Annotated in this window: 119 protein-coding genes, 5 tRNA genes, 9 pseudogenes and 2 other annotated features (1 of these 135 running past the window's edge); of the genes and pseudogenes, 87 read left to right on the top strand and 46 right to left on the bottom strand. The window is 42.9% G+C overall.

All coding sequences use genetic code 11. The features are described 5' to 3' along the window. The 3 genes in view from F891_RS03370 to epmB are tightly spaced (at most 9 nt apart) and all read right to left on the bottom strand, a layout consistent with a single transcriptional unit that may run on beyond the window. Positions 1-496, bottom strand: partial view of an EAL domain-containing protein gene (locus tag F891_RS03370; RefSeq protein WP_005262131.1) — the beginning only. 1,670 nt of this gene lie to the left of the window's left edge; only the first 496 of its 2,166 coding nucleotides appear in the window; the start codon lies at positions 494-496; its stop codon lies off the left edge, out of view. Further along, positions 478-2,223 carry a hypothetical protein gene (locus F891_RS03365; RefSeq protein WP_005262130.1) on the bottom strand — a complete coding sequence of 582 codons (1,746 nt, stop codon included), beginning with the start codon at positions 2,221-2,223 and terminating at the stop codon, positions 478-480. The genes F891_RS03370 and F891_RS03365 overlap by 19 nt, the downstream gene beginning before the upstream one ends. Before the next feature lie 9 nt (positions 2,224-2,232). Continuing rightward, complete coding sequence (gene epmB / locus F891_RS03360; protein WP_005251335.1) at positions 2,233-3,255, bottom strand: EF-P beta-lysylation protein EpmB; 1,023 nt, start codon at positions 3,253-3,255, stop codon at positions 2,233-2,235. Between the two features lie 382 nt (positions 3,256-3,637). Between epmB and efp the strand changes: the two genes are divergently transcribed. The 15 genes from efp (at position 3,638) to F891_RS03280 (ending at position 19,306) form a co-directional block, all read left to right on the top strand. Beyond that, positions 3,638-4,207 carry an elongation factor P gene (efp, locus tag F891_RS03355; RefSeq protein WP_004279747.1) on the top strand — a complete coding sequence of 190 codons (570 nt, stop codon included), beginning with the start codon at positions 3,638-3,640 and terminating at the stop codon, positions 4,205-4,207. 171 nt (positions 4,208-4,378) lie between these two features. Beyond that, positions 4,379-6,478, top strand: coding sequence for a carbon starvation CstA family protein (locus F891_RS03350; RefSeq protein ID WP_004646549.1), 2,100 nt, complete (start codon positions 4,379-4,381; stop codon positions 6,476-6,478). A gap of 7 nt (positions 6,479-6,485) precedes the next feature. After that, on the top strand, positions 6,486-6,791 hold the full coding sequence (locus tag F891_RS03345; RefSeq protein WP_171057013.1) for a YbdD/YjiX family protein: 306 nt from the start codon (positions 6,486-6,488) through the stop codon (positions 6,789-6,791). A gap of 398 nt (positions 6,792-7,189) precedes the next feature. Further along, positions 7,190-8,152 carry an AAA family ATPase gene (locus tag F891_RS03340; protein WP_005262121.1) on the top strand — a complete coding sequence of 321 codons (963 nt, stop codon included), beginning with the start codon at positions 7,190-7,192 and terminating at the stop codon, positions 8,150-8,152. A gap of 12 nt (positions 8,153-8,164) precedes the next feature. Further along, complete coding sequence (locus tag F891_RS03335; RefSeq protein ID WP_005262120.1) at positions 8,165-9,070, top strand: DUF58 domain-containing protein; 906 nt, start codon at positions 8,165-8,167, stop codon at positions 9,068-9,070. 13 nt (positions 9,071-9,083) lie between these two features. Beyond that, complete coding sequence (locus F891_RS03330; protein WP_005262119.1) at positions 9,084-11,078, top strand: transglutaminase TgpA family protein; 1,995 nt, start codon at positions 9,084-9,086, stop codon at positions 11,076-11,078. A gap of 47 nt (positions 11,079-11,125) precedes the next feature. After that, a tRNA-Val gene (locus tag F891_RS03325) sits at positions 11,126-11,202 on the top strand. 181 nt (positions 11,203-11,383) lie between these two features. Next, positions 11,384-12,286 carry a tyrosine-type recombinase/integrase gene (locus F891_RS03320; RefSeq protein WP_005262118.1) on the top strand — a complete coding sequence of 301 codons (903 nt, stop codon included), beginning with the start codon at positions 11,384-11,386 and terminating at the stop codon, positions 12,284-12,286. Between the two features lie 101 nt (positions 12,287-12,387). Then, positions 12,388-13,356 (top strand): IS30 family transposase, encoded by a 969-nt coding sequence (locus F891_RS03315; RefSeq protein WP_081398964.1) that lies wholly within the window; start codon positions 12,388-12,390, stop codon positions 13,354-13,356. Positions 13,357-13,367: 11 nt separating this feature from the next. Beyond that, the gene (locus tag F891_RS03310) at positions 13,368-14,618 is read left to right on the top strand and encodes a hypothetical protein (RefSeq protein WP_005262117.1); all 1,251 of its coding nucleotides are present in this window, start codon (positions 13,368-13,370) and stop codon (positions 14,616-14,618) included. After that, the gene (locus F891_RS03305) at positions 14,615-15,697 is read left to right on the top strand and encodes a hypothetical protein (RefSeq protein ID WP_005262116.1); all 1,083 of its coding nucleotides are present in this window, start codon (positions 14,615-14,617) and stop codon (positions 15,695-15,697) included. The genes F891_RS03310 and F891_RS03305 overlap by 4 nt, the downstream gene beginning before the upstream one ends. 47 nt (positions 15,698-15,744) lie before the next feature. Next, positions 15,745-16,964, top strand: a protein-coding gene (locus tag F891_RS03295; RefSeq protein ID WP_148335363.1) for an IS3 family transposase whose coding sequence is annotated in 2 segments (ribosomal slippage) — positions 15,745-16,021 and positions 16,021-16,964 — 1,221 coding nt in all. Because the reading frame shifts where the segments join, the coding sequence is not laid out codon by codon here. Continuing rightward, positions 16,020-16,136 (top strand) — a sequence feature (AL1L pseudoknot). Its footprint overlaps the gene before it by 117 nt. Before the next feature lie 216 nt (positions 16,965-17,180). Further along, positions 17,181-17,594 (top strand): hypothetical protein, encoded by a 414-nt coding sequence (locus tag F891_RS03290; RefSeq protein WP_228129143.1) that lies wholly within the window; start codon positions 17,181-17,183, stop codon positions 17,592-17,594. A gap of 311 nt (positions 17,595-17,905) precedes the next feature. Next, positions 17,906-18,589, top strand: coding sequence for a metallophosphoesterase (locus tag F891_RS03285; protein WP_005262112.1), 684 nt, complete (start codon positions 17,906-17,908; stop codon positions 18,587-18,589). Between the two features lie 300 nt (positions 18,590-18,889). Continuing rightward, positions 18,890-19,306 (top strand): hypothetical protein, encoded by a 417-nt coding sequence (locus tag F891_RS03280; RefSeq protein WP_228129142.1) that lies wholly within the window; start codon positions 18,890-18,892, stop codon positions 19,304-19,306. Between the two features lie 630 nt (positions 19,307-19,936). Here F891_RS03280 and F891_RS03275 read toward each other — a convergent pair. The 4 genes and pseudogenes from F891_RS03275 to F891_RS18260 all read right to left on the bottom strand — a co-directional run. After that, positions 19,937-20,371: pseudogene (locus tag F891_RS03275) on the bottom strand (GGDEF domain-containing protein); the annotation flags it as partial. Between the two features lie 40 nt (positions 20,372-20,411). Beyond that, positions 20,412-21,631 (bottom strand): IS3 family transposase gene (locus tag F891_RS03270; protein ID WP_121980446.1). Its coding sequence is split into 2 segments (ribosomal slippage): positions 20,412-21,355 and positions 21,355-21,631, totalling 1,221 coding nucleotides; the frame shifts between segments, so codons are not numbered across the junction. Beyond that, positions 21,240-21,356 (bottom strand) — a sequence feature (AL1L pseudoknot). It overlaps the preceding gene by 117 nt. A 49-nt stretch (positions 21,632-21,680) precedes the next feature. Further along, positions 21,681-22,193 (bottom strand): annotated as a pseudogene (locus F891_RS03260) (GAF domain-containing protein); the annotation flags it as partial. Between the two features lie 859 nt (positions 22,194-23,052). Continuing rightward, positions 23,053-23,253 carry a hypothetical protein gene (locus F891_RS18260; RefSeq protein ID WP_081401685.1) on the bottom strand — a complete coding sequence of 67 codons (201 nt, stop codon included), beginning with the start codon at positions 23,251-23,253 and terminating at the stop codon, positions 23,053-23,055. Between the two features lie 35 nt (positions 23,254-23,288). On the opposite strand from F891_RS18260, the gene F891_RS03255 reads away from it, so the two are divergent. Both F891_RS03255 and F891_RS03250 read left to right on the top strand, forming a co-directional pair. Next, positions 23,289-23,744 (top strand): helix-turn-helix domain-containing protein, encoded by a 456-nt coding sequence (locus tag F891_RS03255; RefSeq protein WP_004647755.1) that lies wholly within the window; start codon positions 23,289-23,291, stop codon positions 23,742-23,744. Beyond that, positions 23,734-24,300 carry an IS630 family transposase gene (locus F891_RS03250; protein ID WP_108675453.1) on the top strand — a complete coding sequence of 189 codons (567 nt, stop codon included), beginning with the start codon at positions 23,734-23,736 and terminating at the stop codon, positions 24,298-24,300. Before F891_RS03255 ends, F891_RS03250 begins: the two co-directional genes overlap by 11 nt. A 204-nt stretch (positions 24,301-24,504) precedes the next feature. Here F891_RS03250 and F891_RS18255 read toward each other — a convergent pair. Next, positions 24,505-24,746: pseudogene (locus F891_RS18255) on the bottom strand (S24 family peptidase); the annotation flags it as partial. 167 nt (positions 24,747-24,913) lie between these two features. Here F891_RS18255 and arsC point away from each other — a divergent pair. The 6 genes from arsC (at position 24,914) to F891_RS03220 (ending at position 29,316) form a co-directional block, all read left to right on the top strand. Continuing rightward, entirely contained in the window at positions 24,914-25,348 is a 435-nt protein-coding gene (gene arsC, locus F891_RS03245; protein ID WP_005262104.1) for an arsenate reductase (glutaredoxin), read from the top strand. 208 nt (positions 25,349-25,556) lie between these two features. Then, positions 25,557-25,877: a metalloregulator ArsR/SmtB family transcription factor gene (locus tag F891_RS03240; protein WP_004646559.1), complete on the top strand. Its 321-nt coding sequence runs from the start codon at positions 25,557-25,559 to the stop codon at positions 25,875-25,877. Positions 25,878-25,883: 6 nt separating this feature from the next. Then, the gene (locus F891_RS03235) at positions 25,884-26,357 is read left to right on the top strand and encodes an arsenate reductase ArsC (protein ID WP_005262102.1); all 474 of its coding nucleotides are present in this window, start codon (positions 25,884-25,886) and stop codon (positions 26,355-26,357) included. 5 nt (positions 26,358-26,362) lie between these two features. Then, on the top strand, positions 26,363-27,403 hold the full coding sequence (arsB, locus tag F891_RS03230) for an ACR3 family arsenite efflux transporter (protein WP_004730035.1): 1,041 nt from the start codon (positions 26,363-26,365) through the stop codon (positions 27,401-27,403). 4 nt (positions 27,404-27,407) lie between these two features. Continuing rightward, positions 27,408-28,112 (top strand): arsenical resistance protein ArsH, encoded by a 705-nt coding sequence (gene arsH, locus F891_RS03225; protein ID WP_005262099.1) that lies wholly within the window; start codon positions 27,408-27,410, stop codon positions 28,110-28,112. Positions 28,113-28,254: 142 nt separating this feature from the next. Then, positions 28,255-29,316: an ArsO family NAD(P)H-dependent flavin-containing monooxygenase gene (locus F891_RS03220; RefSeq protein WP_004646562.1), complete on the top strand. Its 1,062-nt coding sequence runs from the start codon at positions 28,255-28,257 to the stop codon at positions 29,314-29,316. A gap of 114 nt (positions 29,317-29,430) precedes the next feature. On the opposite strand, the gene F891_RS03215 is transcribed toward F891_RS03220, so the two are convergent. From F891_RS03215 to F891_RS17190, 4 genes and pseudogenes are all read right to left on the bottom strand, one after another. Beyond that, on the bottom strand, positions 29,431-30,414 hold the full coding sequence (locus F891_RS03215; protein ID WP_004280160.1) for a potassium channel family protein: 984 nt from the start codon (positions 30,412-30,414) through the stop codon (positions 29,431-29,433). Positions 30,415-30,588: 174 nt separating this feature from the next. Continuing rightward, positions 30,589-30,735, bottom strand: a pseudogene (locus F891_RS18535) (IS5/IS1182 family transposase); the annotation flags it as partial. 283 nt (positions 30,736-31,018) lie between these two features. Then, positions 31,019-32,398 (bottom strand): sensor histidine kinase, encoded by a 1,380-nt coding sequence (locus F891_RS03210; protein WP_004730032.1) that lies wholly within the window; start codon positions 32,396-32,398, stop codon positions 31,019-31,021. After that, a pseudogene (locus F891_RS17190) lies at positions 32,391-32,495 on the bottom strand (winged helix-turn-helix domain-containing protein); the annotation flags it as partial. The pseudogene F891_RS17190 and the gene F891_RS03210, both read right to left, overlap by 8 nt. 2 nt (positions 32,496-32,497) lie before the next feature. Here F891_RS17190 and F891_RS03205 point away from each other — a divergent pair. The 3 genes and pseudogenes from F891_RS03205 to dsbG form a co-directional block, all read left to right on the top strand. Further along, positions 32,498-33,457, top strand: a pseudogene (locus F891_RS03205) (cytochrome c biogenesis protein CcdA); the annotation flags it as partial. Beyond that, positions 33,454-34,301, top strand: a pseudogene (locus F891_RS03200) (prolipoprotein diacylglyceryl transferase family protein). The pseudogenes F891_RS03205 and F891_RS03200, both read left to right, overlap by 4 nt. 18 nt (positions 34,302-34,319) lie before the next feature. Further along, positions 34,320-35,060: a thiol:disulfide interchange protein DsbG gene (gene dsbG / locus F891_RS03195; protein WP_005251413.1), complete on the top strand. Its 741-nt coding sequence runs from the start codon at positions 34,320-34,322 to the stop codon at positions 35,058-35,060. A gap of 383 nt (positions 35,061-35,443) precedes the next feature. Here the strand turns inward: dsbG and F891_RS03190 are convergent, their stop codons facing one another. Then, on the bottom strand, positions 35,444-35,752 hold the full coding sequence (locus tag F891_RS03190) for an ArsR/SmtB family transcription factor (protein ID WP_005251415.1): 309 nt from the start codon (positions 35,750-35,752) through the stop codon (positions 35,444-35,446). A 120-nt stretch (positions 35,753-35,872) separates the two neighbouring features. On the opposite strand from F891_RS03190, the gene F891_RS03185 reads away from it, so the two are divergent. From F891_RS03185 to F891_RS03170, 4 genes and pseudogenes are all read left to right on the top strand, one after another. Then, entirely contained in the window at positions 35,873-36,289 is a 417-nt protein-coding gene (locus tag F891_RS03185; RefSeq protein WP_005251416.1) for a YeeE/YedE family protein, read from the top strand. 1 nt (position 36,290) lies between these two features. Continuing rightward, positions 36,291-36,707: a DUF6691 family protein gene (locus F891_RS03180; protein WP_005262096.1), complete on the top strand. Its 417-nt coding sequence runs from the start codon at positions 36,291-36,293 to the stop codon at positions 36,705-36,707. A gap of 2 nt (positions 36,708-36,709) precedes the next feature. Further along, positions 36,710-37,582, top strand: a complete 873-nt coding sequence (locus tag F891_RS03175; RefSeq protein ID WP_005262089.1) for an MBL fold metallo-hydrolase — start codon at positions 36,710-36,712, stop codon at positions 37,580-37,582. Positions 37,583-37,650: 68 nt separating this feature from the next. Further along, positions 37,651-38,432 (top strand): annotated as a pseudogene (locus F891_RS03170) (sulfite exporter TauE/SafE family protein). A 168-nt stretch (positions 38,433-38,600) separates the two neighbouring features. On the opposite strand, the pseudogene F891_RS17180 reads toward F891_RS03170, so the two are convergent. Then, positions 38,601-39,131 (bottom strand): annotated as a pseudogene (locus tag F891_RS17180) (transposase); the annotation flags it as partial. Between the two features lie 220 nt (positions 39,132-39,351). Here F891_RS17180 and F891_RS03165 point away from each other — a divergent pair. Further along, positions 39,352-40,389, top strand: a complete 1,038-nt coding sequence (locus tag F891_RS03165; RefSeq protein ID WP_005262073.1) for a metallophosphoesterase — start codon at positions 39,352-39,354, stop codon at positions 40,387-40,389. 89 nt (positions 40,390-40,478) lie between these two features. Here F891_RS03165 and F891_RS03160 read toward each other — a convergent pair whose 3' ends face one another. Further along, entirely contained in the window at positions 40,479-40,901 is a 423-nt protein-coding gene (locus F891_RS03160) for an OsmC family protein (RefSeq protein ID WP_004280142.1), read from the bottom strand. A gap of 147 nt (positions 40,902-41,048) precedes the next feature. Here F891_RS03160 and crp point away from each other — a divergent pair, with 147 nt between their 5' ends. The 5 genes from crp to clpB all read left to right on the top strand — a co-directional run bounded on the left by crp (position 41,049) and on the right by clpB (position 47,179). Beyond that, positions 41,049-41,756, top strand: a complete 708-nt coding sequence (gene crp, locus F891_RS03155; RefSeq protein WP_004280141.1) for a cAMP-activated global transcriptional regulator CRP — start codon at positions 41,049-41,051, stop codon at positions 41,754-41,756. Between the two features lie 129 nt (positions 41,757-41,885). After that, positions 41,886-42,632 carry an IS5-like element ISAba31 family transposase gene (locus tag F891_RS03150; protein ID WP_004731777.1) on the top strand — a complete coding sequence of 249 codons (747 nt, stop codon included), beginning with the start codon at positions 41,886-41,888 and terminating at the stop codon, positions 42,630-42,632. Between the two features lie 157 nt (positions 42,633-42,789). Further along, on the top strand, positions 42,790-43,839 hold the full coding sequence (locus F891_RS03145) for an NADP(H)-dependent aldo-keto reductase (RefSeq protein WP_005262072.1): 1,050 nt from the start codon (positions 42,790-42,792) through the stop codon (positions 43,837-43,839). Positions 43,840-43,982: 143 nt separating this feature from the next. Next, on the top strand, positions 43,983-44,348 hold the full coding sequence (locus tag F891_RS03140; RefSeq protein WP_004646580.1) for an antitoxin Xre/MbcA/ParS toxin-binding domain-containing protein: 366 nt from the start codon (positions 43,983-43,985) through the stop codon (positions 44,346-44,348). Between the two features lie 251 nt (positions 44,349-44,599). After that, entirely contained in the window at positions 44,600-47,179 is a 2,580-nt protein-coding gene (clpB, locus tag F891_RS03135; RefSeq protein WP_005262071.1) for an ATP-dependent chaperone ClpB, read from the top strand. 185 nt (positions 47,180-47,364) lie between these two features. On the opposite strand, the gene rlmKL is transcribed toward clpB, so the two are convergent. Further along, on the bottom strand, positions 47,365-49,569 hold the full coding sequence (gene rlmKL / locus F891_RS03130; RefSeq protein ID WP_004280136.1) for a bifunctional 23S rRNA (guanine(2069)-N(7))-methyltransferase RlmK/23S rRNA (guanine(2445)-N(2))-methyltransferase RlmL: 2,205 nt from the start codon (positions 49,567-49,569) through the stop codon (positions 47,365-47,367). Between the two features lie 232 nt (positions 49,570-49,801). On the opposite strand from rlmKL, the gene F891_RS03125 reads away from it, so the two are divergent. The 4 genes from F891_RS03125 to F891_RS03110 all read left to right on the top strand — a co-directional run bounded on the left by F891_RS03125 (position 49,802) and on the right by F891_RS03110 (position 54,306). Then, a complete protein-coding gene (locus F891_RS03125; protein WP_004280135.1) occupies positions 49,802-50,146 on the top strand; it encodes a hypothetical protein in 345 nt (114 codons plus the stop codon). Between the two features lie 224 nt (positions 50,147-50,370). Continuing rightward, complete coding sequence (locus tag F891_RS03120; RefSeq protein ID WP_004280134.1) at positions 50,371-51,387, top strand: aspartate carbamoyltransferase catalytic subunit; 1,017 nt, start codon at positions 50,371-50,373, stop codon at positions 51,385-51,387. Between the two features lie 10 nt (positions 51,388-51,397). Beyond that, positions 51,398-52,633, top strand: coding sequence for a dihydroorotase (locus F891_RS03115; protein WP_005262070.1), 1,236 nt, complete (start codon positions 51,398-51,400; stop codon positions 52,631-52,633). 182 nt (positions 52,634-52,815) lie between these two features. After that, positions 52,816-54,306: an OmpA family protein gene (locus F891_RS03110; RefSeq protein WP_004646583.1), complete on the top strand. Its 1,491-nt coding sequence runs from the start codon at positions 52,816-52,818 to the stop codon at positions 54,304-54,306. Between the two features lie 54 nt (positions 54,307-54,360). Here the strand turns inward: F891_RS03110 and F891_RS03105 are convergent, their stop codons facing one another. The 8 genes from F891_RS03105 to F891_RS03070 all read right to left on the bottom strand — a co-directional run bounded on the left by F891_RS03105 (position 54,361) and on the right by F891_RS03070 (position 63,837). Continuing rightward, positions 54,361-55,773, bottom strand: a complete 1,413-nt coding sequence (locus tag F891_RS03105) for a short-chain fatty acid transporter (RefSeq protein ID WP_004280129.1) — start codon at positions 55,771-55,773, stop codon at positions 54,361-54,363. Positions 55,774-55,869: 96 nt separating this feature from the next. Beyond that, complete coding sequence (locus tag F891_RS03100) at positions 55,870-56,508, bottom strand: CoA transferase subunit B (protein WP_005262069.1); 639 nt, start codon at positions 56,506-56,508, stop codon at positions 55,870-55,872. Between the two features lie 2 nt (positions 56,509-56,510). After that, entirely contained in the window at positions 56,511-57,215 is a 705-nt protein-coding gene (locus F891_RS03095) for a CoA transferase subunit A (protein WP_005262068.1), read from the bottom strand. A gap of 93 nt (positions 57,216-57,308) precedes the next feature. Further along, positions 57,309-58,211, bottom strand: a complete 903-nt coding sequence (locus tag F891_RS03090) for a hydroxymethylglutaryl-CoA lyase (RefSeq protein WP_005262066.1) — start codon at positions 58,209-58,211, stop codon at positions 57,309-57,311. Continuing rightward, complete coding sequence (locus tag F891_RS03085) at positions 58,208-60,202, bottom strand: acetyl/propionyl/methylcrotonyl-CoA carboxylase subunit alpha (protein ID WP_005262065.1); 1,995 nt, start codon at positions 60,200-60,202, stop codon at positions 58,208-58,210. Before F891_RS03085 ends, F891_RS03090 begins: the two co-directional genes overlap by 4 nt. Positions 60,203-60,221: 19 nt before the next feature. Next, a complete protein-coding gene (locus F891_RS03080) occupies positions 60,222-61,016 on the bottom strand; it encodes an enoyl-CoA hydratase/isomerase family protein (RefSeq protein ID WP_005262062.1) in 795 nt (264 codons plus the stop codon). A gap of 11 nt (positions 61,017-61,027) precedes the next feature. Continuing rightward, a complete protein-coding gene (locus tag F891_RS03075; RefSeq protein WP_005262061.1) occupies positions 61,028-62,629 on the bottom strand; it encodes a carboxyl transferase domain-containing protein in 1,602 nt (533 codons plus the stop codon). Between the two features lie 35 nt (positions 62,630-62,664). Continuing rightward, entirely contained in the window at positions 62,665-63,837 is a 1,173-nt protein-coding gene (locus F891_RS03070) for an isovaleryl-CoA dehydrogenase (protein ID WP_005262059.1), read from the bottom strand. A 148-nt stretch (positions 63,838-63,985) separates the two neighbouring features. Here F891_RS03070 and F891_RS03065 point away from each other — a divergent pair, with 148 nt between their 5' ends. The 5 genes from F891_RS03065 to F891_RS03045 all read left to right on the top strand — a co-directional run bounded on the left by F891_RS03065 (position 63,986) and on the right by F891_RS03045 (position 69,105). After that, positions 63,986-64,621, top strand: a complete 636-nt coding sequence (locus F891_RS03065; RefSeq protein WP_005251442.1) for a TetR/AcrR family transcriptional regulator — start codon at positions 63,986-63,988, stop codon at positions 64,619-64,621. 98 nt (positions 64,622-64,719) lie between these two features. Continuing rightward, positions 64,720-66,408 carry an AMP-binding protein gene (locus F891_RS03060; RefSeq protein ID WP_005104496.1) on the top strand — a complete coding sequence of 563 codons (1,689 nt, stop codon included), beginning with the start codon at positions 64,720-64,722 and terminating at the stop codon, positions 66,406-66,408. A gap of 308 nt (positions 66,409-66,716) precedes the next feature. Next, complete coding sequence (locus F891_RS03055; RefSeq protein WP_005104495.1) at positions 66,717-67,385, top strand: class I SAM-dependent methyltransferase; 669 nt, start codon at positions 66,717-66,719, stop codon at positions 67,383-67,385. A gap of 62 nt (positions 67,386-67,447) precedes the next feature. Further along, positions 67,448-68,245: a thioesterase family protein gene (locus tag F891_RS03050; RefSeq protein ID WP_005104493.1), complete on the top strand. Its 798-nt coding sequence runs from the start codon at positions 67,448-67,450 to the stop codon at positions 68,243-68,245. A gap of 83 nt (positions 68,246-68,328) precedes the next feature. Beyond that, positions 68,329-69,105: a Rossmann-like and DUF2520 domain-containing protein gene (locus F891_RS03045; protein WP_005104492.1), complete on the top strand. Its 777-nt coding sequence runs from the start codon at positions 68,329-68,331 to the stop codon at positions 69,103-69,105. A gap of 93 nt (positions 69,106-69,198) precedes the next feature. Here the strand turns inward: F891_RS03045 and trmB are convergent, their stop codons facing one another. Beyond that, positions 69,199-69,915 carry a tRNA (guanosine(46)-N7)-methyltransferase TrmB gene (gene trmB / locus F891_RS03040; RefSeq protein ID WP_005104490.1) on the bottom strand — a complete coding sequence of 239 codons (717 nt, stop codon included), beginning with the start codon at positions 69,913-69,915 and terminating at the stop codon, positions 69,199-69,201. Between the two features lie 151 nt (positions 69,916-70,066). Further along, positions 70,067-71,512, bottom strand: coding sequence for a SulP family inorganic anion transporter (locus F891_RS03035; RefSeq protein ID WP_005262056.1), 1,446 nt, complete (start codon positions 71,510-71,512; stop codon positions 70,067-70,069). 217 nt (positions 71,513-71,729) lie between these two features. Here F891_RS03035 and F891_RS03030 point away from each other — a divergent pair, with 217 nt between their 5' ends. Continuing rightward, the gene (locus F891_RS03030) at positions 71,730-72,341 is read left to right on the top strand and encodes a glutathione binding-like protein (RefSeq protein ID WP_004280108.1); all 612 of its coding nucleotides are present in this window, start codon (positions 71,730-71,732) and stop codon (positions 72,339-72,341) included. Between the two features lie 54 nt (positions 72,342-72,395). Here F891_RS03030 and F891_RS03025 read toward each other — a convergent pair whose 3' ends face one another. The 5 genes from F891_RS03025 to F891_RS03005 all read right to left on the bottom strand — a co-directional run bounded on the left by F891_RS03025 (position 72,396) and on the right by F891_RS03005 (position 75,150). Beyond that, a complete protein-coding gene (locus F891_RS03025) occupies positions 72,396-73,178 on the bottom strand; it encodes a thiazole synthase (RefSeq protein ID WP_004646601.1) in 783 nt (260 codons plus the stop codon). Between the two features lie 14 nt (positions 73,179-73,192). After that, positions 73,193-73,390: a sulfur carrier protein ThiS gene (gene thiS / locus F891_RS03020; protein WP_004280105.1), complete on the bottom strand. Its 198-nt coding sequence runs from the start codon at positions 73,388-73,390 to the stop codon at positions 73,193-73,195. Positions 73,391-73,425: 35 nt separating this feature from the next. Next, entirely contained in the window at positions 73,426-73,791 is a 366-nt protein-coding gene (locus F891_RS03015; RefSeq protein WP_005104488.1) for a DUF423 domain-containing protein, read from the bottom strand. Between the two features lie 119 nt (positions 73,792-73,910). Then, the gene (rpoH, locus tag F891_RS03010) at positions 73,911-74,780 is read right to left on the bottom strand and encodes an RNA polymerase sigma factor RpoH (protein WP_004280101.1); all 870 of its coding nucleotides are present in this window, start codon (positions 74,778-74,780) and stop codon (positions 73,911-73,913) included. Positions 74,781-74,916: 136 nt separating this feature from the next. Continuing rightward, positions 74,917-75,150, bottom strand: a complete 234-nt coding sequence (locus F891_RS03005) for a sulfurtransferase TusA family protein (protein ID WP_034439159.1) — start codon at positions 75,148-75,150, stop codon at positions 74,917-74,919. A gap of 383 nt (positions 75,151-75,533) precedes the next feature. Between F891_RS03005 and F891_RS03000 the strand changes: the two genes are divergently transcribed. Continuing rightward, positions 75,534-75,749 carry a cold-shock protein gene (locus F891_RS03000; protein ID WP_004280099.1) on the top strand — a complete coding sequence of 72 codons (216 nt, stop codon included), beginning with the start codon at positions 75,534-75,536 and terminating at the stop codon, positions 75,747-75,749. A gap of 101 nt (positions 75,750-75,850) precedes the next feature. Then, complete coding sequence (gene rhlB / locus F891_RS02995) at positions 75,851-77,002, top strand: ATP-dependent RNA helicase RhlB (RefSeq protein ID WP_004280098.1); 1,152 nt, start codon at positions 75,851-75,853, stop codon at positions 77,000-77,002. A 62-nt stretch (positions 77,003-77,064) separates the two neighbouring features. Here rhlB and F891_RS02990 read toward each other — a convergent pair whose 3' ends face one another. Continuing rightward, the gene (locus tag F891_RS02990; RefSeq protein WP_004646604.1) at positions 77,065-77,445 is read right to left on the bottom strand and encodes a hypothetical protein; all 381 of its coding nucleotides are present in this window, start codon (positions 77,443-77,445) and stop codon (positions 77,065-77,067) included. A gap of 258 nt (positions 77,446-77,703) precedes the next feature. On the opposite strand from F891_RS02990, the gene F891_RS02985 reads away from it, so the two are divergent. From F891_RS02985 to F891_RS02925, 13 genes are all read left to right on the top strand, one after another. Further along, positions 77,704-78,285: a nitroreductase family protein gene (locus tag F891_RS02985; protein WP_004729967.1), complete on the top strand. Its 582-nt coding sequence runs from the start codon at positions 77,704-77,706 to the stop codon at positions 78,283-78,285. Positions 78,286-78,318: 33 nt separating this feature from the next. After that, complete coding sequence (locus F891_RS02980) at positions 78,319-79,392, top strand: NAD(P)H-dependent glycerol-3-phosphate dehydrogenase (protein WP_004280094.1); 1,074 nt, start codon at positions 78,319-78,321, stop codon at positions 79,390-79,392. 76 nt (positions 79,393-79,468) lie between these two features. Then, positions 79,469-79,924, top strand: a complete 456-nt coding sequence (locus F891_RS02975; RefSeq protein ID WP_004729964.1) for a phosphoglycerate mutase family protein — start codon at positions 79,469-79,471, stop codon at positions 79,922-79,924. A gap of 30 nt (positions 79,925-79,954) precedes the next feature. After that, positions 79,955-81,094 (top strand): type II secretion system protein GspL, encoded by a 1,140-nt coding sequence (gene gspL / locus F891_RS02970; protein ID WP_004729962.1) that lies wholly within the window; start codon positions 79,955-79,957, stop codon positions 81,092-81,094. Next, positions 81,094-81,573, top strand: a complete 480-nt coding sequence (gene gspM, locus F891_RS02965; RefSeq protein WP_004280088.1) for a type II secretion system protein GspM — start codon at positions 81,094-81,096, stop codon at positions 81,571-81,573. Before gspL ends, gspM begins: the two co-directional genes overlap by 1 nt. A 90-nt stretch (positions 81,574-81,663) precedes the next feature. Next, complete coding sequence (locus tag F891_RS02960) at positions 81,664-82,665, top strand: quinone-dependent dihydroorotate dehydrogenase (RefSeq protein ID WP_004729961.1); 1,002 nt, start codon at positions 81,664-81,666, stop codon at positions 82,663-82,665. Between the two features lie 5 nt (positions 82,666-82,670). Continuing rightward, entirely contained in the window at positions 82,671-83,252 is a 582-nt protein-coding gene (locus F891_RS02955; protein ID WP_004729958.1) for a CvpA family protein, read from the top strand. 24 nt (positions 83,253-83,276) lie between these two features. Further along, the gene (gene purF / locus F891_RS02950; protein WP_004729956.1) at positions 83,277-84,812 is read left to right on the top strand and encodes an amidophosphoribosyltransferase; all 1,536 of its coding nucleotides are present in this window, start codon (positions 83,277-83,279) and stop codon (positions 84,810-84,812) included. Between the two features lie 89 nt (positions 84,813-84,901). Beyond that, entirely contained in the window at positions 84,902-86,791 is a 1,890-nt protein-coding gene (locus tag F891_RS02945) for a M48 family metalloprotease (RefSeq protein WP_004729955.1), read from the top strand. 204 nt (positions 86,792-86,995) lie between these two features. Next, complete coding sequence (locus tag F891_RS02940; protein ID WP_004729953.1) at positions 86,996-87,640, top strand: hypothetical protein; 645 nt, start codon at positions 86,996-86,998, stop codon at positions 87,638-87,640. A gap of 22 nt (positions 87,641-87,662) precedes the next feature. Further along, complete coding sequence (locus F891_RS02935; protein ID WP_005262046.1) at positions 87,663-88,628, top strand: 2-hydroxyacid dehydrogenase; 966 nt, start codon at positions 87,663-87,665, stop codon at positions 88,626-88,628. A gap of 116 nt (positions 88,629-88,744) precedes the next feature. Then, positions 88,745-90,187, top strand: a complete 1,443-nt coding sequence (locus F891_RS02930; RefSeq protein WP_004729947.1) for a M48 family metalloprotease — start codon at positions 88,745-88,747, stop codon at positions 90,185-90,187. Positions 90,188-90,296: 109 nt separating this feature from the next. Continuing rightward, entirely contained in the window at positions 90,297-90,656 is a 360-nt protein-coding gene (locus F891_RS02925) for a hypothetical protein (RefSeq protein WP_004729945.1), read from the top strand. A gap of 70 nt (positions 90,657-90,726) precedes the next feature. Here the strand turns inward: F891_RS02925 and F891_RS02920 are convergent, their stop codons facing one another. Next, positions 90,727-91,173, bottom strand: coding sequence for a GatB/YqeY domain-containing protein (locus F891_RS02920; RefSeq protein WP_004729943.1), 447 nt, complete (start codon positions 91,171-91,173; stop codon positions 90,727-90,729). A 33-nt stretch (positions 91,174-91,206) separates the two neighbouring features. Beyond that, positions 91,207-91,422 (bottom strand): 30S ribosomal protein S21, encoded by a 216-nt coding sequence (gene rpsU, locus F891_RS02915; protein WP_001136722.1) that lies wholly within the window; start codon positions 91,420-91,422, stop codon positions 91,207-91,209. Positions 91,423-91,568: 146 nt separating this feature from the next. Between rpsU and tsaD the strand changes: the two genes are divergently transcribed. The 4 genes from tsaD to F891_RS02890 all read left to right on the top strand — a co-directional run bounded on the left by tsaD (position 91,569) and on the right by F891_RS02890 (position 96,566). After that, the gene (gene tsaD / locus F891_RS02910) at positions 91,569-92,585 is read left to right on the top strand and encodes a tRNA (adenosine(37)-N6)-threonylcarbamoyltransferase complex transferase subunit TsaD (protein ID WP_004729941.1); all 1,017 of its coding nucleotides are present in this window, start codon (positions 91,569-91,571) and stop codon (positions 92,583-92,585) included. Between the two features lie 204 nt (positions 92,586-92,789). Continuing rightward, a complete protein-coding gene (locus F891_RS02905) occupies positions 92,790-93,749 on the top strand; it encodes a sensor domain-containing diguanylate cyclase (RefSeq protein WP_004729940.1) in 960 nt (319 codons plus the stop codon). A 204-nt stretch (positions 93,750-93,953) separates the two neighbouring features. Further along, positions 93,954-95,086, top strand: a protein-coding gene (locus tag F891_RS17170) for an IS3 family transposase (RefSeq protein ID WP_228129141.1) whose coding sequence is annotated in 2 segments (ribosomal slippage) — positions 93,954-94,206 and positions 94,206-95,086 — 1,134 coding nt in all. Because the reading frame shifts where the segments join, the coding sequence is not laid out codon by codon here. Positions 95,087-95,522: 436 nt separating this feature from the next. Next, a complete protein-coding gene (locus F891_RS02890) occupies positions 95,523-96,566 on the top strand; it encodes a hypothetical protein (protein ID WP_034439156.1) in 1,044 nt (347 codons plus the stop codon). Between the two features lie 97 nt (positions 96,567-96,663). Here the strand turns inward: F891_RS02890 and F891_RS02885 are convergent, their stop codons facing one another. Then, complete coding sequence (locus tag F891_RS02885) at positions 96,664-97,077, bottom strand: DUF6176 family protein (protein ID WP_004729935.1); 414 nt, start codon at positions 97,075-97,077, stop codon at positions 96,664-96,666. Beyond that, the gene (locus tag F891_RS02880) at positions 97,067-97,939 is read right to left on the bottom strand and encodes an ATP-binding protein (RefSeq protein ID WP_004729934.1); all 873 of its coding nucleotides are present in this window, start codon (positions 97,937-97,939) and stop codon (positions 97,067-97,069) included. The genes F891_RS02885 and F891_RS02880 overlap by 11 nt, the downstream gene beginning before the upstream one ends. 188 nt (positions 97,940-98,127) lie before the next feature. Here F891_RS02880 and F891_RS02875 point away from each other — a divergent pair, with 188 nt between their 5' ends. From F891_RS02875 to F891_RS02850, 6 genes are all read left to right on the top strand, one after another. Then, a complete protein-coding gene (locus tag F891_RS02875; RefSeq protein WP_005262041.1) occupies positions 98,128-99,639 on the top strand; it encodes a DUF3336 domain-containing protein in 1,512 nt (503 codons plus the stop codon). Beyond that, positions 99,626-100,447: a protein kinase domain-containing protein gene (locus F891_RS02870; protein ID WP_004729931.1), complete on the top strand. Its 822-nt coding sequence runs from the start codon at positions 99,626-99,628 to the stop codon at positions 100,445-100,447. Before F891_RS02875 ends, F891_RS02870 begins: the two co-directional genes overlap by 14 nt. A 107-nt stretch (positions 100,448-100,554) precedes the next feature. After that, a tRNA-Leu gene (locus tag F891_RS02865) sits at positions 100,555-100,639 on the top strand. A 35-nt stretch (positions 100,640-100,674) separates the two neighbouring features. Next, a tRNA-Trp gene (locus F891_RS02860) sits at positions 100,675-100,748 on the top strand. A gap of 39 nt (positions 100,749-100,787) precedes the next feature. Continuing rightward, positions 100,788-100,872 (top strand) — tRNA-Leu (locus F891_RS02855). Between the two features lie 377 nt (positions 100,873-101,249). Beyond that, positions 101,250-101,335: transfer RNA gene (locus tag F891_RS02850), tRNA-Leu, on the top strand. Positions 101,336-101,396: 61 nt separating this feature from the next. Here the strand turns inward: F891_RS02850 and F891_RS02845 are convergent. The 10 genes from F891_RS02845 to F891_RS02800 form a co-directional block, all read right to left on the bottom strand. Then, positions 101,397-101,708 (bottom strand): helix-turn-helix transcriptional regulator, encoded by a 312-nt coding sequence (locus F891_RS02845; protein WP_005262040.1) that lies wholly within the window; start codon positions 101,706-101,708, stop codon positions 101,397-101,399. After that, entirely contained in the window at positions 101,708-102,022 is a 315-nt protein-coding gene (locus F891_RS02840; RefSeq protein ID WP_005262039.1) for a hypothetical protein, read from the bottom strand. Before F891_RS02840 ends, F891_RS02845 begins: the two co-directional genes overlap by 1 nt. Continuing rightward, entirely contained in the window at positions 102,022-102,405 is a 384-nt protein-coding gene (locus tag F891_RS02835) for a hypothetical protein (protein WP_034439217.1), read from the bottom strand. The genes F891_RS02840 and F891_RS02835 overlap by 1 nt, the downstream gene beginning before the upstream one ends. A gap of 20 nt (positions 102,406-102,425) precedes the next feature. Then, positions 102,426-103,085, bottom strand: coding sequence for a PH domain-containing protein (locus F891_RS02830; RefSeq protein ID WP_005262037.1), 660 nt, complete (start codon positions 103,083-103,085; stop codon positions 102,426-102,428). After that, a complete protein-coding gene (locus tag F891_RS02825) occupies positions 103,082-104,002 on the bottom strand; it encodes a recombinase RecT (RefSeq protein WP_005262036.1) in 921 nt (306 codons plus the stop codon). Before F891_RS02825 ends, F891_RS02830 begins: the two co-directional genes overlap by 4 nt. A gap of 11 nt (positions 104,003-104,013) precedes the next feature. Next, positions 104,014-104,448: a hypothetical protein gene (locus F891_RS18245; protein ID WP_005262034.1), complete on the bottom strand. Its 435-nt coding sequence runs from the start codon at positions 104,446-104,448 to the stop codon at positions 104,014-104,016. Position 104,449: 1 nt separating this feature from the next. Beyond that, on the bottom strand, positions 104,450-104,956 hold the full coding sequence (locus F891_RS02815; protein ID WP_005262032.1) for a hypothetical protein: 507 nt from the start codon (positions 104,954-104,956) through the stop codon (positions 104,450-104,452). Beyond that, a complete protein-coding gene (locus F891_RS02810) occupies positions 104,953-105,573 on the bottom strand; it encodes a hypothetical protein (RefSeq protein WP_005262031.1) in 621 nt (206 codons plus the stop codon). Before F891_RS02810 ends, F891_RS02815 begins: the two co-directional genes overlap by 4 nt. Then, entirely contained in the window at positions 105,570-105,917 is a 348-nt protein-coding gene (locus F891_RS02805; RefSeq protein WP_005262029.1) for a hypothetical protein, read from the bottom strand. The genes F891_RS02810 and F891_RS02805 overlap by 4 nt, the downstream gene beginning before the upstream one ends. A 227-nt stretch (positions 105,918-106,144) precedes the next feature. After that, entirely contained in the window at positions 106,145-106,834 is a 690-nt protein-coding gene (locus F891_RS02800; protein ID WP_005262028.1) for a LexA family protein, read from the bottom strand. 99 nt (positions 106,835-106,933) lie between these two features. Here F891_RS02800 and F891_RS02795 point away from each other — a divergent pair, with 99 nt between their 5' ends. From F891_RS02795 to F891_RS02725, 16 genes are all read left to right on the top strand, one after another. After that, a complete protein-coding gene (locus F891_RS02795) occupies positions 106,934-107,119 on the top strand; it encodes a Cro/CI family transcriptional regulator (protein WP_005262027.1) in 186 nt (61 codons plus the stop codon). Between the two features lie 64 nt (positions 107,120-107,183). Continuing rightward, positions 107,184-107,675, top strand: a complete 492-nt coding sequence (locus F891_RS02790; RefSeq protein WP_005262026.1) for a phage regulatory CII family protein — start codon at positions 107,184-107,186, stop codon at positions 107,673-107,675. Positions 107,676-107,902: 227 nt separating this feature from the next. Next, positions 107,903-108,691: a hypothetical protein gene (locus F891_RS02785; RefSeq protein WP_005262025.1), complete on the top strand. Its 789-nt coding sequence runs from the start codon at positions 107,903-107,905 to the stop codon at positions 108,689-108,691. Beyond that, the gene (locus F891_RS02780) at positions 108,691-110,013 is read left to right on the top strand and encodes a replicative DNA helicase (RefSeq protein WP_005262024.1); all 1,323 of its coding nucleotides are present in this window, start codon (positions 108,691-108,693) and stop codon (positions 110,011-110,013) included. The genes F891_RS02785 and F891_RS02780 overlap by 1 nt, the downstream gene beginning before the upstream one ends. Beyond that, on the top strand, positions 110,010-110,345 hold the full coding sequence (locus F891_RS02775) for a hypothetical protein (protein WP_005262023.1): 336 nt from the start codon (positions 110,010-110,012) through the stop codon (positions 110,343-110,345). Before F891_RS02780 ends, F891_RS02775 begins: the two co-directional genes overlap by 4 nt. After that, positions 110,342-110,605: a Fic family protein gene (locus F891_RS02770; RefSeq protein WP_005262022.1), complete on the top strand. Its 264-nt coding sequence runs from the start codon at positions 110,342-110,344 to the stop codon at positions 110,603-110,605. Before F891_RS02775 ends, F891_RS02770 begins: the two co-directional genes overlap by 4 nt. Beyond that, entirely contained in the window at positions 110,602-111,114 is a 513-nt protein-coding gene (locus F891_RS02765) for a hypothetical protein (RefSeq protein ID WP_005262020.1), read from the top strand. The genes F891_RS02770 and F891_RS02765 overlap by 4 nt, the downstream gene beginning before the upstream one ends. Then, on the top strand, positions 111,111-111,788 hold the full coding sequence (locus F891_RS02760) for a hypothetical protein (protein ID WP_005262019.1): 678 nt from the start codon (positions 111,111-111,113) through the stop codon (positions 111,786-111,788). Before F891_RS02765 ends, F891_RS02760 begins: the two co-directional genes overlap by 4 nt. Continuing rightward, positions 111,785-112,009: a hypothetical protein gene (locus F891_RS18150; protein WP_005262017.1), complete on the top strand. Its 225-nt coding sequence runs from the start codon at positions 111,785-111,787 to the stop codon at positions 112,007-112,009. The genes F891_RS02760 and F891_RS18150 overlap by 4 nt, the downstream gene beginning before the upstream one ends. A 131-nt stretch (positions 112,010-112,140) precedes the next feature. Next, positions 112,141-112,653 (top strand): RusA family crossover junction endodeoxyribonuclease, encoded by a 513-nt coding sequence (locus tag F891_RS02750; protein ID WP_005262015.1) that lies wholly within the window; start codon positions 112,141-112,143, stop codon positions 112,651-112,653. Positions 112,654-112,665: 12 nt separating this feature from the next. Beyond that, a complete protein-coding gene (locus F891_RS02745) occupies positions 112,666-113,220 on the top strand; it encodes a hypothetical protein (RefSeq protein ID WP_005262013.1) in 555 nt (184 codons plus the stop codon). Between the two features lie 458 nt (positions 113,221-113,678). Further along, complete coding sequence (locus F891_RS17160) at positions 113,679-113,900, top strand: hypothetical protein (protein WP_005262012.1); 222 nt, start codon at positions 113,679-113,681, stop codon at positions 113,898-113,900. Beyond that, the gene (locus tag F891_RS18240; protein ID WP_034439152.1) at positions 113,842-114,117 is read left to right on the top strand and encodes a DUF968 domain-containing protein; all 276 of its coding nucleotides are present in this window, start codon (positions 113,842-113,844) and stop codon (positions 114,115-114,117) included. Before F891_RS17160 ends, F891_RS18240 begins: the two co-directional genes overlap by 59 nt. Further along, entirely contained in the window at positions 114,117-114,620 is a 504-nt protein-coding gene (locus F891_RS02735; protein ID WP_005262011.1) for a NinB/YbcN family protein, read from the top strand. The genes F891_RS18240 and F891_RS02735 overlap by 1 nt, the downstream gene beginning before the upstream one ends. A 45-nt stretch (positions 114,621-114,665) precedes the next feature. Then, positions 114,666-114,869, top strand: a complete 204-nt coding sequence (locus tag F891_RS02730; protein ID WP_005262010.1) for a hypothetical protein — start codon at positions 114,666-114,668, stop codon at positions 114,867-114,869. A gap of 5 nt (positions 114,870-114,874) precedes the next feature. Next, entirely contained in the window at positions 114,875-115,207 is a 333-nt protein-coding gene (locus tag F891_RS02725) for an HNH endonuclease signature motif containing protein (protein ID WP_034439150.1), read from the top strand. Positions 115,208-115,343: the final 136 nt, after the last annotated feature.

Genomic DNA, 115,343 nt, shown 5'->3' with positions numbered 1-115,343 from the left:
TGTCGTCTACTAAAGATTGTGCCTGAATTTGTGCTGTTTCCAGCTCAGTCATTAAATGTTGCTGAGATTGTGACAAACGGCTAAATGACAATGCTCGGACCAGTCCCACATAAAAGCGTTCCAAGTAGTCGAAGTTGAGAATGTCATATACCCCTTTACGGATATATTGCGCATACTGTTCAGCCTGATAATTATCCGGTTTAAGCAAAATCATCGGAAGGTCAGGTTGCTGCGAAAGACGCACGATCCCTAAGGCCTGTTCGTATTTCAGATCGTAGGCACGCCCAAAAATAAGCAGATCCCATTTGAAATTCAGCTGTTTTTCAAAAGACTGCAGATCATCCAGCAGCACAGCATCGACCTGATAATCATGACTGGTCAGAAGATCACGGATTTGGTTATATCTAATTTGATTATCATCAATAATCAGTAAACGTGTTTCAGTACGTTTTAACTTTTTAGACAATAATGGATTTCTCACTTCAATGCTTCCCATAAATCATGATTTCTGCTTTCATTCATGTGCTGATCGATAAAGTTTTCGATCATCTCTTCTTCCTGATCATTGAGTAATTCATAATCAAAACGGATGAAACTCTGCGTAATCAGTTGTGCTTTGGTCAGATAGATTTTGATTTCTTCCTGACCAAGACGTAAATGAATGGTTTGTTTTTCCCTAAACATCTGTGAACCAGAGACAATCAGGCTGGTCGAGACCTGATTCAGTTGCGTCATTTTCACCAACAGGGCAGGCTGATAGTTGACATGATGACGTTCGGTACGGGTATAAGCTGCACAAGGAAAGAGCTCTTGTGCCAAAATTTCCAGCCCGATTTCTAGGCTCTTATCCGTTGACTGCTTGATCCAGCGAATCACACCGCCACGCCACTGACTCTGGGTTTTTTCCTGAACCAGAATGAATTCACCGGTTTTCAGGTTAGCCGGGGTAATACCAGTCCATTTAATCCGGTAACCATTGACACTGATATCCAGAACTTCAGCGCTATGGATCTGTTTGGTTTCTCGATCGAGCGCCTTGATGCTGCTAAAACTACTTGGAATGGCGTTTTCCATCGAGCTGACAAAACTGCTTTCGCTCTGGAAATTATAATTGGCATCGAGTTCCAGGGTTTCATTGAAGTTTTTACCTTTAGACAGGTAAAAATGCGCCACGCTCAAGCCAAAGCAGATATTGATCTGTGCTGAATATTCATAACGTTCATGACGACGCTCGACATTGTTCGAGAGCAGATTGTAGATATGAAAATGCAGTGCAGGGGTCAGGAACAGTTTTTCATTCCGCGACAGATACTGGGCATTTTTGCTTTGAGTACCTGTTAAATGATCCATCAGGTTCTGAGTGGAAATATAGAAGCTCGGCTGAAACTGTGGCTCTTGATGGGAATTAAAGATTGGCGGATGATCTTTGCTGGCATCGACCACATAACGGGACAGCGTGGTTTCCTTCGGCAGGATCTGTACCAGTTTGGCCCAGTCAAAACTGCATAGATACAGGCCCTGAATTTCTGCAGGCCGGATCTGATGAGTATTGAAGATATCCAGTAAAATCAGCTGTGCATAGGCATGTGCAATGTTCTGGATATCATGCTGGGTGCCTAATACCTGATTGATATTGCTTTGATAGAAATTGTTGTCTATTGCACATTCAAGCAGTTGATGGGCAGCCAGCCATTGTCCCAGACCCGGCGTGCTATACAGCATATGTTGTTGATATAACAGAAGTGTGAGTTGTTGCAGGGCATAATAAATCGATACCATCCGGGCAGTTTGAATGCTCTTCTTTTTGCCTAGAGAAAATAGCGAAAACTTCTGATGCGTCAGCTGATGATTACAGCGTTTGACGATATCGATATAAATTTTGGCAAAATGACTGCGCAGCAGCATGGCCAGTTCAATGATCTGGTCATTCCGGTCGGAAGTGATCAGGCCCTGATTGACGAAATGCTTTTCCAGACTGGTCAGGACATTTTCAAGGGTGGGATGCAAGACCTGAATCAGGTCAAAGCGCAGGGTTTCTGGACATTTCAGCTCGGAAACTTCCAATAAGGCATTAAACAGGGATTTGGAGGAATTCCCCAGCTGTAGAATCGAAATCCCCGCAACCCATTCCTGCAAAGCCTTGGCAGTGGTTGGACAAAAGCTCAACTGCTCTCGTTTAAGTTCCGTCGGTGTCTGAAAAATGTCTGAAGTATGCGTGCTCATCTTTATTATTTAACTCAAAAATGTTGAAACCCCAAAAAGCGGTGTCTTATTCTTCTCGCCCGCTATTTCTCGAACCAGTTTAGGAACCAAATACCCCGGAAGGTTCGCTAAAACTTCTGTATAAATCTCATTAATATGGTCAGGCGCTAAATCAAAATGATGCGCACCTTTTACTTTATCAAGTACATGTAAATAATAAGGCATGACCCCGGCATCAAACAAGCGATAGCTTAAATCCACTAAAACCTGAGCAGAATCATTTACCCCGTTTAATAAAACCGCCTGATTCAGAACAGTGATCTGCTGTTGAACCAGTTGGTTTAAACGCTTGCAAGTGAAGTCATCCAGCTCCGATGCATGGTTTGAGTGTACCACCAGAATAATACGTAGCCTACTGTTTTTTAACATGCTAAGTAGCTCTTCGTCGACTCGGTTGGGGATCACAATAGGAACTCGTGAATGTATTCTTAAGAATTTGAGATGTGGTACTGATTCTAGTCGTTCAATCCAGGTTTTTAATTTCCGGTTCGATAAGGTCAGTGGATCACCGCCGCTCAGAATCACTTCATTAATATCGGGTTGGCTTTCCAGATATTGCTTGATATTTATCCAGTCTTCATTTTTAGGCAGATTTTCCTGATAGGGGAAATGCCGGCGGAAACAATAACGGCAATGTACAGCACAGGCACCAGTCAGTGTCAGCAAGAAACGGGATTTATATTTGTGCAGTACGCCGGGTTGCTGATTGGCCTGTTCTTCGCCCAAGGGGTCGGTAACAAATCCTGGATGTTCTTCCAGTTCCAGATGATGGGGCAGCACTTGTAAAAGCAATGGGTCTAAAGGGTTTCCGGTCTGCATTTTGCCCACAAAAGCACGTGGTACCCGCAGTTTAAACTGTTCAGAAGCTAAAATGGCGCCTGAGAGCAGTTGCTCTGGTGCAAGTTGCAGTACTTCAAGCAATTCGCGTGGATCAGTGATCAGGTCGCTGAGCTGTGATTGCCAGTTTTGTTCTTGATATAAATAGTTCGTCATGCCGGAAGATTAACAATAATAAGTGAGAGGACAAAGCCTGATGGGCGCAGTTTAACAGTTTGTGCGGAAGCGCAATAATCCACTGCGCTATAAAATAAAGAGTGATTAAGCTATGCTGATCTTCGTGCTCGCCTGATGGTATTTTAACGTTGAGCAAGACATGAATAAACAAAGGATTTTCATGTCTGATTGTAACTTAAACAGCCTGAGTGGGTGAAAGCGGATTTTTTCATTGCGGCAAAGTGTATTGCTCATTTAGAATACGCAACATCAAATGAATGTGCATGTGGCAACTCAATGTTCGTGTCAGACTTGCTAAATGACATCGCAACAGCCCATAGCATCAATAGATTAAAGTTAGTAAGTTTGGAGTGCGCCAGTCATGGCCTATTATTCTACGAATGATTTCAAGTCAGGCCTTAAGGTTATGCTTGATGGCAACCCATGTTCAATCATGGAAAACGAATACGTAAAACCAGGTAAAGGCCAAGCTTTTAACCGCGTAAAATTACGTAACCTTAAATCAGGTAAAGTTCTGGAAAAAACTTTCAAATCAGGCGAGAACCTAGAAGCGGCTGATATCGTTGAAGTAGAAATGGAATACTTGTACAACGATGGCGAAATGTGGAACTTCATGGATCCTGTTACCTTTGAACAGATCGCAGCTGATAAAACAGCAATGAGCGATGCTGCAAAATGGTTAAAAGACGATTCAAATGAAAAATGTACTATCATGTTGTTCAATGGCGTGCCTTTAAACGTGACTCCACCGAACTTCGTCGTACTTAAAATCGTTGAAACTGATCCAGGTGTTCGTGGTGATACTTCTGGCGGTGGCGGTAAGCCAGCGAAACTTGAAACAGGTGCTGTAGTACGTGTTCCATTATTCGTACAGCAAGAAGAAAGCGTTCGTGTAGATACCCGTACTGGTGACTATTTAGAACGTGCATAATGGTTTGAAAATAGACTATTATCGAGAGGGATGATTTAAATCATCCCTTTTTTTATGCCAAAGTCGTAGAGGAAAAGCAAAAGAACAGGCGTAAAGTCGCAAGGGAAAACAGCAGTACCTCGAACAACAACAATCACGCTGATTTGTATGCATCACAATATGAGGGATTGAATGGAAACTTTACAAAAGAAGTCGACGCTGACTTCGAAAATGATTTGGCTTTTGGTAGCCATTGTGGGTGCAGTCTCTTTCGGAGTTCTGGCACTGAGTCGGGGTGAGCATGTCAATGCAGTCTGGCTGGTACTTGCCGCCGCCTGTGTCTATAGCATTGCTTACCGTTTCTACAGTTTATTTATTGCCACCAAAGTATTTGAGCTGAATGAACGCCGTTTAACGCCTGCGCATCGTCTGGCCGATGGTCTGGACTATGTGCCGACCAATAAAAGCGTTCTATTTGGCCATCACTTTGCAGCGATTGCCGGTGCAGGTCCTTTAGTCGGTCCGATCCTGGCAGCGCAGATGGGCTATTTACCTGGGACGATCTGGCTACTGGTCGGTGTGGTGCTGGCAGGTGCGGTACAAGACTTCCTGGTACTGTTTATTTCCACCCGTCGTGACGGTCGATCACTTGGTGAGATGGCTAAGCAGGAACTCGGAACCTTTGCCGGTATTATCGTGATGCTCGGTGCCTTGGGCGTGATGATCATCATTCTGGCAGTATTGGCGCTAGTCGTTGTTAAAGCACTGACTAACAGTCCATGGGGTGTATTCAGTATTGCAGCCACCATTCCGATTGCGATCTTTATGGGCATCTACATGCGTTTTATCCGCCCGGGTAAAATTGCTGAAGTCTCGATTATTGGTTTTGTCTTGATGATGCTGGGCATTATCTACGGTGAAAACATCGCACAACATCCATATTGGGGGCCATTCTTTACACTTTCTGGCACTGAACTGACTTGGGCGCTGATCATTTATGGCTTCATTGCGTCGGTATTGCCAGTCTGGCTATTGCTTGCTCCACGTGATTATCTGTCGACCTTCCTGAAAATTGGCGTGATTGCAGGTTTGGCCGTGGGTATCCTGTTTGCCATGCCTGAAATGAAACTGCCAGCGATTACCAAATTCATTGATGGGACTGGTCCTGTATTCGCAGGTTCTATGTTCCCATTCCTGTTCATTACTATTGCGTGTGGTGCGATTTCCGGTTTCCATGCCTTGGTATCTTCGGGGACGACACCGAAACTGGTCAACAATGAACGCGATATCCGCATGATCGGTTACGGCGGTATGTTGATGGAATCTTTTGTGGCGATCATGGCCTTGATCTGTGCTGCAATTCTGGATCCAGGAATTTACTTTGCCATTAACTCACCAGCCGCATTACTCGGTACTACAGCCGAAAGTGCAGCAGAAGCAGTACGAACCCTTGGTTTTGTGGTAACGCCTGAAGCCTTGACCTTACTGGCACAAGAAGTCGGTGAAAACTCGATTTTGTCACGTACTGGTGGTGCGCCTACCTTTGCAATTGGTATGGCACATATCATCACTGAAATTTTCAACAGTCGTGAAATGATGGCATTCTGGTATCACTTTGCGATTCTGTTTGAAGCATTGTTTATCCTGACTGCTGTAGATGCTGGTACCCGTGCCTGTCGTTTCATGGTGCAGGATACCGTGGGTATCGTGATTCCTGCGGTGAAACAGTCGCATAACTTCTTCGGAAACCTATTGGGTACTGCGGTTGCAGTGGCAGGCTGGGGCTTCTTTGTGTATCAGGGCGTAGTCGATCCACTGGGCGGGATTAACAGCTTATGGCCACTGTTTGGTATTGGTAACCAGATTCTGGCTGCGATGGCACTCATTCTTGGTACCGTCATTCTGTTCAAGATGAAAAAACAGAAATATGTCTGGGTAACAATTATCCCAACAGTATTCCTGTTCATTACTTCCATGACAGCAGGCTGGCAGAAGATTTTCCATGAAAATCCAAAGATTGGTTTCCTTGCTCAAGCTGACCGTTTCAACACGGCAATTGCCAATAATGAAATCCTGGCGCCAGCGAAAACTATGGCTGAAATGCAGACGGTAGCGATGTCGAACCAGATCAATGCTGCACTTTGTGCTTTCTTCATGATTGTGGCTTTTGTGATGTTGTTCGCTGCGATTGGTGTGATTCGCCGTGCCTTGGCAAGTCCGGTACCGACCGTGCATGAGGCAGAAGCGATTTATCGTGATCCAGAAGAGATTCAGCCAGCGAAAGGTCATTAAGGAGAATATTATGAATCTGAAGTTTGCCAAAAGCGGGAAAACGATGATTTATAAAATCATCAAAATGACCGTGATGTCGCAGAAGGATTTGATCCTGAACCCGAAAAACTGGTCACGGATTGCAACCCTGTGGCAACGTTTGCAGCAAAGTTTCCGTTTGATGGTCGGTGTGCCAGATTATCAGACCTATGTGGAGCATATGCGCAAGCATCACCCGGATCTGGAACCCATGGATCCTAAGACTTTCTATCGCCATTGTGTAGATTCGCGTTATCCATCCGCGGGTAGTGGTATGAAGAAATGTCCATGTTAATGGTTAAGTAACAGCAAGCGCCTTTCGGGGCGCTTTTTTTCTCTAAAAGAATAGGCCATCTAATAACCCTGATTGCATGAGTTGAGCTATTTCCAAAAAAAATTATAAAAATCGAAAAAATGATCTGGGTTTATATACCTTTTAAGTATGAATTTTTATTTATAAGTCTTTTCAAGAGACGGCAAAGTCCTATAAGTATTTTGATATTTGATTCAAAAACATCTTTTTCTGTAGCGGTCATTTTTATTTTCTAGATCTCATTTCTGTGTGTTCTATCTATTCCGGTATTTTCTAGTGAGTGTATTTATTCAGTTACACAGACAGATGATTGATCTTTTGGGAAAATTTAAATTTCAGTGTATGTTAATCTTAGGCCATGTTTTATTAAGGAAATTATTGTGATCTGGGGCATGAAACAAAAGGAAAATAACGACATTGCACACATCAATACTGTGCTTGAACAAAAAATTGCAAGTTATGCACCCAAGATCCAGCGTTTTTTTGAAGAAGTTAATGCCATTGTGTTGGATAAGCAGGCCCAGACCACACTGGCACTCTGTTGTTTGATTGCAGGCGGACATGTCTTATTTGAAGATTTACCCGGATTGGGTAAAACTACATTAGCCAGCAGTCTGGCACATCTGGCTGGGTTAAAGTTCCAGCGGATCCAATTTACCAATGACATGCTGGCCAGTGATGTCATCGGTATTAACATGTTTAACCAGAAAGAACATCAGTTCGAGTTTAAACAAGGCCCGATTTTTACTCAGATTTTACTGGCAGATGAAATCAACCGTTGTAGTCCCAAAACCCAAAGTGCCTTACTCGAAGCCATGGAAGAAGGCTATGCCACCATTGATGGCGTACGCTATGCCTTACCGAAACCTTTCTGGGTGATTGCGACACAAAACCCGCTATTCCAAAGTGGTACTTACGCTTTGCCGGAATCCCAGCTAGACCGTTTCCTGATGCGTTTATCTTTGGGGTATCCATCACGCCATGCAGAAAAACTGTTATTACAGCAGGAATCCCGTTTTGCCCTGATTGCAAGTCTGGCGCATATTTTTACCGAAGATGAAATTCTGGATCTGCAAAGTCTGACGCATCAGATATTTATCAGTGAAGCGATTCAGGAATATTTGCTTGATCTGGCAGAAGAAACCCGTAAAAGCCGTCATGGACTTTCTACGCGTGGCCTTCTGGCCTTGAAGCGCGCAGCACAAGCGTATGCTTTGATTCAGCAACGTGCTTTTGTCACACCAGATGATGTGCAGGCTGTATTTGTCGCGGTGACTTCGCATCGTCTGGGGTTGAGTGAAGCTGAAACTTTTAATGTCATACAACAGGTTGCGGTCAGCTAAAGGAGTCCTCTCTTGGATAAAACCTGGCAAAAATGGCTGGCCAAACGCTTTCAATTTTCACAGCAGAAACAGCTCTCGCAGAAAGATGTCTTGGTATTTATTTATCAACAGGGCTATCTGTATCTGGTCTTGATCTTCATCACCTTTGTGGCTGGGGTGAACTATGCCAATAACCTGATTTTAGGTTTCTGCTTTTTAATCAGTGCGGTGCTGTGTATCAGTTTTTATCTGACTTTTAAGCAATTGCATGACCTGAAAATTGAGTTGATCGCAGATGATGTGGGGCAGGTCGGTCATAGCCTGAATCTGCATCTTTATTTTCAACAACAGCAACTTCGCCCCCGTTATTTGTATATCAAAGCAGGGAATCAGCTAGCGAAAGTTTATCTGAATGCAGCAAAGCAGCAATTTATTCTGCCATTTTATGCAGAGCAACGTGGCAAGTTTGATTACCCGGTGATTCAGATTTATTCGGTTTATCCCTTTGGTTTAGTTCGAGCCTGGACCTATCTTTATCATCAGCATTCGGCTTGGATCGCGCCTAAAGCTGAGGTTTTTAGCACAGAAAATAAATATCATTTCAACCGTTTTGAACCGGATATGGATGAGTTTCGTGAATTGCGCAATTACCAGTCAGGCGATTCCTTGCAGGCGGTGTCCTGGAAGCAGTTTGCGCGTGGACAAGGCTTGTATATCAAAGTCTTTGAGCAATATCAGGATGAACACAGTATCGAGATTCATTATGCACATATGCCGAGTCAGTCACATGAAGAAAAACTTGAATTTGTGATGGGTCTGGTCGAGCAATGCGAACAGCAGCAATGTGCGTATAGTCTGCATTTGCCACAGGCCGAATTGCCTCAGGGCGCAGGTGAAGAACAACTGCGGAAAGCCAAACAATTGTTGGCGCAGGCCTAAGGCGGGTAAATTCATGATCAATGCAAAAATCCGGACCTCGATTGTGCTGACTTTGGGCCTGATTCTCATCGCTCAGATGGCATTTATTCCAGTTCTACTCAGTATTATTTTTGCGATTAGTATTGTGTGTATCTGGATTTTTCTGAAACGTCAGCAGCCATTTCCAAAAACGGGCACTTTTCTGCTGACGGCGTTGGCACTCGGCAGTATTTATTTGAGCCATCATAGTTTTATCGGTGTTGAGGCTGGGGTAGCAGTTTTATCTACTTTTTTATTTGCTAAATCACTGGAAAGTAAAAATAAACGTGACCTGATTATTCTGTTTAATTTTGCCCTGTTTGTTGCTGCCAGCTCATTCCTATATAGCCAATCTTTTGGGATGGCGATCGTGATTGTGCTGTGTTTAATCAGCTGTCTGATTGGCCTGTACCGGATTCAAACCAGTGAGTTTGAACAGGAGCAGATCACTCAGCGCGCAGCATTGCAACAGGATGCCAAGCATGTGGGCAAGTTTATCTTGTACGCCGTTCCATTTTTCATTTTGCTATTTATTTTCTTTCCGCGCTTGCCGCCACTTTGGCATATTCCCATTCCTGAAAATAAAGGCGTGACCGGCATTGGCGACAGTATGTCACCTGGGGATATTGCCGAATTATCCCAATCTAGTTCACTGGCTTTCCGGATTATTGGTGATGTCAGCAAGCTTCCGCCGCGCTCAGAACTCTATTGGCGAGCCTTGGTGCTAGATGAATATGACGGGCAACGCTGGACCAGCAGTTTCGTCAATCAGCAGCCTTTAATGCGACAACCGATGGATACCTCACCCGTACCTACAGGCTGGAACTACCAATATCTGGCTGCGGATCCTTCGGTGTTCTGGATCATGGGGTTGGAAAAATCGATACCTGTGGAACGCCGTTATTATAACCGTCAGGATTGGAGCATTGTACCGAGACGGCTCACGCAACGTGTTGAACCGATTTCGTTACAGTGGGTCGGGACAGCATATGATCCTCAGGCTTTGCCAACGCAATATATCGAGCGAACGAATACTCAGGTGCAGCGCCGACTTGACCCGCGAGCGCAACAATTAGCACAACGTCTCTATACGCAAAGTGCAGAAGATCCTCGGCGTTATGTACAGAAAGTCTTGAACTGGTATCAGCAGAATAATTTTGTTTATACCTTAAAGCCGGGCCAATTAGGACAAAACCGGATTGATGAGTTCCTGTTTAATTCCCGGCAAGGCTTTTGTGAACACTATGCCTCGAGTTTCGTGATGTTGATGCGTTATGTCGGGATTCCTGCACGGGTGGTCACCGGCTATCAGGGGGGGGAGTTGGCACCAGATCGCATGAGCTGGGAAGTCCGGCAGCTCGATGCGCACGCCTGGACAGAAGTCTGGATTGACCAGAAATGGCAACGCTTTGATCCAACCGCAATGATCACTCCACAGCGTATAGATGATGGTATGCAAAATCTGCTTTCTCAGGATGCATGGGTATCGGCAAATCAGTCGATCTGGAACTCGCAGCATAATCTATGGATCACCAAACTACGTGTTTGGAGCGATTATGCCAGCTACCAATGGCAAAGTAAGGTGGTGGGTTATAATGCAGAATCACAACAGAGCTGGTTATCAAAATTAGGACTCGGTTCAGTTTATTCGAGTGTCATAATTTTACTGGGCAGTATTGCACTATTGATTTTGGCCTATATCTTCAGAATTTATCTAAAAGCCCGACAGGCGCAATCTCCATTTGATCGTGCGATTCAACAGCTGAATCAATCTCTAACTGATCATCTCAAAAAACAGCCTGCAGAAACTTTTCATCACTGGATGCAGCGTTTATCTCAACAGGTTCAGATTGAAAACCAGACTGCCTTTATTCAAGCTATACAGGTTTTTGAAAAAAATCTTTATTCGGGAACCCCAATAACTGAACAAGAATTGAAAAAATTCAAGGATTTGCTTAAAACTTGCGCGGACGTTTTAAAAACTAAATGAAAAGGCTTGTTTTCGGTCGGAAAAATTTATAATATGCCAAGCATTCTAGGTGTATAGCTCAGTTGGTTAGAGCGCTACGTTGACATCGTAGAGGTCAGCAGTTCGAGTCTGCTTATACCTACCAAGATTCGATTATAGATGTATTTATATGTACATATATAGTCACTAAAAGCCCCTAAATTCAATAATTTAGGGGCTTTTTTTATGTTCTATGCATTTATATGGATCTGTATAGTACAGCCCTATTTGTATCACCACGTGTATCACTGTTTAATAATCTAACTCGGTGATACAAGGTGTAATACATGTTACGGAAAGATATAAAGAAAAGACCGCTTAGTGAAAAAACCTTAGCATCCTTAGAATCTGAAGAAAAAGACTATCGTGAACTGGACGGTGCGGGCTTATATTTTTTAGTCAAAAAATCAGGTGTTAAAAATTGGCAGTATCGTTACAAGAATTCTGAAGGTAAATGGGCTTGGATGGGCTTAGGTGCTTATCCTCAAGTGAGTGCTCAACTTGCTCGTCAAAAAGCACGAGAATTTACTTCAACTCTTTCTAAAGGTGAAAGTCTGAAGTCGAAGAAAGTACTGCTCGAGGAACGAAAAGAGCTTGAAAGCTTTTACTTTGAAAACCTAATGAGAGAGTGGCTGGACACTAAATCAAGTAAGTGGGGTGAGGCAACATACACGAAAGCTCAAAAATCTATTGAGAAGCACATTATTCCAGTGTTTGGTCAAGGTAATTACAAAGAGATTACACCAAAAGAGTGGTTTGATTTTTTCCAAGGACTACAACGTACTTTAGGTATTCATACTCAGATTGAGAAATTGGTTTCATACGTACGTGGTTGCTATGACTGGGCAAAGTTTAAAGGCAAGATAAATTCAAATCCAATAGCAGGCATGAGCAAACATCTAGATGCCTACGAGTCAGGGAACATGAATTTCGTGACTGTTGATGAATTACCAGCTTTACTTAAGAAAATTCGTAATAATAAAAAGCGCGCCATCGGCATTGGTCTTGAGTTGCTTATTATACTATTCCCACGTCCAGGTGAGTTAAGGATGGCAAAGTGGGAGCAATTCGATTTTAAAAAAGCCTTATGGACCAAACCTGCAGAAATGACCAAAACACGTCAGGAACATCAAGTTCCACTATCTAAGCAAGTAGTTACATTACTCACAGAGTTAAGATCGGCAGAGTAAAACTTGAAGTGCGACATAAACCACCTAATTAATTTAAAGGGTTTATGGAGTATATAAAATTGTCATACCATCATCTTAACTTTGAAGATCGTACTGCATTAATGCTTGAGTCAAGAAAAGAAGGCTTTTCAGCCAGAAAATTTGCTGAACTCATTAAAAGACATCCTAGTACGATCTATCGTGAGCTTAAAAGAAATAGCATCAATGACGTTTATCAAGCTCAATATGCTTCTGATAACACCTTCGCTAGACGTAGACGTGGTCACAGAAAACTCAAAATCGATTCAATCCTCTGGAAATTTATTGTTGAAGCGATCCGTTGTTTATGGTCTCCTCAGCAAATAGCAAAGCGTTTAAAGACATTTCCTGATTTGGATCAAACAATGAATGTAAGCCATACAACGATTTATTCAACGATACGAGCATTACCAAAGGGTGAGTTGAAAAAAGACTTATTATCCTGTCTGCGTCATGAAAATAAAAAGCGAAAAGCTAACGGTGAACCTAAAAAAGATTCTATATTACAGGATATTAAAACTATTCATGAGCGCCCAGCCGAAGTTCAAGAAAGAAAAATACCGGGTCATTGGGAAGCTGATTTAATTAAAGGTAAAGACAATAAAAGTTCGATAGCAACACTTATTGAACGAAATACACGGCTCTGTATCTTGGCAACATTACCTGATGCAAAGGCAGAATCAGTGCGCAAGGCTTTAACTGAAGCTCTGAAATATTTACCTGCAGAACTGCGTAAAACGTTGACCTATGACCGTGGACGCGAGATGGCAGAACATAAAATACTTGAAGAAGATTTAGGCATAGATGTATATTTCTGTGACCCACATTCACCCTGGCAAAAAGGCACATGCGAAAATATGAATGGTTTAATTAGGCAATATTTACCTAAAGGGATTGATTTAAATCAGGCAGATCAGCATTATTTAAATCAAGTTGCCATGTCACTGAATACTCGTCCTAGAAAAGCGTTAGATTGGCTTACACCATTAGAGAAATTTGCTCAGCTTGTTGATTATCATAAGACTTTTCAAACTGTCGCACCTCATGTTTGAATTCGCCCTTTATGTTGAATTACTTTGATCTCGAGGAAAAAAATATAGATTCATTATTAAATGCTGTTGGATGCTTAGAATATTCTTCACCTACTGATGCGCATCAAATATTAGATAAAATAAATGATTTAATAGACAAAAATCAGTTAAATAGCACTCAATTTTCCAAAATTATAGAAATTATTACTTCCATTTTTTTGCAACACAACACTCTAGAAAATCATGTCATTCCTATAATAGAGCTAATTCTTAGTAAGGTTAGTCCTATTGATATTGCAGAAAAAGTTGCCAATTTATTATTTATTGAAGGAACTAGAGTATCAAAAAGCTTAAAACAATATTTTTATCAAATTATCATCAATGCAGAAAATATTTCTCATCAAATCTGCGATAATCTAGGATTGACTGTGTCAAATCAAAACACTGACGAAGATCTTAGAGAGTTAATAGGGGTTATTGAACAACTCTTACTTAAACACGAAAATATTTCCATAAGAGATTTTCATACTTATGACATTTGTGAAAATTCAGAACTACTGAATAAAATAGTTACACGATGGTTTCTCTCCAAAAAGCAAAATTTATGGGAATCTGCATCGAATTTAATTACATCTCATCAAATTAAGTCATTGCACGTAGATATTTCATGGGCCGATAATTTCAAAGAAGAAGATTCTATTTTTTTAGTAAAAAAAGTCATTGGATGGGTTCATATATTTGAAGAGCTCATTCTTAACTTCATTATCAACATTATAAATTACATAAAAAAGACAGAAATAGTTCTGCAAATTTTAGATTTAGTTTTTCAACATGTACTTATCAATTATGAACCTCAGCACGTTGCCTTCTTTTTTGACTTAAAGAATTACACTGAGGAAGAAACGAAAAATAAAATTATAAAATTAAAAATCCAACATGAAGCTATTTATAAAGATATAAAACAAGCAAATGATTTAAAAGAGTTAGCATGCCCCTTAGAATACTCCAGACTAATTCAATATCAAAGACATCATGAAAATGAAAAAATTAATAAATCAGCCGATGCCCAGTCAGTATTTGCTGATCTATTTACAAAAAGAATTATGTTATATGGTGAAACTCATATCCACATTGCGAATATTGGAAACAATGAGACAATTCTTCAAGAAAATACACTCAGTTCTTTTTCTTATAAGATGACTTTACCTCTACAACAATTTACTGACCCAATATTATCAGAATATCAAAGACGAATTTTTATGAATGAGGGTATGGAAAAATGAAATTAATATTGAAAGAATATTTAAGATCATTAAAAGAGCGTAATGAATTAGATGCTCTCCTACCTGACCTATTAACAGAAATGGGAATGATTGTAACATCTTTGCCTCAAAGAGGAACACGTCAAAATGGTGTAGACATAATGGCGGTAGGTAAAAATACTAAGCAGGAAGATACGGTCTTTTTATTTTCAGTAAAAGATGGGGACTTAAACCGGACACATTGGAATGGTGAAAGCGACCAAGCTCTAAGACCATCAATTGAAGAAATTATTGATGTATATATACCCAATAGAATTCCTCAAGAACATAAAAATAAAAAGGTTGTGATATGCCTATGCTTTGGGGGAAATATCTTAGAGCAAGTTAGAGAAAATGTTTCAAGCTACACCAGTCAAAAAACAACTGAGCATATCTCATTCGAAGAATGGAATGGAGATAAAATAGCTGAATTAATTATTAAACATTTACTCAAAGAATCTCTTTTACCAGTTGGTTTTCGCGAAGAATTAAGGCGTTCGATTGCAATGATAGAAGAGCCTGAGGCTTCTATTCAATATTTCCACTCTCTGTTACAACTTATTGAAGAATCAGAACTGAGTATTTTACGTAAAATTCGCTTGATAAACCTTAGCTTATGGGTTCTATACTCATGGTCACGAAACTTAGATAATTTAGAAAGTGTCTATCAATGTTCTGAAAAAGCTCTCTTTATATCTTGGTTGATTGTAAAAGATATTTATCCGAATAAAAATAAAGAAGCTAAAGAGGTGAAAATTTCTTTTGAAAATATAGTTAGAGTTTATAGACAAATTACTGAAAATTTTATAGATAAATTTAAGCCTTATTGCGACAAACTATATGCAATATCCGCTAATGCACATTATGGTAGCCATGCAAATACGAATATAAAACTATTTGATATTTTGAGTAGATTTTCCGTTTATGCATATTGGTTATATTCAGATATACAGAATGAGAGTGAAACTGATCTTAAACAGAAATTAACTGACAAGCTTTGTAATCATCTTGATGTATTGCAATCATTAATATTGAATAACTCAATTCTTTTTACACCATGAACCGTACCGGGTTTGTCGGAGAGTCAATATTCTGAGAGACTATCCCGATGACAAAATTAAAATATACCCCTGAAATCAGAGAAAGAGCGGTTCAATTATTGATTGAATCTGAAAAAGATTATCCATCGAATTGGGCTGCGATCACCGCTATTGCTCCCAAGATAGGTTGTACTCCTGAAACACTACGTGTTTGGTATCAAAAATATTTAGATAAACTAAATCCAGTTAAAGTACAGCAGCTTTCAGACCAAGAACGTATCAAACAACTCGAACGCGAAAATAAAGAACTGCAACGCGCCAATGAGATTCTACGTAAAGCAGCCGCTTTTTTCGCCCAGGCGGAGCTCGACCGCCCACACAAATAATGGTGGATTTTATCCATAATAATAAAGAGCTGTACGGAGTCGAGGCGATTTGTAGAATTTTACCGATCGCACCCTCAACCTATTACCGGACTCTAGATCTCTGCGAAAACCCAGAACATCGAGCAAAGCGAGATCTACATGACTTGCATCATGCTGAACAAATTAAACGAATTTGGAAGGAAAGTTCAGGTCGATATGGTGTACGTAAAGTTTGGCAAAAACTGAAACGTGAAGGCTATATTATTGCACGCTGTACAGTTGCTCGATTGATGCAAAAGCTAGGTATACAAGGTGTTTGGCGAGGTAAGAATAAACAAACTACCCATAGCCGAGATGATCAAAAACGAGCAGATGACTTGGTGAAACGCAATTTTAGTGCTGATCACCCTGACCAGCTGTGGGTCGCTGACTTTACGTATATTCAAACAAATTCAGGCTGGGTCTATACCGCCTTTATTATTGATGTGTTCTCGCGAGCAATTGTTGGATGGAAAGTATCAACACGGATGAATACAGACATGGTGCTCGATGCACTGGAGCAAGCATTGCATGATCGAGGCATGCCAAAGAACGTGATTCATCATAGTGACAGAGGTGTGCAATATCTTTCCATTCGTTATACCAATCGTTTAGAAGCAGCAAATTTACGAGCATCAGTCGGTACGACCGGTGATTCATACGATAATGCTTTGGCTGAAACAGTGAATGGCTTATACAAAACAGAGGTGATTGAATATTTAAAAGCAGATTGGCAAGGTTTAGCGGATGTACAACTTGCGACATTAAATTGGGTAGATTGGTTCAATAAAGAGCGTGTACATAGTGCACTAGGTTATGTGCCACCTTTTGATTTTGAAGCAATGTACTATGATAAAATTAATCCGTTAGGTCAGGTGGCCTAACTTAAATAAAAAAGTCTCCGACAAACCCGGTACGGTTCACCACTAAAAGATTCGCAAATTATAGAAATTTCACTATTTATTCTAGCATTTAATCTAAGTAATGAAGAAAATCATATTGATTTTATTAAAATTTATATAAAGAATTTAATAAATGCATTAAAAACATCATATGGTATAAACTATTTATATCCTGTTATATATGAAGATTTTGATAAGTTGTTGAATCATTCATCACAACATGATGACAGTTATTTTAAAGAGGCAACATCTGGTAGCTTAATGCTTCCAACTTTAACTTTAATTTCTGCTATTTTTGAGGATGAATCATCTTTTAAAATAATTCAAGAAATACAAAAGGAAAAGCTTTCTCATTGTAATCTCCAATTTTGGTTTCCAAGAGAAAAATCAGAAAATATCATGTTGAGATCCTCTGCTCGACTGCATGGAGCTTGTTGGTCAAGTGTACCAACTCAAAATACAATTTCTGAATTTCTCAAAGAGGTTCAATTCATGTTGTCTAAAAATGAACATTTGAAAGATTTTTCACTTTTGAGAAACAATTTAGATCCTATATTTTTAGTTGCTTGTAGACATTATCGACAGCCTATTCCTTTGAATTTTTTAATTTAACATTTCGATAGATTATCTTAACCAATGATAATATCTACTGATATTTGTGGAATTATAATTATGAAAGAACACATCAAGTAAATATAGGAAAGCCACCTCGAATGGCTACTTAATCTCTACTTTTAACTTCAGTTATTTATGGGGGGATTAACGGGCGAGAAAGATATTTTCTCGTTAATAAATTCAATAGTCATAAATCAGTAATCTCAAAAATAGAGTACGATTAAACAGTTAAGCTTGCTTTTATTATGTTATCAGGCTTTATTCGTTGGAAGATTGATTTAAAGCCTTCACAGTAAAGGTAATGCACTATGGTGGAAGTTGTTAAAAGTATAGATGGTCAACAATTCTCAGCTATATATGTTGTAGGTGACTTACATGGTTGCCTTAGTTTGTTAATGCAAGAACTCAAGAAAATCAATTTTGACTTTCAAAATGATTTGCTCATTTGTACGGGTGACCTTGTAGATCGAGGGAATGAAAACTTGGAGTGTATTGGGTTACTTGATGAGCCTTGGTTTTCTACAGTACGTGGTAACCATGAAGAGATGTGTATACGAGCGCCAGTTGATCACAAAATAAAAGATATTCATGCGCGAAATGGAGGGCAATGGTTTTATCAACTCAGTTTAACAAGGCAATCTGAGATTAGTACTCGTTTTCAACAATTACCTTTGGTTATAGAAGTTCAATTAAAAAATAAAAAAATTGGCGTGGTACATGCTGATATTGATATACATGATTGGAATGCCTTTAAGAAAGACATTCTGCAAGGTGACTATAAGATTTCAGGAATCACTTCTGCTTATAGTAATGCATTATGGGGGAGAGGACGTATTCGCCAACAATCAGCTCACTATGATAGTGTCGAGAATATTGATGAAATTTATCTAGGTCACACCATTGTGAAAGAGCCAATTAAAGTCGATAATTGTTATTATATAGATGTCGGTTCCTCCTTCACCAAGAAGCTCTGTATTGTAAAAGTTCAATAAAGATATTTGGGAACACCTCATCGTATAGTTCAATAAAAAATTGATTTTCTTGTAGAGGGAAGGGTTATTGAATTTAGTGTCAACACATTTAATTTTTACAAAAAATTACAATAAAAAGCATATATTTTCTTGTATCACCTCGTGTATCACTAAATTTGATTTGTAGAAAAATTTATTTAAAATCATTGGATTAAATGTTGCTACGGTAGAGGATATACCTACCAAGATTCTAAACGTTATGTTATAAGGGTTTTAAGCGAAAACAGTAGCTTAAAGCCCTTTTTTAATGCCTTGAGTAAAGTGAGCCGTTATCCGCACTATCTGCAAAACCCGTATTTTATGCAGTTATTGCCGTTAAATTTACGTCAAGTTTACGTCAAGAATTTTGGAAATTACGTCATGAAATTACCCAAGCCCAGAAAGCGCGGTTCGGCCTACTACATTGAACTAATGATCAATGGAAAACGTTCTTCAGCAACTCATGATACCGCAAAAGAATGTGAGCAAGGGGTAGCTCAAAAGATGCTTGAAGCGAAGGTCAATCAGATGGCGGAAGACTTGAGCATAAAACAGTACTATCCCTTCAAAACACTTTTTCATAAATACTATGATGAGCATGGCCGTAAACTTCGCGGATCCAAATACGTCAAAGAACAATTAGCGCCGTTTGATGAAAAGTTTGGTGTACTGGCAGATATGTCTATTCATGACATTTAGCTTAAATATTTCAGCTCAAAGTGCCGCAAATTAATAAATTGATTGAAGTGCTGCACTTGCGTTGTACTCGGCTGGAATAGGCTGATCAGCCACAGGCAGATTCGCAGTGTAGGTTCAGTCAATTTTTTATCACGCACAGCGCTTGCTTCATGCTAGATGACATCTTCTAGGGTTTGCGCATCGTAAGATGTTGCTGATGCTGATATGCCTTAAAGAAGAAAGGTAAGAGCAGATAGATCTGTATAAATGTTTGGGCCTGCAGCATTTCGGCTTGTATGACTTTTTTACGTTGGTCACTACGGCGCTCGCTGGCGAACTTAAGGTTTTTTGGCATGGACTTTTATTATTTTTATAATCAGTCTTCATGATAAAAGTAAATTGTTGATCCTAACCGTTTGATCAAAAACCTGGGAATAAACTGCAGGATTTTTGTTGGAAAAGTCGCAATTTTGATAGGGCTAAGTGCAGAATTAAAACGGATTAAAGCTCTTAATGATATGAAAAATAATAGTTTTTATTTCAAAAAAATCTCTAGGGTTTTCGGTTATATTGAATTATTTCAATAGTACATCTTCAGATTGTAGATAAGGCCTTACCAGATACAAAGACTGCATCGGGTAAGTAGTTTAATTAATGGCTACTCGATTTGACCATAACTTTATTCTGATACATCTTTGCATCTGCTTCTTTGATAGCTTCAGCTAACCCAAAGGTTGGATTACGCATTGCAAAGCCAATTGCAGCACTAATTCCAACTTTTGTAAAAGTATTTTGAATTCTTGATGCAAGCTTCTTCGCATGCTCTAAGTTAGTTTCAATGGTCATCACAGCAAACTCATCACCCCCTAAGCGAGCGATAATATCATTACTACGTACCGTGTTTTTGAGAGCTAAAGCCATTCTTTGAATGAGCTCATCACCTGCAGCATGACCCAGAGTATCATTTGTGATCTTAAGATCATTAAGGTCTATCATAAGAATAGCAGTAGGGTGACCATAACGCTTACAGCGCTCTTCCTCTTTGATAATAAGCTCATCCCAAGCACGACGATTGAAAAGTCCAGTCTGAACCGTACCGGGTTTGTCGGAGACTTTTTTATTTAAGTTAGGCCACCTGACCTAACGGGTTAATCTTATCATAGTACATTGCTTCAAACTCAAAAGGCGATACATAACCCAGTGCACTGTGTACACGCTTTTTATTGAACCAATCTACCCAGTTTAGTGTCGCAAGTTGTACATCTGCTAAACCTTGCCAATCTGCTTTTAAATATTCAATCACCTCTGTTTTGTATAAGCCATTCACCGTTTCAGCCAGAGCATTATCGTATGAATCACCAGTTGTACCGACTGATGCTCGTAAATTTGCAGCTTCTAAACGATTGGTATAGCGAATAGAAAGATATTGAACACCTCTATCGGAATGATGAATCACATTCTTTGGCATGCCTCGATCGTGCAATGCTTGCTCAAGTGCATCGAGTACCATATCTGTATTCATGCGTGTCGATACCTTCCATCCAACAATTGCTCGTGAGAACACATCAATAATAAAGGCGGTATAGACCCAGCCTGAATGAGTTTGAATATACGTAAAGTCACTGACCCATAATTGGTCAGGTCGATCAGCACTAAAATTACGTTTCACTAAATCATCTGCTCGTTTTTGGTCATCTCGGCTACGGGTGGTTTGTTTGTTCTTACCTCGCCAAACACCTTGTATACCTAGCTTTTTCATTAATCGAGCAACAGTACAGCGTGCAATAATATAGCCTTCACGTTTCAGTTTTTGCCAGACTTTACGTACACCATATCGACCTGAACTTTCCTTCCAAATTCGTTTAATTTGTTCAGCATGATGCTCATCATGTAAATCTCGCTTTGCTCGATGTTCTGGATTTTCGCAGAGATCTAGAGTCCGGTAATAGGTTGAAGCTGCGATCGGTAAAATCCTACAAATCGCATCAACACCATATAAGTCTTTATTGTTATGGATGAAATCCACCATTATTTGTGTGGGCGGTCGAGCTCCGCCTGGGCGAAAAAAGCGGCTGCTTTACGTAGAATTTCATTGGCACGCTTTAATTCTTTAATTTCACGTTCCATTTGCTTCATTTTTTCTTGATCAGATATCTGTTGTACTTTAATAGGATTTTGCTGATCTAAATGCTTTTGATGCCAGGCACGAAGTGTTTCAGGAGTACAACCAATCTTAGGCGCAATTGCTGTGATTGCAGCCCAAGTAGAAGGATAATCTTTTTCAGATTCAATCAATAATTGAACCGCTCTTTCTCTGATTTCAGGGGTATATTTTAATTTTGTCATCGGGATAGTCTCTCAGAATATTGACTCTCCGACAAACCCGGTACGGTTCAGTCATTGGGTCGGACATTGCTTCTATTTCAAAACGCTCAGCTTTACGTATGTACTCAGCAGCTTTCATATCAGCTTGAATCGTATAACTGAGTACCTTTGCTATCAACTCGAATAATGGAGCATCTTCAACAAGAATTTTAGGTTGAGGTTCGGGATCAATTGCACATAGAGTGCCAAAAAGAGAGCCATCTTCTTTATACAGAGGTTGGCCGATATAGGCTTTAATTGAGACTAGGTGATTTATAGGTGCATCTGCGTAAACTTGAATATCAGGTGAATAGGGAGCAATACGAGGCATATTACTTTGTACCATGTGTGAGCAGAATGAGTCTGCCCAATGAAATACTTGTCCAGGCTTAACGTTATAGCCATTATCTTCACTCAATAATACAATCCAGTCGTCACCCTTAGTACGAGTAATCATCCACAATTTGAAGCCAAAGCGTTGAGATAAGAATTTTAAAATGGCTTGGCCAGCTTCTTCAAAGTTATTAAAGTTAATATTATTCATGAAGTGAACCTACTGCAACAGTAAGAATATATATGCGAAATACCCAATATATGAGTAATTCTTATAAACGGGAGCCTAAAATAGGTATTATATAGAAATGTGTGAAATTTATACTAAAAATAATACTTAAAGAAATTTATTTTTATAATGAAATTTAAAATTAGCCTGCGGTTAGAAATACCAAGATGTAATTTTCTTATTACTTATGAAAAAATGCAATCACTGCCATTATAGCTGCGATATTCATAAGTATTAGAAATATATAAAAAGTCATAATGAATCGAAGCTACCAAAAAATTTTCAAAATTATAGTTCTAAAGAAGCATTTTAAATGTATCTTAATTATTAACAACGAAAGGAAATTGTAAAGTCGAAAGGAAAAGTGTCTAACCCTTTATATTATAATAATATTTATATTAATTTAGTGATTTATCCAAATCATTCAACAGTTTATCTTCATTGTACGCATTGGGGGGGACAATCTTATAAGAGCTGGTATATAGTTTCCTTTAAATTTTTTGGGATAAGCTTCACATATAAGAAAAAATATAAAGTTTATTGTTATTTAACTTTGAATTATATAGAGAATCTTATAAAAGAGAACTCGTACATATCGGATTGTTTAATATGAACTTAGAAAAATAAGAGATTAAAATCATGTCATCGTTTCTAATAATTATAGGATTTATATGATGTTTTACGGGGATAATTTTTAGACCACATATTTCCCATAAAAAGGTCAAGAATTATATGGCTGCAAAAGCTGCTGGCTTCTTATGTATGTTACCAAGAGTATTTCTATTTTGTCTTAGATCTTATTTAACATAAATCCCCACGCTAGGGGGACTCGATTCTAGTCTTAAAAAACTTCGTAATTACATACTTCTATTCTTGAAATAAAATCGAGAGGCATTGTCAGTCTCTCAGCTGTAATAGTTTCAAAATGAACCCAGATAGCAGCATCTCTATTCTCAAAACTAATACTTACAAGTTTAACTAAGTCGTAAGGTTCAACATTATGGGTCAAGATAATATTAAGTTGACAAAAATAACTAATGATGCGAAAAGGTTTTTTTAGTTAACAGATGTTCACACATGCCTAGAATTGTTTCTGTACCACTTAGTTTAGAACAGCGAGAACGACTCATTTTTCTGGTCAAGCATGCAAAACATTGGCGTGAAAGGCAACGTGCCCAAACTATTCTCTGGCTTTCCGAAGGTAAAAGTGTTGCGGAAGTTGCCACTCTACAAGAACGTATCCCAGAAACCATAAGGCTACAACGCCGACGTTGGGAATTGTATGAGTTTGAATCGATTAAAGAAGGTCATCGCTCAGGTCGACCCAATACATTGATCTCAGACTATCAGGCGAAAATCCTAGATTGGGTCAATACAAGTCCACTCAATGCAGAACAAATCCGAGTCAAACTACATGAAGAATACGAAGTGTCCGTGTCTGTTGAAACCATTCGTAAGTTTTTACGGGATTCAGGTATGGTCTTCAAGCGTACCCGTCATAGCTTGAAAAAAAAGAGATCCGATTGCATTTGAACAAGCAACACAGCAGATTGAAGAATTACGAGAGCAAGCGGCACGTGGTGAAATTATATTAGGTTATGTTGATGAAACAGGATTTTCATCTACACCTGATAACCGCTATGCGTGGACAAAGATAGGTGATGTTCATGCGGTTGATGCAATAAGATTAAAACGAGTTAATGTCATGGGGTGTTTGCTTTCAACGGGGAAACTGGTGACTAGTTGTTTACAAGAGTCAGTGACAAGCACTTGGTTTTATGCCTATTTAACTGGAATAGCTCAACAAGTAAAACAGACGTATAACCTTCCATTGGTTCTTATTGTTGATAATGCCTCGATTCATAGAAGTAAAAAGATGGCTGATTACAGAGAGCTACTTAAAACTAACTTTTCGACGAATCTGTATTTTATTCCAGCTTATAGCCCTGAGTTAAATCGAATCGAGATGGTATGGAAGCAGATGAAATATTATTGGCGAGATTTTCAAGTCATGACAGCTGACAAAATAGAGCAATGGGTGGAGAAAGTATCAAACCAATTCGGAAAAGAATACATGTTTACTTTTTAATGACAACTTATAGAGGTGATCTGAGCGTACGTACGAAATAAGCATTTGATGGATAGTTAATTGCTCTTTACTGCTTAACTCACTGTAATTACTTAGTTCTGGTAAATCATTTTGAATATTCACTTCAATCCTTAACAATCTTAAATTTTCTGTAGAAAACGGCGATTTTATCAATTTAGACAACGCTGAATATATTGGCTTTTGTTAATTCTTTCTAAATCTTGTTCTCGCTCGATAAACATAGCGTATACAGTTAACTACCTGACCTACAAATATACATTGGTTGTTTAACTTAATAATATTTGGCTTGAACTCTGGACTTAGAGCCTGAAGATATCTTTTTCCATTTGTCTCAATAACTAATTTTTGAAAGTAGCATCATCACCGTAACGAACCATAATAATGTCATCAGATTGCATGTCTCCGTAATAAGCATCCGGATCAACTGGACTGCTCCCAGTATCCTAGACATAAGACAGCCTCATTTTGAAACTGTTTCCAATGGTTTTGGAGTCCCCATCTCAGATTGTATTCATAAAGCACATATATTTTATATTGCGAATATGCGTATATTCATATATAAAGCTATGATTCATTGATAAGAGGGAAGCTCATGAATCAAATGCCAAAAGTCCAAATTTATCATAACCCGGCCTGTGGCACCTCACGCAATACGCTGGCGTTAATTCGCAATGCGGGAATTGAGCCGGAAGTGATCGAATATCTGCTTACGCCACCCTCGAAAGATCAGCTGGTCAACATGATTCGGGATGCCGGTTTGACGGTTCGTGAAGTGCTCCGTAAAAATGTCGATCCCTACACCGAGCTGAATCTGGATGATGCCGGCTGGAGCGATGAGAAACTGCTGGATACCATGCTGCAACATCCGATCCTGATCAATCGCCCGTTGGTGGTTACCGAGTTTGGAACCCGATTATGCCGTCCATCGGAAGTGGTACTGGATATTCTGCCTTTGCCACAATTAAAAGCCTTTGCCAAAGAAGACGGTGAAATCATCGTGGATGAACAGGGCAATCGGGTAAAATAAAGTGTCCCCCCATGCGAAAAAGCTTCAACTTGATTGGAGCTTTTTTATCTGAAAAACACATTGACGATGATCTATATCGGAAAAAGCGGGAAATTGTTCAAGCGAGCGCTTTCTGGTAGGCATATTCTGATCTGGATATCATTTTTGACAGGTCATCTTTACCATATATATGGATATGTGTATATTTGCATAAAAAATGGGAGCAATTATGGACCACGTTCAGTTTTTTAAATGTTTATCTGATGAAACACGTCTCAGTATTGTCCTGCTAATTGCACAAAACAAAGAGCAATGCGTCTGTGATCTGACCGATAAACTGCAGTTAAGCCAGCCGAAAATTTCACGTCATCTGGCCTTGTTACGTTCTTGTGGTTTACTCAACGATCGCCGGCAAAGCCAGTGGGTGTACTACAGCATTAATCAGCAATTGCCGGCCTGGTGTTTTGAAATTCTGGACGTGCTAAAAGCTAGTGAGGTTCCGGTTTTATTTGATTCTTCCGCTCTATCGATTCAGAGCCATTGCGAGTAAGTTTTCATGAAATTTTTGTTTTTATGCACGGGGAACAGTTGCCGCAGTATTCTCTCTGAAGTGTTGTTCAATAGCCGTGCGCCAGAAGGCTGGGTCGCTTACAGTGCCGGCAGCAAACCTTCCGGTCAGGTGCATCCCTTGACGCTTGAAACCCTGCACAATCTGGGCTTGTCGACTAAAGGCTTATCCAGCAAGACGATTGATGCCTGTGAACAGTATCAGCCAGACGTGGTGATTACCGTCTGTGATGCGGCTGCACAGGAAGCGTGTCCTCTTTATCTTGGCGGAGCGATCAAGGCGCACTGGGGCCTGTCTGATCCGTCACATTTAGAGGTGGATAAAGAAGAAAAAATGCAAGCCTTTATGAACACTGTTGAACATATCAATCGTCGCCTGGATGCTTTGTTTAAACTTAACGTAGATGAACTTTCTCGCTCACAATTGATTGCAGCGATTAATCAAATTTCGAATGTTGAGTAAGTCACATGTCTGAAAAACGCATGTCCTTTTTAGATCGCAACCTGACGCTGTGGATTTTTATTGCCATGGCGTTAGGCATCGCAATAGGAAACTTTTTTCCTCAAGCATCGGTTGCTCTGGATCAATTCAGTATTAATTCAGTCAATATTCCAATCGCGATTGGTCTGATTCTGATGATGTATCCACCCCTGGCAAAAGTGGATTATGCGACCTTGCCACAAGTGTTTAAGGATAAAAAGACCCTGACGCTATCTTTAATTCAAAACTGGTTGATTGCTCCGGTACTGATGTTTGCGTTGGCTGTGATTTTTTTGCATAGCTATCCAGAGTATATGACAGGCGTGATCCTGATTGGTTTAGCTCGATGTATCGCCATGGTATTGGTGTGGAATGGTCTGGCCTGTGGTGATAACCAATATGTTGCAGCATTGGTGGCGTTTAACAGTATTTTCCAGATTTTATTCTTCAGTACCTACGCCTGGTTATTCCTGACCTTCCTTCCGCCATATTTTGGTATTGAAGCTCAAGTGATCAATGTTAGCTTCTGGACCATTACCCATGCTGTTCTGGTTTATCTTGGAATTCCGTTCTTATTGGGTTTCTTAACGCGCTTAATTTTGGTGAAACAAAAAGGCGTGGAATGGTATCAAACCAAGTTCATTCCAAAAATCAGCCCGCTGAGTTTAATGGCTTTGCTGTTTACGATTTTGGCGATGTTTAGCTTAAAAGGGGGTGATGTTGTGAGTCTTCCACTGGAAGTTTTACGCATTGCGATTCCTTTAATCATTTACTTTGTGGCCATGTTCTTTATTAGCTTCTTTATGAGTAAATGGATGGGCAATGATTATCCAAAAACTGCTGCAATCTCATTTACTGCGGCTGGAAATAATTTTGAATTATCACTTGCAGTCGCCATTGCAACTTTTGGTATTGCTTCGCCGGTTGCTTTTACCACGATTATTGGACCATTGGTTGAAGTACCTGTGTTAATTGCTTTAGTGAGTGTTTCACTGTGGCTAAGAAAGAAATATTTTAAAGAGGCTTGATACGATGAACCTGCCTAACGTAGATCTAAATCTTATTGAACAACCCACCTTTGAAAAAGTTCAAGCCAAAGAACTAGCTCATCCTCCTCGGATTTTGCTGCTCTATGGGTCTAATCGGGAACGTTCTTACAGTCGCCTTGCAGTTCTTGAAGCCGGTCGAATTCTTGAGTACTTTGGGGCTGAAGTAAAAATCTTCCATCCCAAAGGACTGCCTTTACCGGAAGATGCTGATACTGAACATCCAAAAGTAAAAGAACTGCATGAGCTTCTGGCATGGGCTGAAGGCATGGTGTGGTGTTCACCGGAACGCCATGGTTCTATGAGTTCCATCTTTAAATCCCAGATTGACTGGATTCCACTGGCAGGGGGTGCAATTCGTGCCACTCAAGGAAAAACCCTTGCCTTGATGCAAGTCAGTGGGGGATCACAGTCCTTTAACAGTCTGAACCAGATGCGTGTTTTGGGGCGTTGGATGCGGATGATCACGATTCCAAATCAGTCTTCAATTCCAAAAGCATTCCTGGAATTTGAAGAAGATGGACGAATGAAGCCATCGGCATTCTATGACCGGATTGTCGATGTGATGGAAGAACTGTATAAGTTTACTTTACTAACCCGTGGGCAAAGTGCTTATTTGACCAACCGTTATTCGGAACGCAAGGAATCGGCTGAAGAGCTTTCCAAACGGGTAAATCAGCGTAGTTTATAAATTCTAGGTGATCAGAGAGACTGAAAAGTATCTTGAGCAATGGAAGGCTAATTTAAACGCTTGAAAATTTTATGAAATACGCCCAGTCTAATAAGCAGGCTGGGTTTTTATTTGATGACAATAAAGAAGGGGGGGGAATATTTTGGCTCAATTACAAGCTGAAGTTGATGTGATCATCATCGGTGGTGGACAGGCCGGTTTGTCCACAGCTTATTTCTTAAAGCGCAAGAACATTCCGTTTATCATCCTGGATGATCAGCCTCAGCCTGGAGGTGCCTGGCAGCATGCCTGGGAGTCCTTGCGTCTTTTCTCCCCGAATAGCTGGAGTTCGCTGTCAGGCTGGATGATGCCGGCGACCGAACAGACCTATCCGACCCGCAATGAGGTGATCGATTATTTGACCGCCTATGAGCAGCGCTATCACTTTCCTGTAGTTCGTCCGGTGCGTGTGGAACGCGTGGAAAGTAAGGGCCAGTATTTAGAGGTTTATGCCGGGGAACAATCCTGGAAAGCCAAAGCGGTGGTAAGCGCTACAGGGACATGGAGCCAACCATTTATTCCCGAGTATGCCGGCCGTGAGCATTTTCAGGGCGTACAACTGCATTCCGCAGATTATAAAAATGCTGAGTTATTTAAAACCAAGAAAGTCATGGTGGTGGGTGGCGGTAACTCTGGTGCACAAATCTTGGCAGAAGTATCTCAGGTGGCCGAAACGCTTTGGATCACCCAGACACCGCCGCAGTTTCTGGCAGATGATGTCGATGGCCGTGTCCTGTTCTTAAGGGCGACTGAGCGCCTGAAAGCCCAGCAGGAAGGTAGAAAGATTGAGCAGCCCATTGGGGGGTTGGGTGATATTGTCATGATTGATTCAGTTAAAGATGCACGTGAGCGAGGCATTTTGCAGAGCAGGCGTCCATTTTCAGCTTTTACAGAACATGGCGTGATTTGGGAAGATGGCAGCACAGCGCATGTGGATGTGGTGATCTGGTGTACAGGATTTAAGGCGGCGCTGAATCACCTCAGCAGCCTCGGAATTATCCAGCCGGACCAGACCATTGCGGTTCAGAATGGCCGCTCTGTTCAGGTACCAAATTTATGGCTGGTGGGCTATGGAGAATGGACCGGTGCTGCTTCGGCCACGCTGGTCGGGGTTTCCCGGACAGCTCGGGCAGTAGCGGAAGACATCGCTGCATTTTTGGCCTGAGAGGATTTGATCCTGATTCAGTCGAGTGGATTGAGTGAATAGTATCTGTCTGCAACGAGCGTCATACCCGATGGTCTGATGCTCGTGATGATACGCTTGCATTGACGTTCGAATTTAATCAGGTAACTTATGCCCACAATGTGGACAGAAGAAATATTTGTTTTTTTCCTGCTCGAGTTGTTCTTTCTTACGCTCATGAATAAGTTCTAACAGGATATCCTGCATTTGTTCTTTGCTCAGTCCGACTTCTTTACGTAAAATTTCAATTTTTTCTTGATCTTCAATTAAGTCAATTTCTGCATCATCGAGCAGTTCACGAAATCTTAATTCCAGTTTGTGCTTGCGCTGTCTCAGCTCATTGGCCAGACCATTTGCCAGAATACCCGCAGGAAGCGCTGCCAGACCCACCCCTAAAATAGTAATTAAAGCCCCTAGAAAGCGGCCTAAGGGGGTGATTGGTGTCACATCGCCATAGCCGACCGTGGTCAGTGTCACCACTGCCCACCACATGGATGCAGGGATGGAGCTAAAGACTTCTGGTTGAGCCTTATTTTCAACCACATATACTCCAGCCGCCGCGATGATGATCATGATCAGCAGGATAAAAATAACCGCCTGAAATGAGCCCTTTTCGCGCTTGATCACCCGCAATAAAATCTGCAGGGAGACGAAATAACGGGTTAATTTGAGTAATCTGAATAATCGAAGGATTCGCAGGAAGCGTAAATCGAGATGCACAAAGAAGTTAATATAGGCCGGGAGAATCGCCAACAGGTCAATGATGGCACCGCCACTACGGATCCATAACCATCGGTTTTTCCATGCACCTTCAAAGGGGTCTTTTTCCGCAATGGCCCAAAATCTTAATAAATATTCCAGGGTAAAAATAAAGATCGAGAATAATTCAAAGGCATCAAACAGCAGCTGATAGGATTGATAGAGGTCATTGATTGATTCAAGTAAAACGGCAGCAGTATTCCCAATAATCAATATAATCAGAAATATATTGATGACGCGACTTAAGATGCTTTCGTGTTCTTCATTATGCAAATTGTCATAAATAAATCTGCGAAGCTTATACCAGGCCTTGAATTCCATAACAGTGCATTACGGTGCGATAAGATGCTTTGAGTTTAGCGCAAGCCCGGCCATCGAAAGGAAATTTTTAAAAAATTAATCAGAACTATGGGGTGGTGATTATCCTGGATTTTTAGGGCTAAAGCGAGTGTGCACGACTCTAAAATCCCCAAAGCATTCTGGTAAATCTCACTACGGAATACTTGAACGATACCGATACAATACTGCTTCAACAAATACCCTGTTGTCTTTGGCAGTTACTCAAACAGTACTTGCTCGTCCGGGCAACAGATCCTTAATCTGTTCCCACTGATCATCTCTTAATGCATAGCGTTTAGTCATGAAAAAATAATGAGGACAGATTAGATTTTTTTAAGCTAATTGGTGACAGGCCTAGTTGCATCAAGTGATCTTTTTTCTCTGGCATTTTTGTTTTCATAGAGGGGTCTTATTATTTTTATACCTGTTTCTATGCTAAAAATTAAAAGTGCGTTGTGATCGCCTGATCATAAACTTGAGAATACAGAGAAGGTTTTTGTTGAAGAAAAAGTTATTTGTATAAACAAAGGAAGTGATTTGAATTGGTGATATCTTTATTGGATGTTGAAAAGTAAGAATTTTTATTTCAAAAAATCTCTAGGGTTTTCGATTGTATTGAATTGATTTCAATGCGAAGCCCATAGGGCTGTCGGGCATTGAAAGAGAGCTGATAGCCATACTGTTTTAACAGGTTAGCGGTCAATGCCAGTCCTAAACCATGGCCGTGCTGCTGAGCAGATTTGCGCCAGAAGCGTTGTCCTAAATGTTGGATATCCTGTGCTGTCAGTTGCTGTCCATCATCTTCAATCACTAGGCAACCAGACTGCATGGAAATCCAGATATGGGCAGCCTGTGCATGCAGCAGGGCATTTTCAAGCAGATTTTTCAGTACGGTATACAGCACAAATTCAGGCAGCTGAATTTCGCCCAAGTTGTCCCAGTTTACTTGTATTTTTTTGTTCATTTCTGGATAGCGTGTACCTAAGTCTGCAAGAACTTTCTCAAGTGTGGGGCGAAGCCAGATGGCCTCAGGCATTGCCTGGATACTGTTTTCTGATTGGGTCAGTAATAAAAGCTGCTCGAGTAACAGCGTATAACGCCGGATACTCTCATTGGCCTGCTGCAAATTATGCTGAATGGATTCAGGCAGGTGCTGCTGCTGACCGATCAGCTGGGCCAGTTGTACATGGGTTTTAATTGCAGTCAGGGGACTGCGTAATTCATGTGCAGCATAGGCACTAAAGGCTTTCTCCTGTTGCAGACTGTCATTGAGTTTTTGAATCAACTGCGTGGAATTGTTGACAAAAGGCTGTACTTCTTGGGGAATACTTGCAGGCTTGAGCTGCATTAAAAAATCTGCCACCTCTGAATAGCTAAGGTTTTTCTGGTTCAGGTATTGACTGAGCTGATCCAAAGACCGGAACTGTCTGCGGATAATAAAGATGATCAGGGCAATACAGATCAGCAGTGAGAAGACCAAGGGAATCAGTACGGACTGCAGAATCTGCTGTAGTAAGGTATCCCTCAAGAACATACGTTCTGCTGCCACCACCTGAATATCGCCACGACGCAGAACATAACTGCGCCATTCCGTATCACCCTGCTGCCAGGTGCTGAATCCTTCTGGTCGCTGGCTTAAATTTTGGGGGGCACCGCGTGTTTTGGCAATCACCTGATTACCTAACGAGATGTCAGAGCTAAAAAGAGAAACTTCACAGGCAATTAACTGGTTTGCATCATCATTCTTGGCTAATTTGGATAAGGTTGCATCCCCTAGACTATCCAGCGGTAACTGCTGAATCAGCCGGGCAACCATTTGTGCAGATGCCGATAAGCGTTGATCCAGTGTGTCTTGTAAACGCTGTTTCAGGTCAATATACAGCCATGAAAATACTGCACTCCACAGCACAATAAACACGGCCAAAAGACTCATGACCAAACGCCATTTCAAGCTGTGACTAAACATGACGCTGCTCAAACGGTTTAAAAATATATCCCACACCACGAATGGTCTGAATTAAATCTGGATGCAGTTTTTGTCTCAGGTGATAAATGTGTACATTCTTTGTTTGTTTTGTTCGCATTTAATCTGTTTGGAGCATTTCAGCTGTCCTTACCTAAAGGCATGTTACAGCGTCTGGATCAATGGCAGCAAAAGCAGAAGGGTGGCACGCTGATTGGTGCCGGTCTTATGGGCATGATCGCTGCACTGATTGTCGGGCCATGTATGAGTGCGCCGTTGGCCGGTGCCTTAATCTATGTGTCTCAGCTCAATCAACCGATGCTGGGAGCTAGTTATCTGTTCGTCTTAGGCCTTGGGCTGGGCTTGCCGCTATTTATTGCTGCCGTATTTGGGTCCCATCTTTTACCCAAACCTGGCATCTGGATGGATCGCCTGAAGTTTAGTTTTGGCTTTGTCATGTTGGCTCTGGCCTTGTATTTCGCCCGTCCATTATTGCTCGGCATTTTATACCTGGGCCTTTTGGGTGTGGTACTGATCACCTGTTCAGGCTACTTCTTGTTCAAGATGCTGCCTCATGTGCATCGATCTGTATCGAAAATAGTCCTGATGCTGCTCAGTGGTTTACTGGTCTATGCAGGAGGCATGCAGCTCTATCATGTCTGGAGTCAGGTACAGGTCGCCCATGTGAAATCACGGCTTGAATGGCAGAGAGTCAGTACAGCCGCACAATTGCAACAGGTTTTAGCCAAACATCCTGCACAGCCGGTGGTGATTGATGTCTATGCAGACTGGTGTGTGGCCTGTCAACCGATTGAAAAGGAAGTGATTCCACGTAGTGATGTCCAGAAGGCTTTACAAAATGTGGTTCGTATCAAATTAGACCTGACCCACTATCATCCAAGTCAGGATGAGCTGCTAAAAGAATGGCAAATCCTCGGACCACCCACCCTCATATTTCTAAATGCAGCGCATCAGGAACAGCGAGACTTGCGTTTAACCGGAAGCTTTAGCGCGACACATTTACTAGGCACATTGCAGCAACTGCAGGGGGAGCAACCATGATGATTTCCAGTGATGCACTGCATCTGGGACCTTTGATGTTGCCCTGGACACTTATTATTGTTGCCACTGGCTTGATGCTGTTATCTGCTGTCTTGTTTGGATTAGCCAGAAAGTATTCATGGTCTAAACAGCAGCTTGGACAAAGTCAGGATTTGCTCTGGAGCAGTTTTTTGGTTGGAATGCTGGGTGCGCGTCTTGTTTTCGTTCTACTCAATGCCGAGCTGTATTTTGCAGCACCCATCGACATACTGAAAATCCAGGACAAAGGTTTTCATTTATGGGGAGGGGTGCTGATTGGTACTTTATGGTATGTCATTCGAAACAGACAGTTTCAGACCCGATTCAAAGCCCTCTTATTGATCATATTGGTACTTTGGATCGGGCTTGGGCTCGTATTCAAATCCAGTCTAAAAACTGAAGCAGCGTTTCCTGATCTAGCCTTTGCTGGACTAGAACAGGAGCGTCTGGGTACAGACAAGATTCCACTCAGCCAGTTCATTGGCCAGCCTACGGTAATTAATTTGTGGGCGAGCTGGTGTCCGCCGTGTCACCGCGAAATGCCGGTGTTAGCCAAAGCAGCCGAGCAGCACCCTCAAGTGAATTTTGTCATGCTCAATCAGGGTGAGGAAGTTGAAACTGTAAATGCCTATTTAAAAAAACATCAGTTTCAATTTAAACATGTCCTGCTGGACCCATATGGTGAACTACCCCAGCAGCTGAATAGTTTTGGCCTACCAACGACGCTGTTTTTAATGCTCAAGGCCAGCTGGTCGAGCGGCATATGGGGGAACTCAGTCCGGCCATGTTGCAGCAATATTTAAACCGAATTTCAGATCAACCTTAAAAAACGGAAGAACTTAGTATGAACAAAATTTACCAGGTGCTTGGTGCAGGTATGTTCCTGATCATGAGCATGCACACGCAGGCAAATATTAAACAGAATATTGAACAACAGGGTTTTGTATTTGTAAAACAGATTCCGGCACCGCAAGGAATGACCGGCTGGGTGGGGCATGAAGACCAATACTCCAATACGGTATTTATCTCCAACGATGACAAATATTATATCAAGGGCGAACTGTTTGATGCACAAGGGAAAAGCCTGTCCAATGAGCAGATTGAAAAGCATATGAAAAAAGCGGTATTGGACGATGTCTGGAAAACCCTGGAAAAATCCACCTGGATCCAGGATGGCAAGCCAGATGCACCACGTGTGGTCTATGTCTTTTCCGATCCAAATTGTCCATATTGTTATAAATTCTGGCAGGCGGCCCGACCTTGGGTAGAATCAGGGAAGGTACAGCTGCGTCATATTCAGGTCGGTGTGATCCGTGAAGAAAGCCGTGGCCAGGTGGCAACACTATTGAATTCGAAAGATCCAGCGGCAGTTTTTAATGATATAAACAAGAATAAAGGCAAAAAGCAGCTCAAGAAAATGGAAAAGATTCCTGCCGAAATTGCTGCAAAAATTGATGCCAACCAGGCCCTAATGGGGAAATACGGCTTTTTCTCCACACCGTCGATGGTCTGGAAAAACAATCAGGGTGAATTTAAATCTGCTCAAGGCCTGGCGATGGATGTCAAGGAAATTTTTGAACAATAAGATTGGATGAGATATGTCAACTTTGGATCATCCACGGGTACTGTTTGCTTTGGAATGAACCGCTCTGGCATGAAACCGGAGTGGTCTGAAATTAATAGCATTTTGTTCCGCGATTGAAAAATCCAACCTACTATTGCAATTAGTCGATCATCAACGTTATGTATAAAAAATAGCCTATGCATAGTAGATGGGAATTGCGGTGATCGTATTCGGTATGTTGGTCAATATGGCCTCAATCCTGCAATATCGGCGGGGATGGGCATCATTGTGACCGGCGGAGTTTATCAATGGTTATTATGCCCAGCATCCTGATGGCTAAACCTGTTTACTGCTTTTAGTGAGCTGCTTCTGATCATTTATTTTTGGCTGCACTAAGAGCAGGGCTAGGCGCAATACAGCTCGTACAGCTTTTGCATCAGGCTCAAGACCTTGGGATCACTCAGACGATAGAAAATCTGTTTACCCTCACGTCGGGTGCTGACCATGTCGGCCTTACGCAGTACAGTCAGCTGTTGTGAAAGTGTAGGTTGATGAATGTCAGTGGATTCTTCAATTTCCTGAACATTCATTTCCCCATCGACCAGGACACATAAGATTTTCAGACGGTCAGGATTGGCTAAAACTTTTAGGCATTGGCTGACGAAATCGACCTGAGAAAAATCAATTTTGGCATTTTCAGCAATCATATCCATAAATGTCCTCACAACTTTTGATGTAGCCCATGCAGTTTACACAATTTACCATAAAACCGCTTGATTAATATTTTTTATTATATAATATAAAAAAGTATATTGTATAGAGATTGATTCACCATGCATGACTTCCTCATCGCATTTATTGGCGGTTTAATGCTCGGACTTTCAGTGGTCGGCTATCTTTACGTCAATGGCCGTATTGCAGGAATCAGTGGTTTGGTTGGGCAGGTATTAAACCCAAAAACCGTATTTAAAACGCCTGCGATCTGGTTCTTATCAGGCTTGATCATCACACCGTTTATTTATGGTCTGTTTGTACAACCTGAAATCGAATTGAATGCCAGCCCATTGATGATGATTGTGGCAGGTCTGCTGGTAGGCTTTGGGACACGTTTGGGTTCGGGCTGTACCAGTGGTCACGGAATTTGTGGCATTAGTCGGCTGTCTAAGCGTTCTATCATCGCGACCATGACTTTTATGTTTGCAGGTTTTGTCGCTGTTTATATTATCCGTCATATCACAGGAGCATTCTAAAATGAAAAATGTGTTTGCCTTTTTATTTGGTGCGCTGTTCTCTGTGGGATTGATGGTATCGGGCATGTCCAATCCGGAAAAAGTACTCGATTTCCTGGATCTGTTTGGCGATTGGGATGCCAGTCTGGCCTTTGTGATGATGGGCGCGATTACTGTGGCCTTTATTCCCTTCCAGAAAGCATTACGTACGGCGCAACCGAAAACAGTATTTAATAAACCTATTGATTTACCTAAAAATAATCAGATAGATAAGAAGCTGATCACGGGTGCGGTTTTATTTGGTGCAGGTTGGGGCATTGCCGGCATCTGTCCGGCGCCAAGTTTGACTTTGATCGGTTTGGGCCACTATCAAGTGCTCTATTTTATTGTAGCAATGCTGGTGGGTGTATGGATTCACCGTAAATGGTCAGGAGCTTAACGATGTCAAATTTACCTATAGTAAAAGATTTTTTTCACGAAGATACCAATACCTTCAGTTATGTTGTACGTGATCCGGCGACCAAAGCCTGCGCCATTATTGATAGCGTTCTGGATTATGATCCGGCATCAGCAAGTACATCCACTATTCATGCCGATAAAATTATTGCCTATATTAAAGAGCAGGGTTTAACGGTCGAGTGGATTCTCGAAACCCATGTCCATGCTGATCATTTAACTGCAGCGCAATATCTCAAAGAAGAACTGGGTGGCAAAATTGCCATGAGCCAGAAAATTGGTATTGTTCAGGAAACTTTTGGCGCGATTTATCATCTGGATATTAAACAATGGAATGCTCAGCAGCTCTTTGATTATTTATTTGAAGATCATGAGTCGTTCCAAATTGGAACATTGAAAGCCTATAACATTCCAACACCGGGACATACGCCTGCTTGCCTGAGTTATGTGATTGGCGATGCGGTTTTTGTGGGTGATACGTTGTTCATGCCAGATTATGGTACAGCACGTTGTGATTTTCCGCGAGGCAGCGCAGAACAGCTTTATGATTCGGTGCAAAGCCTGTTTCAGTTGCCAGAAGATACCCGGGTCTTTTTATGTCATGACTATCTGCCTGAAACACGTGAATCGTATGTGTGTGAATCTGATATACAGACGCAGAAAAAACAGAATATCCATATTCATCAGGGAATCAGTAAAGCTGAATTTGCTCAGATGCGAAATCAGCGGGATTCAGGACTGAGTATGCCTAAGCTGATTCTACCGGCGATTCAGATCAATATGAAAGCAGGACAGTTTCCTGAGCCAGAACAAAACGGTGTTTCTTACCTCAAGCTTCCTCTTAACTACTTCAAATAAGCTTGTGTCGTGATTCAACAAAAAGTTCAACCTTTATTGAATCATTTTTGTGGATAAGGGAGAGGGCGATGTGGGCATTAATACTTGAAGGGCTAGTTATCGGAGTGCTATTGGGTTTGACCGGTGCCGGTGGCGGTATTCTGGCTGTACCTGCACTGATGACGACCCAGGGTTGGACGGTGGCCCAGGCTGCGCCGGTGGGATTGCTTGCGGTCACGCTGTCGGCCTTGGTCGGAACGTTCGAGGGTTTGTTCAAGCGTATTGTACGTTATCGCGCTGCCCTCTGGATTGCTCTCATTAGTATTCCTACAGCGCGTTATGGCGTGCATCTGGCCGATATCGTTTCTCCGGTCTGGCTGACGCTGGCTTTCAGTCTGGTCATGCTGATCGTGGCTTACCGGATCTTTTTTAATAAAGTGACCGATCATGGCAATGCACCGTGCAAGGTCAATCAATCGACCGGTCGTCTGATCTGGAATGTCAAAACTGCTTCGTTCCTAGCAGGTATTGGTGTTGTGGCAGGTTTATTAACCGGTCTGTTGGGGGTGGGGGTGGTTTTGTAATTGTTCCAGCCCTGCGTAAATTCACCGACCTTGATATGCGCAGTATCGTTGCGACTTCCCTGATGATTATTTTCCTGATTGGTGGGGTCAGTATTTCTGCACACGTGCTGGATGGCTTTCAATATCCTGTTTCGGTTACGCTGACCTTTGTCCTGGCCTGTATTGTCGGGATGTTAATTGGACGCAGTCTGATGCAGCGGATTGACAGTAACAAGGTACAGAAAATATTTGCCACTACCGTGGTTGGGGTGGCGATGTATTTAATCTATTCAGCGCTCATGGGCTAAATAGCCAGTTGGAAATTTAAACTCAAACGCTTTCAATCTACCTGAGCATCGTTTATACAAAATATAATTTTAATGGCCGAGGAAGAATAAAAATGATGAAAACTGCAGAGCAATTGATCCAGAATGCAAAAAGCCGGATTCAGGAAGTCAGCGTAAATGAACTGTTTGAAGCGATGCAAAACCATCAACCAATTGCTCAACCATTTTTATGTCAGCAACATGTCCATTCGATAAAGCAGAACAACTAATTTCACCAAATTGGTTCATCACGATATGTAATTTACAGCCATAAAACCAACCCATAGAACTTTTGCCACGTGATGCGATTTGGGCTAATGATTTATGCCATTGAATACGTTGATTTTTACAAACAGGTAGCGTTGTTGAATCAATCTATAAGTATTGTTTATCTTTGCCTTTCATCAAAGCTACATACAGGGCATGTAGTGCTAATTCATGCCTATTGATCAAGTGAATCATGCGTTGGCAGCAAGGCAAGTGCTTAAATAAAAAGCTTTTATCCAGCTTTAGCCATGTAAAAAAGGCTTTGAAATTATTGAAATGAGAACATTTGTACCAAATGGTGATAAAGCAGATTTCTGAAATTGTGAGCTGAGCATTTCTGATTCTTAGAGAATGATGACTTTGTTTGAGGAACTTCCAATAAGTTGCTTCAAATTTAAGAAAGAAATCATCAATTAAGCAGAATCGGTACTATTGAACATCAGGACTAGAGTTGTGAGTTTGGTTTGGTAACTCAACTGATGGCTCTAGTCCTCTTATTTTTCAAGTCAATTTCTTATCCGTGATTCGGGTTAAATTATTTAAATGATGATTCATTCTGTATTCAGATCTTCATAAATTTAAAGGATACTTATTAGGGATATATTCTGTTTTAGACTTAATTCAGGATGCATAAATGAAGTACTCATTTATACAGCAGGCTTTCACTGGTCCCGTGGACATCGTGGGGGATATTCATGGTGAGATTGCCGCGCTGGAACAACTGATCCAGGTATTAGGTTATGACCGGAATGGTCATCATCCAGAACAGCGCAAACTAATTTTTGTCGGTGATCTATGTGACCGGGGGCAAGACAGTGTTGCGGTGATCAAACGCGTCAAACAGCTGGTAGATGAAGGCTATGCACAATGTGTGATGGGTAATCATGAATTGAACCTATTGACCGATACTTTGCGGGAAGGCAATGGCTGGTTTTTTGGTTCACCGCATCAGGATGATCTGAAACCTTTTGATTCGATCCAAGCCTCAATCAAAGATCGACAATGGATTCTGGATTTTTTAAATAGCTTACCGTTGGCCTTGGAGTCGGAGCAGCTGCGTGTTGTACATGCCTGTTGGCATCAAGGATCAATTGATCAATTACGCAATTCTGGTTTTACTTCGCTTGGCGAAGCCTATGCTGATTTCGTTCAACATACAGCGCTGGATCTGCAAGCCTTAGGTATTAATGAATTCATCCAGATAGAGCAGCAACGCTACCAACACCAGTTCAAAGACCCGGCTGCAACTTTACCTTTATTGCAACATCTCGCAGAAAAAGAGCTACGTGAGCAAATGCACAATCCGATTCGGGTCATTACTTCTGGTGCGGAAAAAATCGCCTTAGAACCGATTTATGCCGGTGGAAGGTGGCGGATGATCGACCGCGTGCCATGGTGGGACAGCTATACCGACCAAATTCCAGTCATTACTGGACATTATTGGCGGAACTTTAAATCTACTGAAGAAAAAACCGGTTTACTCAAATCGATCGATGCACTGCAATGGTATGGACAGCAACAAAACGTATTTTGTGTGGATTATTCAGTGGGTAAACGCTATCTCGATCGTCAACAGGGTGTCGCGTTCAGACATCGACTCGGCGCCTTAAGATTTCCAGAAAATATCTTGAGCTTTGAAGATGGCAATCAGTATTCAGTTCAGCGGTTCTGATGCAAGACAATAGGGGAGATTTTTAATTGACAATTTTCGGATACAAAAAAAGCAGCTTTTCCAGCCGCTTTTTTTACAGAATCTAGATTTTATTCTGCTTCGATTATTTCATAATCATGGGTGATTTCAACACCGCCATCAGACAGCATTTTGCTGGCAGAGCAATATTTTTCAGCAGAAAGTTCTACGGCTTTTGCGACCTGTTTCTCTTTAATCGCTTTGCCGGTCACTACAAAATGCAAGTGAATTTTCGTGAATACTGCCGGAATTGTATCTGCACGTTCAGCCTTTAATTCGCAGCGTACATCGGTAATATCCTGACGAGCCTTCTTTAAAATGGTAACAATATCAAAAGACGCACAACCGCCCAGACCCGTTAAAAGCAGTTCCATAGGACGGGGACCACGGTTTTCACCACCGTATTCAGCTGAACCATCCATGATAAGGCTATGACCACTTTGAGTTTTTGCTTCAAAAGCAACATTCTCTAACCAATGAACGCTTGTTTGCATTGCAACTACCTAAAAAAAGCTATAAATTTGTCAAGTAACTGTACACTAACATAAATTGGGTTGATACGGAATTTCAATCCCACTGTGTGACAAGTTCACATTAGGTCTTGTGCGATCTATAAATTATCCATAATCGGAACTGTTAGCATGACTTCAAACTTTTCACAATTAAGCACTGATGCGCTTTCTCCGGGGCAATTACCAGAATCCGTGAAAGCACTGTTAAAACGTGCATATATTAATCGTTATCCAAAACGTACCACGATCATTGATGCAGGATCAGAATCTAAATCTTTATATTTAATTCTGAAGGGGTCTGTATCTATCATTCTTCGTGAAGATGATGATCGTGAAATTGTCGTGGCATATTTAAATGCGGGTGACTTCTTTGGGGAAATGGGTCTATTCGAGGTTAATCCACAACGTACTGCGGAAGTTCGTACCCGTGATGTGTGTGAAATTGCCGAAATTACCTATGAAAACTTTCACGAAATTAGCAAGCAATATCCTGATCTGAGCTATGCAGTATTTGCTCAATTAGTACGCCGCTTGAAAAATACCACACGTAAAGTCACTGATCTGGCATTTATTGATGTTTCAGGCCGGATTGCACGTTGTCTGATCGACCTGTCTTCACAGCCAGAAGCGATGATTTTGCCGAATGGCCGTCAGATTCGTATTACCCGTCAGGAAATTGGTCGCATTGTTGGCTGTTCCCGCGAAATGGTCGGACGTGTACTAAAAACCCTGGAAGAGCAGGGCATGATCGAAACCGATGGTAAAGCCATCCTGATCTTTGATGCTTCATTAGAAGAAGCATCTGAAGCAGTGGCAGATGGTGCCATAGACGAATAATCCAGATATTAAAAAGCAAATCTTCGGATTTGCTTTTTTTATGCGTCATTAGGGTGTGTTGACACTTTTAGCTTAAAAAAATAGCGAAGTAGTAAAATCAAATCGCCAAACCCAATTTTACTATTCGCTATGCCTCGTACCATGCTGACAGATCAACACTGGCAAAAGTTGAAAGTTATTCTGCGTAATTTATCCATTCACCACAACTCAAATTTACGCAATTTTATTGAAGCTATTCTCTATAGAATTAGAACAGGCTGTCCGTGGCGAGATATTCCTTGCTGTTTTGGTCATTCAAACTCTATTTTCAAACGTTTTAATCGTTGGTCAAGCAGCGGTAAGTTACTTAGATTATTCAAATTACTAGCCTCATGCCCCGATATGGAGTGGATTTTTATTGATGGCTCTCATGTACGTGCTCATCAACATTCTGCCGGTATAGCGAATCAATCTATTTCTAAAAGTGTAGGAGGAAACTCCTCAAAAATACATTTGATTGTTGATGCACATGGCAATCCTATTGATTTCATGATTACCGATGGAACCACACATGATGTTAAAGTTGCACCTGATTTAATATCAACATTAGATTTAAAAGAGACAAAAGTGGTATGTGCAGATAAAGGCTATGATTCAGAACCACTGCGTGAACAGATCAGGAAAACAGGGACTAAAGCGAATATACCAAAGAAAACAAATAGCCAATCGAACAATGACCATATGGACTGTTATTTATATAAAATCAGGCATTTAGTTGAAAATATGTTTTGTAGATTAAAGCAATTTAGAGGAATAGCTACTCGATATGACAAGCTCAAAAGAAATTATCAAAGTTCTGTTGCTTTAGCCTGTATATTTTTATGGCTACCTTTATAGGGTTAATTATGAACAGTAAATGTCAACAGACCCTACTCAATACATAAAAATTTAGAACAAGCTTCTCAGAAAAGATGATTTAAGTCTCCCTTATAATTCCGATAGGCTATAGCCCACTTGATCTCAATTCACTGAATAAAATTCACAGGATGTTTTTATGCAATTCAGACCATTGGCGGATACCGGCATTTTTTTGCCAGAAATTTGTTTGGGCACCATGACCTTTGGTGAGCAGAACACACAAGAACAGGCTTTTCAGCAACTGGATTATGCTTTAGATCAGGGAGTGTATTTCTGGGATACTGCGGAAATGTACCCGGTACCGCCAAAACCTGAAACGCAGGGTGCTACCGAGCGTATTATCGGGAACTGGATCGCTGCCCGTGGTGGCCGTGACAAACTTTTTTTAGCCTCAAAAATTGCCGGACCCTCGCAAGGTGGTAGCCATATCCGGGATGGTAAAACCCGTTTCGTTGCCGATGAAATTTCAGCAGCAATTGACCAGTCATTGTCACGCCTGCAAACGGATTATATTGACCTGTATCAGCTGCACTGGCCGCAACGCCTAACCAATTTCTTTGGCAAGCTGGGTTATGGCAATGCTGAAGCGGCAGAAGACCGTACCGTGACAGATCTCGAAGAAACCCTGACCGCCTTGCAGGATGAAATTAAAAAAGGCCGTATCCGTTATATTGGTCTTTCCAATGAAACCCCGTGGGGCACGATGAAATTTCTGCACCTCGCAGAGAAATTAGGTTTGTCCAAATTTGTCAGTGTACAAAACCCATATAACCTGCTGAACCGTACTTATGAAATCGGCATGTCAGAAATTGCCCATTATGAAGGTGTGGGCTTGTTGGCGTATTCACCTTTGGCATTTGGTTATCTGACCGGTAAATTCCGGCATGGTGCACGTCCTGCCAATGCGCGTGTAACACTGTTCTCCCGCTTTAGCCGTTATAGCAATCCGCAAAGTGAATGGGCAACCGAGCAATATGCCCAGCTGGCAGAACAGCATGGCTTAAGTCTTACCCAATTGGCTTTGGCCTTTATCAAGCAGCAGTTCTTTGTGACCAGTACGATTATTGGTGCCACCAATCTGGATCAGCTGAAAGAAAATATTCAGGCATTTGAAATTGATCTGTCTGAGGAAATACTGAAAGGTATTGAGGCAATTCACCGTCAGCAACCGAATCCGGCACCATAATCATGGTGTTGTTATTTTAAAGCACCCTCCAAGCGAGGGTGTTTTAATTTTATGAGAAATTAAATTTGATGATAAACAACATGGCCGGAAAACAATAAAAGCAGCATAATCGAAATAAGACGCATCAAGATGATTTGATAAAAATGAATAGTGAAACAGGTATTTCTAAATCCCAAGTATTAGCTATAGCAGTATTCAACTTAGCTGAGCAGTTGCAACTGAAAGAATTCGAACTTGCATTGATTCTGGGTTTATCTGAGGCGGAATTATCTCTGGTTATAAATGAAAAAGAATTAGAACCAGATACTACAGCAGGCGAAAAAGCTATAGCTTTAGTAAATATCTATCAAAAGTTATTTAGCTTGCATGGTGGAGACTTGAGCTGGATGCGCCATTTTATCAATTCACCTAACAAGCTTTTGAATCATCAAACGCCAAGATCCTTGATGCAAACAGAACATGGTTTGAGTGAAGTATTGCGATTACTAGGAAGGTTGCAACCGTACTAAAAATATCTCTCTATTCTCTACTAAGCTGAAAAATAGCAGAGTAAATTAAATAAAATATGAATTGTTTATCTTCACCTTAAAAATTCTTCTAACCTCACTTGAAATATGATTTGATTACACCAATATTATTATTAAAGACTGTCTAAATGTTTATATTAAGTTTTTGAAAAATATATAAAAATGATTTGAAATTTTATCAAGTGCACCCATATATCCATCAAGTAGAAAATTTGTTGTGAGGAATAACAAGAATGCGTTTTGAAAAATTTACCAATCGCCTGCAGCAAACCCTTTCCGATGCACAATCGCTGGCCATGAGTAAGGATCATACCTCCATTGATGGGATCCATATCTTGGCCACCTTGATGGATGAAGCATCCAATGTCAGCCTGCTGCAACAGGCCGGTGCTAATCTGCGTGAGCTACAAACCAAGCTGCAAACAGCATTGAGCAATGCGGCAACCCTGACCAATCCATCAGCAGATATCAACCTCAGTCCTGAAGCGGCAAAAGTATTGCATCTGGCAGACAGCTTTGCGCAAAAAGCCGGAGATGAGTTTTTATCTACGGATTGGGTGCTGTTGGCGCTGGCAGAAACCGGAAATACCAAAACCTTATTAAATAGTATTGGCGTAAAGGCAGAGACTTTAGGCCAAGTGATTAATCAATTTCGAGGCGATGAAAAAGTCATGAGCAATAATCATGAAGATCAGCGTGATTCACTGAATAAGTACACCATTGATTTAACTGAACGTGCGTTGGCAGGCAAGCTTGATCCTGTGATTGGCCGTGATGATGAAATCCGCCGTACCATTCAGGTCTTATCACGCCGTACCAAAAATAACCCGGTACTCATCGGTGAGCCAGGGGTCGGTAAAACTGCAATCGTCGAAGGTCTGGCGCAGCGGATTATCAATGGTGAAGTGCCTGAAGGACTCAAAGGTAAACGTGTTTTATCACTTGATCTGGGTTCTTTGCTGGCCGGTGCCAAATACCGTGGTGAGTTTGAAGAACGCTTAAAAGCCGTTCTAAAAGATATTGCCAAACATGAAGGCGAAATCATCCTGTTTATCGACGAGTTGCATACCTTGGTGGGTGCCGGTAAAGGTGATGGCGCGATGGATGCCGGTAACATGCTGAAACCTGCGCTGGCCCGTGGCGAGCTGCGCTGCGTCGGTGCGACCACACTGGATGAATATCGTCAGTATATTGAAAAAGATGCAGCGCTGGAACGTCGTTTCCAGAAAGTACTGGTCGATGAGCCAAGCGTGGAAGATACCATTGCGATTCTGCGTGGTCTGAAAGATCGCTATGCAACCCATCACGGGGTACAGATTCTGGATTCCGCGATTATTGCGGCGGCGAAAATGTCACATCGTTATATTACCGACCGTCAGTTGCCGGATAAAGCTATTGACCTGATTGATGAAGCAGCATCGCGCATCAAAATGGAACTCGATTCTAAACCAGAAGCACTGGATAAACTGGAACGCCGTCTGATTCAGTTAAAAATGCAGCTGGAAGCGGTGAAAAAAGATGAAGACTCAGGTGCCAAAGCTGAGATTCAATACTTGTCCGATCAGATCGCCACAGTTGAAAAAGAGTATCATGACCTAGAAGAAGTCTGGCGCGCAGATAAAGCGCTGGTCGAAGGCAATAAAGACGTACAGATCAAACTGGATCAGGCGCGTACAGCACTTGAAAAAGCGCAACGTGAAGGTGATCTGGGCGAGGCAGCACGTTTGCAATATGGCGTGATTCCAGAGTTGCAAAAGCAGCTTGAGCTGGCTGAAAAAGCCGATGAAAGTGCAACGCCAAAATTGCTGCGTAACAAAGTCACCGACAATGAAATCGCAGAAGTGGTCAGTGCAGCCACAGGAATTCCTGTGGCGAAAATGCTGCAAGGCGAGCGTGACAAACTTCTACATATGGAAGAATTTCTGCATAACCGTGTGGTAGGGCAAGATGAAGCCGTAGTTGCGGTGTCTAATGCGGTGCGCCGTTCACGTGCCGGTCTGTCAGATCCGAACCGTCCAAGTGGATCATTCCTGTTCCTGGGGCCAACGGGTGTGGGTAAAACAGAATTGACCAAAGCCTTAGCGAACTTCCTGTTTGACAGCGACGATGCCATGGTGCGTATCGATATGTCAGAATTTATGGAAAAACATTCGGTCAGCCGTTTGGTTGGTGCGCCTCCGGGCTATGTCGGTTATGAAGAAGGTGGGGTGCTTACTGAAGCCGTACGTCGTAAACCGTATAGTGTGATCTTGTTTGATGAAGTCGAAAAAGCGCATCCGGACGTATTTAACATCTTGCTACAGGTACTGGATGATGGCCGTTTAACTGACTCGCAAGGCCGGGTAGTGGACTTTAAAAACTCTGTGATCGTCATGACTTCGAACCTGGGTTCGCAGGATGTACGTGAATTGGGCGGTAATGCCACTAAAGAAGAAGTCCGTACGGTGGTGATGAATGCGGTATCGGAACATTTCCGTCCGGAATTTATCAACCGTATTGATGAACTGGTAGTGTTCCATGCGCTGGAAAAAGACCAGATTCGCGGTATTGCCGATATCCAGTTGAACCGTTTACGTCAACGTCTGGCAGAACGCGATATGCGCTTGTCGGTAGACGATACTGCCTTCGATCAGTTAATCGATGCTGGCTTTGATCCATTGTATGGAGCACGTCCACTGAAACGTGCAATCCAGCAGCGGATTGAAAATGGTCTGGCGCAGAAAATCCTGGGCGGAGAATTCCAGCCGGGCGATACCATTCTGGTGAAAGCTGAAGCAGGTGAGTTAATCTTTGAAAAAATGAAACTTAACTAAACCGCTTCTCCTTGCAACAAAAAACCCAGCCTAGGCTGGGTTTTTTTTAATCTTATTTTTAACTTCGAGCATTGCAACACTTTTGTATTCTTGTTGCGGCGAGCTTTAAAGCATGGCTTAAAACTCAGCTCAGGGAAAATAAAGAAGATATCAATCGTGATAAAGACAGTTAATTCATCATCAAATTACACTTGCGGATGACGGATTTTCCAGGCACGGTGAATCTTTTGATTCCGCTTGAAGTCAGGTCCAATGGTTTCCTGGGTAATTTCTTCAACATCAAAGAAGGCCAGAATTTCTTCATCCATCTCAAAACCACGATAGTTATTTGAGAAATACAAGGTACCATCAGTGGTTAAGCGGTTCATCGCACGTTTTAACAGGGACAAATGGTCGCGCTGTACGTCAAAGGTCCCGTAGAATTTCTTCGAGTTTGAGAAGGTTGGTGGGTCGATAAAGATCAGCTCATATTGCTCATGACCTTCTTTTAGCCATTCGAAACAGTCAGAGGCAAAGAACTGATGCTGTTCATCCGCATGATCCACGGTTAAGCCGTTCAGAACAAAATTTTCTTTAGACCAGTTCAAATAAGTATTCGACAGATCGACGCTGGTTGTACTTGCAGCACCACCCAAAGCAGCATGTAAACTTGCCGTTGAGGTATAGCTGTACAGGTTCAGGAAGTGTTTGCCTTTTGCTTCACGTGCAATACGTAAACGCATTTGACGGTGATCCAGAAACAGACCGGTATCCAGATAATCGGTCAGGTTGACCAGAATCTTGGCTTGACCTTCCTGAACGATAAAACGCTTGGATGCTGTACTTTGTTTGGTGTACTGGTTTTTACCTTCCTGACGTGCACGGGTCTTGATAAAGATCGCATCACGGCCCAAACCGGTCACGGCACGAATGGCCTGTAAGGCCAGGTTGAAACGTTTTTTGGCTTTTTCCGGATCAATAGTTTTAGGTGGCGCATATTCTTGTACATGCAAACGCTCGCCATACAGATCTACTGCGACGTTAAAATCAGGTAAATCTGCATCATAGAGACGTAAACAATGGATCTGTTCCTTGACTGCCCATTTTTTTAGAGCTTGCATATTTTTGGTCAGACGGTTGGCAAACTCCATCGCACCTTCAATCGGTTCAAACTGCTGAGGCTGCCAGCTTTCTAGGAATGGACGTACCACTGCGGCCGGTTTAACCGTACCGAAGCGGATATAGATCGGCAATTTACCATTCATCAAACGCAGGATTTGCGGATCATTGAACGCCAGCACATCGGCCTGTTCCACTTGGGAGGCAATCACAGCCGCTTTTTGATTCGGGAAATTCTTTTGCAATAAAGCCGATAAACCCAGGTATAAAGAACGGTTTTGCGCTTTATCGCCGAGACGTTCGCCATATGGCGGGTTGGTCACGAAGAATACTTTCTTGCCTTCTGCATGGAAATCAGGCCAGTCATTTAAAGTCCGTTCTTCGATCATGATATTGTCGAGAGCAGCTTCAAAACCCGCCGCGATAATATTTTGTCTGGTGGCTTTAACCGCTTCCCAGTCCGCATCGAAGGCATAGAATTGTGGTAATGGATTTTCCATTGCCGCTTGATGACGTTCAGCAGCTTCGGCCTTGATGCTCATCCACAGTTCATGGTCATGGCCATTCCAGCCATTAAAACCGAAACGACGGACCAGACCCGGTGCACGGTCGGTCAAAATCATTAGGGATTCAATAATAAAGGTACCTGAACCACACATTGGATCGACAATGATGTCCGGATTTAACGCTTTTAAACCACCTTTTTGCAGAATCGCAGCGGCCAGGTTTTCCTTGATTGGGGCGTCAGTCATAAAGCGGCGATAACCGCGTTTATGCAAAGAGTCGCCAGACAGGTCCAGGCAGTAAGTATGTTCTTTCTTGCCTGCCAGAATATACATCGTAATTTCAGGCTGTTTGGTATCAATGCTTGGACGTTTGCCTACGGCTTCCATAAAGGAATCTACGACACCATCTTTGGCACGTAAAGTCGCAAACTGGGTATTGACCTTGATATCACGTTCGACATGCAAACGAATCGCAAAGGTACTTTGTGGTGCAAAAATCAGCGACCAGTCAAAGCTGAGAGCCCCTTCATAGAGTTCTTCTGCCACATCACGGGCATCATGAGAAAATTCAATTTCATGCGTGTGGATCGGCATCAAGACACGTGAAGCCAGACGTGACCACATGCAGATACGATAAGCATTTTCCAGTGTACCTTTAAAGGTTAAACGGCCTGGAAAACGCTCAATATTCTGAACACCTAAGCCTTGTATTTCTTCTTCTAATAAGGTTTCCAGACCATCGGCACAGGTGACCCAATAATTGCTTAAACGTGGAGAGGTATTCATATAATAGAGAGACCAAAAAAGATAAATAAAAAACTGCGCTAAGTTTACCGTATTTTTATATTGAAAGCTTTTGAAATTCTCTGAAAGGCCGTGGCATGTGATAGAGAAAAATAATATTCACACTATAAATTGAGGAACTGGTATGCATTTTGCTCTATACATGGCAAATCAGGCGGTCAGTCGATGGGGAGCGATGGCTGCCTGATTTTTCAATTTTATAATGAGGGTTAAGATGTTAGAGAATCAGTTACGCAACCATGACGCTTTTTCAGTGGCCACTTTAATCTATGCGCGTTTACGACGTGTTTCAGGTCGGGTGATTGATGCAATTTATCTGGCAGAGAACCTGGATTATGCCCGGCATGTGATTCAACTGGCAGAGCAGACCCAAGACCCAGATTTGAATCATCTGATCCAGCGCCTGAAAATGGTACTGGAGATTTCGGAAACAGCACAAGATTCACCAACAGAATCTGCACACCCAAGCCAGCAGGAAGGGCTGATCTCGGTCGAACCGGATGAAGACGATATCTATCGTGCACAGGTGTCACATCGTTATATTGGTGCACTGCGTTAAACCTGAGATGGGTGTGAATGCTCCAGACTGAAGCGCCCGTTGGTTTTGTACTTAAAATCAGCAAGATGCAAATCGGGTTAAATTATCTTATTGAAAAAATACAAAGGAATCTGATTTTTTATTTTTATTGTTCAGATGCTTTTTGTACAAGTAGCAGCGTGGCCAACTATAAAAATTCGCCAATCTCTGTATAATATGTTGACTTAACGCATAAGGAATCTCTCATGCACTTGGCGGCATTGCATACACCGAGCCAGATTCAACTCAATAAAGAAGGTAATCTAAAACACTTCTTGACCATCGAAGGTCTTTCTAAAGAAACCCTGACAAAAATATTGGACACTGCGCAGTCCTTTTTTAATGACCAAAATCAGCTGATCACCAATAATTTGCTCGAAGGTAAAACGGTGATGAACCTGTTCTTCGAAAATTCTACCCGTACCCGCACCACCTTTGAAGCCGCTGCCAAGCGCCTTTCTGCCAACGTTCTCAATATTGATATTGCCCGTTCGAGTACTTCCAAAGGTGAAACCCTGCGTGACACGTTATGGAATCTGGAAGCCATGGCGGCCGATATTTTCGTGGTGCGTCATTCATCTTCAGGGGCAGCGCATTTTATTGCCAAGGATGTCTGTCCAACAGTGGCAATTATTAATGCCGGTGATGGCCGTCATGCGCATCCGACTCAAGCGATGCTGGACATGCTGACCATTCGCCGCGAAACCAATAAAAAATTCGAAGAAATGTCGATTGCCATTATTGGCGATATCAAGCATTCACGTGTCGCGCGTTCAGATGTGGCTGCCTTGCAAACTTTAGGTTGCCAGGATATCCGGGTGATTGCACCGAATACCTTGCTGCCATTGGGTTTTGAAGAATATGGCGATGGTGTTCGTCTATTTAACAATATGGAAGACGGCATCAAAGACTGCGACGTGATCATTACCTTACGTATTCAAAACGAGCGTATTGATTCTCCGGCACTGGCCTCGCAAGCAGAGTTCTACAAAATGTATGGCTTGAATAAAGAACGTCTTGCCATGGCCAAACCGGATTGTATCGTGATGCATCCGGGACCAATGAACCGCGGCGTTGAAATCGACTCAAGTATTGCGGATGGTCCGCAATCTGTGATTTTGAAGCAGGTGACCAATGGTATTGCCGTGCGTATGGCGGTGTTGGCTTTATCGATGCAAGGTCAGTTACAAGAACAAGGTTTGATTGAAGCGATTGCGGGTTAAGGAATAAGTCATGACTATTGTAAAAATTGAAAATGTCCGTGTTCTTGATCCAATCCAAAACACTAATTCTATCCAGACCGTGTATCTGGAAAATGGAAAATTCGTTGCAGAAACAGCAGACGTCTCTGAAACGATTGATGGTCAAGGCAAATGGTTAATGCCAACCATGGTCGATTTGTGTGCGCGTTTACGTGAACCGGGTCAACAGCAACACGGTACGCTTAAGTCTGAAGGAAAAGCGGCACGTGAAAATGGCATTTTGCACGTATTTACGCCACCCGATTCAAAGCCAATCGTACAAGATAATGGTGCGCTGATTCACGGTCTGGTCGAAAAAGCCATGCTGGATGGTGGGATCTATCTTCAAGTGATTGGTGCGCAAACCCAAGGCTTAAATGGTCAACAACCGGCAAATATGGCGGGCTTGAAAAAGGGCGGTTGTACTGCGGTTTCCAATGCCAGTGCGCCGTTTGCCAATGATGATGTGGTACTGCGTACCCTTGAATATGCTGCAGGCTTAGACCTGACGGTGGTGTTCTATGCGGAAGAACCACAAATTGCCAAAGACGGCTGTGTGCATGAAGGGTTTATTGCATCACGTCAGGGCTTGCCGATGATTCCGGTACTGGCTGAAACCGTGGCGATTGCCAAATATCTGTTGATGATTGAATCAACCAAAGTACGAGCACACTTTGGTCTGTTGTCTTGTGGTGCTTCGGTGGAATTGATCCGTATTGCCAAGGAAAAAGGCTTACCGGTGACCTGTGATGTGGCCATGCATCAGTTACATTTAACTGATCATTTGATTGATGGATTTAACTCTCTTGCACATGTGCGTCCACCGCTTCGTTCTGAACAGGACAAAGAATTACTGCGTCAGGGTGTAAAATCAGGTGTGATTGATGCGATTTGTACTCATCATGAACCGCTAAGCAGCTCTGCGAAAATGGCGCCGTTTGCTGAAACGCAGCCAGGTTTCACTGCTTTTGATACCTATGTGCCTTTTGGTCTGCAACTGATTCGTGAGGGGTTGTTGACTCCACTGGAATGGGTGGAAAAAGTGACCCTAGCTCCGGCTCGTGTTACACAAATGGCAGATCGATGGATAAATGAATCAGGCTGGGTGCTGCTAGATCCGGAACTGGAATGGACCCTGAATAAAGAAAGCATCGTGTCACAAGGTAAAAATACCCCGCTCATTAATCAAAAAGTGCTGGGTAAAGTGGTTCAAACTTTTGCTGCTTAAATGATCCCAATTTTATAAAAGTCAGCTTCGGCTGGCTTTTTTTATTTTTTAAATTTTGTGTTGGTAAAATGAGTACTCAACAAAAACAGTGAAACTTTATGATATTCATACAATTATTTACATTTTCAAAAAATGGGGATCGTTACACTGATTAAATATTAAACATTAGAAAAATCAAAAGAATGGTGACGATTATGAATATAGACTTTATAGAACGCTTAAAAAGTGATGTTACGGCGATTGTGCTTCAAGGTGAAACCGAGCATTTATTTGCCAAAGATCAAGCTTTGGCTCAATTCTATCCCATATTTTTAAGTATATTGCGTGCACGTCCCGCCTGGATTGAGAATCTTGGTCAGCAACTTAATCCAAAAATTCATGAATTATTCAATGCAAATCCGGCACTCAAGCAGCAGTTTCTGGATCAAGTGGATCAGAGCGCGCCACAAGATGAAATAGAGCATACCTTGAACCGGTCAATTGTACCGACCATGAATTTTTTACAGACCGAAGCGGGTGCTTCAAGTCCGGAAGCGATTAGCCATTTGCTGGAAACCCACGCCGATTCGATTCAGCGCGCATTACCCGTTTGGGCTGGCCCTATTCTGGCAGCGCTTGGAGTTTCACCCTTGGCAGGGCAGAATTTAAATCAGGAACCTGTATTGGCGGAGCAGACCATCATTGTTCAGGAAGAGAGAAAAACCGGCTTTTTATGGCCGTTTATTATTTTTCTGATTCTGGCGGGTTTGATCCTGTTTTTGGTTCGTAGCTGCATGCAGGATGATGTTGAAGATTCAAATACCCAAGCGACCAGTGAAGTTGCTGCAGCTCAGCCTGCATCCTTGCGATTAAGTACAGGCAGTAATGGCGAAATTGTCAGTTGTCAATTACAGCTGAATAATCCGCAGTATATGGAAATTTTGCAAAACGAGATCAAACAGATCTTTAATTATAATATTGGTTGTGGGGCGCTGAGCAGTGAGGTTTATCATTCAGAATTTATTGATCAGGATACTATTCCGACTGTGTTGAGAACAATGCAGGGAATGCCAAATGTGTCACTTGACTGGATTGGCAATCAGGTTTCAGTGCGTGCAGCAACCAATGCAGAGGCCGAGCGTCTGGCAGCACAAATTCGTAGTCTGGCCAAAAATGTCACAGTGGTGACCCAGCAGCCGCTCAATAGAAGTGACGTGATTAATACCGCCAATAGTGAGGCAGAACAAGCCTTGGCCAGTATCAAGACCGATAATGTTAAAGCGCTGGATGTGGCGACTGCACTGAATTTACAGATCATTAATTTTGATACGGCATCGACTGAAGTTCCCGAGGTCAATAAATTGGTGCTGGATCAGGCTGCTGCATTATTGCAACGAGCACCGCATGTCATTCTGAAGGTTACAGGACATGCCGATGCTCAGGGTAGTGAAGCAGAAAATAAGGTGCTGTCTGTGCAACGAGCTCAAGCGATTACCAGTTATCTCGTTGGAAAAGGGGTCAATCCTGCACAGTTACAGGCAGTTGGCATGGGAGAGGATCAGCCGGTTGAACCCAATGCCACACCTGCCGGACAGTTTCAGAATCGTCGCGTGACCTTTGAGGTCGTGAATACCGAAACGGGAATTGTACGTGAAGTAGATGATGAAGGTGTAGTTGAGAAGACAGGAAATTAAGAGAGCGGCCTAAATAAAAAAGGACGAATTTTCGTCCTTTTTTATTATCTTAAATTAAGAAAATACCGGCGGGCTATAAGTCAATGTCCGACCAAGGAACCATAGCAGGAACAGTACCAAAGGCAGATGGAAAATCAACTGGGTCACCGTAAATCCAATCACATCTTTGGCTTTTAATTTCAGGATACCCAACATCGGAAGCATAAAGAATGGATTAATCAGATTCGGCAAGGCTTCTGCCGCATTATAAATCTGCACCGACCAGCCCAGATGCACTTTCAGGTCATGCGCAGCCTGCATCACATAGGGTGCTTCGATAATCCATTTGCCTCCACCGGATGGAATAAAGAAACCCAGAATCGCCGAGTATAAGCCCATCACAATGGCAAAGGTTTCCTGTGAGGCAATGGAAACAAAGAACTCGGCAATGTAATGTGACAAGGACAGATCGGCCGGGTTTAGCGCATTGGTCATCATAAAGGCAATACTGCCATACAGTGGAAACTGGATCAGTACCCCTGAAATAGCCGGAACGGCCTTTGAAACTGCATTCAGAAAATTTCGTGGTGTACCGTGCAAGGCCACGCCCAAAATCAGAAAGATAAAGTTATAGGTATTTAAGCTGGAAATGGCCAGAATCGGATTGCTTTTGGAAAATTCGTTAAACATCCAGACTGCGCCCAGAATCACAATCAGAATGCTTAAAATGGGTGAATTTTCCAGCCAATCCCCCGGTCTTTTTTCGGCAGATACTTCCGTTTTTTCTTCTTCAATCTGAATCGGGAAGTGTTCAATGGTTTTAATGTCAGAGCCTTTAGGAGCTGACCAGTAAGCAATTGCAATTGAAGCTACAATCAGTACCGCCGTCATGATCATAGACTGTGGCAAGAAAATAGTCTCAGTAAATGGAATCACGCCCGTCAGATTATAGATCGGTTCGGGTAAACTGCTTTTATTGGCCTGTAACTGTGCAGCAGAAGAACTGATGCCCAGCGCCCAGGTCGCACCCATTCCGATAATCGCAGCAGCCGCAGCAGCGCGGTAATCCATGTTCAGCTCTTTACGCTGTGCCAGTGCAATTACTAGAAGTGCAGTCAGTACAGTACTCATGGCCCAATTAATCAGAGAAATTAACAGGCTGACCGTGGCGACCAGGACAATCGCACCACGACCGGAATGTGGCAGGCGCGCCATTTTCTGGATCAGAAGCTGGACAGGCTTAGATACGGAAACCACATAACCGACCACGATCAGCATGCACATCTGCAAGGTAAAGGGGATCAGGCTCCAGAAGCCGTCTCCAAAGGAAATCGCGACATCCTGTGCGGGTGCACCAATTCCGATGGCGGCAATCGCCACAATGATGACGCCAAGCAGGGCAAAAATATAAGAATCCGGAAACCATTTTTCAGACCAGTCGCTGACGCGCAAGGCGAAGCGCTGCAAAATATTTTGTTGAGTTTGCATGGTTAAAATCCATTTATTCTGCGATTATTATTTTGAAATGAAACAGCTATATATAAAAAAGCCCTTAAGATGCTTCATTCTTAAGGGCTGGCTGGATCAGGCAGCGTTACGTAGTAGCGCTACCCCCGTGACTTTTTGAATCTCTTCAAAACTTACCTCTGGTGCCAGTTCAACCAGTCGAATTCCATCAGGAGTAACATCCAGTACACCGAGATCGGTAATAATCCGGTTCACCACAGCTTGGCCGGTAAGGGGCAGGCTACATTGCGGTACAATTTTCGGTGTACCATCTTTGGCGCAGTGTTCCATCAAGACCACGACCTTTTGTACACCCGCGACCAGATCCATGGCACCGCCCATGCCTTTGACCTTTTTGCCTGGAATCATCCAGTTGGCCAGATCACCAGTTTCGGACACTTCCATAGCACCCAGAATGGCAATATTGACATGACCGCCACGGATCATGGCAAAGGAGTCGGCACTTGAGAAAAATGAAGCACCTTTACGCGCGGTAACCGTCTGTTTACCGGCATTGATCAGGTCGGCATCCACTGTCTCCTCGGTTGGAAATTCGCCAATCCCCAGCAGGCCATTTTCCGACTGCAGCCAGACATTGATATTTTCCGGAATATAGTTCGCGACTAGCGTCGGCAGGCCAATCCCTAGATTGACGTAGAAACCATCTTCAAGCTCTTGTGCCGCGCGCTGCGCCATTTCATTACGTGTCCAAGCCATGATCAAGCCTCCGCCTTTAAAGTCATCTGTTCAATACGTTTTTCCGGTTGAGCATTCAGGACTATCCGGTTCACATAAATTCCCGGAAGATGGATTTCGTCCGGATCCAGCACGCCAATTTCGACAATCTCTTCGACTTCAGCAATGGTAATTTTGCCGGCCATGGCACAGACCGGATTAAAGTTCTGGGCGGTTTTACGGAAAATCAGGTTGCCGGCTTTATCGGCCTTATAGGCTTTAACCAGAGCAACATCAGCTGTTAAAGATTCTTCCAGAATGTAAGACTTGCCATTAAATTCACGGACATCCTTACCTTCAGCGATCACGGTTCCGACACCCGTCGCCGTATAAAAAGCCGGAATACCGGCACCGCCAGCACGTAATTTTTCTGCCAGTGTACCCTGTGGGGTCAGCTCAACTTCCAGTTCGCCATTTAAATATTGACGTTCAAACTCTTTATTCTCACCCACATAAGAGGAGATCATTTTTTTAATCTGTTTTGTTTCCAGTAAAAGCCCCAGACCGAAGCCGTCTACACCGGCATTATTGGAAATACAGATCAAATTTTTGGCACCAGTTTCTTTTAGGGCCGTGATCAAAGCTTCTGGAATACCACATAGGCCGAAACCACCGACAGCCAGAGTATGACCATCTTGCACCACATCCTTTAAGGCGGATTGAGCGCTGTCATAAACCTTGTTTGACATCTTGTCACCTCTATTGTTATTACAGCAGACTTAAATCTGCTGTTTATATCCTTATGGGTTGCTTAAGTTTATTTTGCTCAAGCATGATTATTGTTAAGCACAGGCTTTTTGCCAGTAGGCATTGGCATAATTGGATGGATTATTGCGCTGCAAGACTTCACTGATATTACGACTGGCCTGCATCAGTGCATCCAGCTGAATACCGGTTTCAAAGCCCATATTCGAGAGCAGGTAATACAGGTCTTCGGTCGAGACATTGCCAGATGCACCTTGGGCATAAGGACAGCCACCCAGTCCAGCAATGGAGGAGTCAAAGACCCGAATGCCTTGCAACAGTGACTGATAAATATTGGCAATCGCCATGCCGTAGGTATTATGGAAATGACCGGCCAGCACTTTGGCATCAAGTTCAGCCAAACAAGCTTCCCAGACGTATTTAACCCGGTCTGGGGTGGCCGTGCCAATGGTTTCACCCAACGACACTTCATAGCAGCCCATCTCCAGCAAACGCTGCGTGACTTTCACCACCTGCTTGGGATCAATCGCACCTTCATAAGGACAGTCCACCATACAGGAGACATAACCGCGTACCTTGATGTCATTGGCTTTGGCGGCTGACATCACATCGGCAAACTTCTCAAAACTTTCATCAATCGAGCAGTTGATGTTTTTGCGGGTAAAGCTTTCAGAAGCAGCGGTAAATACTGCCACTTCCTTGCAACCCACAGCCAGTGCCGATTCAAAACCTTTCAGATTTGGGGTCAGCAGACTGAACTGAATATTTGGATCTTGAGGTAGGCTGGCAAAGAGCACATCACTGTCTGCCATTTGCGGTACCCATTTGGCTGAAACGCAGGAGCCGACTTCGATGGACTGTAGACCGGTTTTCATCAGGTCCAAAATCAGGTTTTTCCGGTCATCCAATGTCAAAGGTGTTTTTTCATTTTGCAGGCCATCGCGTGGCCCGACTTCTACGATTTTGACAAAATTCGTCATGCCACTTCCTCCGCCAGCGGCTGGAACTCGACCAGTTCATCACCGGCTTTAACCTGATCACCCTTCTGGAAATATGAGCTTGCGATGATGCCGTCATGCGGTGCGCGAATCGAGTATTCGATCTTCATGGCTTCCAGCGTCATCAGCACATCATCTTTTTTGACTTTGTCATTGGCTGCCACGAGCACCTGGGTAATGACACCTGGCATTGGCGCGATCAGATTATTTTCCGTGCCTTGTTCATCCTGATTATTAAAATCAGACTTCAGGTAATTAAACTTATAGCTTTGACCATTCTGGAACAGGGTAATGCCTTGCTCAGTCTGGCTAAAAGCCAGTTTTTGCTGTTTGCCTGCCAGTTGCAGCGCTAAAGTATGTGCATCAATAAGCTGACCCTGAATTTGAATTTGCTGACCGTTATAGCTGGTGACAAAACCTTGATCTTGGGCCTTGAACTGAATTTTCAGGTTAATGCCATTGCGTTGTAATTGCACTGTATGGCTATTTTGCTGATTCAGACGCCAGAATGCTTGCTGCTGCCACACCGGATTGCTTGGAACGGGATTCTGTGCTTGACGTGCCAGGAGTTCAATCAGTGCGGCACTGACCACCAGTTCGGCACTGATATCCGCAGAAGGTTTGAGCAGGAATTCCTCTTCACGCTGAATCAGGCCAGTATCTAAATGTGCATTTTTAAACGAGTCACACAGCACCAGGCGATCTAGAAAAGCAATATTGTTACCCAGACCATCCACATGGAACTGACCCAGTGCATGGTGCATCTGGGTTAGGGCTGCTTCACGGTTTTTGCCCCAGACAATCAGTTTGGCAATCATCGGATCATAATAGGTGCTGATTTCATCGCCTTCGACAATGCCACTATCAACGCGGACATGGTCATTTTGCTCCGGATAATGCAGGTAGCTGATCTGACCAATCGCAGGAATAAAGCCTTTTTCCGGTTCTTCGGCATAAACACGGGCTTCGAGTGCATGTCCATGAATCTGCAATTCATGCTGCTGCTTCGGTAAAGGTTCACCAAAGGCCACGCGCAGTTGCCATTCCACCAGATCCTGTCCGGTAATCATTTCAGTGACAGGATGTTCAACCTGAAGACGGGTATTCATTTCCATGAAGTAAGCTGTGCCGTCTTGCTCCACGATAAACTCGACTGTACCGGCACCGACATAGTTCACTGCACGCGCAGCATCGATTGCCGCCTGACGCATTGCCTCCAGTTTGTCTTCCGGCATTTTTGGTGCAGGCGCTTCTTCCAGCACTTTCTGGTGACGGCGCTGTACCGAGCAATCACGTTCGAACAGATGTACATAATTGCTGTGGGTATCACCAAATACCTGCACTTCAATATGACGTGGCTGAATCACATAGCGTTCAATCAGCACATCGTCATTGCCAAAACTTGAACGTGCTTCACTCTTACATGAAGCAAGCGAACTAAGAAAATCTTCGCTGCGTTCCACCAGACGCATGCCTTTACCGCCACCGCCGGCACTGGCCTTGATCAGTACCGGATAGCCAATATTGTCTGCCTGCTGTTTCAGGAAGTCGGCATCCTGATTGGTCCCATGATAGCCGGGGGTTAGAGGCACACCGGCTTTTTCCATCAGCGCTTTAGAGGTGGCCTTTAGACCCATTGCCAGAATGGCATCGACTGGCGGGCCAATAAAGACAATATTGTTGTCCTGACAGGCCAAGGCAAACTGGTCATTTTCGGACAGGAAACCATAACCGGGGTGAATCGCCTGGGCACCAGTGTTTTTGGCTGCCTGAATAATGCGATCAATTTGCAAATAACTTTGTGCTGCTGGCGATTCACCAATATAGATCGCTTCATCGGCCAGTTTCACATGTTGTGCCTGCGCATCAGCATCGGAATAGACGGCAACGGTGGCAATTCCTAATTTCTTCGCTGTACGAATCACACGGCAGGCAATTTCACCACGGTTGGCAATTAAAATCTTCTCAAACATTGTAGGATCCTTCTCGTTGTTATGCCGTGGTCTTGATCCAAGCCGGGCTTTGTTTGTTCAAAAATGCATTCAGTCCATTTTTCGCCTCATCTCCCTGGCGAATATGGGCAATATGCTGTGCTGTTTTAAGCAGTAAATCTTCGGTCAATACCTGTTGGTCAACCAGTTGAATCAACTGTTTCGATGCGCTCTGTGCGGCAGGACCACCCAGTAAAAGTGCTTCCACAATTTCATCAATTTTGCTGTCGAGCTGTTCTGGTAGAGTGACTTCATGCGCAAGACCAATGCTTTTGGCCTGTTCAGCAGTAATCCGCTCGGCAGTCAGGAAATAACGTGAAGCTTGACGTGTACCAATTGCACGAATTACATACGGGCTGATGGTCGAAGGTGCCAGACCTAAACGTACTTCCGACGTCGCAAACTTGGCATCGGTACTGGCCACGCAAATATCACAGGCCGAAGCCAGACCCATGCCGCCACCAAACGCAATACCATGTACCCGGGCAATGGTCGGCTGTTTCAAGGTTGCCAGACTTTGCAGCATTTTCGCCAGTTTGAGCGCATCCGCCTCATTGTCTGCCTGTGATGCCTGACCGGCCTGTTTCATCCAGTTTAGGTCAGCACCGGCCGAGAAGCTTTTGCCACGACCCGCCAGAATCACCACGCGTACATCATCACGGTTATTTAAAGACTGGAAGCAAGCATGCAGTTCTTCAATGACTTGAGTATTAAAGGCATTGTGCAGTTCAGCACGGTTAATCCAAACCGTTGCCACCTGATTCTGCTGTTCGAGCTGTAAAAATTGATATGTCATTTTGTCACCTCTTACATGCGGAACACGCCGAATTTGGTTGGCTGGATGGGCGCATTCAGGGCTGCAGCCAGACTCAAGGCTAGTACTTCACGCGATTGCGCTGGATCAATCACACCATCATCCCATAAACGCGAAGACGCATAATAAGGATGGCCTTGGCGTTCGTACTGGTCACGAATCGGCTGTTTAAACTGGTCTTCTTCTTCAGCTGACCAAGTTCCGCCTTTTTGCTCAATCTGGTCACGTTTTAAGGTCGACAAGACGCTGGAGGCCTGTTCACCGCCCATCACTGAAATACGCGAGTTTGGCCAGGTCCACATAAAGCGTGGCGAGTAAGCGCGTCCACACATACCATAGTTGCCTGCACCAAAAGAACCGCCAATCACTAGAGTCAGTTTCGGTACATTGGCATTGGCGACGGCCATCACCAGCTTAGCACCATTTTTGGCAATGCCTTCATTTTCATACTGGCGGCCGACCATAAAGCCGGTAATATTTTGCAGGAAAATCAGCGGAATATTGCGCTGGGTACACAGTTCAATAAAATGTGCGCCTTTTTGGGCAGACTCGGAAAATAGAATGCCATTATTGGCAATAATCCCGACCGGCATGCCATAGAGCTTGGCAAAACCGGTCACCAGGGTAGTGCCGAAACGTGCCTTGAACTCGTCAAAACGTGAGCCATCGACAATACGGGCTATCACTTCACGGATATCAAAAGGCTTACGCGCGTCACTCGGCACAATGCCGTACAGTTCCGAACTGTCAAATAGCGGCGCTTCGATTTCATCTGCGGTCTTGTTTGGCTTTTTGTTCAGGTTGGCCACGATGTTGCGGGCAATCGCAATCGCATGTTCATCGTTTTCAGCCAGATGATCAGCCACGCCAGACAAACGGGTATGCACATCACCACCACCGAGATCCTCACTAGACACCACTTCACCAGTAGCTGCCTTAACCAGAGGAGGGCCGCCGAGGAAGATCGTGCCCTGATTGCGGACAATAATGGTTTCATCTGACATGGCAGGAACATAAGCACCACCGGCAGTACAGCTACCCATCACCACTGCAATCTGAGCGATACCTTGGCTCGACATACGTGCCTGATTGTAGAAAATACGGCCGAAGTGATCGCGGTCTGGAAATACTTCATCCTGTAAAGGCAAATATGCACCGCCTGAATCCACCAGATAGATACAGGTCAGATGGTTCTGTTCGGCAATTTCCTGGGCACGTAAATGCTTTTTCACTGTCAATGGATAATAAGTACCGCCTTTCACCGTAGCATCATTGGCGATGATCATGCAGGTCACACCGTTGACCTGACCAACACCAGCGACTACACCTGCGGCAGGAACATCATCCTGATACACCTGATAGGCAGCCAGCTGACCAATTTCCAGAAAAGCGGTTCCTGGATCAATCAGGTGATTAATCCGTTCACGTGGTAACAGCTTGCCGCGATCTAAATGTTTTTGGCGGGCAGTTTCGCCGCCACCGAGGGCAATCTTTTCAACTTTCTGTTTCAGGTCATCCACCAGTTGCAGCATGGCAGTCTGGTTGGTTTTAAACTCTTCACTACGTATATTGATTTTGCTCGATAACTGATTCATGACGAACATCCTTGTTTTATTCTAAGTGTTAAGATTTAGGCTGTTTCGTTGAAAAGTTCACGGCCAATCAGCATGCGGCGGATTTCTGAAGTACCGGCGCCAATTTCATATAGTTTGGCATCGCGCCATAAACGGCCTGTAGCAAACTCGTTGATATAACCGTTACCACCTAAAGTCTGAATGGTTTCGCCTGCCATCCAGGTGGCTTTTTCAGCAGCATATAAAATGGCACTGGCAGCATCTTTACGCAGACTACGGCTATGTTCCGCTTTGTCACATTCAGCACCGACCGCATAAACCAGTGCCTTACATGCCAGCCAAGTCGAATACATGTCGGCAATTTTGCCCTGCATCAACTGGAATTCACCTAGCGCCTGACCAAACTGTTTACGGTCATGAATATATGGAATCACTGTATCCATACAGGCATCCATAATCCCCAGTGGGCCAGCGCTCAATACAGCACGTTCATAGTCCAGACCACTCATCAAGACCTTGGTGCCATTACCGACGCCGCCCATGACGTTTTCTTTCGGAACTTCAACATTGTCAAAAAACAGCGGATAAGTGTTTGAACCACGCATGCCGAGTTTGTCCAAATGGGTGCCGTGGCTAAAACCTGGCATATTTTTCTCAACCAGAAACGCAGTCATGCCTTTGGCACCGGCTTGCAAATCGGTTTTGGCATAGACCACCAGGACATCGGCATCGCCACCATTGGTGATCCACATTTTTGAACCATTCAGGAGATAATGATCGCCTTTGTCTTCAGCTTTCAGTTTCATGCTGACCACATCCGAGCCGGCATTCGGTTCAGACATCGCCAAGGCACCGACATATTCACCTGAAATCAATTTAGGCAGGTAGCGCTGTTTCTGTTCTTCCGTACCATTACGCTTAATTTGGTTTACGCATAGGTTAGAATGTGCGCCATAGGACAGCCCAATGGATGCAGAAGCACGGGAAATTTCCTGCATGGCAATAATGTGCGCCAGATAACCAAAATTTGAACCGCCATATTCCTCACTGACTGTCAGACCAAGCAGGCCCATCTCGCCAAACTTTTTCCAAAGGTGAGCAGGGAACTCGTTGTCACGGTCAACCTGTTGAGCAATCGGGGTAATTTCTTTGGCGCAAAATGCGGCCACTGAATCACGAAGCGCTATTAGAGTTTCATCCAAACCGAAATCCAAGCTTTGTAAATTCATTCTTCATCCATCCTATGGTTCTATTTGTTGTATCCAAAAAAGCATTTTTGTTGTGCTTGTGGTTTTAACATACAACGAAAAAATAAAAAAGTGAATCTATATTCACAAAATGATTTACAATTCATTTTATCTTGTTGAGATTAATTTTATGAGTTATAAAAGATCATCATTGATGCAGGAACGAATGGAACAAAATCGCCTGTCGATTTTGGAATCTGCTCGTGAACTGATTATTCAAGGGGGCTTGAAGGAGGCATCGATTCAGGCGATTGCAGAACGCGCAGGCGTTTCTACAGGGCTGGTCTATCGATATTTCGAAAGCAAAAGCCAGATTTTAATTGAGGTTTTGTCGGCCGCGATTCAGCATGAAGTCGGAATTCTGAACCATATTGCCGAGTCAGATTTATCGCCAAAACTGAAATTGCAAAAATCTGTTACAACTTTTGTCAAGCGTGCCATGAATAGCCCCCAATTGGCGTATTCACTGATGTTCGAACCGGTTGATCCGGAAATGGAACATGAGCGTTTTCGCAGTAAGCAGCTGCTTAAGCAGAGCATTAAGGAAATTCTGGCCGAAGGAAAGGTCAATGGAGAATTCGAATTTGAAGATTTGAATACGGCAGCATTAGGTGTGGTTGGTGCCATGACCTTTGTCGTGATTGAACCTTTAAATCCGTCCCGAAATGTCATGTTTGATCAGAAGTATAAGGATCACTTTGTCAAACAGATTGCCGATTTTTGTGTTAACGCAGTACGTGGACAGGAGGAAAATTTACAAGCATAAACGCACAAAAAACCGGTACACAGACAAGGTCGTCGTGGTCATAAAACAATTAGTAAAGTTGAAAATCAGAATTACAAAGAATCAAGGAGATCGATTCAATGACACAAGTACGGTTAAGCTATGCCTATGGAACCAGCAGTCAGCCTTTATTGGGCATGACGATTGGTGAAAAATTTGATCAGGCTTGCGAGCAGTATGCAGAACGTGATGCAGTGGTGAGTCTGCATCAGGACATACGCCTCAGTTACCGGCAGCTACAGGATCAGGTCAATGCCTTTGCCTGTCAGCTGCTGAAACTGGGTATGCAAAAAGGTGACCGTCTGGCGATCTGGTCGCCGAACTGTGTGGAATGGACCATTACCCAATTTGCGGCCTTCAAGGCAGGCATTATTCTGGTGAATTTAAATCCGGCCTATAAAAGCAATGAGCTTGAATATGTGCTAAACAAGGTCTCCTGTAAGGGACTGGTGATTGCAGCGCAGTTTAAGACGACGGACTATCAGGAAATTCTGACTAAAATTGCACCTGAGCTGATGCAGGCTGAAAGTAAATTCCTCAATGCAGAGCGCCTGCCGCATTTAAAACATGTGATTAAAATTGATGATCAGCAGCATACCGGCATCCACCGTTTTCAGGATTTACTAAGCTCGCCAAGTGCCCAAGAGCTGGACCAACTGCAACAGATCTCCAGTGAATTGCAGTTCGATGAAACGATTAATATCCAGTTTACCTCGGGCACTACAGGTAATCCGAAAGGTACCATGCTGACCCATAATAATATTTTAAATAATGGGTACTTTGTCGGTGAAGCGATTCATTTAGGGCCAGAAGACCGTGTCTGTATTTCAGTGCCTTTATTTCACTGCTTTGGTATGGTCATGGGCAATCTGGCCTGTATTACGCATGGTTCCGCCATGATTTATCCGTCTGCCGTGTTTAATCCATTAGAAACCTTAAAAGCCATTCAGCAGGAAAGATGTACCGCGGCTTATGGTGTGCCGACTATGTTTATTGCGGTGCTGGAACATGAACAGTTTGACGAGTTTGATCTGTCCAGTCTGCGTACCGGGATTATGGCGGGTAGTCCATGTCCGCAGGAAATTATGCAGCGCGTGATTGAACGGATGCATATGTCTGAAATCACGATTTGTTATGGCATGACTGAAACCGCACCCGTCAGTGCACAAAGCTCAACGGCAGACAGTGTCGAGCAACGTGTCAGTACGGTTGGCCGGGTACATCCGCATCTGGAAGTTAAAATTGTCGATGAAAATGGCAAGGTGGTTCCACGCGGCCAATTGGGTGAGCTGTGTGTACGTGGTTATTCAGTGATGCTCGGTTATTGGGAAGATCAGGATAAAACCCAGGAAGTGATTGATGCGGCGCGCTGGATGCATACCGGTGATATCGCTGAAATGGATGATGAAGGCTTTGTCAAAATCAAGGGCCGAATCAAGGACGTGGTGATTCGTGGAGGGGAAAACCTGTTCCCGAAAGAAATTGAAGATTTCCTTTATACCCATCCGGCTGTTTCAGATGTACAGGTGATTGGGGTGCCAGACCATAAATATGGTGAGGAACTTTGTGCCTGCATCATCCTGCATGAAAATGATCCTTGTACTGAAGAAACCATCCGTCAGTATTGTAAGGAGCATATTTCTCACAATAAAGTGCCGCGCTATGTGCGTTTCTTCCAGGAATTTCCAATGACGGCTTCAGGGAAGGCGCAGAAGTTCAAATTGCGTGAATTTATGCGTGAAGAGCTGAACTTGAAAGAGATTGCTTAAACTTTATTTTTTACGTTAGAACTAATCCTAAAGCTAACAATTAATAGCAACTCATCAGAGAGCCCGGCGACATGGATGTCGCCGTTTCACTGTATGGCAGGGATGCCATATCAGTGAAACAAAAGGGTTTGGTTACTTTGCCCCGTCAAAGTAACGAGAAACCTGCGCAATGGACGTTCAATATATCTAGCAGTTTGAGGTTGTACATTTAGCAAGATTCTAAAATGTCTGTAAATGAATTTACTGATCACGACGGTCTGGTAATAGAAATACATGAATGTACTGAACATCTAAAATCAGAGTAAAATATGGCAAAAAACTTTCACAGTGAAGTCGTGGTCGCCAGTTATGACGATCATATCCGTAAACTGATTCCCGGTTATGAACTGGTGCATCAGCAGATTGAAGCAATTCTCAGCACTGAACTCCCAGAAACCGCACATATATTAATAGTGGGTTGCGGAACAGGTTATGAATTGTCGTATTTATTAGAGCAACATCCAGACTGGACCTTTACTGCAATTGATCCATCAGCAGCCATGCTGAAACAGGCTAGTAAAAATCTGAATTCTATAGATCGACAAAGGGTGCAATTCATCCAAAGCACGATTCAAGATTTGAATCAGCCGGATACTTTCGATGCCGCATTGGCCATTCTGGTGGCTCATTTCATTCCAAATTCCGAAAAAAACGGATTTTTTCAGGCTATCCAGCAGTGTCTTAAAACCAACGGTCTTGCATTGACCTATGACCTGATGCAACCCGAAGATCAGCAAGACATCAAAATTATGCAGAAGCTGGCACAGCAGACAGGGTTAAGCATGGTGCAAAGTAGCAAGATGATTGAACGCTTGGAGCAGGATTTTCACTTGTTATCTGCGCAAAATTTTACAGCACTTTTAACCAAAGTCGGATTTAAACAGTGCAAAATTTATTGTCAAATCATGAATTATCATGGCTTTTTGCTCAGAAAATAAAGATCAAAGAACTTTTTGCAAATTCTAAAGTTTAAGAGAATATTCAGGGAAGTATTAAAACAATGTCGGCATATTACAGTTTTATTCAGCGCGAACAGCATGCAGATGGCAGTACTACGGCTTATTACCGTTCTAATATTCATGCACAAGGTGCGTGGAATCCGCATGAGCAGCACATGGCGCCAGCCACCGGTATTCTATGCGTCGAACTGGAACAGTTTCAGCCACGTGCTGACATGCGTATTGGTCGGGTCGGGCTGGATATTTTTGGCCTGATAGCCTTTGGTGAATTTTCGATTACCACACGCATGATCCGTCCGGGTAAAACCATTGAACTGGTTGAAGCTGAAATGTGTGCCAATGGTAAAACCTGTATCGTGGCACGCGCGTGGAGAATGCTAACTTCAAATACCACGGCCATTGCTGGAGTGGAAGATTTTCCGATCGAAAGTCCAGAATATTTACCGGTTTGGGAGGGTATGCGCTGCTGGCCGGGCGGTTATATCCAGAGTATTGAAACCCGGGCACATGCTGACCATCGTGCAGGCAAGGGCATTGTCTGGCTAAGAAATTCGCTGGACATGGTAGAAGGTCAACCGACGACAGACTTTAGTCGTTTGCTCGGTATGGTCGATACGGCCAATGGCATTGTGCCACGTCAGGACCCGAATTCCGGTTGGGGATTTCCGAATCTGGACCTGCAGATTCATATGCACCGCCTGCCACAGGGTAAATGGCTGGGACTGGAAGTGGTGCAGCAATATGGTGAAGATGGTATCGGTCTGACTAGCGGGATTCTGCATGATGTTCAAGGGCCTTTTGGTCGAAGCGAACAGATTCTGACCTTGCGGAAATTTTAAAACCGGCTCAAAAACATCAGGACGAATTGCCTCAATCTTTATTTATTGGCATTCTGTGCGCAATGAGTCAGGAAAAGCACAAGATGCGGATCAGTATGATTGGGGCAGGGCGAGTGGCATATCATCTTGCCCGTGTATTTTCAGCACACCATGAGATCGTACAGATCTACAGTCGAACCCTAGAAAAATCACAGCAACTGGCTGAGCAATTCAACGCTCAGGCCATCGCTCAGCCTCAACAGCTGGATCATGAGGTGGATCTGGTCATTATCGCGGTCAGTGATCAGTCGATTGCCAACGTCATTGAACAGATTCATCCGTATCTACAGCAGAATCTGATCGTACATACCTCTGGCAGCACCCATCTCAATTTACTGAAAAATGTGCATGCGCGTGCAGGCGTATTTTATCCTTTACAGACCTTTAGTCTGGAACGCCAGATTGATTGGCAGCAGACGCCACTGTTGATTGAAGCGGTGAATGAACAGGACGAAATCCTGTTATTAGAACTGGCAAATAGCCTAAGCAATCGTGTTTATATTTATAGTTCCAGTCAACGTCTCAGTTTGCATCTTGCAGCGGTATTTGCCTGTAATTTTGCCAATTACTGTTATGACATGGCCAAGCAGGTGGTTGATGTACAACAGGTCGATTTCAGTTTGTTGTATCCCTTAATGCTGGAAACTGCCAATAAAGCCACTCAGAATGATCCCAAACAAATGCAGACCGGCCCAGCGATGCGTGGTGATCAGAATATCTTGAATATGCATCAGCAGATGTTAGCCAATATGCAGCGAGAAGATTTACAAAATGTCTATCAGTTGTTGAGCCAGCAGATTCTCACGCGTCATCAGAAATGAAGAAGCTGATAATTTATCTACGAAGCAGGGTTCAAAGCCAAATTTTTCCCATAAAAAAGCGCTGAATAATCAGCGCTTTTTTTGAGTCTTAGATTAAGAAATTTTCTTAAAGATAAAATCATTAATCTTGTGACCTGCTTCAATCCCGCGACGTTCAAACTTGGTTTGTGGACGCCATTCCGGACGAGGATAGCTATTGCCTTTGCCCGCCAGATTTTCCAGACGTGGACGTTCTTCCAATACTTCTATCATCCATTCCGCATACGGTTCCCAGTCCGTTGCAGCATGGAAAGTTCCGCCAAGCTCCAGCTTTTGCTCCACCAGCGGCATACGGTCATGCGAAACAAAGCGGCGTTTAAAATGACGTTTTTTCTGCCATGGATCCGGGAAATACAATTGCACAGTATTGATACTATTGTCTGGCATTTCACGTAATACCTGAATTGCATCAGCATCCAGCACACGTAAGTTCGTTAGGCCTTCAACACCTGCTTCATACACGCACTGCGCAATTCCAGGTACATGGACCTCAATCCCGACAAAGTTTCGCTCAGGATTGGCTTTGGCCATCAATACCAGTGAACGGCCCATACCAAAACCGATTTCTACAGTCAAAGGACGTTCAGGATGTTCAAAGTGCTCACGCAAATCACCGACTGGATATTCCAAAATTAAGTGACCATATTGTTCAAGCGCAGTACGTTGAGAGGTGTTTAGCGGCATTGAGCGGCGCATAAACGTCACGATTTCACGGTGCTCGCTTAAGTTTTCCAGCTCCACGACTTGCTGGTCTAATTGATCGTTCGACATAACTTTGGCAAATCTAAAAATTCAGAATGCGGTATTTTAAGTCCTGAGCCGAGCAAGTCAAACTTTTCTCGGTATTTCTCCATAAAAATCGGCAAGATCTTCCAGATAAAATAAAAGAGCCAATTGAAGCTCTTTTATTAATCACCGTTCATCAGCTACTAAAACGGTCAATCAGTGTACTGCTGGCTTCATTTAAACCGATTATCCTTACATCTATACCTTGGGCTTTAAACTTCTGAATCACGTTATTCAGCATATTTACCGAAGTCACGTCCCAGATATGCGCGTGGGTTAGATCCAGTTCGACATACTCAAGCTTCTCTTTAAAATCAAAGAACTGATAGAATTTTTCTGTACTGCTAAAGAAAATCTGTCCGGAAATAACATAGCTACGTGAATTGGCTGCATTTAAATACGTATAGACATGTACGGTTCTTTCCAGTTTATTAATAAAAAACAGGGCAGAGAGCAATACGCCCACAAATACACCGAGTGCCAGATTATGAGTGGCAAGCACGACAATAATCACGGCAATCATCACGGTATTAAATTCTAGCGGATGTTTGCTGAATTGCTTGATTGCTCCCCATTGAAAGGTGGTAAATGCCACCATAATCATGATCGCAACCAGAGCTGCCATTGGGATATAAGCCAGCCAGTCTTTCAAAAAAACCACGAGACACAGCAGTAACACGCCAGCGACCAGAGTCGATAAACGGGTACGTGCCCCTGAAGACACATTGATAATTGACTGGCCGATCATGGCACAACCGGCCATCCCGCCCATAAAGCCGCTGACAATATTGGCCATACCCTGACCACGACATTCCTGATGACGGTCACCTTCAGTTCCGGTCACTTCATCAATGACCGTAGTGGTCATCATGCTTTCCAGCAAACCGACAGTCGCCAAGGTAAAGGAATAAGGCAGGATAATTTGCAAGGTTTCCAGATTGAGTGGAATCTCGGGAAGCAGGAACACCGGCAAGGTATCTGGAAATTGCCCCAAATCACTGACGGTACGCATATCTGCACCCAAGAAGAGAGCTAAACCGCTAAGTACGATAATACAGATCAAAGGTGAGGGAATGGCTTTACCGATTTTAGGGATATAAGGAAACAGATAAATAATTGTCAGACCAATCGCAATAAACAGATAACCGGTGCTATCCATCCGGTTAATTTCCGGGATTTGTGCCACAAATATCAGGATCGCCAAGGCATTCAAAAATCCGTATACCACCGCCTGCGATACAAAACGCATTAATTTAGCGACTTTAAAATACCCCGCAATGACCTGAATGATACCGGTCAGAATTGTGGCAGCCAGCAGATATTGCAGACCATGTTCTTTTACCAAGGTAATCATCAAAAGCGCCATTGCACCTGTAGCCGCCGAGATCATGGCAGGACGACCGCCAAAAAAGGCAATGGATACCGCAATGCAGAAAGAGGCATATAAACCGACTTGCGGATCGACACCGGCAATAGCAGAGAAGGCAATTGATTCAGGAATCAGGGCCAGTCCCACCACCAGGCCTGCCAATACATCTGTGCGGATATTAGAAAACCATTCTTCTTTTTTCAGGCTAATCACGAAATATCATCTATATTTTGAAAACCTGTGTATGTTAAACAGATAGAGATAAAAATCTACACAAGATTGACTTGCAAAAGCCCGGAATATCCTGAATATTGAATGAGTAACTGCCCCAAAATGACAGTTACGCTTTTTTGCAATTTACAGGTTTGATCACTTGAAAGTTTGTCAGAAGCGATTTAAAACATTGAGAAGTGTATAACAAGGATCAGAAATGAAGCTTTACTATTCGCCAGGTGCCTGCTCACTGGCAGCACATATTATTTTAAATGAAATTAATGTCGATTTTGATTTGGAACGTGTTGATTTAAAAACACATAAAACAGAAAAAGGTACGGATTATTACGAAGTTAATCCTAAAGGCTATGTACCAGCGTTAGAAATTAACCCTGGTCTGATCCTGACAGAAAATGTTGCAATTCTACCGTTTCTTGCTCAACACGATCCAAAACAAGATCTGATTCCACCATCGGGCATGGGACGTGCCAAAGTGCTGGAATGGTTAGGTTATCTGAACTCTGAACTACATGATGCCTATGCGGTGTTCTTCGGTGGCAAGTTATCCGAAGATGAAAAGAAAAAAGCCTATGCAGAGATTGATCGACTATTGAGTTATATCGATAAAGCTATCGGTGAATCGGACAATGATTATCTGGTGGATGATAACTTTGGGCCTGCGGATGCCTATCTATTTGTCTTGACCAACTGGTCGAACCAGATTGAGCATGATTTGAGTCCATATAAAAATATTATTCATATCCGTAATAAAGTGGCAGAACGTCAGTCTGTACAGATTGCTATGCGTGATGAAGGTCTGATTCCTTAACTAAAAACAAAAATAAAGGACTCAATTGAGTCCTTTATTTTTGTTCATGAAAATTTATTTAAAGAAATAGCCGGTTTCCGGTGAGCTGGCATTGGCCATACGCTTGCGCGGCATACGGCCTGCAAGAAAAGCTTCTCGGCCTGCTTCAACGGCTTTTTTCATCGCAGATGCCATTAATACCGGATTTTGTGCAGCTGCAATCGCTGTATTCATGAGTACACCATCACAACCCAGTTCCATCGCAATCGCGGCATCACTTGCTGTACCGACACCGGCATCGACTAGGACAGGAACTTTGGCATTTTCCTTGATGATTGACAGGGTATGTGGATTCAGAATGCCCAGACCAGAACCAATCAGGCTACCCAATGGCATAATCGCAACACAGCCCATGCTTTCCAGCTCTTGCGCCACGATCGGATCATCCGAGGTATAAACCATGATCTCAAAGCCATCGTCAATCAAGGTGCGCGCAGCTTTCAGTGTTTCGGTTACGTTTGGATAAAGTGTCTTTTCATCACCCAAAACTTCAAGTTTGACCAGATTGTGGCCATCGAGCAACTCACGCGCCAGCATACAGGTGCGGACGGCACTATTGGCATCGAAGCAACCTGCGGTATTCGGCAAAATGGTATATTTTTCCGGAGGAATGACTGACAGCAGGTTCGGCTGGTCAGGATCTTGGCCAATATTGACACGGCGAATAGCGACAGTGACAATCTCTGCACCACTGGTTTCAATGGCCTGCTGAGTTTCATTTAAATCTTTGTATTTGCCCGTGCCTACCAAAAGGCGTGACTGGAATTGGCGTGAACCAATCTGTAATAAATCTTGCATAATTGTCCCGAGTATTAGCCGCCACCGACCGCGTGAATAATTTCTATTTTGTCTGTATCGCAAATTGGCGTATCGCCCAATCTGCTTTTAGGAATAATCATTTCATTGACTTCAACTGCAAAACGCTTACCCTCAAGCGCCATACTCTGAATCAGTTCCAGCAGATTCTTGCAGTGAGTTTCCTGTTGTTCGCCATTGATATAAATCATCATTCTAGCAACCCTCCATGATTAAGTGTTGTTCAGACTTATCTGGCGTATTTTAAAGCATTCCAGGCCAGAATTAACCATCCGGCAATCATTAAAGCACCGCCAATAGGTGTAATAACCCCTAAACCGCGGGATAATCCTAAGGCCATGATATACAGTGAGCCAGAAAACAGTAAAATGCCGACCTGAATCAGACCGAAGCTCCATTGAATGGGCAATGCAGGGATGACTTTCGCCAGTAAAGAAAGAATTAGTAGTCCTAAGGCATGATAGAAAAAATAATCCGTTGCCGTTTGCCACCAGCCGAGCTGTGCTTCAGTTGCACGTGCTTTTAAACCATGTGCACCAAAAGCACCGAGCATAACTGCAAATGCCAAATTAAGTGCTGAAATCGCAATCCACATTTGAATTGATCTTCCTGATAAAGTTTGCGCTCAACCTTAGCATAAATTCAAAATGCGGACATAAAAAAGCCTTCATCAAAGAAGGCTTTTTCGAGGTAAATCAGTAACGGAATTCGGTGTTAATTCGATGACATCGCCACTTTAATTTTTTCCATGGCATTTTTTTCCAGCTGACGAATACGTTCCGCAGAAACATTATATTCGGCTGCAAGCTCATGCAGGGTCGATTTCTCGTCATCTAGCCAGCGACGCTGCAAGATATTACGTGAACGATCATCTAGCTGATCCATGGCTTCATGCAGGGCAGAGGTGCTTTGCTCCTCATAGTCTTCATTTTCAATCAGACGAGCCGGGTCATAACGATTATCTTCAAGATATAACGCTGGTGCCACATGGGTGGAACCTTCATCATCGTCATCGCTTGATGCATCAAAAGCCGCATCATACGCCGTCAGACGGCCTTCCATTTCCAGTACTTGTTCTGGTGTGACATTTAAATCATTGGCAATAGACTGTGCTTCTGCAAGCGTCAACTTTTTCGATGATTTCTTCAGGCTGCGCAGATTAAAGAACAGTTTACGTTGCGCTTTAGTGGTGGCGATTTTCACAATACGCCAGTTACGGATCACGTATTCGTGAATTTCCGCCTTAATCCAGTGCACGGCAAATGACACCAAACGTACGCCCATATTCGGGTCAAAACGTTTTACAGCTTTCATCAGGCCCAGGTTGCCTTCCTGAATCAGGTCGCCTTGTGGCAAACCATAACCTGCATAACTACGCGCAATATGTACTACAAAACGCAAATGCGACATGACCAGCATTTTCGCTGCATCTAAATCTTGGTCATAATAATAGCGTTCAGCCAACTCTTTTTCTTGTTCGGCCGTTAAAATCGGAATCTGATTGACAGTGCTGATATAAGCACCGAGGTTGACACCTGGCGCCGATAATGACAGGGGCATCAACTGATTGCGGCTGTCACTCATGTGTTCTCCTTGAAGTGCGGGATAACCCTAAACTAGGTTTTATCTTAATCCAATCTCTCCGCAAATAATGGATATTTGGGTAGAGAAATGTAAAAAAGTATACGAAAGTGAAGATCAACAGTTTAATTGAAAATTTTTAAGATTCAATTAAGTAGTGAAACTCTGTATCAGAAATTTTTTTAAATTCGAGCTTGAGCTGATGTAGCTGACAATAGCGGCTGACATCTGTCTGGCTATGCGGATCAGATGATTTCAGCAGGAATGTTTTCTGATTCCCGGCCTTTAATGCGCGCTTTAACATTAATAGCGGCATCGGGCACGGCTTTCCCATGGCGTCTATAAGGCTGAATTGCGCTGGATCTTCGAGCATTGCGGTTTCATTTAGATAGCAGAAAAGGCTATAAATAGTAGCAAATATGATGCCAGAACCAAACTGGTTTAAGAAGAAAGAAGATCTAAATGACTTTATAAAGTCTTTTGACAATTTTCATGAAAAAAATAACTAAATCAAACAGAACATGCTAAAAAAAATCTATTAATTGTGATAAACCCATGTTAAGCTCATTGCGTATTTGGGACTTTGAATAAACAAAGTGATTGTTTTTCACCCTATTACATAAATGGATGTAACCGGGATTTTGTTGATAGTTTTACAGAATGATTACAAGCTTAAAAATAATATTTTCAAACTTGTTTGCTCTGCTGTTTGCAACACCGGGTGGTCCTTCTTTTAGTTTCAATGAGGATTAACTTATGACAGCTGCTCGCGAACAAGGCGTAGTTAAGTGGTTTAACGATACTAAAGGCTTCGGCTTTATTCAACGTAACGGCGGCGATGACGTATTCGTTCATTTCCGTGCTATCCAAGGTGACGGTCACCGTTCACTTCGTGACGGCCAACGTGTTGAATTCAGTGTTGTTAAAGGCCAAAAAGGCTTTCAAGCTGAAGAAGTTCAACCATTAGACTAATCTTCGGATTAAGCTAAAAAGAAAACGCTCCAATATAACTTGGGGCGTTTTTTGTTTATACTATCCCTATCTTAGTGATTACCCAATTAGAGCACCGCTTTATGTCATCTGGTTTTGAAACCTTAAATTTACATCCCAATCTAAAAAAAGCGATTGATGCTTTAGGCTTTACCACCATGACGCCTATCCAGCAGAAGGTTTTGAAATTCACGCTGGCAGGACATGATGCTATTGGCCGTGCACAGACAGGTACAGGCAAAACTGCCGCCTTTTTAATTAGTATCATGAATGATCTGTTAAATAATCCGATTCAGGAACAACGCTATCGTGGTGAGCCACGCGCGCTGATTTTGGCACCGACCCGTGAACTGGCGTTACAGATTGAAAGCGATGCACAGGATCTGGCGAAATATGCCGGTCTTAATGTGGTGACCTTGCTGGGTGGTGTGGATTTTGACAAGCAAAAGAACCAGCTGAATAAAGCACCTGTCGATATTATGGTGGCTACACCGGGTCGTCTGATTGATTTTGTAGAACAAAAAGAAGTCTGGCTGGATCAGATTGAATTTTTGGTCATTGATGAAGCAGACCGCTTACTAGATATGGGTTTTATTCCTTCAGTAAAGCGCATTGTACGTTTCTCGCCGCGTAAAGAACAACGTCAGACTTTAATGTTCTCTGCTACTTTTAGCTACGATGTATTGAATCTTGCGCAACAATGGTTATTTGAACCGGTCACAGTTGAAATTGAACCGGAAAAGAAAACTAATGCCGATGTCGAGCAGCGAGTTTATATGGTTGCTAAGGCGGACAAATATAAATTATTGCAAGAAATCCTGCGTGATGAGCCGATTGAAAAAGTCATGATTTTTGCCAACCGTCGTGATCAGGTACGCAAACTTTATGATCATTTAAAACGGGATGGTTATAAAGTGGTGATGTTGTCGGGCGAAATTGCTCAGGACAAACGCCTGAAAATGCTGGATCAGTTCAAAAATGGTAAACATAACATCATGATTGCAACCGATGTTGCTGGTCGTGGTATCCATGTCGATGGTGTGTCGCATGTGGTGAACTTCACCTTGCCGGAACAGTCGGATGATTATGTGCATCGTATTGGCCGTACCGGTCGTGCGGGAACCAGTGGCGTGAGTATTAGTTTCCTTGCAGAAGATGATGCGTTCTATCTGCCAGAAATTGAAAAAGCCATTGGGCAAAAATTGCCTTTGACCCGCCTGGAAGGTTACTGCTAATACAGACCATATAAAAAACCGCTCTTGAAGAGCGGTTTTTTTATTGCGCTGTGGTTTAAGGCTTATTTGGCCTGACAGCGGAATGTAAGCACCGTCTGATAATCATCATTCTGGTTTAAACCAGTATTGGTACCTGCGATATTGCCAAGGACAGTAGCGGCTGCCTGAATCATCTGACCTGTTTGTTCATCGACTACGCCTTTTAAAGCGCCGTTATAAGCTGTCTTTTCATCCACAATAATGGGGGTTGATCGAGAGCCACAAGCTTTATTGGCCGCAGTAATCGCATTGTTTTTTGAGGTCAGTTGATTTTTACCTAATCCGGTCACCTCATACTGGTTATTTTCCTTTTGCACTGCCAATGCAGTCGGGTTTGAGGCACACGCAGTAAGCAGTAATGCAGAAATAGCTAATCCGCTGAAAGCGATTGTTTTTTTCATCATGAAATCTCAAGTAAATACGATGCTGAATATTTCAACACAGCAAGCAGCGCAGATTTTGTAGCTGTTGTATAAGTTTAGCAATTTTTGGTATAGCTCTATGTGAGTTAGGTGAAAAATAGAGCAGTACAGGATTGAAAAACCAAACAAGTTTATTTTCAAGTGGCGATGAGCTTGCTGAATCGCTATGAAGTTTCTAGCGTATTTTTCTTTGAATATGCTAATCTTGAGTAGGGTTTTTAAGTGTAGATATACAAGGCAATGACGGAATCTGCGATTGACATCGTTCATCAAAATATTCACCAACGGCAATCGATTGGTCATCTGCTGGCACCGGCACCGAATGCAGAACAACTGGAAAAAGCCTTTCAGGCGGCATTAACTGCACCCGATCATCATCGGCTCAAGCCGACCACATTTGTCGTGGTTCCAGATAATCAGCGTGAAGCTTTTGGAGAGTTGCTGTCGCAGGCGCTCGTCGATTTGGGTGAAACTGAAACAGCGCAGATTGAGCGGGTCAAGAATCATCCGTTTCGTGCGCCCTTATTGGTACTTGCCTTAACGCGTTTGCAGGATCATCCTAAAGTTCCGCATTTTGAACAAATCCTTAGTTCAGGCGCAGCGATTCAGAATTTTCTGCTGTCACTTCAGGTTCAGGGTTTCTCAACCATGTGGCGTAGCGGTGCTGTAGTCGAGTCTGGCCTGTTTAAGCAGGCATTGGGAATTTCAAAAGACGATCTGGTCTCGGGTATTATTTATATTGGCACTGCCGCAAAAGCAATTCCCCCGCGTGCAGAGATTCAAACCAGTGATTTTGTAAGTTATTGGAACCAGAACAGCTAGTTGGCACGGTATAACAGGATATTAAAAAATAAGATGTCAGAATTAAATTTCTCAAAACTGGTAGAACCGGTTGCAGTTGATCATAAGACAGCTTTAAGAGTAACGGTATTGGGTGGGGGTAGCTTTGGTACTGCAATGGCCAATACTGCAGTGCGTAATGGTTGCAATACCATGATCTGGATTCGTGATGAAGCAGTTGCGGCAGATATTAATGCCACCCATATCAATAAACGCTATTTGCCAGATTTTAAGTTAGAAGAAAATCTGCTGGCGGTGTCAGATCTGGAACAGGCTGTGCGTGATCGCGATATTATTTTAGTCGCAATTCCGAGCCATTCTTTCCGGGATGTTTTGCAGCAAATCAAACCTTTTATTACATCGCAAGCCGTGATCTCGCTGACCAAGGGTATTGAAGCCAAAACCTTTAGTTTCATGAGCGATATTATTCGTGAAGTGTTGCCTGAAGTGCCTTATGGTGTGTTATCAGGACCGAATCTGGCCAAGGAAATTGTGGCAGGACAGCCGGCAGGAACCGTGATTGCCAGCCAATCTGAGCTGGTGCGTTATGCGGTACAACAAGCCTTACATAGCGCCTTGTTCCGCGTATTCGCTAGTGATGATGTGCATGGGGTAGAACTTGGCGGCGCATTAAAAAATATTTATGCTGTCGCGATGGGTATGGCCGCTGCGTATAACGTGGGTGAAAATACCAAGAGTATGATCCTGACTCGTGCCTTGGCTGAAATGAGCCGTTTTGCAGTAAAACTTGGTGCCAATCCGCTGACTTTCCTTGGGCTTTCAGGTGTGGGTGATTTGTTCGCAACCTGTAGCAGCCCGCTCAGCCGTAATTATCAGGTGGGCTATGCGCTTGGTAAAGGTAAGACCTTGGAGCAAGCAACGACTGAATTGGGGCAAACGGCAGAAGGGATTAATACCATTGTGCAGGTCAAGGCGCGTTCGGAAGAACTCGATGTGTATATGCCGATTACCTCGGCCTTGTATGATGTGATTTTTGAAGGTGCGCCACCACTCAATATTGCCTTGTCATTGATGAAAAACGGTCATCGCAGTGATGTCGAATTTGTCTTGCCACATCATCAAGTCTGATCTATAACACAAGGACTGTCTGCGAATTGTCATATCAGCGGGTTAACATGCAGGCAAAAGAATATAAGGAAATCAAATGCAACTGACTTTAGTTCGACATGGCGAGGCCGCGCCACCGGTCAATGGTAATGACACCAAGCGACCTTTAACGGAGCGTGGTCATCAACAGGCTGAGCAAACTGCACAGTTCTTAAAGGATCTGATCAAGCCTGAAGTCTTTGTGGTCAGTCCGTTATTGCGTGCGCAGGAAACTCTGGCACATTTGCAGCATTATTTTAAAGATGTGCCGGTGGTGATCTGTAATACCATCAAACCGGATGATGATGCTAAGGTCGCAGTGGAATGGTTGTCGCAACTGCCTTATGAGTCGATTGCAGTAGTGTGTCATATGAACGTCGTGGCCCATATGTCTTCCATTCTGCTGGCTGAATCTTTTCATCCCTATGCATTGGCAGAAGCACGTATTTATGATCAGGCGGTGATTGCCCCGGGCTTATCCACACAGATAAAAAGCTTTATTCCTACACTATAAAAAATTAATTAAAACGGCAGAACACAATCGATGTTGTATTTATGGATGCCTGAAGCCAATGGGGTTTGGCAATGGTCAACTGGGGAATTCTGGAACACTGCGGACACACTTGAGCAGCTGATTCAGGATATACAGGCTCATCATGGCGAAGAGGCGGTAGTATTTTTCCCGAGCCGTCATGTGCAAATTTTGCAGCAGACCTTGCCCAAGAGCCAATATAAGAAAATGGGCAATGATGGCATTAAATATTTGCTCGAAGAATACGTGGTGCTGCCGGTAGATGCTATGAAAGTGCTACATCATTTTCAGCAGCCGGATCAGATCAGCATTATGGGGATTGCGAATTCTACGCTTGAGACCTTGCAACACGCGCTCAACCTGATTCCGGTCAAGCTGGCGGCTTTGTTGCCGGACTTTTTGGTGCTACCGATTCCTGAGGCCAATCAGCGTGTGATTGCGCAAATCGGTGGACGCTTGCTGGTGCGCGAGTCGGAATATATCGGACAGTCGCTAGATGATCTGAGCCTTTATCTGGATTATCAGTCCACGGACCTTAGCTATAAGGTGAGCAATCTGAATCAGGAACAGTTGCGTAGTCTTGAAGCGTTCATCACTCAGGAGCAACTGGAATCTTTCCAATATGGTGTTCCTGTACTGAAAAAACCAAAACAGCATCCGTTTAATGTCTTGCCTAAAGCAAAATCCGATGGCGCTATTTCCGGTTACTGGAAAGCCTGCGCGGCGGTTTTTCTGGGTATTTTGGTATTGCAGTTTAGTTATGATGCTGTGCGCTGGTATCAATATAAGAAAGTGGCGAATCAGACCGCCGCGCAAGCCATTGACCAGTTTAAATACTGGTTTGGACAAAATTATCCGGTCACTGAGCAAAATATCAAAAGTCAGTTTGAGGGGCAGTTGCGTCAAAGCCAGATTGCAGATACGCATGCATTGCAGCTGATTAGTCGGGTGGGGCCAGTCTTGATGCAAAATCAGATTGTGGCACAACGGGTGAATTATGATGCTTCTGTGCTAAGTATGGAACTTAAAGCCAATTCATCAGAAACGTTAAATGCACTGACCACGCAATTGAGCCAGCAAGGCTTCAAGGTGGAGCTGGGGAATATTCAGGCCAGCGGAACAGCTGCGATCGGACTGGTGAGGATTCAATAATGAAAGGCATTGAAGCGCTACAAAATCGTATGGATCAGTCTTTTGAAAAACTGAGTGATTATCTGGACAGCTTGTCGGTACGTGAACGGGTAATGGTGATTTTTACCACTGTTTTTGTGATTGTGGCGGCAGTCGGTTCTGCACTCTGGTATATGCATCAGGCGGCAGATACCCAGCAAAAACGCTTAAATCAGCTGAAAGATACCATTGTTTGGATGCAAAGTAATGCAGTAACCATGAAACCGGCTGGGGACACCCAACTGGATGCAGCGGAGAAAGTACAGCGAGTCGCACAGCAGCAAGGATTGTCGGTGGCTTCCCAGCAAATGGAAGGAAAAATTCAATTGGCGGTCATGCATGAAAATTATGCAGTACTGGCAAATTTCCTGACTCAGCTGGCACAAATGGGGCTAAGTATCGAGAAAATGGAACTAAATAATGAGGCAGGACAGATTAAATTAACGGCGACCATACAATAAACGGTAAAAATAAAGATTTGCAAAGCATGGTTTTTTTGTCAGCCTATGCCTATAATATGCCGACTTAAAAAGCAGTAGACTTTTCTGGATATGTTGTATTCTCTAGCCCGCCCTTTGTTGTTTTCTTTAGCACCAGAGCGTGCACATGAGCTGACATTATCACTATTGAAATCATCCCATAAAATGGGCTTGATGCGTCAAAACGTTGCTGCGAAACCTGTGACCTGTATGGGAATCGAATTTCCCAATCCGGTAGGTCTTGCGGCAGGTTTGGACAAAAATGGTGCCTATATTGACGCCCTTGCCGGTCAAGGTTTTGGTTTTATTGAAATTGGTACCATTACCCCGAGACCGCAAGCCGGTAATCCTCATCCGCGTTTATTTCGTTTACCACAGGCCAAAGCCATTATTAACCGTATGGGCTTTAACAATGATGGCGTGGATCAGCTGGTTGAAAATGTCAAAGCGGCCAAATTTAAAGGTATTCTCGGTATTAATATCGGTAAAAACGCTGATACTCCGGTAGAAAAAGCAGTAGATGATTACCTCATCTGTTTAGAAAAAGTCTATAATTATGCTTCTTATATTACCGTCAATATTTCTTCTCCCAATACCAAAAACCTGCGCAGCCTGCAAAGTGGTGATGCGCTCACCGAACTGCTGGAAACATTGAAGAAGCGTCAGCTTGAATTGGCTCAGGAATACCAGCATTATGTACCTTTGGTACTGAAAGTGGCGCCTGATCTGGATAACAGCGATATTGCCTTTATTGCCAAACAGTTATTGCAATTCAAGATCGATGGTCTGATCGTGACCAATACCACACTGTCACGTGAAGGGGTAGAGGGTCTGGAGCATGCAGAGGAAGCGGGCGGTTTGTCTGGCGCGCCAGTATTTGAGAAAAGTACCGCATGTCTGGCTGCATTTGCTGCGGTATTAAAAGGACAAATTCCATTGATTGGTGTGGGTGGTATTCTTTCAGGTGCAGATGCTGCTGCCAAGAAACAGGCAGGCGCCAGCCTTGTACAAGTTTATAGTGGCCTCATCTATACCGGACCTAAACTTGTAAAAGATTGTGTAGACGCACTTTAAATCCTATGAATGCCATTGATATCTTTCTACTGATTATCTTGCTCATTGGAGGGCTCAACGGTTTGCGTCAAGGATTTATTAAAGCCTTTGCGAACTTAGTGGGATGGATCTTTGCCCTGATTGTTGCGGCAAAATATTCAACGCTACTTGCGCCGTCTATGGTTGCTCTGAGTACAGATCCAGTCGTACAAAAGATTGCGGCCTTCGCTTTTATCGTCCTGCTGATTGTAGTTCTGACCTGGATCGTTACTGCACTGTTGAACCGTATTTTAAAGAGTCTTAAACTGGGTCCTCTTAACCGTCTGGCGGGTGGTGTCTTTGGTAGCCTGAAAGGTTTGCTGATTGTTCTGATTACCATGCAGGGAATTGGCCCGTGGGTAGAAAGCTCACCGCACTGGAAACAGTCCAAGTTTATTCAAGCTTTATTGCCTTATGCGCCTTGGGCGACGCAAATGTCGAAAGAAGCCGCGAATGGTGCACTACAACATATCAAGCCTGAAGGGGCATCGAAACCTTCAGCTTCATCATCTGAAACATCGTCCAAGTCTGGAGCTGCAGATGAGTCTACAAATAATCCTTTTTATTAATCCTAGCTTGTCTGCGAGGTTGCTATGTGTGGAGTAGTTGGTATAGCTGGTAAATCACCCGTTAACCAAATGTTGTTTGATGCATTAACGATGTTACAACATCGTGGACAAGATGCAGCTGGGATCGTGACATGTGATGAAGGACGTTTATTCCTGCGCAAAGACAATGGTATGGTGCGTGATGTATTCCATACCCGTCATATGCGTGCTTTGAAAGGAAATTACGGTATTGGTCATGTGCGTTATCCAACAGCCGGTTCATCGAGCAGTGCTGAAGCACAGCCGTTTTATGTGAACTCGCCGTACGGGATTACCTTGGCACATAATGGTAACCTGACCAATGCTGAAGAAATTCATGATGACCTGTTCAAAACTGACTTGCGTCATATGAACACCGATTCTGATTCGGAAGTCCTGTTAAACGTGTTTGCGCATGAATTGCAAAAACATGGCAAATTGGTACCGACGTCGGAAGATATTTTCCATGCGGTGACGCGTGTGCATGAGCGTTGCAAAGGCGCTTATGGTGTGGTGGCGATGATTACCGGTCAGGGACTGGTAGGCTTCCGTGATCCAAATGGTATTCGTCCACTGATCTACGGTTCACGTGAAACTGAACAGGGTATGGAATATATCATTGCTTCTGAATCTGTTGCGATTACTGCGCTGGGCTTTAAAGTTGAGCGTGATATTTTGCCTGGTGAAGCGGTATTTATTGATTTAGAAGGTAATTTTTTTACCAAGCAATGTGCGGCGAATGCTGAATACCGTCCTTGTATTTTTGAATATGTTTATTTTGCCCGTCCAGATGCCATCATTGATGGAATCTCGGTGTATAAAGCACGTTTGAAAATGGGTGAGAAGCTGGCGCAAAAAATTCTGCGTGAGTGGGGTGAAGAGCATGATATTGATGTGGTGATTCCGATTCCGGATACTTCACGTACTTCAGCGCTAGAACTTGCCAATATGTTGGGCGTGAAATTCCGTGAAGGTTTCATGAAAAACCGTTATATCGGCCGGACCTTCATTATGCCTGGTCAGCAGCTGCGTAAAAAATCGGTACGTCAAAAACTGAACCCGGTTGAGCTTGAGTTTAAAGGTAAAAACGTACTGTTGGTGGATGACTCGATTGTCCGTGGTACGACCTGTAATGAAATTATCCAGATGGCTCGTGATTCTGGTGCGAAAAAAGTATTCTTCGCTTCTGCAGCACCGATGGTGAAATATCCAAACGTTTACGGTATTGATATGCCGGCGAAATCTGAGCTGATTGCATCGGAACGTAGCGTGGAAGAAATCCGTGAAATTATTGGTGCTGACCGTCTGATTTTCCAGGATCTGGAAGATTTGAAAGATGCGGTAAGAACCACCAAAGTACCGGATGTCAAAGACTTTGATTGTTCAGTGTTTGATGGCATCTATGTTTCGGGCGGTATTGATGCGCAATATCTGGATGATCTTCAGCAAAAACGTAGTGACAGTGCCATGAAAGAAAGCAATTATATTGATGTCAATATTGATGCAGCCTCAGTGGATTTGACTGGCGTACGCGAAGTTTAAACATTTAAAATCATCATGAAAAAGCGGGAATTTCCCGCTTTTTTGTTTTATGATGAACCCATTGAAAATCATCATTTTAGGGTTCTGCATTGCGAAACGTAGGATACGATTTTATAAAAAACAAAAATATAGTACTGCCTGTAAGTTTTTGCCTGATTGCAATTCTGTTGACTATTTTTATTATTAATACCGTTGTTGGTCTCTTTGTTTTTTATACTGATCCTAGCCAGTCAATCTTCTGGCATGCGCTAAGTCCTTATCTGATTGCTTTGTTGTTATGTGCCATGATGATCTCGGTCATCTATGAATTCTATATTTTTCGGAATGGCGGTTATTCGCTGGCGAAGCAGTTGGGTGCACGTCGGTTGAGTCCGATGGACAGTATTCCAGAAGAAAGTGCTGCACTGCACATTAACCAGCAACTGTCAGAGACTTTTCTGATTGACGTTCCGGCGGTATATGTGCTGCCCGATGAAGTTGGTGTCAATGCATTGACGGCAGGGTTTAGTCCGCGGGATACCGCAATTATCCTGACTTGGGGTGCGATACAAACACTGGATAAAGTCGAGCTGTATGGCTTGCTCAGCCATGAATTCAATAAAATCCTGTCTGGTGAAGCTGCGGAAAATACCCGTTTGAAAATTCTGTATAGCAGTTTAACCACGTTTAGTCAGTGTGGCAGTAAGATTGCCAAGTCCGGTTTTTATCGAGCGGGTAGTCCTCGTGAAAACAAGTTCGAAACTTTCTATGTTTCAGTCGGTGCGGTGATCTGGCTGATTGGTAGTTTGGGTGTTTTGATTTCCCGTTTCATTAAATATATTTCACTCGGTGGTCGGACCTATAAAAATGATCGAAAGACCCGACGCCTGATTCAAAATGATGCCAATATTCAGACTTTACTCAGAATTCATGTGCATCATTCCGGCTCCCAGATTTATAGTGAATATGCTGAATCCATTTCACATATGTGCTTTGCCAATTCCTTGAGCCCACAAAACTGGCTGAATATTCATCCCCATATCAATCAGCGGATTTATGAATTAAATCCTGCCTTGATTCAGGACTTACAGCTTGAGAATCTGAAAAAACTCAAAAATCAGCCTTTGTTTAGTTTGTTCCGTTCTTTAGAAGAAGTGGTGCCTGAAACTGCAATGAGCTGGAGCTCGCCACAGCCTTTGCCATTATTGCGGCTGTCTCCGATCAGTTTTGCGATTAAAGATGCGATCAAACCACTGAATCCGGAACTTCGGCTCAAGATGCCACGTCCGGAACTGATTGAGCGTGCATTACAAACCGCAACTGGTTCTCGTGAAGTGATGGTCGCCATTTTAATGATCCGTCAATATCGTGAATTTATTCCGACTGAGGCTGAAGTTAGCCGTGCCATTGTAGATTCATTGCTCAATCTGGACGGGCGGGTGCATATCTCGATTTTCCAGCAAGCTTGTAACAATATTGGTGGCATGCCGACAACTGTTGCACGCCAGTTTTTGATGAAGCTGGCACGGATTATTCAGGAAGATGGCGAAATTGGCCTGTTGGATGCATTATTACTGGAATGTGTGAAATACGAACTGAATTTGCTTCCTGCACATACGCCTACAGCACTCGATGAGGTCAAGCCACAGATTGTGCGTTTGATCGACGCCTTGCTGCATGTACAGCAGATTAATAGCGGCAACCAGCTTGAGGTGCGGGAGCGGATTTTAAACCGGATTCTGACCGCTCAGGAACTGGACTTATATAATGAAATTTCTGATGAGCCGATTGATCTAGCAGAAATCCTGAATGATATTGCGGGGCTGTTATTGCGTGATCGCCTCAGTATTTTAGGTATTGCAGAGGCCTGTTTGTGGAGTGATCGTATCGTGACACAGGATGAGTTGGACGTGATGGAGCTGTTGTATTGGCGCTTGGGTTTTGAGGCAGAACAGGTCGTTCAGCAAATGTTAAAGAAGAACAGTTTAACCATTCTGTAGAAAATAAATGAGAACGCGCAGCTTTAGCCGGAATCTGTTATAACAGCAGGAATGGTTTAATTGTGTATTAAAAGCACGGTTTTTAGCAGACAGCTAAACTTTGTACTAGAATCCATCAGGATAAAAAAGAAAAGCTGAAAAAGTTCGGCAAAGCACAGGCAATCCGGCTAAAATGTTCAGCCTGAAATTGGTGATGATGAAAAGATGATTGGGCATCAGCGTGACATACTGGCAACATTAGGAATCGATCTCTGGATTCCTAGGGACAGCGCATGTCAGCCGCACCAGGTTTCGATCTGGCGTGATCAGGCTGCACCTGAATTTCACACCGATATCGTCTTACCACAGCCTGCTTCCGTAGAGGCGTTGGCTGATCTACCGATTCCTGAGCCAGAGCCAATTGTTACGCTTAAGGTTGATACACCACCTGCGGCACCGACTCACATTGCACCTGTTCAGGAACAGCGTGAAATCGTACAAATCCCGCCATTCAGTTTGCAGGCTTTAAGTCTGGCACATTGCAGTATCGTGATTGATGCAACTGCAATGACCGAAGACACCCAGAATTTATGGGGCAATATCCAGCGTGCAGTCCCGGGAGAGTTTCATGAGCTGAACTGGCCATTTCCCTGGGCCAATGTTCAGGATGGACGTGGTGTAGAATCCTATATTCAGGGTTTTCTGGATGGGATGAGTGTAGAGAAAAATATTATTTTCCTCGGGCCTGTAGCGCATATATCAAATACGAAAATGATCCAGTTGGCATCTTTACAAGAAATGCTGGATCAACCAATTCTAAAAAAACGTTTATGGCAGTTTATGCAAAATAGGACCGCCAGTCTGGAATAATCTTGCTGTGGAATAAAAATAGATGAAACAAAAAGTGGTTGTATTTAGTCAAATTGATGCTGATATTCAAAATAAGCTCGAACAAAATTATCAGGTTAGTTATATACAACCCAAGCTAGGCGATGTGAATCAACAGCTTTTGCAGCAGGTTCAGGATGCTGATGGCATGATTGGCGCAGGGCGTTTGCTGAATCGCGATAATCTGGCCAGTGCCACCCGGTTAAAAATTATCTCCAGTGTCAGTGTCGGTTATGACAACTATGAACTGGATTATTTAAATGAAAAGAAAATTTATCTCAGTCATACGCCGCATGTACTGACTGAAACCACTGCTGACCTGGCTTTCACTTTACTGATGTCAGCAGCACGCAAAGTGGCTTACCTGGATCAATGGACCAAGCAGGGACAATGGCAGCGTACCGTGGGCGAAGCACAATTTGGTATGGATATTTTTGGAAAAACCCTCGGAATTATTGGTCTCGGTCATATTGGGGCGGCAATCGCACGTCGTGGTTTTTACGGTTTTAACATGAATATTCTGTATCATAATCGCCGGGAAAAACCAGAACTCGCTCAAGGGTTGAATGCGAAATATTGCCAGCTTGAGGAACTGTTACAGCGTTCTGACTTTGTGGTCGTTGCAGTAGATTTGAATGCGGATTCTAAGGCGCTGATTGCGACAGCGGAATTGGCTAAAATGCAATCCCATGCAGTATTGGTCAATATTTCACGTGGCTCGGTCATTGATGAACAGGCATTAATTTCAGCTTTAAAAGCCAAGCAGGTTTTTGCTGCCGGTCTGGATGTGTATCAGAAAGAGCCGTTAAAGGAATCGGAATTATTCCAGTTGGATAATGTGGTTACATTGCCACATGTGGGTTCGGCCACTGCAGCCACCCGTAAAAAAATGGCAGAACTGGCTTATCAGAATCTTGTTGATGCCTTGGAAGGACGAGTGCCCCGTTATGTGGTCAATCCGGAATTTTAAAATGCATCTGATTCGTCGTTTAAATGGTATTAAAAAATAACATTTTCTTGCGTCTCTGCTCATGGTTCAATGCTATATTCAAGACAGATTAGATTGGCAGGATTAGAGATTTTTCATTGAAACGATTGGCGCTGGTGTGTGGCTTAAGTCTGTATATGGTGGCAGGGCACAGCTCTAACCATGATTTTAATCAAGTAAATGTACAATTTTCTGTGCCTGATATTGGTACAGGTGTCGGCTTACTCGATCAACAAAAAGAAAAAATGATCGGTGAAAAAGTCTATCGTGAAGTGCATAAACAAATGCCAGTGATGCAAAATCCATGGCTTGAAGATCAGCTGCTTTCAGTATTTTCTCATATTCTGAGTCAAACTCAATTGCAACAGCCGATCGGTTTGTTGGTCATTAATGATCCGCAAATTAATGCTTTCGCCGTACCGGGTGGCCTCTTTGCACTTAATGCTGGTCTGATTAATTCAGCCCGAAACATGGATGAAGTGGCAGGAGTCATGGCACATGAAATTGCACATGTCACACAACGTCATTACAGTCGCTCTCAGGATGCCTTTAAAGGGCAAGGTTTACTGGCGCTAGCTGGAATTCTCGTCGGTGCTTTGGTCGCTTCTCAGGCAGATGGTGATGTCGGCACAGCGGTCATGATGGGTTCACAGGCAGCACTTCTGGATAAACAGCTTACCTATAGCCGTAATCAGGAGCGTGAGGCAGACCGGATTGGTATGCAATATATGTATCGTTCCGGCTATAACCCGCATAGTATGGCTGACTTCTTCGAAGTCATGCATCGCTCGACCAGTCGCTTAAGCTTCCTGCCGGATTTCTGGTTCACCCATCCACTGACGACTGAGCGTATGAGTGAAGCACGTTTGCGTGCCAATCAGCTGCCTGCGGTCAAACCTAAGCTGAATGATCAGGACTTTGAGATTATCAAATGGTATAGTAGGGTGCTGTCTCGCCAGACCAGTGAGGAGCAGCTCAGTTTGATGAATCGGCAGAATAATTTTGCCGGTCAGCTTGCTTTGGCTGCCTACCAGATACAGCAAAGTGATTTTCAGGCCGCACAGGCTGCTTTAGATCAGGCGAAAAAGCATAACCAGATGCATCCTTTATTGGTCTTGTTTCAGACTGATATTTACTTAGGTCGGAACCAGTTGAATGCAGCGCTGAAAAGTGTGGCTTCGGCAGCGCGGATCATGCCGGAAAATCGTGCGCTCAATTATAAATATGCAGAAGTCTTGATTCGTGCCCAGCAACCTGATCAAGCTAAACAAATTGTACAAAAGTTTTTGAATGCCAATTCCCGCGATGTGAGCGGCTGGCGACTGATGCAACTGGCGACCAATGCAGAGCCTGCATCGGCAATCAAGGCCGCCAATGTGCTACGTTATCGTGCAGAAGTAGAATACTGGTCCGGTTATGAAGAAACCGCCATCAAGTCATTATTACATGCACAGCGTACAGCGAAAAATAATCAATCTTTATCGGCAACCATTAACCAACGCCTGAAACAGATGCAGCAGGCACGTCAATATAAAATTTAAGCCTTAGTCAGGTTTTAAGCTTTTTATATCAGGATGATATGGTCAGGATATACTGAATCGGGCTACAATCTTTTTTTAATGATCAGTGCGATTAAATCTGAAGCATGCTATGAAGAAAATATTATTGGGCATCTGTCTATTGGGGTGGAATTATGCGGTATTTGCTGCGAGTGCTGTTGAGTATGTAGATGCGGTAGAGCGTATTAATACTGACTATAAAAAGGAATCGCGTCAATTCTTGGGTGGTTTGAATCCGCAGCAACAAGGTTTTAGCGCAGCACAGAATTCACATTTTTGTAGTATTGTGCAACGTTATGCCGATCGCTTATATCAGGCGGCTGACCAAAATCGTGCTTATCTGGATCGTCAGTTTCAGAAGATAACTAAACAGGATGTGATTATAGAAGTGAAATCTTCAAAAGAGATGCAATTGCTGAAACGTTATCAGGTTGACTGTTATTTGCAATAAGAATACGTTAAGAACTGTCTTTTATAAAAAGTCAGTTCAACGTTAAAGATCGAATATTAGAGAAGTGGGATTAAGCAAGTTTCGCTTTAATTTTAGCTGAAACTTGTGCAGGATCGGCGCGCCCGGCTATGAGCGGACGCAGAGAATTCATCACCTTACCCATATCTTTCATGCTAGTAGCTTCTTGCGCTGCAATCGTTTGCGCAATGATGGAATCAAGTTCTTCCTCAGTCATAGCTTCTGGTAGAAATTGAGATAACACCTCAACCTCGGCTTGTTCCTTACTAGCTAAATCTTCTCGACCAGCACCATCAAAGGCCTTGATCGATTCTTTACGTTGTTTAATTTGTTTTTCAATGACCGCAAGAACTTGAGCGTCGTCAAGTTCTTTGCGCTCATCGACTTCGATTTGCTTAATTGCCGCCTGTAGACCACGTATGACCGTCAGCTTGGACATTTCTTTGGCACGCATTGTTGCTTTCAAAACATCCGTGATTTGGTCTTTTAAAGTCGTCATTATTTAATCCAGGCAGTCAATCACAAATTAATCTTAGTAAAGGCGAGTCGTACGTACTGATTCACGCGCCAATTTCTTTTGGTAGCGTTTAACAGCAGCAGCTTTTTTGCGCTTACGTTCTTGAGTTGGTTTCTCGTAGAATTCACGCTTACGTACGTCAGCTAGAACACCCGCTTTTTCGCATGAACGTTTGAAACGACGGATAGCTACGTCTACTGGTTCGCCTTCTTTCAATTTAACTTGTGGCATGAAGAATCCTCATAAAGTTATGGATAAGATCGCAGGCCGAATGCCTGTGATCACAAGTGAAGGTCAGTATTTTACTCATTTACATCTCATACCACAAGCCTATAATAGTGACTGCAATAGAATTGATACAGGTTATAGGCAGTTTAATGATCGTTTTAGGCTTGGAAACGTCGTGTGATGAAACAGGACTTGCGCTGTATGACAGCGAGTTGGGTTTACGCGGGCAGGTGCTTTATAGCCAGATTAAACTGCATGCAGAATATGGCGGTGTGGTTCCAGAGCTGGCGTCACGTGATCATGTGCGTAAACTAATTCCATTAATGAATGAATTATTGGAGCAAACTGACGTCAAAAAATCGGAAATTGATGCCATTGCATATACGCGTGGGCCAGGTTTAATGGGCGCATTAATGACAGGTGCGTTGTTTGGTCGAACTTTGGCCTTTGCACTGAACAAACCGGCAATTGGTGTTCATCATATGGAAGGGCATATGCTTGCACCTTTGTTGTCAGAAACTCCGCCTGAGTTTCCATTTGTTGCATTATTGGTATCAGGTGGGCATTCACAACTTATGGCTGCTTATGGCATTGGCCAGTATGAATTACTTGGTGAATCCATTGATGATGCAGCCGGCGAAGCCTTTGATAAAGTCGCGAAAATGATGGGCTTGCCATATCCGGGTGGTCCGAATATCTCTAAACTGGCGGAGCAGGGTGACCCGAATGCCTTTGCATTCCCGCGTCCAATGCTGCATCAAGGCCTGGAATTTTCATTCAGTGGTTTAAAAACGGCTGTTTCTGTACAGATGAAAAAACTCGGTGATGAAAATCGCGATGCCGATATCGCTGCCAGTTTTCAGGAAGCCATTGTTGATACTTTGGTGAAAAAGTCGGTGAAAGCACTGAAGCAAACGGGGCTTAAACGTCTGGTGATTGCGGGCGGTGTCAGTGCCAATAAGCGTTTACGTGAGCGTTTAGAAGCAGATTTAGCCAAGATCCGTGCATCTGTTTATTATGCTGAACCTGCACTCTGTACAGACAATGGTGCAATGATTGCTTTTGCGGGCTATCAGCGTTTAAAAGCAGGGCAGCATGATGGCTTGGCGGTGACCACCACACCACGCTGGCCAATGACGGAATTGACTAATCCGACAGAGGCATAGATTTCAGGCTTGAAAAAAAGAGGCTAAGGCCTCTTTTTTATTGTGAATTTTTAAATGAAAACTTATAGCAACGGTATGTTGTAAATATATAGTTTTATAGCTGTATTTAGAGCTTGTATATTCTATTGAAACCGGAAAAATAGTTTAATAGCTTAAGTTTATATCATGCATATTTTTACAGGTTTGTAGCAGAGGCAATCTCGGATGGAAAATATAAATTTCAAAAGTTTTCAGGATGCTGGAGAGGCAGTATTAAAGTTTCTGCATCAGCATTTCGGCTTTAATTTATGGATGATCACCCGGGTAGAAGGCCAAGACTGGATTGTGCTGCAAAGTGAAGATCATGGTTATGATATACGACCCGGTCAAGTGTTTCAGTGGGCTGATTCTTTTTGTTCTCATATGGTCGCAGGTAAGGCCCCGAGAATTGCCCCCCGCTCTGAAGAAATTCCTTTATACGCCACAGCGCCGATTAATCAGCAGGTCTGTATAAAATCTTATATTGGTCAGCCACTCCTTAAAGAAGATGGCAGTTTGTTTGGAACACTCTGTGCGATTGATCCAGAAACCAAATCGGAAGCTATTGTGCAAGATATGCAATTGGTCGAGTTATTGGGACAATTGCTCAGTTCGATCTTGCAGGCAGAATTGCGTCAAAGTGAGCAGGTACGTCAACATGAATTATTGCAGGAAGAAGCCAGTAAAGATGAATTGACCGGGCTCTATAATCGTCGGGCCTGGGAAAAACTGCTGCGAGCTGAAGAAGAGCGTTGTAAACAATATGGTCATCCCGCCGCTGTATTATTTATTGACCTGAATGACCTAAAAAAGTTGAATGATAGTTTGGGTCATGATGAAGGTGACAAGCTGATTCAAAATGCGGCGCAGGTATTGCGAGATAACGTACGAATCAATGATATTGTTGCTCGTTTAGGTGGCGATGAGTTTGTGATTCTTAGCGTGGAAAATGATGAAACGGGTACTGAAAGTTTAGTGGATCGTTTAATTAATGCCTTTGCAGCAGCAAACATTGGCGCAGCGATTGGTATGGCAATGCGTCATCCAAGTCAGGGCTTATTTGCAGCACTCGCACAAGCGGATCAGAACATGTTTGAGTATAAACGTCGGAAAAAATCCAGTGAATCCATGACCAATCTAAAATAATTGACGCTTTAAATCTTCTTTAAATGATTAAGTATTTCATATCATAAAAATGATCATTTTCTATGCTCTAACGTTATCCTATCTTTCAATATTCTCTTTCATAGCCATGTATGAAAAGAGGTGGATCAGGAAATTTGAACAACACTTATAAGTGATATTTTGCTCCCCAAATGATGTTATAAACATCAATATATGGAGTATTTTATGACACGTAGACCAAGAAGAAATCATTCAAATGACTTTAAAGCTAAGGTAGCACTTGCTGCGATTAAAGCAGAAAAAACACTTGCTGAATTGAGTGCTGAATTTGATGTTCATCAAAACCAAATTATTGACTGGAAAAATCAACTGATTTCAGCTTCCTCGCAAGCTTTCGATCAATCAAAAGCTCCAACAGAACCACCCATCGATCTAAAAAAACTACATGCAAAAATCGGTGAGCAGGCATTAGAAATTGATTTTTTAGAAGGTGTGTTGAAGAAACTGGGCCGCTTCAACCACAAAAGTTAATCGATGACTCACTTCAGATTTCAGTATCTAAGCAAGCTAAGCTGCTGAAAGTCTCCCGTGGTTGTTATTACTATCGCCCAAAACCTGTGAGTGAATCAGATCTGAAGCTGATGCGCTGTATGGATGAGTTACATATGCAATACCCTTTTGCAGGTAGCCGTATGATGCGTGATTTATTGAATCGTCAAGGACATCATATAGGACGACGTCATACACGTACTTTAATGAAGAAAATGGGCATTAATGCGTTATATCGTAAACCAAATCTAAGTCAGGCCAATCAAGCTCACCGTAAATATCCATATCTGCTCAAAGGATTGGCTATTCAGCGCAGTAATCAAGTGTGGTGTACGGATATAACGTATATCCCTATGGCAAAAGGCTTTGTTTATTTATGTGCTGTGATTGATTGGCATAGCCGCAAGGTACTTGCGCATAGGGTATCGATTAGTATGGAGGTGGATTTTTGTATTTCGGCTTTAAATGAAGCGATTGAAAAATATGGATCACCTGAAATATTTAATACAGACCAGGGCAGTCAGTTCACCAGTGATGCATTTATTGATGTATTGAAATCAAATGGCATTCAAATCAGTATGGATGGTAAAGGTCGATGGATTGATAATGTGATGGTTGAACGGTTATGGAGAAGCGTTAAATATGAAGAGGTGTATCTCAAAGCTTATAGCAGTGTCACCGATGCGAAAAAGCAATTGAGNGCATATTTTGAATTTTATAATTTGAAACGACCTCATTCGAGTCTGGACAAAATGACTCCAGATGAGTTTTACTATGACCAGCTACCACAACAAAATAAGGTAGCTTAACTAGAGCAGAATATCACTTATAAATAAGCTTTTAGTTGTTCAAACAAGTGGGACCACCTCTAAAGTTGAGCATGATTCTCCATAAAAAGAAAATTCAATCCGTCTTTAACTTAACCATTACAAATTTTATAAGCTTTGTTACAAAGTTAATCCATCTAATTAAATGCGCTTTAAGTGTGTTGAAAAGTGACTCTGGTAAGGAACAAGATTCAAATAAGCACTTCATTTCTTATGATAATTGTTGTTTGAAATATACATTAAAATTACAGAACCAAAAAATTCTTTGTTTAAAGATAAAGCGCTATCGAAGGATAAAGCTGGCTGCCAAGAAAAAACATTACCGGCAGAAATAGCATTTGAGCTATTCAGTTTCGAGATGGCCAATCTTTAGTGATCACCAAATAAAAATGCAAAGAAATTTTAGGGAATAAATTTTATAAAAAAGCAGATTTCTATCTTTGGACTCGCTCTTGTCTCGGGTTTAATGAGTGCCTGTAGTGGTGGGGGAAGTAGCTCAGACAGTCCTACTGTCACTACACCTCCAAATGTTCCGAAGGAAAGTATTTCCTCTGAGCTTTCAGAGGAATTTGTCCTGCTTGAAGATCAGGACATTGTAGATAAAATTCGCGATAAAATTTCAGGCAATACCAGTAATGATACCGACTATAACGTCGCTCTGGGTCACATGATTGGTGAAGTATTTGCACATTATCCTTATGGGCGTACTGCACGTATCATCAAAATTTATAATCTGGGCATCAATAGTATTAAATATCCAAATCTGATCTGTTCGGAAGTCAATACCACTGGTTCGGTCAAAACCCTGAAATTAAAAACGGATAAAGATAGCTGTGTTATTCTGGACAAGACTTATCGTAAAGGCTCAACCATTACTCAGACGATGAACGGTGATACGACGACTTTAAGCTTTAGCAATGTCCGTTATGGCTCAAATGTAGATTTTAATCTCAAGGACGACTACCTGATTTCTGGCACGATTGTGCATCGTAAAACTAAAAATGAAATGGGTGAATCCGAGTCTTATCAAATCGATCAGTTGGAATTCCAGCGTATAGCCGAGACCGGTCAGGCGGGTACTTCTGGAATCGCGTTTGATACAAAGAGCAAAGAATACCTGCAAGTGCGTAATTATAATTACAGCTTGGTGGATGATTATGGCAGTGGTAGCAATGGGATTCGTACCTTAACCAGTCGTGGCACGATTATCGGTCAGCCTGACCTGGCAGATTATCGTTACAGTTTTAAGTTCAATACTACGACACCATTCAAAATGGATGAAACCGTATTAAATAACTATAAGCATTTACCAAAAGAGGGTGTGCTTAGAATTGATGACAGTTATGATCAGGTGATTGAAGTCAAACAGAACCAGCCTGAATCATTGAAGGTTACTGTTTATTTCAATGGCAGTGAAATTGATGACCTGCTGTGGTCTACCATTATCGGGGATAAACAATAATTTGAGATGTCAAAAAAGCCCCGTATTGCCGGGGCTTTTTTATTTTTTATTAGGTAGTCTTTATTACAAAACTATTTTAAATAGCCGTGCTAATAAATCAGATAGCTGTAGCATCCAATAACAATTCAGCGGAATAAACCGCTTGCCATGACGCTTTAAGCTGTTTGTGCACTTGGTCAATCGGGAAGGTACTGAATTTTGCAATATTTTGCGCTTTTTGAATGTTGTTGGCGCGCATATATGCAATCAAAAAGTCCTGACCATGAAGTTGCAGATAAAACCAGGACTCGACATGAATCTGTTCAGCCTTAAGCGTTTCAATTACTTCGTCTTGACGTGCTTTCAAAGTACGCTGCCAGTCATGAACTTGCTGCATGTGTAAGGGCTTAAGTTGAATGAGAACTGCGCCGACATCCATAATTTTAATTTTCTTTTGAGTATCATTATTATATAAATGATTTATATGAAAAAAGCGACCTGAACCGGTCGCTTTTAAGCTGTTAAGAGGCATTTAGTTGGGTTGAACCAATCCAGTGCTTGGAAAACTGATAGGCAGCACGTCCTGAACGTTGACCGCGTGCCTGACACCAGCGTAGGGCTTCAGCACGGGTTTCTGGCGTGAGTTCCATGCCTGCCTTTTTGAGATAATGTTCTACAATTTCTAAATACAGGTTCTGATCCATTGGATAGAAAGACAGCCATAAACCAAAGCGGTCAGACAGCGAAATTTTCTCTTCAATCGCTTCTTGCGGATGCAATTCGGTATATTGCGGAACATCAACCCGGGTAACCGGGGTGTTTTCATGCATGAATTCGGGTAATAAATGACGACGGTTACTGGTCGCATAAATCACAAAATTGCTGGAACCAGATTGTAAAGAGCCATCTAAAACACTTTTTAAACTGCGATAATTTTCATCTTCAGCATTAAAAGCCAGATCATCACAATAGACAATAAACTTTTCTGGACGCTCTGCAATGAGTCGCTGAATCTGAGGCAGATCAGATAAGTCATCCCGTTCGATTTCAATTAATCGTAACCCTTGATCTGCATACTCGGTGAGTAGGGCACGAACAATGGAGGATTTACCCGTACCGCGTGAACCGGTCAGTAAGACATCATTGGCAGGTAAGCCGTTTAAAAACTGCAACGTGTTCTGGATGACTTTTTCTTTTTGTCGCTCAATCCCTTTTAAATCGGCCAGTTCCATCTGTCTAAGCTGATGAATAGGTTTGAGTTCACCATGTTGCCATTTATAGGCATGAGCAGAAAAATCAGGAATTTGTTTTAGTTCGGGCAGACTTTGCTGAAGTTGCTGCAGAACAGTCGAAAGGGCATTTAAAATATGGTCAGGTAACTCAATTTTCGCCATGATTTAACATTACAGATTTAAAATTATGGCTAAGATAGTACCATTGCAAAATTCACAGTCAAAGCCAGAAAAGTATGATAATTTGCTTAAAGTAGAGAATTTTCGTTATTGTAGAGGATAGAAAATTTGTACACATTTTCTGGCTCTGGGTACGAGCTGTATCAAGAATAAATATAGGGAAAAGGCAGATGCTGTTTAAAGATTTTACTCAGGATATTAATCCACATCAGGCCTATCGTATTAAAAAGCTCAAGCAGCAGCTGCAACAGGCTGAGTCCTATGAGGAATGGAAATATATTGCCCTGAAAATAGATGAAGAATCAGGTGCACAGGAATGGAAATTTGATAACAGTTCACCCTACTTTGATGCAGAAGTGATCGCACATCGTCTGGGTAAATTACGACGCTATCGACAACAAAAGCGCACCCGTGACCTGATGTATATTTTGCGCGAAGGCCTGAGCTACGATATTGCCAACATTGCCCATCCTCTACTGTTTACCGAAGCCTATGTGGGCACTAAAAGAATTATTGAAGATTATGTCGAAGAAGTCAGCCAAGGCTTAGCCTATATTGCTTCAATAGACTGTACCTGTCTCAGTATGGAAGAAAAAATCGAATATTTTCAGCATTGTCAGCGCGCCTATGGCCAGCCAGCCCTGATGTTTTCCGGTGGTTCGACGCTGGGTCTGTTTCATACTGGTGTATGCAAAGCCTTAATGGAGCAGGACTTGTTGCCGAAGGTAATGTCCGGTTCAAGTGCGGGTGCCATCATGACCGCCATGTTAGGTGTATCCAAACCTTCGCAATATATTGATATTTTGAAAGGCCATAATTGCTTTCATGAGGCTTTTCATTTCCGCACCATGAGTGAATTGATGAAAGGTAATGGTGGTCTGGCGGATGTAAAATATCTAAAAAAATTTCTGGTCGAAAATCTGGGTGATCTGACCTTCGAAGAAGCACTCAAAACCTCAGGTCTGCATATCAATATTGCGGTTGCACCTTATGATGCTGGACAGGATGCACGCATTTTAAATGCCTATACTTCTCCGGATTTGCTGGTCTGGAGTGCGGTACTGGCGTCTTGTGCGGTGCCGGTTCTGTTTCCACCGGTTCGTTTGACCAGTAAGCGCTATGATGGTCAATATACGCCTTATATGGGTTCAACCCGCTGGGTGGATGGCAGCGTGCGCAGTGATTTTCCGCAGGAGAAAATGGCACGCCTGTATAATATTAATTATACCATTGCCAGTCAGACCAACCCGCATATCGTGCCATTCATGCAGGATGATATTTCACGTTTCCGTAAAGGTACTTTGAGCTGGCCACAACGAATTGTTCGCCGTCAGGGCGCGGTGATTACCAAAGGAATGATGGATTTCGCCCGGGAACATGCCGGTAGCTTGCCTCCTGTACGCCGTCTACTGGATCATGGCTATGGTGTAGTTGACCAGCGTTATTATGGTGATGTGAATATTGTCGGTAAATATAGCCTACGCCACTATAGCTATATGTTGCAAAATCCGCGGCCGTATCTGTTTAAAATTTTACAGCGTGAAGGGGAGCGGGCTACTTGGCCAAAAATCTCCCTCATTGAGACTCAGGAACGGGTCGGGAAAACTATTCAGCATTGTCTGGAGCTGCTAAATTATCAGCATACACTTAATCCAATACCTGAATACATTGCCACGACTTAATTTAGATCATCTCGATATTTCTGATTTTGAACTACGAACCAAAGCCCGTAGTCTGGGTTTTGGTCGGCGTCTTTATTATGCCAAGGGAAATGCGCTCTGGCTAAAAACCCAGATATCGCATGGATCTGATAGTTTAATATCATCTCCACATGCTGAACTAGGCTGGCAACATGAGCTGGATTTTTATCAGGCTCATGCCAGCTCAGGTGATCTAAATTTTTTCCTTCCACATCAAATTATTCAACAGCCTTTCAAGATCAATCATGAACAATTTGAGCAGGCCTTAATTCTGGTCGATGCGCCGGCGCATTTTCAGATCATGCCGCATCAGCAATCCATCACGCAAATTCGGCAACATTTGCTGCAAGCTGTGGAGCCTTTAATCTGCCTGCAAGAATTGGGTTATTTGCATGCCGATTTAAAGCAGGAACATTTTGCAAATAATCAGGGCAGGGTCTGCCTGCTTGATTTTGAGCATGTCCAAATACTCCATCAGAATGACCTGCATGAACTGAATGCGACACCGCGTTATATGGCGCCGGAACTGTTCCAAGGCCAAGCCAAGAGCCTACAAAGTGAAGTTTATGCTTTGGGTGTTATTTTTTATGAGTGGTTGAGTGGTCAGCGTTTACAGGCGACAGATTATCTGGATTGGGCCTTTTTGCATTGTCAGCGTCTGAAAGTTGAGTTACCGCAGCACTTACAGGCTTTTCAAGGCTTATTAGAAGAAATGTTAAGTAAGCAGAAGCAGCATAGATTGGCCGATTTTCAAGCTGTGAAAGACTACTTAATGACTGAAATTGAATGAGAAAAATACAATAAAACTTGAATTGTTTCTTATTTAATCAAACGAGTGTTTTTTTATGATAAACGGCTTGTCAGCTGGAAATGATCTCTATAATATACACAGCCATTGGGGACGTGGCGAAATTGGTAGACGCACTGGATTTAGGTTCCAGCGCCGCGAGGTGTGAGAGTTCGAGTCTCTCCGTCCCCACCAATCAATATTTGAGTAACTGGATATTGGGTGGAAGTAGAGGATTGGTGTAATGGTAGCATGACGGTCTCCAAAACCGTTCGTCAAGGTTCGAATCCTTGATCCTCTGCCAAAGTTTGAAAAAAATCCAACGCTAAGTTGGTACCCTGATGGGGACGTGGCGAAATTGGTAGACGCACTGGATTTAGGTTCCAGCGCCGCGAGGTGTGAGAGTTCGAGTCTCTCCGTCCCCACCATCATATTAAAGCAAGGCTAATGCCTTGCTTTTTTATTGCCTGAAATTTGAGGGCGGTTTTTTTAGTACCAGATTTTTGCTGTCATGGTTGATGAACATCAATGCGTTTTGGGCTTAAATTATCTAGCGAATGATTGCAAGGGCAGGGCTTTAGTAAATTTCATTGTATTGCTGCAATAATTCATGCGATCTGTATATTCAATAATTTAAATGTTATATGAATCAGTCCCATGGTGTCTATCAATTTTATCTATTGGTCTAAATAGAGCAGTATTTGCTCAATAGTGAATTAACTGATTAATTTTTGATATAAAAGTATTTAGCTTTCTATAGAACTACTTGTGAATCAGGTCTGATCGCTATAATATACACAGCCATGGGGATATGGCGGAATTGGTAGACGCACTGTGTTCAGGTCGCAGCGCCCTCTGGGCGTGAGAGTTCGAGTCTCTCTATCCCCACCATACATTATATAAAATCAATAACTTATAACTCTTTGGTGCAGATTTGGTGCAACCCTTAGTTTTAAGAGCTGCTTCTCGGTCTTCCAGTTTTTCTAGATTTAGCCATTTTTTCAATATCTGATCGATTCCATCGAGAGCGCTGTCCATCTTTTGACACACGTTTTGGCATTTTACCATCACGATCAAGCTTTCTGACATATTCCGCTGAATATCCCAAAATTTTTGCTGCTTCAGCAGTATTTAGTGTCAAAGGCTTCTTGTCTACAATTTCTTCCAGGCGCTCGACCTTCTCAACCAGATATTGATTCTGAGATTTAAGCTCTTCAAACATTGCGAAAATCTCAGGCATCCATCGGCTTGAGCCAATTTCCATCAGCTTACTTCTCCCAAAGCCTTTACCACACCACTCGGCAACTTGCTCAAATAGCAGGTGAACAGGTGATACAGCTTATCCGCGTTACTCTCATCTACTGTGATAATCCCACCAGTGCCGCTTTTGACTCTTTGGCGTGACCAACCACGCATGTGATAGGTGAACTCATTGTCATAATCCACCGCGTTTAAAATCGCATTGAATGAGCCAACATCACCGGCAGACCATGTTTCATGATATGGCTTGTCCTTAGCCACAAGATTATCGATCTGAAGCTGGGCGAACTGCACATTGGTTAATTGAATTTCAGTCATCACGCCACCTCATAGAAGCGCTTGGCTTCTTCAAAATCAGAAGTAATTAACTCAGCACTATCTTTGTAGCAGTGCACGATTTCACCGTACTTAAAAACTTGTTCGGCTTGCTGCATGTTTTTGCACTGATACATCGGCTCTTTAAACCAGTCTTCTGTGTAAAACATTTGTTCCTGGTGTTCTTCATCTGTGCCTTCCCATTCTTGAACCTGAAAGTATTCATCAAATGATTCGATCATGAACTGATTACCTTCAGCCTTAGTCATTGCTCTGTAGCGAGCCAAAGCACGTTCAGCAATTTCTTTTGATGCAGCAGGTGACTGCCCATGCGGACTATCATCTTCAGGGCAGATTCCTACGCACCACAATTTATTCTTTTCCATCCCACCACCTTCTTTAATTTTCATGCTGCTTTCACTCCCTTGCTACGTTCAGACATAAGCCTTGCGTAATACTCCTGACAGTGCGGAATTTTGTCTTTGATCTTCTGGATGATGGATTCATCACGCTCAATGGTCACAGTGGTCAGGCGTTCACGAATGTCGATAGCTTCAACCATGTCAATCAACTGCTCTCGATCATCCCAATCCTTTGTGAGTTCCAGTGGAGTGGGGAATAACCAGAAATCCACCTCAGCAACTTCGCATTCATACAGCCACATGTAGGCTTGCATCTGAACGTCATAGCCTGCTTTTTTAACCTTCTCCATTGCTTCATCAACAAAGAAGGGATGGGTGCCAATATCCCAGGTGCATTTCGTGTCAATGATCAGCTTGCGTTCCAGATCCAGCACATCACACTCACCAGTGATCAGGTCATTACTGACCCGACCAACATGTTTTATAAGCTTGCGAAATCGCATCTTTCCAGACATTTCAATCGCCACATCTTCAAGCAAATTCCCTTTAGCCGTGTACTGGTTGCCGGTGAATGATCGGAAGCCATAAAGATCTTCTTTCACAATCTTGCGAATGGAGTTCTTAGCATCACTTGTAAGCACTTCGCTTTTAAGCTTTGGCGTACCAATCAAGTTGCTCAAGGAGGAACAGCGGAATAGCTTCATGGCAGCACCTCCACAGCTTGACGTTGCGCATCTGTCAGCGCGTACTCACTCAGCACATAATCTTTCTCGAATGCACCACCTTTGATTTGCTCAAGAAGCACTGGAAACTCAGCATCTGGAACAGTCATCTTAGTTTCGATTGCGCCTACCGACTCGTTATGGTCGATATAATCAAAATCATTGGTCTCTACATCGCGAACAATTGCTTGATCTGCAAGTTGTGCTGTCTGCATCTCAATTGAAAGTGGTGCCTGTTTTGATAGCAAAAGTTTAGTCACAGTCTTAAGGGCCATAGATTCAAAGTTGTCCTTCCAGACACCAGAACCATATTTGAATGACTGGCTATATTTCCCAGCATGCTTTTTCACATCAGCAGTACTCATGTAAAGCTCAGCTGTAAAACCATTCAGCAGTTTAAAGAAAGCCACATAACCAATAGCTTCACCCTGATTTGGAATAGTCCAGTCGAACTCATAACCAAGTAGAGGATTGGCTGAAATCAATTGGCCTTCATACACTGGCGTTGCAGCGATACGTGCAAACTGGCCTGAACGCTGTGCCAACTGAATAAAGCCTTTGTATCCCATCTGGAATTGAGCCTCTAAAGACTCAGACCACTTGCCTTGAGCATCTTTGAACTTGCGCTTGTATGGAACAATGTAAGCAAAGCCAAGGTTGTTATTGATTGGCAAATCAAGTGTTGCTGCCATCATTGCCGCATTGATTACAGTTGCTGGTACTGCACCTTTAAGTTGTGGCTGGTTTGCTACCTGCATCACCGAAGCCAAGAAGCCTTGAGTTTTTTTACCAAGCACTTCTTCAAATTTTTGACGGATTTTTGCATCAGACACGTAAGCCTTGATTGATTTTGGGTCGTGTTCAGCGATCTGATTTTCTTTTTTTACTGGTGCATTCATATTCTTATTCCTTAAAATTTGATGTAGCTATGACAAACTGAACACTGATCACCGCAAAGTTCCTGAATGTCTTTGCACGAGTAGCAATATTCAAAAGTCGCCACATCATTCTTAGGTGTGCCGGGTATCTGCTTTTTGGCTGGCAGATTCCAGTTCATATTCATTGCGTTATGCCGAGTAACGTCATAGCCGCGATCTTGGTCATACTTGTATCCAAGATCATGGGCCAGCAGATTTCCAGAGCCTTTGCCGTAAACAATCCCAAGCTCACCATTCAGCTTGAAACGCAAAGCTTCATCTTGCTTAGGCTCAGATAAAACCTCAGCACCTTGATCCACAAGCCAGTTCGAGAAGTCTTCAAAATCACCACGCTTAAATAAAACCTTTCGATTTAAATACTGGCCTTTACTTGAGTATCTAGCGCGGAGGCGATCCCATTCATTCATCTCAAACCACCTCTTCAAATAGTTGTTCCGCGTACTCATTCACGAGACGCTGTAATTCTTTAATCTGCTCATCATTCAGCGTAAATGTCCGACCTTCCTCAGCTTCAAAGTTCCAAACATCCAGCAAAGTCACAGGCGTATCTTTCACCACCAGCCAAGAATCAATATCCACTGGTTCTGCATATCGCATATCACCATTCGAGCTACGTATCTCAGTCATCGTGTGAGGCAATACAGCCATTGAACAATCAGCCGTTGCATAAAGGTTTTCACCAATCTGGCGATACAAACCAAACGTCAACACGTTATTTTCAATCGAAATATCCGAATCAACCTTGAAACTTGGTAGGTCTGAAAAGTACAAATCGCGGGTGAAATCTTCATTTACTTTGCAGTCAATTACCTTGGTGCTATGACCATCACGGCACAGGAACAAAGACTGGTTTCCGATGTGATGGATCGGGCGCATTGCCGCACCACATCCACAGAATTGAGCGTAAGTGTTCATGCTGGCACCTCATTAGATTTATGCGCGTCATACAGCTTGATTGCGTGAACAATGGCGTAGCAGCACCAGATATAGTGAAAAGTAGCTTTGGTGGTTGGGGCTTCAAAAAAATCTGTTAAATCCATGCCACCTGCTTCATCTGCATCCCAAGAATTGATTTCATTCCAGAAATCAAACTCACCTGATCCTTGAGTTCCACTTATGAAACTGGTGACAGCCTCCAGTGCCTGCTTGGATTTTTCTCTATCTTCAGGATCGGACAGATCTAAATCTTCTAGAAAATTGGTTAAATAGCCTTGTACAGACGAATTGGCTGTATCAATATCAAACTCACTAATAACACCAGCTTCTACTTTTTCTCCCCAGTAACCCGGATTGATGTAATAACCAGACTGGGGGCGGAAAAATCCAAACATGTCATTTGTGCGTTGAAAAATGAAATCACCCATATCGCCAGTAATCATTAGATAGCCAGGGCGAGTAGTGATGTTGTAATGCATCTCCATGGTGTTAGGGTTCGCAATCGTAATATCGCGGAATACATCTTGATCTAGGTTCACAGTCAGTTGATGGTGGGCAACATCTTTCAAGAATTGCTCTAAAGTTGGATGACTCACTTCACACCCCCAGCAATCGCAGCATTAATCTTTTCAATTTCATAACGATCAACGTACGCATTAACCGTCTTGTCAAAATGCACCACGTTTAGAATGTCCAGAAACTCGACTGAGGCATCATCAAGTGCATACTCGACATAAATGCTGTAATCGTCAGCTTTGACAGTAGCGACACAGGTTTCATGGCAAGTACGTTTAAGCACTTCATATTTTTGAGCAGTGATAACCACTTGAGGATTATCATCAGCCACTTTGGCAGGCTGGAAAGCGTAAGCTACTGCTATCCCCGCGCTGATTGATGCTGCAATGAATGCAGACTTGAGAATATTGGATTTAGTTGTCATAATAATTTCACTCACTGTAGGGTGGGTCATGCCTCAGGTGGTTCGCAGCACGCTGGGGCTTTTCTTTGTTTATGAGATTTATAGTAAGTTAACTTACCTATATGGTCAAGCGTAATAGTAATAAAAATTACCATTTTCTGTAAAACTTACTTTTTTATTTTTCCGCAGGCAAAAGAAAACCCGCTCGAAAGCGGGTCATTTCTAAGGCTTGCTAGGGATGAATAGGCTTAATATTTAAAATCTTTATGGTGCTGAACAACAACGCCAATTATTGAAATTTCGATTTGAGCTGAGTTGTAAGTAGGGAAATCGGGGTTTAATGGCACCAATTCGATAATATCCACACCATGCTCATTCACACCGACTACGCGATATTTTTTAAATGTGGTCATGGCTATACCATGCTGTATTTCTTGTGCAACAACCAGCGATCCAGGCTTTGGCTCCAAAGCGGCATCCACCACAATTTCATCACCTGGCATAAAGTCAGGAGCCATGCTCAAACCATCTACCTCTAAAGAGAAAACTGCATTGGGATCTCTACCCTCATAGGTTGTAAAGGTTTCATCCTTTGGATGCATGCCATCATATACAACTTCTCTCCACATACCCGCCTGAACAAAATCTAACACCGGAATCTTCCTTAATTTCCTTTTTGTTGGTCTTACATTTGAGAATATTTCTCTCTCATCTTCCTGTCGAGCAGGAGCATCACCTTCTTTGCCAGAAGTAAGCCAGTCTGTAGTTGTGCCTAGAACTTTCGCAAGCGCTGTCAAACTATCATGCTTAGGAGTGTTTTCATCTTTCTCCCAATAAATAACCGAAGTTTTAGATACGCCAATTGCGTCAGCTAATTTTTGCTGAGTTATTTTTTTTGAATTTCGCAATCTTTTAAGTCGTACACCCAGAGTTTCCATGGTAGTCCCACAAAATATAACGTAAGTAATCTTACCAATTGACTAGGTAAGTTTTATGTAGTTTAATGAAGTAAGTTAAATTACTTTAAGGTAAGTTAGATGACTAAATCTGAAGCCTTAACTCTACTGGACTGCACTGTAACGCAGTTAGCAGCAAAGTTAGGAATTACCCATAACGCCATCAGTCAGTGGCCTGAAGAAAGAATCCCTTTAGTTCGTGAATATCAGATTCGCGACCTATCGAAAGGAAAGAAACCCATCAAACGCAAACCGGAAGCTGCTTAACCATTAAGAGAATTATGGTCTGGTGGGTGAATTAAATAAACGTGAAAGTAAACAAGGTGTTCACATGGATATATCGAAAGAGACCAAAACCGCATTGCACAAGATGGTGCACCAGTCGAACAGCATCACTCCAAAAGAGATAGCTGATCTTGTTGGTGTGTCTCATAACACGATTTTGAACTATGCCAATCCAAACATGGAAAACCATCTGCCGAGCCTAAAGGCATTTGAGGCAATGCTGACTTATACGCAAAACCCAGCTCCATTAAAAGTATGGGCGCACAAATTAGGTTTTGTATTGGTTCCAGTAGATCAAGCTCAAGGCAGGGATCATGAGCTAGGTGTTCTTGAATCGCTTCTTGGCATGAATGTAGGCAATGGTGCAGCAAACAAGCAGGTTTTATCTGCTCTGGAAGATGGTGTGGTGACACCTGCTGAAATGGATGAGACAGATCGCATTCTGGAAGAAATTGAACAGAAAATTCAATCTTTGCGTAAGGCCATGAAAGGCGAGTGTGCAAAGTATTTATCGGCTCTACAACGAGAAAAAGCCTGATTTGCGAGATCAGGCTTTTTAACTCAATTCGGAACTTGGAAGAAACGAAATGAATCTACAAAACAATATATCACATCATGCAGAAAGGGCAAATGACTACCATAGCCCAGACTGTGTTGATTTAGAAAATTGCCCAAAGTGCAAAGCTTATGTCGAATCAGTCAAAGTTGACTTGTCCACATTCTCAAGACTGCTTGCCGATTTTAATAAGCAGTTCGGGGGTGGACATGAGTAAACTTCTCATTAATGAAAATCCGATGGTGATTTCACCGACGCTTGTAATTGAGCTCGGCTCATTTGAGGCAGCGGCTTTTCTTCAGCAATTACATTTCTGGCTTGGTGTGTCTCAACACCAACACGAAGGCAAGAGTTGGGTTTACAACACGCAAGAGCAGTGTGTGGAAATGATGCGTGGCACGATATCTAAAAGTACTGCAAAGCGCATTGTTAAAAAATTGCAAACCCTCAATTTAATCACCGTGGCTCAGCTTCATAACAACAAGTGGAACAAAACAAATTACTTCACTATCAACTATGTTGAACTCTCAAAGCTAGAGCAAAAATATAGCTCAAACCCTTGTGTAGCAGATTGGGTCAAGTTGAACCAATCGAATGGTTCAGGCTGCACCAATCGAGTAGACCAATGTGAGCCAATCGATAAGACCAATGTGAGCCAATCTTTACAGAAGAATACTACAGAAGAAAACAAACAGAATATTATTGATATTCAATTTGAAGAATTCTGGAAAACAGTACCTAACAAGGATGGGAAAAAACCAGCACAAGCAGCCTTCAAAAAAGCAATTAAGAAAATTTCTCTTGATGACCTGGTCATTGCCTACAAGGCTAATGTCCAAGTTTGTGAAGCACAAAACCGATTTAAGAAAAATCCAGCTACTTGGCTTAATCAGGAATGCTGGAATGATGAATCGATCCAGAATGCAATTAAGCAATTAAAGAATCCACAACCAGCACCAAACCCTCAAAACCTTAAAACAGTCAAGGGGGCTTGGTAATGTCTGACATCCATAACATCGCAATCGAGCAATGTGTACTTGCTGCATTGATGACAGTTCAAAACTCTTATGAAACTGTGGCAGGTGACTTAACCCAAGACTGCTTCTTCTCAACAAAGCATCAAGAGGTCTTTAAAGCTATTTCCGAATTGGCTGACTCTGGAAGACCTTATGACGCTGTACTGGTTGAACAGAAACTCAATCAAAGCAAATCGCTGGTTGATGCTTCTGACTACCTGATGACGATCATGTCTGAATCACCATCAAGTTTTTATAACTTGGGCAGCTATGTATCTGAACTCAACAAACTGAAATCACACCGCAAGGTTGAGGAAATTGGCAAGAAGATTGCCATGATTGCCCATGATCTAAATCTAGATGATGTCTTTGCTGAAGCAGAGGGGCTATTTAGCGGATCAGACAATCAGGATCAGAATAACTTAGGTTCAAGCTTTGAAGACTCCATTGAAAGCGCATTGCAGAAGATGATCGAGAAGGCTGAAGCACTGGCAGCAGGTAAGCCGTCAGGTGTGAGATTCAATCTGCCTACTTTGGACAACCTCATCGGTACAGTTCAAAAAGGTCATTTGTGTGTCGTTGGTGGCAGACCGGGTTCAGGTAAATCGACTTTGGCTCAAATGCTGGCACTGGATACTGCAATCAAAAACAAAGGTGTGCTGTTTGTATCGGCTGAGATGGACAAAGAGACTTTGGCCAATCGCATGATTAGCGCCTTGAGTCTGATCCCGTATGACGAATTACATAACGCTCGTATGTCGTCAGGTGTGATGCAGGACTTCACTAACGCTCAAGCTGCCTATGCAAAATTGCCAATCTGGATTGAACCAAAGCAAAAGCCAACCTTGAGCGAAGTTCGTACCTATGTTCGCAAAGCAGAGCGCCGCTACAAGAAGATAGGACTTGGGTGCATCGTTATTGACTACTTGCAGTTACTTCGCAATCCAAGCCAAAGAGACCGCATTCAGGAGGTGGCATCTATCAGCCGTGAACTCAAGTCGATGGCGAAGGAATTTGAATGTCCAGTGATTGCATTGGTCCAGTTGAATCGTGATGCAGATAAAGGCTCGCGCCCAAAGAGTTCAGACATTAAAGAATCGGGTCAGATCGAACAGGATGCAGACCAGATCGTTTTATTGCATCCAAAACTACAATCAGAGGACTTAATGCCGACTGGTGTGACTGAGGTGTTAGTGACTAAAAACCGTCATGGCAAGAAGGGAATTGTGTTGGTTCAGGACCAATTGGATGTGTGCCGTTTTGCAGCAGTGCAAGTTGAGGAAAGCGCAGGGGGTGGGGTGTGAAAAAACGTCAAATTAAAAAACTCAACAAGAAAGCAATGCTCGCACTAATTGATTGCGGCTGGTGTGAATCAAGTGATTTTGGTCTTTGGGATGGCGATTGGATTATGTATGTCCATACTGAAACACGAGAGGAATGCTGGACCGATGAGGCTGAGCCATTTTCATATTTGACTGGTTTGGTTCAGGACACACTGATTGACTACGTTGAGGTCAAGGATGATTCATGGATGGGATTTCATGTTGAGCAAGTGTGGAAAAGAAGCCCTGATTTAAGTGTTATTGAGATTTTTTCAATTTTCAAATCCACCTATGGATTGCGGGGTGCCGCATGAACCAATCACTTTCAAAACTCAATAGTGCTGCCGTGCTAGATCGCGGAATTGATGTCCTTCTGGCTGTTAAAAACACCCCAGTAGCAACGGCATCCGAAATTCAACAACAAGTTATGCCAGATGTGACGAAACGCGCGGTACAGCGATATTTAAAAAACCTTGTTCAGATTGGCCTTTTGTACGCTAAATCCAAAAGTGGTGAGGAGTATCGGTACTACCTGACAGGTAAGGCCAAACAGTTATTTGGGGGTGCAGCATGAACATCAACAAAGCAGAATTTTTAGAGCTCGTAAAAGCTGAAAGCGTTGCTCGCAAGTCGACTGCACCAGTAACTGAAAAAGAAAAGCTGCGTAAACAGTTAAACCGGGATGTTAAGAAGTTTCTTAAGAGTGGTGGCCAGGTTGAGCAGTTACCAGGTACGGAATTTAAACCACGTCCACAGCGGTCAACAGTGGAAAGCAGTGAAAATGGATATATTTCCCAGTACCAGAAAACGCGCCTGGCGAACTGGTGTAATTCGGGCGGACATTCGAACCCGAGGCGCAATATTTTGTCTGAATTAACTGGTATTTCGCTTCAACGAATTAGACATACCACGGTGATGGGTCATAGCAACCGCTTAACTCGGGGTGAGTACAAGAAAATCTGTGCGGTGATATCGAAGGCCGAAGAATTGCAGAAATTGCGCGACGATGAAGTGCTTAAAAGGAAGGTGCTTAAAGAAAAAACAATACAAAAAAGAAGATATCAAAAAAGGAAAGCAGCATGAAAAAGCGCAATAAGAAATATAACCCGAATAAGTTGGGTCAGGTCAAATTGTCAAAAGAAGCTCAATTTCGGGCGAATTGGAAAGCCTGCGATGTGTTGTATGAGTTCCAGATGGACTTTGTTGTTGAGCATGTAAACAAGGTAATTAACGAGTACGTGGAAGAAAACAACTTGCCTGAAGATGCTTATGTGCCTGCTCATGTGACGATTGGCGCTTATGAAGAACAGGATTTGATTATTGCACTCAAACAACAATTGATTAAAACGCCTGAATCTTGGGAGATCGGCATTGACTCGCATTTCTACAATCTGGAAACAGACGAAATGCTAACAGTGCCATTTGCATTAACCTTGCCGCCGATGACACATGCTGAATTGATGAATGGTTGCTCAGCTAAGGTGTATTTAGTGGATGGCATCAAGACAGTTATGGGGGAATGGGAAGGATTGCAGAAGGAGATGATTAAGAACTGGGAAAAACAAGGTATCCCAGATGGGTTTGAGTTGGCGCAGTCACAAGTCCGAATGATTGCACAAGCTCACTTCAAAGATTTTCTATCCTACTGCCAATTCCAATCATATTTGAGTTTGCGCGATGCAGGCAAATTGATTGCGTCACTTAAAAAAGAGGAAAACCAGTGGTCGTTAGTTAATAAGCGAGGGAAAGCAGCATGAACTTAATCGAGAAAACAGAATTAAAGGAATGTGACCATGATTGGGAAAATATTTCCACAGTTGAGAGTGTTGAGCGCCAGTTGATCTGTACCTATTGCTCAGAACGGAAAACAGAGCCTTTTTATGTGAATGTAAAGCGGTGGTCGGATGAGGAAACTGACCATTGTAGTGATATTCGGAATCATGTTTCTCCAAATACGAAGGTGATTGAGCATGAGTAGATTCCAGCAAGAAAACGCAGTGCTTTTGCTTTGCCTTGTCATCCTTTATGCAGAGTTCAAAACGATTGCTCTGGGTATAACGATGCTGATTGCCATGGCTAGCTTTGTTTTGGATTCATGGAGAGCTACCAATGACTAATCTCCGTATCACCGCAGCACAGGCGCGAAAAGCCGGTATTGGGCCTCGATTTGGCGTAACAGCCAAGTCGGGGAAAAAGAAATCCAATCCAGATCCTATACCAAAGGTTCCGGCTCATTTGGTCGAAGGGAAGGGATTTGGTGTCATGAATGATGAATTGCTCTGGTGTGAAGTTTTAATCACACCTCCTTCGGTAAATCACTACTGGATTCGTGGGGCAAACAAGACCAATCGATTAAGTAAGCGTGCAATCCACTTTATTGACGTTATGAAGCGTTTTATCGAGCCGGCAGGGTATCAGGGCAGAGTTCGCGTAAAGATCGAATACGCGCCACCTGATGCGAAAATACGCGACATCGATAACATCGTAAAACCATGCTTTGACGCTTTGTCGAAAGGTGGATTGATTCTGGATGATTCCCAGGTGGATGAATTGCTTGTAAAGCGGTTGCCATCGGAAAAAGGCGGGAAGCTGATTATTCAAGTTGAAAAGTTAAGGGTTTGAGGGTGGATGGGGATGAATGCGATGGTTGAAAAATTTGAACAGTTTGAATGGTTGATTCGGGGTACTACAGCAAAGTCACCTAACTTTGAGCCTGTGGTACATGGGACTAATGAGAAGCCTTTAACATATCAAGATAAGTTAGGCGCTATTGCATCAATGGATACTGATCTAGCTAAGGCAATTGCTTCAGTTATTGTATTTGGCCCAGCGGCAAAAGCTGATTTTGATCATGTGCAGGAACATTTGGCAAATATTATGATTTTGAATGCAGTCCAGGATAAACGTCGTGAGCCGGAGGGAATCAAGATTAAAGATTTAGCCAAACGTGTTGCTTTTATGGTAATTCAGTTCGCCTTAGAGCCGACCTTCGAAGATAACTTCACAGCTAAAGGGCGATTGCATCTTGCGGCTGGCGTTAGAGAATCTGAGATGAGCTTGAAGGCTTATGATTGCACATGGAAGCAGTACGAAAAACTGATGGCATTGGCAATTGATTCCGCAATAGATGAAGCATCCAAAGCTATTAAAAAGTATAAGAAAAATACTTACAAAGAATTTGAAGTATAAAGCTAGTAATATTTTTCTGATTCAGGTATTCTTTTTCTATACTGGTCGTATTACGGTTCAACCGAGACCAAGTGTTATCTGATAAAATGTTGACTGCTAGGAAAGACTAGTAAAGGCTCATCGAAAGGTGGGCTTTTTTAATGCCCTGAGAAATGTTGGTGTAAGCAATATCGGGGCACCAATGGCGGTCCTATTAATTTCTAGTGGTTTTTAAATTAATACCGCCTCCCAGATTCAGGAGATCCACATGCTCCAATTCTTAAAACGCCTATTCTGCTTCCACCACTACGATTACGAGTCTGATATTTTTATCCAGATCGAATGTCGTAAGTGTGGCAAATGGCTGGATGAATAAACCCCTGCCACTTCGGTGACACTCGCCGGACGGATTACGGCACATAAGACCTCGCCTAGATAACGAACTTGGCGGGGTTTTTCTTTTCTTATTGGTGGTGGTTATGGACATAGTAGAAGCAAAACGGAATTTAGAAGTTCTGGAAAAGAACCGCAGCCGATTGATGAACTACAATCATCTGTTCTCAAGCTATGCATTTAAAGAAATGTGTGGTGCTGAACTTCGCAAAGTAAACAAGCAGATCCACGGCATAGAAGAACAATTAAATGCGGAATCAAAAAAGACTCGCAGCAATCAGAAAGCTGCCATGCATTCGATGTGGTAAGCCCAATAGCCAAGCTGCTCATTCAAATAGTGCCAAGCATGGCAAGGGTAGATCGATTAAGGCTTCTGACCAGTTCACTGTTTCCCTTTGTTTTAAATGCCATGCTGCGTTTGATCGGTTTGAATTAGGCAATCGGGCAGAGAGTGAAGCCATGTTTGATCAGTGGTTGGTGAGAGTTGAGCGGATGTTGGTGATGGAAGATAGAGAGGTGTTTTGATGGATAAGGTTGGACCAGTATCTTTCATGATTGACTCGCATCTCAATATCACTAAAACGATTGGATTCCTGAATGCCTGGCATCAAAAAGCTATAGATCAGGGTAAACCGCTAGTTGTTCACATAGATCAGAAGGTCGAGGACCGAAGCAAGGCGCAGAACCGGCTTTATTGGCTCTGGGTGTCGCAATGGTCTAAGCGCCAAGGCACAGATAAAGATTCAGAGCATCTGTATTTCAAGAAGCAATTCTTATCGCGTATCTATGATCGTGATGAGGTTGGTCAGTACAAGCAGACCTTTGCAGCAGTCAAAGTATTAAAAGAACAAAAGCATCCGCAATACCAGGCAGTGGCAGACGGATTGAATGAATTAATCAGCACCACAGATGCAACGGTAGATCAGTTTACTGAATACCTAAATGATATTCATGCATTCTGCAATAAGCATGGGTGCTATCTGCATACACCTGATGACTTGATGTATGCATGGGAGATGAGCCAATGACATGCCAAGGCTGTGAAGCACGACGCAAATGGATAGAGAAACAATATGAGCGATCAAAAGAAAGAATGCGGTTGTGCATCGAACGACTTACTCCTAAAGCTACTCGAACAGAACAACCAACTAATAAACCAAGTGGCCCAACTCATCCAGATCAACAATGAGCAGAATGCTCAGATCAATGAGCTATTGATTCAGGTGGAAGGTGGTGAGGATGATGAGCCTAAGAAGTCACAGTGTTTGGATGGGTGAGTAGTATGAGTGGTACACCATCATGGCGAAGCGACAAGCGAACATCAAGTGAACGCGGATATAACTCAAGATGGCGTAAGGCTAGAGAGTCGTATTTAAAGTCACACCCTTTGTGCGTTATGTGTGAAGAACAAAATAAGATTGTGGTTGCAACCGTAGTCAATCACATTGTTCCACATAAAGGTGATCAGTCTTTGTTTTGGGATAAGAGTAACTGGCAAGCGGTTTGCAAATTACATCATGATTCAACAATCCAGAGACAGGAAAAGCAAAACATTATTGTTGGTTGTGATGAGTCTGGTTTTCCACTCAATCCTGATCATCATTGGAATAAATAGAATAGAATCAAAGACATGGGGCGGGTATCTGCTTGAAAAAAAACGTTTCAGTTAAAGACCGCCCCTGTACCATCTTCTTAATTCTATTGGGATTTTAAGGGCTAGAACACATGGCAGGAAGGAAGCGATCAGACAG

It is taken from the genome of Acinetobacter sp. CIP 101966 (assembly GCF_000369725.1).
Taxonomy (GTDB): Bacteria; Pseudomonadota; Gammaproteobacteria; order Pseudomonadales; family Moraxellaceae; genus Acinetobacter; species Acinetobacter lwoffii_Q.
Note: the sequence above shows the minus strand (reverse complement) of the source record. Positions and strands in the feature narration are given on the sequence as shown.

What these genes read in the sequence shown, in the direction of transcription:
- F891_RS03285 (WP_005262112.1), top strand. Translation starts at nt 17,906, where the DNA reads ATGGTGGAAGTTGTTAAAAGTATAGATGGTCAACAATTCTCAGCTATA.
- gspM (WP_004280088.1), top strand. Translation starts at nt 81,094, where the DNA reads ATGAAAGGCATTGAAGCGCTACAAAATCGTATGGATCAGTCTTTTGAA.
- F891_RS03320 (WP_005262118.1), top strand. Translation starts at nt 11,384, where the DNA reads ATGTTACGGAAAGATATAAAGAAAAGACCGCTTAGTGAAAAAACCTTA.
- crp (WP_004280141.1), top strand. Translation starts at nt 41,049, where the DNA reads ATGACTTCAAACTTTTCACAATTAAGCACTGATGCGCTTTCTCCGGGG.
- F891_RS02815 (WP_005262032.1), bottom strand. Translation starts at nt 104,956, where the DNA reads ATGAACACTTACGCTCAATTCTGTGGATGTGGTGCGGCAATGCGCCCG.
- F891_RS03025 (WP_004646601.1), bottom strand. Translation starts at nt 73,178, where the DNA reads ATGCAAGATTTATTACAGATTGGTTCACGCCAATTCCAGTCACGCCTT.
- F891_RS03190 (WP_005251415.1), bottom strand. Translation starts at nt 35,752, where the DNA reads ATGGATATGATTGCTGAAAATGCCAAAATTGATTTTTCTCAGGTCGAT.
- F891_RS02800 (WP_005262028.1), bottom strand. Translation starts at nt 106,834, where the DNA reads ATGGAAACTCTGGGTGTACGACTTAAAAGATTGCGAAATTCAAAAAAA.
- F891_RS02985 (WP_004729967.1), top strand. Translation starts at nt 77,704, where the DNA reads ATGACGGAATCTGCGATTGACATCGTTCATCAAAATATTCACCAACGG.
- dsbG (WP_005251413.1), top strand. Translation starts at nt 34,320, where the DNA reads ATGAACAAAATTTACCAGGTGCTTGGTGCAGGTATGTTCCTGATCATG.
- F891_RS02925 (WP_004729945.1), top strand. Translation starts at nt 90,297, where the DNA reads ATGAAGAAAATATTATTGGGCATCTGTCTATTGGGGTGGAATTATGCG.
- F891_RS18150 (WP_005262017.1), top strand. Translation starts at nt 111,785, where the DNA reads ATGAACTTAATCGAGAAAACAGAATTAAAGGAATGTGACCATGATTGG.
- F891_RS02745 (WP_005262013.1), top strand. Translation starts at nt 112,666, where the DNA reads ATGAATGCGATGGTTGAAAAATTTGAACAGTTTGAATGGTTGATTCGG.
- F891_RS02845 (WP_005262040.1), bottom strand. Translation starts at nt 101,708, where the DNA reads ATGGAAATTGGCTCAAGCCGATGGATGCCTGAGATTTTCGCAATGTTT.
- F891_RS03235 (WP_005262102.1), top strand. Translation starts at nt 25,884, where the DNA reads ATGAAATTTTTGTTTTTATGCACGGGGAACAGTTGCCGCAGTATTCTC.
- F891_RS02735 (WP_005262011.1), top strand. Translation starts at nt 114,117, where the DNA reads ATGGATAAGGTTGGACCAGTATCTTTCATGATTGACTCGCATCTCAAT.
- F891_RS03315 (WP_081398964.1), top strand. Translation starts at nt 12,388, where the DNA reads ATGCTTGAGTCAAGAAAAGAAGGCTTTTCAGCCAGAAAATTTGCTGAA.
- F891_RS03060 (WP_005104496.1), top strand. Translation starts at nt 64,720, where the DNA reads ATGACACAAGTACGGTTAAGCTATGCCTATGGAACCAGCAGTCAGCCT.
- F891_RS03140 (WP_004646580.1), top strand. Translation starts at nt 43,983, where the DNA reads ATGAATAGTGAAACAGGTATTTCTAAATCCCAAGTATTAGCTATAGCA.
- F891_RS03115 (WP_005262070.1), top strand. Translation starts at nt 51,398, where the DNA reads ATGACTATTGTAAAAATTGAAAATGTCCGTGTTCTTGATCCAATCCAA.
- F891_RS02730 (WP_005262010.1), top strand. Translation starts at nt 114,666, where the DNA reads ATGAGCGATCAAAAGAAAGAATGCGGTTGTGCATCGAACGACTTACTC.
- F891_RS03070 (WP_005262059.1), bottom strand. Translation starts at nt 63,837, where the DNA reads ATGAATTTACAAAGCTTGGATTTCGGTTTGGATGAAACTCTAATAGCG.
- F891_RS02770 (WP_005262022.1), top strand. Translation starts at nt 110,342, where the DNA reads ATGAACCAATCACTTTCAAAACTCAATAGTGCTGCCGTGCTAGATCGC.
- F891_RS03240 (WP_004646559.1), top strand. Translation starts at nt 25,557, where the DNA reads ATGGACCACGTTCAGTTTTTTAAATGTTTATCTGATGAAACACGTCTC.
- F891_RS03165 (WP_005262073.1), top strand. Translation starts at nt 39,352, where the DNA reads ATGAAGTACTCATTTATACAGCAGGCTTTCACTGGTCCCGTGGACATC.
- F891_RS03255 (WP_004647755.1), top strand. Translation starts at nt 23,289, where the DNA reads ATGCCTAGAATTGTTTCTGTACCACTTAGTTTAGAACAGCGAGAACGA.
- thiS (WP_004280105.1), bottom strand. Translation starts at nt 73,390, where the DNA reads ATGATGATTTATATCAATGGCGAACAACAGGAAACTCACTGCAAGAAT.
- F891_RS03305 (WP_005262116.1), top strand. Translation starts at nt 14,615, where the DNA reads ATGAAATTAATATTGAAAGAATATTTAAGATCATTAAAAGAGCGTAAT.
- arsH (WP_005262099.1), top strand. Translation starts at nt 27,408, where the DNA reads ATGAACCTGCCTAACGTAGATCTAAATCTTATTGAACAACCCACCTTT.
- F891_RS02880 (WP_004729934.1), bottom strand. Translation starts at nt 97,939, where the DNA reads ATGGCGAAAATTGAGTTACCTGACCATATTTTAAATGCCCTTTCGACT.
- F891_RS03365 (WP_005262130.1), bottom strand. Translation starts at nt 2,223, where the DNA reads ATGAGCACGCATACTTCAGACATTTTTCAGACACCGACGGAACTTAAA.
- F891_RS02840 (WP_005262039.1), bottom strand. Translation starts at nt 102,022, where the DNA reads ATGACTGAAATTCAATTAACCAATGTGCAGTTCGCCCAGCTTCAGATC.
- arsC (WP_005262104.1), top strand. Translation starts at nt 24,914, where the DNA reads ATGAATCAAATGCCAAAAGTCCAAATTTATCATAACCCGGCCTGTGGC.
- F891_RS03120 (WP_004280134.1), top strand. Translation starts at nt 50,371, where the DNA reads ATGCACTTGGCGGCATTGCATACACCGAGCCAGATTCAACTCAATAAA.
- F891_RS03030 (WP_004280108.1), top strand. Translation starts at nt 71,730, where the DNA reads ATGAAGCTTTACTATTCGCCAGGTGCCTGCTCACTGGCAGCACATATT.
- F891_RS03145 (WP_005262072.1), top strand. Translation starts at nt 42,790, where the DNA reads ATGCAATTCAGACCATTGGCGGATACCGGCATTTTTTTGCCAGAAATT.
- F891_RS03175 (WP_005262089.1), top strand. Translation starts at nt 36,710, where the DNA reads ATGTCAAATTTACCTATAGTAAAAGATTTTTTTCACGAAGATACCAAT.
- F891_RS03085 (WP_005262065.1), bottom strand. Translation starts at nt 60,202, where the DNA reads ATGTTTGAGAAGATTTTAATTGCCAACCGTGGTGAAATTGCCTGCCGT.
- F891_RS03055 (WP_005104495.1), top strand. Translation starts at nt 66,717, where the DNA reads ATGGCAAAAAACTTTCACAGTGAAGTCGTGGTCGCCAGTTATGACGAT.
- F891_RS02785 (WP_005262025.1), top strand. Translation starts at nt 107,903, where the DNA reads ATGAGTAAACTTCTCATTAATGAAAATCCGATGGTGATTTCACCGACG.
- purF (WP_004729956.1), top strand. Translation starts at nt 83,277, where the DNA reads ATGTGTGGAGTAGTTGGTATAGCTGGTAAATCACCCGTTAACCAAATG.
- rpsU (WP_001136722.1), bottom strand. Translation starts at nt 91,422, where the DNA reads ATGCCACAAGTTAAATTGAAAGAAGGCGAACCAGTAGACGTAGCTATC.
- F891_RS18240 (WP_034439152.1), top strand. Translation starts at nt 113,842, where the DNA reads ATGCGGAATCAAAAAAGACTCGCAGCAATCAGAAAGCTGCCATGCATT.
- gspL (WP_004729962.1), top strand. Translation starts at nt 79,955, where the DNA reads ATGTTGTATTTATGGATGCCTGAAGCCAATGGGGTTTGGCAATGGTCA.
- F891_RS03160 (WP_004280142.1), bottom strand. Translation starts at nt 40,901, where the DNA reads ATGCAAACAAGCGTTCATTGGTTAGAGAATGTTGCTTTTGAAGCAAAA.
- F891_RS03050 (WP_005104493.1), top strand. Translation starts at nt 67,448, where the DNA reads ATGTCGGCATATTACAGTTTTATTCAGCGCGAACAGCATGCAGATGGC.
- clpB (WP_005262071.1), top strand. Translation starts at nt 44,600, where the DNA reads ATGCGTTTTGAAAAATTTACCAATCGCCTGCAGCAAACCCTTTCCGAT.
- F891_RS03310 (WP_005262117.1), top strand. Translation starts at nt 13,368, where the DNA reads ATGTTGAATTACTTTGATCTCGAGGAAAAAAATATAGATTCATTATTA.
- F891_RS02935 (WP_005262046.1), top strand. Translation starts at nt 87,663, where the DNA reads ATGAAACAAAAAGTGGTTGTATTTAGTCAAATTGATGCTGATATTCAA.
- F891_RS03090 (WP_005262066.1), bottom strand. Translation starts at nt 58,211, where the DNA reads ATGACGAATTTTGTCAAAATCGTAGAAGTCGGGCCACGCGATGGCCTG.
- F891_RS03150 (WP_004731777.1), top strand. Translation starts at nt 41,886, where the DNA reads ATGCCTCGTACCATGCTGACAGATCAACACTGGCAAAAGTTGAAAGTT.
- F891_RS02990 (WP_004646604.1), bottom strand. Translation starts at nt 77,445, where the DNA reads ATGATGAAAAAAACAATCGCTTTCAGCGGATTAGCTATTTCTGCATTA.
- F891_RS03110 (WP_004646583.1), top strand. Translation starts at nt 52,816, where the DNA reads ATGGTGACGATTATGAATATAGACTTTATAGAACGCTTAAAAAGTGAT.
- F891_RS02875 (WP_005262041.1), top strand. Translation starts at nt 98,128, where the DNA reads ATGCTGTTTAAAGATTTTACTCAGGATATTAATCCACATCAGGCCTAT.
- arsB (WP_004730035.1), top strand. Translation starts at nt 26,363, where the DNA reads ATGTCTGAAAAACGCATGTCCTTTTTAGATCGCAACCTGACGCTGTGG.
- F891_RS02765 (WP_005262020.1), top strand. Translation starts at nt 110,602, where the DNA reads ATGAACATCAACAAAGCAGAATTTTTAGAGCTCGTAAAAGCTGAAAGC.
- tsaD (WP_004729941.1), top strand. Translation starts at nt 91,569, where the DNA reads ATGATCGTTTTAGGCTTGGAAACGTCGTGTGATGAAACAGGACTTGCG.
- F891_RS02825 (WP_005262036.1), bottom strand. Translation starts at nt 104,002, where the DNA reads ATGAATGCACCAGTAAAAAAAGAAAATCAGATCGCTGAACACGACCCA.
- F891_RS03075 (WP_005262061.1), bottom strand. Translation starts at nt 62,629, where the DNA reads ATGAATCAGTTATCGAGCAAAATCAATATACGTAGTGAAGAGTTTAAA.
- F891_RS02940 (WP_004729953.1), top strand. Translation starts at nt 86,996, where the DNA reads ATGATTGGGCATCAGCGTGACATACTGGCAACATTAGGAATCGATCTC.
- F891_RS18245 (WP_005262034.1), bottom strand. Translation starts at nt 104,448, where the DNA reads ATGAATGAATGGGATCGCCTCCGCGCTAGATACTCAAGTAAAGGCCAG.
- F891_RS03210 (WP_004730032.1), bottom strand. Translation starts at nt 32,398, where the DNA reads ATGTTTAGTCACAGCTTGAAATGGCGTTTGGTCATGAGTCTTTTGGCC.
- F891_RS02835 (WP_034439217.1), bottom strand. Translation starts at nt 102,405, where the DNA reads ATGGAAAAGAATAAATTGTGGTGCGTAGGAATCTGCCCTGAAGATGAT.
- F891_RS03125 (WP_004280135.1), top strand. Translation starts at nt 49,802, where the DNA reads ATGTTAGAGAATCAGTTACGCAACCATGACGCTTTTTCAGTGGCCACT.
- F891_RS02830 (WP_005262037.1), bottom strand. Translation starts at nt 103,085, where the DNA reads ATGAAGCTATTCCGCTGTTCCTCCTTGAGCAACTTGATTGGTACGCCA.
- F891_RS03180 (WP_005262096.1), top strand. Translation starts at nt 36,291, where the DNA reads ATGAAAAATGTGTTTGCCTTTTTATTTGGTGCGCTGTTCTCTGTGGGA.
- F891_RS03185 (WP_005251416.1), top strand. Translation starts at nt 35,873, where the DNA reads ATGCATGACTTCCTCATCGCATTTATTGGCGGTTTAATGCTCGGACTT.
- F891_RS03100 (WP_005262069.1), bottom strand. Translation starts at nt 56,508, where the DNA reads ATGGCTTGGACACGTAATGAAATGGCGCAGCGCGCGGCACAAGAGCTT.
- F891_RS03045 (WP_005104492.1), top strand. Translation starts at nt 68,329, where the DNA reads ATGCGGATCAGTATGATTGGGGCAGGGCGAGTGGCATATCATCTTGCC.
- F891_RS02760 (WP_005262019.1), top strand. Translation starts at nt 111,111, where the DNA reads ATGAAAAAGCGCAATAAGAAATATAACCCGAATAAGTTGGGTCAGGTC.
- F891_RS02725 (WP_034439150.1), top strand. Translation starts at nt 114,875, where the DNA reads ATGAGTGGTACACCATCATGGCGAAGCGACAAGCGAACATCAAGTGAA.
- F891_RS02805 (WP_005262029.1), bottom strand. Translation starts at nt 105,917, where the DNA reads ATGACAACTAAATCCAATATTCTCAAGTCTGCATTCATTGCAGCATCA.
- trmB (WP_005104490.1), bottom strand. Translation starts at nt 69,915, where the DNA reads ATGTCGAACGATCAATTAGACCAGCAAGTCGTGGAGCTGGAAAACTTA.
- epmB (WP_005251335.1), bottom strand. Translation starts at nt 3,255, where the DNA reads ATGACGAACTATTTATATCAAGAACAAAACTGGCAATCACAGCTCAGC.
- F891_RS02885 (WP_004729935.1), bottom strand. Translation starts at nt 97,077, where the DNA reads ATGCCTCTTAACAGCTTAAAAGCGACCGGTTCAGGTCGCTTTTTTCAT.
- F891_RS02750 (WP_005262015.1), top strand. Translation starts at nt 112,141, where the DNA reads ATGACTAATCTCCGTATCACCGCAGCACAGGCGCGAAAAGCCGGTATT.
- rhlB (WP_004280098.1), top strand. Translation starts at nt 75,851, where the DNA reads ATGTCATCTGGTTTTGAAACCTTAAATTTACATCCCAATCTAAAAAAA.
- F891_RS03000 (WP_004280099.1), top strand. Translation starts at nt 75,534, where the DNA reads ATGACAGCTGCTCGCGAACAAGGCGTAGTTAAGTGGTTTAACGATACT.
- F891_RS03005 (WP_034439159.1), bottom strand. Translation starts at nt 75,150, where the DNA reads ATGCTCGAAGATCCAGCGCAATTCAGCCTTATAGACGCCATGGGAAAG.
- F891_RS02980 (WP_004280094.1), top strand. Translation starts at nt 78,319, where the DNA reads ATGTCAGAATTAAATTTCTCAAAACTGGTAGAACCGGTTGCAGTTGAT.
- F891_RS02795 (WP_005262027.1), top strand. Translation starts at nt 106,934, where the DNA reads ATGACTAAATCTGAAGCCTTAACTCTACTGGACTGCACTGTAACGCAG.
- F891_RS02960 (WP_004729961.1), top strand. Translation starts at nt 81,664, where the DNA reads ATGTTGTATTCTCTAGCCCGCCCTTTGTTGTTTTCTTTAGCACCAGAG.
- F891_RS03095 (WP_005262068.1), bottom strand. Translation starts at nt 57,215, where the DNA reads ATGTCAAACAAGGTTTATGACAGCGCTCAATCCGCCTTAAAGGATGTG.
- F891_RS02955 (WP_004729958.1), top strand. Translation starts at nt 82,671, where the DNA reads ATGAATGCCATTGATATCTTTCTACTGATTATCTTGCTCATTGGAGGG.
- F891_RS03015 (WP_005104488.1), bottom strand. Translation starts at nt 73,791, where the DNA reads ATGTGGATTGCGATTTCAGCACTTAATTTGGCATTTGCAGTTATGCTC.
- F891_RS03065 (WP_005251442.1), top strand. Translation starts at nt 63,986, where the DNA reads ATGAGTTATAAAAGATCATCATTGATGCAGGAACGAATGGAACAAAAT.
- F891_RS02905 (WP_004729940.1), top strand. Translation starts at nt 92,790, where the DNA reads ATGGAAAATATAAATTTCAAAAGTTTTCAGGATGCTGGAGAGGCAGTA.
- F891_RS17160 (WP_005262012.1), top strand. Translation starts at nt 113,679, where the DNA reads ATGGACATAGTAGAAGCAAAACGGAATTTAGAAGTTCTGGAAAAGAAC.
- F891_RS03350 (WP_004646549.1), top strand. Translation starts at nt 4,379, where the DNA reads ATGGAAACTTTACAAAAGAAGTCGACGCTGACTTCGAAAATGATTTGG.
- F891_RS02790 (WP_005262026.1), top strand. Translation starts at nt 107,184, where the DNA reads ATGGATATATCGAAAGAGACCAAAACCGCATTGCACAAGATGGTGCAC.
- F891_RS03105 (WP_004280129.1), bottom strand. Translation starts at nt 55,773, where the DNA reads ATGCAAACTCAACAAAATATTTTGCAGCGCTTCGCCTTGCGCGTCAGC.
- rlmKL (WP_004280136.1), bottom strand. Translation starts at nt 49,569, where the DNA reads ATGAATACCTCTCCACGTTTAAGCAATTATTGGGTCACCTGTGCCGAT.
- F891_RS02975 (WP_004729964.1), top strand. Translation starts at nt 79,469, where the DNA reads ATGCAACTGACTTTAGTTCGACATGGCGAGGCCGCGCCACCGGTCAAT.
- rpoH (WP_004280101.1), bottom strand. Translation starts at nt 74,780, where the DNA reads ATGAGTGACAGCCGCAATCAGTTGATGCCCCTGTCATTATCGGCGCCA.
- F891_RS03330 (WP_005262119.1), top strand. Translation starts at nt 9,084, where the DNA reads ATGATCAATGCAAAAATCCGGACCTCGATTGTGCTGACTTTGGGCCTG.
- F891_RS03080 (WP_005262062.1), bottom strand. Translation starts at nt 61,016, where the DNA reads ATGACATATCAATTTTTACAGCTCGAACAGCAGAATCAGGTGGCAACG.
- F891_RS02780 (WP_005262024.1), top strand. Translation starts at nt 108,691, where the DNA reads ATGTCTGACATCCATAACATCGCAATCGAGCAATGTGTACTTGCTGCA.
- efp (WP_004279747.1), top strand. Translation starts at nt 3,638, where the DNA reads ATGGCCTATTATTCTACGAATGATTTCAAGTCAGGCCTTAAGGTTATG.
- F891_RS02920 (WP_004729943.1), bottom strand. Translation starts at nt 91,173, where the DNA reads ATGACGACTTTAAAAGACCAAATCACGGATGTTTTGAAAGCAACAATG.
- F891_RS03215 (WP_004280160.1), bottom strand. Translation starts at nt 30,414, where the DNA reads ATGGAATTCAAGGCCTGGTATAAGCTTCGCAGATTTATTTATGACAAT.